Here is a 115,343-nt window from a genome sequence, read left to right on the forward strand (position 1 = left end):
TAAGTTCACTGCATCCTGCAGTAACGTCTGTGTGATCTGCATCATGCAGACCTTAGTTTGACTGACTACGCACATCGCTGTGCGATTTATTTAAAACTTTGAATTAACAGGTACGTTTTGTCTTGTTTAGTTTTCAAAGATCATCTCAACCTCATCTCGAGGCGACTTTTTCAGTATAACATTTCAGCGTTTTGCTGTCAAATGTTTTTTGTTTTTATTTCTCCGCCGCTGTGAGCTTTTTGGTGAAGCGCATCAGCGACGTTTAATAATATACCATGCCTATGATTCAGCGTCAACACTTTTTTTGAAAGAATATCCTCGATGATATACTTCCTGCCCTTTGGTCTCTATTTGAGATACTTCAACAAAGCCTTTTTCCGTCAGGTAATCAAGCATGACACCGAGATCTTGGGTGAAGTGCACCAGTTCAGGGTGCTGAAGCAATTCTCCAAACTGCCACATTTCTTTTTCTTTCATCACCTGAAAAAGGTGCGCAGAACCGATTTCAGCTTTTGAATGGATGAGAAAATCATTTGCTAAGAATAATAATTCGAGCCTTTTCTCCAAGCTTTCGTGACTCTCGACAAGTTCGGAATATAGCTTATATACCTGCGGCTCAATGTGACGGACCTGGTTCCAGACTGTCGTTTCGGGATAAAACCCCCGGTCGATCACTTCTATGCGGGCCAAGTGGTGAAGAGCGTGCACTACCGCATAATATGCATCCAGAAAATGATCAGCTTCAAAAAACGCTTTTCCTTCTACAAATCTTCTGATCAGCTTGCCGTATTCCATTCCGATCTTTAATTTCCGCTCGGCGAAAGGAAAAGTGCTGAGCCGGTCATTGAGTTCAGATATATATTCATTGCGGTCAAACAGCACTTTACCGTTGATGATCCAATCTATGACTCTTCTATTTGTCCCAAGCAGAATCCATTCCTGAAGCAGAGCATCCGTTACAATATGTAAAGAAGCGGTTTTGTGTTCGAATTCATAATGCTTTATAAAAAGAGGTTCATCAGCCTGTTTGACAATGACAAGCATGACCGTATCAAAGTTATCCGTGATGGATGATGCTTTACTCCTTCTCTCAATCATAAGGACGGCCAGCGTATCGGGATGACTTGCTCTTTCTTGGTAAATTGGACGGAGAAGATTGTCCATTACGATTCCTCCAATGCGATTGTTTCACTAGCTATTGTTTCTACATTTCTATGATAAAACATGAAAGTCCTTTTTTCTAAACACATTGCACTATTATAACAAATTTCCTTTCAGGTGCCATATTTATTCTTCCCTTTTCTTACGAAAACATGAAGAATATGCCATCTGTTTTGTGCTATAGTTAAACGAGAGGGGGATGGACATGGCGAAATACTCAAGCAAAATTAATAAGATCAGAACGTTTGCGTTAAGTTTGGTTTTCGTTGGGTTTATCATTATGTACATCGGGCTGTTCTTTAAGCAGTCTGTTTTGCTTGCCAGCTTGTTTATGATTCTCGGCCTGCTGTCGATCGGACTCAGCACCGCCGTTTATTTTTGGATCGGCATGCTGTCCACAAAAGCGGTCCGGGTGATGTGCCCCGCTTGCGAGAAAGAAACGAAGATTCTGGGCAGAGTGGATATGTGCATGCATTGCAGAGAGCCGCTTACATTGGATAAAGGATTGGAAGGCAAAGCGTTCGATGAGTCTTATAACAGAAAAAACAGTGTAAAATAAACGAAGCTGACCGTATCAAAGCGGTCAGCTTCGTTTAGTGGTTTTCTTTTTTGGAACATTCTTGGCAGACGCCGTAAATCTCCAAACGGTGGTGGCTTACCTTAAACCCTGTGACGTGAGCAGCAAGCTGTTCCACTTCGTCAAGCCCGGGATAATGGAAGTCCACGATTTTTCCGCAGCTTTCACAAATGGCGTGATAATGGTCAGAGGTGACAAAGTCAAATCTGCTGGACGCATCTCCGTACGTCAGTTCCTTTACAAGCCCCGCTTCCCGGAATACACGCAAATTGTTATACACTGTCGCAACACTCATATTAGGGAATTTCCCTTCCAAGGCTTTATATATATCGTCCGCTGTCGGATGTGCCATAGAATCCACGAGATATTCCAGAATGGCATGACGTTGAGGAGTAATCCGGACTCCCGTATCCTTCAACGTGTCTAAGGCTTCTTTTAATTCATGTGCAGCCATCCGTCATGCACCTCTCTTCTAAAAAAGATTCTTACTTTATAATGTTTATAATTAGTGTACATCTTTTTCCGGTCTCCTGTCAAATGTAATCTGAAGAAAACCCCGTGAGTTCAGCATTTGTCCATTAATTAGACGCAATTTGTTCCAATTCGCGAAGCGCCTCGGCAACGTGATCTTTCACTTTTACCTTTCTCCACTCCTTCACAAGACGGCCTTCTTTGTCTAACAAAAAAGTGGATCGCTCGATACCCATATATTCTTTCCCAAAATTCTTCTTCAGCTTCCACACATCAAAAGCTTCCGCCAGTTTGTGCTCATCATCAACGAGGAGCTGGAAAGGAAGATCGTGTTTTTGCTTAAATTTTTCATGTTTATCACGGCTGTCAGTGCTTACTCCGATGATAACCGCATCAAGTCCCGCGAAACTTTCGTGCTGATCACGGAAATCACATGCTTCCGTCGTGCATCCGGGTGTCATGTCTTTCGGATAAAAATAGAGAACGACGTACTTCCCTTTAAAATCCGTCAGTGCTACTTCATCCCCGCTGTCATTCACTAATTTCATATCCGGTGCTGTTTGTCCGATTTCAATCGTCATTTCTTATACCTCCGGGTTTTTTATTAAGCGTATCCAATTCACGTTAAGATTACAACCGTTATCCCCCCGCTCTTTTCTGGAAGCATGAACCGTTGTGCTCGCAATGAAGCATGCTACAATAGAACATGATGTAAGGAGATATTAGGAGGGTCATTTTTTGTATACAAAATCAGTTGAACTTCATAAGGAAGCGTTAGAGCATATCGTCGGGGGTGTGAACAGCCCGTCCAGATCCTATAAAGCGGTAGGCGGCGGTTCACCCGTTGCGATGGAAAAAGCGAACGGCGCTTATTTCTGGGATGTAGACGGGAATCAGTATATCGATTATTTAGCGGCTTACGGCCCGATTATTACCGGACATGCCCATCCGCATATTACTGAAGCGATTAAAACAGCGGCTGAAAACGGCGTGCTGTACGGGACGCCGACCAAACATGAGGTCACTTTCGCCAAAATGCTGAAGGAGGCCATTCCTTCACTTGATAAAGTACGATTCGTAAACTCAGGCACTGAAGCGGTGATGACAACGATCCGGGTTGCACGCGCTTATACAGGCCGCACAAAAATCATTAAATTCGCCGGCTGCTATCACGGCCATTCTGATCTCGTACTTGTCGCTGCGGGTTCCGGCCCGTCTACGCTCGGCACCCCTGATTCCGCCGGCGTGCCGAAAAGCATCGCCAATGAGGTGATTACCGTTCCTTTCAATGACATTGAAAGCTACAAAGCCGCGCTGGATAAATGGGGTTCAGAAATTGCAGCGGTTCTCGTCGAGCCGATCGTCGGCAACTTCGGCATCGTTGAACCTGAAGAAGGATTTTTAGAACAGGTAAATGAGTTGACCCATAAAGCGGGCGCGCTCGTCATTTATGATGAAGTGATCACGGCGTTCCGTTTTATGTACGGAGGCGCGCAGGATCTTCTTCAAGTGAAGCCTGATTTAACGGCGCTCGGTAAAATTATCGGGGGCGGCTTGCCGATCGGCGCTTACGGAGGTAAAAAAGAGATCATGGAGCAGGTTGCTCCGCTCGGCCCGGCATATCAAGCCGGCACGATGGCCGGAAACCCGGCATCTATCCTATCAGGCATCGCCTGCCTGGAAGTGCTGAAGGAAGAAGGCGTTTACGAGCGGCTTGATGAGCTCGGCGCCAGACTTGAGCAGGGCATTCTCGCCCATGCGGAGACACATGGCATTACCATCACCGTCAACCGTTTAAAAGGCGCGCTCACGGTTTACTTCACTGATGAAAAGATCGTCAATTACGAGCAGGCGGAAAATACGGACGGAGAAGCATTCGCCAAGTTCTTCAAGCTGATGCTTGAGCGCGGGATCAATCTCGCTCCATCGAAGTATGAAGCTTGGTTTATCACAACCGCACATACTGAAGAGGATATCGACGCCACTTTACAAGCCGTTGAAGATGCGTTCAGACATATGAAAAAATAACTGCTGAAACAAGCGGGAGCCCGGGGCTTCCGCTTTTTCTTTTTGTCCGATTTGTGAGATAATGGTTTTTTCAAAAAAAGACCCTTGAATAATTGGTATGATCCCTGTATATTACTTTATTGTTTAGCAAATCAGCCGACAGGGAAATGTAAGTGTCAGCCGTTCGTTCGGCACATAATTTATTAGAGAAAGGAATGCACGCACAAACCAATGAAACTTGGTGCCCGCATTTTTAAAACAGGGATTGCGATTACGCTCGCGCTCTACTTAGCATCATGGATCGGACTTCCGTCGCCGATCTTTGCCGGGATTGCAGCTATATTTGCCATACAGCCCTCTATTTACAGGTCTTTTCTTATCATTATTGATCAGGTTCAGGCAAATATCATCGGCGCTGTCATCGCTACGGTATTCGGACTGATTTTCGGACCGAGTCCGATTATGATCGGATTGACCGCAGTGATTGTCATCACGATCATGTTAAAACTGAAAATTGAACACACCATTTCGATTGCGCTCGTGACGGTTATCGCGATTTTAGAAACACCGGGAAACAGCTTCCTGACGTTCGCTCTGATACGAACAAGCACCGTTATTTTAGGCGTGCTGTCTTCTTTTATTGTGAACCTTGTGTTTCTTCCGCCGAAATACGAAACGAAGCTGACTCATCATACGGTTGAATATACCGATGAGATCATGAAATGGATCAGGCTGACGATGCGTCAGTCCACGGAACACTCGATATTGAAAGAGGATATTGAGAAGCTGAAGGAAAAGATGATGAAGCTTGATCATACGTACCTTCTTTATAAAGAGGAGAGAAGCTACTTTAAGAAAACGACGTATGTAAAGTCGCGCAAGCTTGTTTTATTCAGACAGGCGATTATTACGGCAAATCGGGCGCTTGATACGCTGAAAAAGCTGCACCGCTATGAAAACGAAATTTATCATATGCCGGAGGAATTTCAGGAGACGCTGACAGAAGAAATTGATTATCTGCTTCATTGGCACGAAAGGATTCTGATGCGGACGGTCGGCAAGATCAAACCGCATGATGACGATGCTGAAGAAAGCATAAGATATAAACAGCTTTTGACGAAGTCTTTCTTGAAAAATCAGCAGAACTGCGAGGATGAACTGCTTGATTACAATATGCTCAGCATTATGGCTGCGGTTGCGGAATACCGCGAGCAGCTGGAGCATCTCGATACATTAATTACGAGTTTTCAGACATACCACCCGAAAGACAGCGAATTAGAAACAGACGAAGAGTAACCCGGTGCTTCCGTAAAACCGGGTTTTTTTGCATTCAAAAAAACGTATGCCACCCATTCGGACGGCATACGTTTTTGTATCAGTTCAAATTCTGAATCGTAAATAAGTGTCTGTACTGGCCGCCTCGGGCCATTAATTCCTCGTGCGTGCCGGTTTCGACGACGGCGCCGTTTTCCATGACGACAATTTTATCCGAGTGCGTAATCGTGGACAGCCTGTGGGCGACGATAAAAGTCGTCCGGTTTTTCGCAAGCTTTTCCATCGCTTCCTGAATGTAGTGTTCACTTTCAAGATCAAGAGCCGATGTCGCTTCATCCAAAATCAGCAGCGGCGGATTTTTTAAGAATACACGGGCGATCGAAATCCGCTGCTTCTGCCCGCCTGACAATTTGACGCCCCGTTCGCCGACTTTGGTTTCGTAGCCTTCGGGGAAGTTCATAATAAATTCATGGGCATTTGCCGCTTTCGCAGCCGCAACCACCTCATCCAGAGACGCTCCCGGTTTACCGATGGCGATATTTTCACGAATCGTCTCACTGAACAGAAACGTATCCTGAAGCACCATTCCGACTTGATTGCGGAGGCTTCTCGCTTCATAATCGCGAATATCTGTGCCGTCAATCAGCAGGCTGCCGCCGGATACATCATAAAAACGCGGTATGAGGCTGACAAGCGTCGATTTTCCGCCGCCGCTCATCCCGACGAGCGCGACGGTTTCCCCTTTTGTCACCTTTAAGGAAACGTCCTGCAAAATCGTTTCTTTTCCTTCCTCATAACGGAACGAGACATTTCGGAATTCAACTTCGCCCTTAATGTCGTCAGCTTTTACTGCATTCGGTTTATCAGTCAGTTCATACGGCTCGTCGATAAATTCAAATATGCGGTCCATCGAAGCGATCGACTGGGTCAGCGTGGTCGATGAGTTGATCAATCTTCTGACCGGATTGTACATTCTGTCAATATAGCCGACGAACGCAACCATCGTCCCTACCGTCAGCGGACCGTTTATGACAAAATATCCCGCAAATGCGATAACGAGCAGCGGCGCCAAATCCGTAATGGTGTTCACGACCGCGAACGTTTTCGCGTTCCAATTCGTATGACGGATCGCTTTGTCCAGAAAATGTCCGTTTTTTTCATCAAAATTGGCTTGTTCATAATCTTCAATGGCGAAACTTCTGATAACGGGCATCCCCTGAACTCTTTCGTGCAAATGTCCCTGGACTTGGGCGAGTGCCTGAGAACGCTCACGTGTCAGTTTTCGGAGACGGCCGTAAAAGTATTTCACTGAAATTCCGTATAACGGAAACAAAATGACAGATATCAATGTCAGCTTCACATCGAGTGTAAACATAATACAGATGACGATCAGCACCGTCATCATATCAAGCCAGATATTCATCAGTCCCGTTATGACAAAGTCTTTTGTCTGTTCGACATCATTTATCACCCGGGAAATGACTTCGCCCGTTCTCGTGTTGGCATAAAACCTCAGGCTCAATTTTTGAATATGATCAAACAATACCCCCCTGATATCGTAGAGCACCCGGCTGCCCGTCCATTGCGCGAAGTATTGCCGATAGTACTCTACCGGGGGGCGCAGAATTAAAAACAGCACGAACATGATGCCCATTATCGTGAATAGCGATGATGTTTTAGCGCTTGCCATTCCGCTCCCTTGAATAATGTCATCGACCACGTATTTTAACAGAAGCGGGAGAGCCAGCGGGATGGAGAATTTTATAATGCCGATTAACACTGTGATAAAAATTTGTTTTTTATAAGGTTTTACAAATTGCATATAGCGTCTGATTACGCCCACACTTTATCCCCCTCTCTCTTTAAGGCGTGTGAGCCCATGTGAAAAACCTGTTGACACCCCAACAGGTTTTTTATTGTATTCTTTATTTTGTATAGCGCAGATACCGTTCATACCACATATCAACAAATTCCGGAGCAAACGGTCCTTTCCGCTGATGAATCCAGTGCAGCAGCGTATTCAGATACTCCTTCAGAATGCTGTCGATCTCTTTAGGGTAATTCATTGATTTGCGGTGGTCATCGTATTCATCCTCGTCAAGAATGTTATATGTCATATCCGGAAACACCTTGACATCCAAATCGTAATCAATATATTTGATGGCCTCTCCGTCATAAGCGAACGGCGAGCTGATGTTGCAATAATAGTGTACCCCGTCATCTCTCAGCATTCCGATGACGTTAAACCACTGACGGGCATGAAAGTAGCAGATCGCCGGTTCTCTCGTCACCCACGTCCGTCCGTCGGATTCCGTCACCATTGTCCGGTCGTTAGCTCCGATGATACACAATTCCGTACTTTTTAAAATCGTCGTTTCATTCCAAATTCGATGAAGCAGCCCGTTATGCTTATAGCTGTGAATTTGAATGGTTTCTCCTTCCTTGGGATATCCCATATTTCTCCCCTACTTTCTGTAAAGCCCTGCAGTCAATGCAGCCGCAATTGCTTTCCGACAAGTCTTTTCACTATTATAACGTTACGAATTAAAAAATGAAAATAAAAGAACCACTCCGCTTCCGGAATGGCACATTCATTTCTGCACATAGGAAGACGGCTTTTCCGTGCTGCGATAAGACTGGATGACTTGCTCTGTCTGCCTTTGGAATAACTCCTGTATGCCGGCCAGGTCTTTTCGCTTTGTCGCAATTTCGTCCTGTACATTGTCCAGCTTTGCATCTCTTTCCAGACTGATGAGTTCCGCTTCCACCTGCCGGCAGCGGTCAAGTTCTGACTGCAGCTCGAGAAGCTGATCCATGATTTTCATCTGTTCACTTACAAGCTTTTCAAACTCTGACATCGGGTTCCTCCTTAGGCTTTTAGGTTGATACTCCTTACCATTTCGATTTTACGCCGGAAAACCCTTTGACTCATTCTGTAGAGGAATCACAAGTTTTGTCGTTTTGGCAACAGAAAAAAGCACTTCCATCCGAAGATGAAGTGCTTTTTCGTTTCAGTGATTAGCTGTTTTGCTGTTTGTTTTGTTCAGCAGATTGGTTTTGCTTTCTAACCTGCTGCGCATCAGTTTCACTGCCGAATTCAGTGCCGTATTGACCCTGACCGGAAGCTGATTGCTGGTTTTGTTTTTTCACCTGCTGAACGTCTGTTTTGCTGTATTTTGAGTTTGCCATTGTTATCACCTCCACGCACTTTAGAATGCGCAGGAGACGATAAGGCTATTCATCTTTTTTAAAACTTATACGAGCAGAGAGCGTCCGCCGTCAATAATGATGGTCTGGCCGCGGATCATGTCCGCTTTTGAAGAAACTAAAAACTCCACCGTGTCGATCATATCTTTGATCTCGACCATTCTGCCGGCCGGCGTATTTTGGCGGGCATCTTCCAGCAGTTCATCTCTGTTAGGGAAATGCTTCAGCGCGTCCGTATCAATCGCTCCGCCTGACACCGCGTTTACGATGATGTTTTTCGGAGAAAGCTCAACCGCCAGATAACGGGTTAACGATTCTAAAGCGGCTTTTGAGACACCGACCGTCGTATAGTTTTCAAGATAGCGGATGCTGCCGAGCGAGCTGATGCTGACGATGTGGCCGCCTCCGTTTTTCTCCATCATCTTTGCCGCTTCCTGGGCGCAGAAAAGCAATGCTTTCGCGTTGATATTCATCGTCCAGTCCCAGTGTGTTTCTTCGAGTTCCATAACCGGTCTCAGCACGCCTGAAGCCGCATTATTGACGAACACGTCCAGTCTGCCGAATGTTTCGTCAATCTGGTGAAACATGTCTTTGATTTTTGCCGGCTGGCCGACATTAGCTTTAATGACGAGCGTTTTAACGCCGAGTTTTTCAATTTCTTCGGCGGTTTCTAATGCCGCTTTTTTACTGCGGGCGTAATTGATGACGATATTGTATCCTTTTTCCGCGAGTCTGATGGCGGCTGCTTTCCCGACGCCTCGGCTGCTTCCCGTGATCAGTGCGCATTTATTTTGTTCCATTTTTCCTCAGCTCCTTGCTGTGTATAGTTCTTTTCATTCAACAAACAATAAAAGCAATATGTGTTGAAAGGGGTCTTTTATATGTATGTCGGACGTGATATGGGCGAATTGGCCATGATGCCCAAACAAGATTGGAGAGATTCAGAGCTCGCCTATTTCCATCATGCCTTCCAGCAAATTATGCCGTATTTAAACGAAGAAGGCCAGTCCAAATACCGGGAACTGATTCAGGAAATCGAAGCCCGCGGCGGACTGAAACGGAATGAAGCGGATTACGGCCACGGCACTCGCGTCAGCTATGACTGACGCTCTTTAGCGGCCGCTTTCTTCCGCCATTTTCCATATCTTTTGATGGGAAACGGGAAATGCGTATTCCTTGAGCTCCTCTTTTGTGACCCGTATGAATTCCGTTGTATCCGACACTTGTTTTACTTTACCGAAAAAGACCGAAATATTCCAGACGAGATGGGTGAAAACATGTTCTACGATGCCTTCCAGCTCCCCGATTTCAGCGGTTATTCCCATCTCTTTTTCTAAATAGGCTTCAAGCTGCTCTCTTTCGGTTTTGATTCCTTTCTGGGTTTCGGTATTCGGAAACTCCCACAAGTTGGCGAGCAAGCCTTTTGGCGGCCGTTTATGAATATAGACATCGCCTTGATCGTCTGTCAGCACAACGGCTGCCATTGTTTTTATTCCGGGCTTTTTCTTTTTGCTTTTAACGGGCAGCTCCCGCTCTGTCCCTTCCGCAAATGCCGAACAGTGCTTTTGTACGGGGCAAAGCAGGCATGACGGCGATTTCGGGGTGCAGATGATCGCGCCGAGCTCCATTAAACCCTGATTGAATTCAGATGGTTTTTCATGAGAAATGAAAGCGGATACCGCCTGTTCGAAAATGGTTCTGGTTTTAGGTTTTGCGATATCGTCCCATATGGAAAGAATTCTCGACATGACACGCATCACATTGCCGTCTACGGCGGGAATCGGTTTGTTGTATGCGATGCTGAGCACGGCGCCTTTTGTATAAGGGCCGACGCCTTTCAGTCCGCCAAATTCCTTTTCCCCGGCAGGGACGACTCCCCCGTACCGCTCATGCACTTCTTTTACGGCACTTTGCAGATTTCTTACACGGGAGTAATAACCTAGCCCTTCCCAGGCTTTGAGCACTTTTTCCTCATCGGCTTCAGCGAGCGCCGAAACGGTCGGAAATTGCTCAACAAACCGCAAGAAATAAGGAATAACGGTATCTACGCGCGTCTGCTGCAGCATCACCTCTGACACCCACACCCGATACGGGTCCTGATTTTCTCTCCACGGCAGAATTCTCTGTTCTCTTTCGAACCATGTAATTAAGTCCTCGCGAAATTTGTCTATATCTTTTTGTTTCATTTTTTCTTCAAGTGCGTTCATATCTTCTCCTCAGATGTTTCGGGTTCCGCTTTTCTTGACACTGTATTTTGGTGTAAACTAAGGGCACGTTACGATAATATGTTACATTAAATAGTGATAAAGAAAAAGCGGAAACATATGAGAACGGCGGATAAACGCCATGATTGGGCAAACAGAAAATGGGGAATATCTTATAATGCGAAATATGCGGGCGGCTGATTTTTAACGCCTGCTAGGAGGTCAACAATGGATACTGGCACTCACGTTGTCATGGGTATCGCGCTTGGCGGAATCGCAACTCTTGATCCTGCCGTCGGCATGCACACCCCCATGTCTCAGGCAGTTATGATCGCCGCGCTTGCCGGCTCTCAGGCACCTGATATTGATACCATATTGAAGCTGAAAAATAATGCCGTTTATATTCGAAATCATAGAGGATTCACGCACTCCATTCCCGCCGTATTATTTTGGTCCGTTCTGATTCCGGGCATTTTGTTTATGTTTTATCCGGAAGCGAACTTTTTGCACCTGTGGCTGTGGACGCTTCTGGCTGTCGTTTTGCATGTGTTTGTTGACATTTTTAACGCGTACGGCACACAGGCCATCCGTCCGTTTTCGAGAAAATGGATCGCTCTCGGTTTAATCAATACCTTTGATCCGTTTATTTTCGTCAGCCACTTGGCCGCGATTGCCGTGTGGTATATCGGAGGTCATCCGGGCGTGACATTTCTGATGCTTTATATCATCCTCGCAGGATATTACGCCGTCCGGTTTTTGATGCAGCTGCGGATAAAGCGAAGGCTGCGCGAAATGATTGAAGAGGAGATTGAAACCATCATTATTTCGCCGACGATGAAATTCAGGCAGTGGCGTATCGCCGTGACGACGGCGCATGCCTTTTATGTCGGCAGAAGCCTTGACGGCCATGTCGTGATATTGGATACATTCAACCGCGTGCCCGTTCCGGAAACCGACGTGATGAAGGCCGCGAAACAGGACGAAAATATTGCAGCCTTTCTTTCATTTTCCCCCGTTTACAGGTGGGAGGTCGATACTTTTAAAGATCATTATGAGGTGCGCTTTATTGATTTGCGCTACCGGAGCAAAGGCCACTATCCTTTTGTCGCCATCGTCCACCTCAGTCATGATTTAGAGCTTCTCTCTTCCTACACGGGCTGGATTTTCAGCGAGGAAAAACTGCAGAAAAAATTAAAGCTCGGCTCTGTTTAAGAGCCGGGCTTTTTTTGTCTTCTCACATATATAGCGGCAAACACGAGGCTGATCACCGATAGAGCGGCCGCGGGTTTAAAAAACGGCGGGTAATACGTTAATTGAATATCGTTTTTTCCTTTTTGCGCTTTAAATCCGATAAAGGAATAATCCGCTTTTTCAATCTGTTCTTTTCTGCCGTTTATCTTCAGCTCCCAGCCTTTTTCATATGGAATCGGAAGCATGATATACGGTGCGCGGGTTTTGTTTTCATACGAGATATGAAGCGTATTTCCGCGCCATCTGAGATCGGCCCGCGGTTCTTTTTCCGCTTTTCGGTATGCGTTTTTCAGCGTATCGTACCGTTCTTCGTAAAGCGCCAGTCTGTCAAGCTGATACGATCCTTTCGGCAGACGGATTTGGATGTTTTTTGTTTTCGGCACTCTGACAGTAAGATCGTTGACACCTGTTTTGTAAATGGATTGATTCGATTTTCTCGTTGTCGTGTAATCGTTCACTTTTAATGTAAAGCCCTGGTCCTTCGCTTTATTCTTCAAATAAAAGCTGACGTAATAATCGCCGCCGTCCATCTTAGCGGCTTGCGGCGTAATGATCAGGCCGCCGCCGTCTTCGTTTACCGTCAGGATGCCGTTATGATAATCGCCATGTTCGGCCGCTATCTCTGCATGGCGGATCATATTTTTCGCCTCAGGCGCTTTTTTCGTGTTGGCTGCGCTTGATTCCGTGATGATCCCGTCAAGCATTGCCCGTTCTCTGGCAAGGGCGGGCGCTTTTTTCAGGCCGTCCTCGTTATATATGCGATCAGCTGTCCGTACGAACGGAAGCATATATTGATTTTGATAAACCGCATAATGGGATGATTCCATGATTTTTTTGAACCCGTACGGCACGCCGGCCTCGTTTGTTTTTTCCGTCATATAATATTTTCCGTAAAGCAGGCTGTATAAATTAGCCCTGTTTCCTAATGTCGCATAGCGGCTGACGCTTTCTCTGCCCATATCAATCCGGAGATCGTTCCAGTAAAAGGACAGCAGATTGCGGTTCAGGATGCTTGAGTATACGCTGAATCCGTTGAACCCGTAAATGATCGGGGTGTTATTGAAAACACCGTTCATCCAATCTAAACGGGCAAACGGATCAGGGTCTTTTTCTTTCAGACGCTGAATAAGCTCTGTTTGTTCTTTGCCCTTATAGTCAGGACCCGTCATAAAGGTATGCGATACCGTATAAATCTTCCCGCCTTCTGATAACGCATATTTTTCATATGTATTAGCCGTCAGCACCGCCGTCAAGAGAATGACGGCATAGACGGCGGGCACCGCGCCTTTCAGTCTTGTCTTTGCTGCAAGGAAAGCGGCAATGGTCAGCCCCAGAAGGAGCAGGATAGGCAGGTTGGCCTGATCAGAAATATCCAGGCTGAACCGTCTCACTTGGCTCCAATAGAGCAGAACGGCGAGTACGGCGGATATCAGCATACTCTTCATGCTGATGTCTGAAAGCTTAGAAAGCCCTGCTGCAACCGTTCCGGCAATCGTGAAGCACAGGACGTATTCAAACCTGTTTTGCGGAGCTGAAAAACCGTTAAAGGCGCTTGCCGCAAACGGACTGAAGTGAAACAGAATGTACAGCAGACTGATTCCCGCAAACAGCCGGAACAGCCGGTTTTTATATAAAGAAAATGTAAATAGAAAAAGCAAAAAAACCGCCGGCAGAATGATTATCCGGCTTGAAAATAAAATGTTGTCGGAAAAATCAAGCCATGCAATTTGCTCTGAATACGGCGGCCGCAGATTATGAAGATATCCGTATACGACAGGGATAAAGGAGACTGCGCTTATGCCGAAGCCGAGCAGACCTGACAGAATAAACATTCTGCATTGAGTGAGCTTTTTGGCTTCATTGTCTTCAAGATGAATGATCCATCTGAATAAGATGTAAATGCCGATGAAAATCAGATTAATATATGCAAAATAAAAGTTGTTGATCAATGTCAGCGCACAGGCGAAGATAAACCACGCCGGCTTTTTTCCCCTGATGATTTTTTCCGCGCCGAGCACGAGCAGCGGCAGCCACACCATACTGTCAGTGAAAAAGTCCCAATACACCTCATGCCGGAAGTAGATAATCGAGACCCCGTACAACACGGCGCCGGCAAAAGCAGGCACCGTCCGTTTGACGAAATAGCGGAACACACAAGCCGCCGTGAATATGATGAAACTCTGCTTGGCGATGCTGATAAAAACGGAGGCCTGCGCCCAAAACAGCGCATCAGCCTCACCCGTCAGCTGAATAAGCTGCAAAAAGCGGACAGCGGCGGAGATAAACAGGAATAGAAAAGAAGTAGAGAAATAATAGCCGAGCTGACTGTACACTCCCCCGCCCAGTCCGAACGAATAGCTGTAAAACAGCCTGCCGTTCATATATTGATCAAACAGCAGCTTTTTGAAGACCGCCATTTGGGCGATCCCGTCTCCAGACCCCGTCATATAGCGGCCTGCCGACCACTCTTTTAAGAAAAAAATATGAGCGGCTGCCGCAGCCAGCACACAGGCTGCCGGCAAGATCCATTTATTTTTTTTCATACAACGTCCCCAGACCCTGCGCACAGCGGCGGCTGTTTAATGGTTCCACTTGCGCTTTTTTGTATAATTCGTTTCATTTTGTTCTCCGTACGTTATATTCGCTTCTTTAATTAAATAGTGCGGGCGTTTTTTTGTTTCATAGTAAATCCGGCCGATGTATTCTCCGATGATGCCGAGACTCAAAAGCTGGATGCCCCCTAAAAACAGCACGGCGGAAATAATGGTGAAGTATCCGGGTACGGACACGCCGTGTGTCAGAATATGAACAAAGGTCGTTACAATATAAACCATCGACAGAAGCAATATCAGAATACCGGTGAAAAAGCATACCCTGAGGGGCTTGTTGTTGAAGGAGACGACACCGTCCATTCCGTAGTTGAACAGATTGCTGAATGACCATTTGGACGTGCCGTTCTTCCTTTCGACATTTTCATAAAATACGATTTTCTGGTCAAACCCGATCCAGCAGAACAGCCCTTTCGAGAAACGGTTCCCTTCACTCAGCTTCAAAAGGGCATCAACGGCCTGCCGGCTCAGCAGGCGGAAATCTCCGACCCCGTCACGCAAGTCCACTTCGACGGCTTTGTTGATAAATTTATAATACAGGGAAGAAAGCACGGAACGCACGGGGCTGTCCCCTTTTCGGTTGCGCTGCGCGATGACTTGGTCATACCCTTCTTCATAGCCTTGAATGAAGTCTTTCAGGAGATGGGTCGGATGCTGCAGATCGGCGTCCATCACGATTACCGCTTCGCCCTGCACGTGTTCAAATCCTGCCAGAATGGCCGCTTCTTTCCCGAAGTTGCGGGAAAAAGATATGTATTTGACGCGATGGTTTCTGGCGGCCAGTTCTTTAATCTGCTGAAGGGTGTCATCCGCGCTTCCGTCATTGATGTAGAAAATTTCATAGTCATAATGAATCGTCTGAAATTCTTTTTTTAAAGATTCATGAATGAGCTTGACGTTGTTCCCTTCATTGTAAGACGGAATAATAATTGAGATTAACCTTTGTTTCATGAAGGCACCTTCTTTGTATTATTCTTTTTTTAGGACGGCCTTAAAGGAATTGTCCGCAAAACTTCAGTAAGGCTTTTCCTTTTTTTAATGACGTTTAAACCCTTTTTTTGTTACAGAGAAAGAAATTTTTTTCTGCATATGGTTTATATTTTGTCATGTTTTTCGGCAGATATGAGAAAAAAAAGAAAAAGTCTGTACGCGGGACAGACTTTATTGCTGAAGGTATTCATGAATCAAATGGCTGACGATGCGCGGTTTTTCGTGAATGACCCAATGTGAGGCATCATCTATGAAGATTAAGTCGCCGTTTGGAATCATCCGTTTTGTTTCCTTGGCGAGCTTTTTGCTCAGCGCGCGGTCGTTGACGCCCCATATTAACCGGTACGGAACGGGCATTTTAAGCGGAACGGCAGGGCCTAAACCGCCGGCTCTGATCGCCCGGTACCAGTTCAGCATCGCCGTGAGCGCTCCTTTTCTGCCCCATGCTTCTTTGTAGCTGTCGACATCTTCCCGTGAAAAAAGCGCCGGGCGTTCGGATAAGCCGATCGCGTGATCCAATACGCGGTAATCGTCTTCAGACAATCTCCGTTCCGGCTTTTCCGGAAGCTGAAAGAAAGCGATATAAGAGCTTTTCTTCCACTGCGGCGGGTAGAACGGTGTGACCTTCCGCATAACCGCCGGGTGCGGGATATTGACCGTGATCAATTTTTCAACGTATTGCGGCCGCGTGGATGCCAAATGCCAGGCCACGGCTCCTCCCCAATCATGTCCGATGACGACGGCTTTGTCATTTGTAAAATGAGTGATCAGCCCGATAATGTCGTCTCTGAGCGTATCAATGGTATAGTTTTCAATGCCCTCCGGTTTGTCACTGAGATTATAGCCGCGCTGATCAGGCACGACAACATGGTATCCGGCATCCGCCAGCGGTTTGATCTGACTCTTCCAGCCGTACCAGAATTCCGGAAACCCGTGCAGCAGCACCGCCAAAGGACCGTCTTTCGGACCGGCTGAAGCCGTGTGCAGCGTCACTCCGTTTGTTTCGATCATGTGAAACGTAATGTCATTCATCGATTCTCCTCCCCGTTTGTTTCAATCTTCTTTCTGTTAAGACGATGATCAGTACGCTGATCGCAATCAACAATACGGCCTGAACAATCAGGGCGAACGGCTGAGTAAGCCGGATAAGCAGGCTGCCCGAAAATCCAGCTGCCGCCGAAATAAGGCCGAACAGAATCATGAGGAGCGCACTGAATCGATTGCCTTCTTTCCACTGCGACTCATCCGCCATAGAGCGCTTCGTCCGATATCCGTACAGGCTGTTGATCGACTTCGGCGGAAAAAATGTGACTGAAATGCCGGCCGCAGCCATCAGAAGGCCGCCGATCACCATTATCATATCCATCACTCTCCTTTTCATCTTTTACGAAAGGAAAGGCGAAAGGTTTCAGAAAAAAAGCAGGCTCATTCGCCTGCCTGAATCTTTATTTTTGAGTTAAGTCGGCCGTTTTCACATAACCTGCTTTCCCGCCGTATGTGATGTACGCCCATTTACGGTCAAACCCTCCGTCATGGCTGAACCCCCAGCCGAGCACATTGACGGTTTCACCCGCTTTAACGGACCCTTTTTTGCCGGTTTCCAAAGTCGGCGTATAAAAATCGGTTTGTTTCGCGGTCACCGCCTTCACCGGCTGCTTCATCAGAAAATGCGTGGAAATATAGGCTTTGTGACCTTTGTAGTCAATTTCAGCCCAATCTGCTCCTTGAAGCCGTTTAACCTTTACGGAATCCTCTGAACGAAGCGTGCCGATAATCCGCCCTTGTTTATTGGGTTCTTTGCGGACATTAAGTTCTCCTGCTTTCACGATATATGTATCTGCTGCGGTGTCTATTTTTGTCTGGTGAACTGCTGCGGCATTCGCTGCCGGATCAAAAAAAACGGTGCCTGCGGCTAAAAATAAGCAAAGTCCTGCGGCCGGAATAAATGCGGTTAACCCCTTTTTCATGTTCATTGTGGTTCCTCCCCGCTATTTTATAAGTTATTACACATTTCCACATTCCGCCGGTCGTCAAACATGATTTTCCCATTTCTTTTATAAAAAGAAAAAACCGCCGGACGGTATCCGGCGGGCGCACTGCTATATTAATGCAGGAGACCCCTGCTTTGATCCAAATAATGAGAAACGTCTTCCCGAACGCTCTGGAACATATGGAGCTTGCTGCCGTATGATTCGATCCATTCCTTGACGACGCGTTCCGTCATTTGCTCTCCTTGATACGGGCGGCCGGCTTTTGCGTAAGTCGCTTCGAAATCTCCCCATAAAAGCTCAACCCAAGTCCGCGCTTGCAAATAGCTGAGCATGTCATTTTTCTCAAGCAGCAAATTCGTCAGTTTGTCGATATATGTATTCATGTCTCTGTCTCCTTTCCTTGGGAAAACCTGCTGCTTTTACGCAGCTCGTCACAGGCATATACTAACTTTACGTCTTCAGTCCAGAAGGCGCAACCTTTTGATATTGGCCGAGGGGGAAAACAAATGGTCCGGAACAAGGCAAAAGGATTTCCTAATCAGAACAATAATAAGTTTGAAGGCGAACCGCGGGCAAAGGATGACTACGCTTCTAAACGGGCGGACGGTTCAATTAATTCGCACCCGCAAGAGCGCATGAGAGCTTCAGGCAGACGATAACACACACCGTAAGAGACCGGGAATGACCCGGTCTTTTTTTTTTGCGAAAAAAAACATCCTCTTGCGGTCATAACGCTAAATAAATTCCATAATATGTTAAATGTTAAAACGAAAGCCGGTAGACAAAAAAGGAGGGGTTTTATAAAATGAAGACAGTTTCAAAACGATTGCTGAGCCTTACCGCATTCTTACTGTCAGTTTCATTATTTGCTGTTTCAGCTGAAGCAGCGGGCAGCCCGCAGACATCTGTATCAAACAGCGGTGAGGAGTTTGACGCAAATCAGAATCAGCCTGTACAAACAACACAGACATCCCCCGCTTATGAAGGAACGGGCCTCACCAAAAGACAGCTTGCACAAAACAGCAAAGCTGACATCAAGTCATTAAAGCCTTCCAGTATTATTGGGACAGACGAACGAATCAGAATTTCTCCCACAACATCATTTCCATATCGCGCGACAGCACAGCTGACCGTTACATACAGCGGCAGCACAAGCACCTACGGATGCACCGGTTTTTTTGTCAATGCCGACACGATCGTTACGGCGGGACATTGCGTGTATGATCAGAAAAACGGCTGGGCATCGAAAATTACGGCAGCTCCCGGCCGCAACGGGTCATCGTACCCGTACGGCTCTTATTCAGGCAAGACATTCTACAGTGTCAAAGGGTGGACAGAAAACGGTGACACAAACTATGATTACGGCGCAATCAAAGTAAACGGATCGCCCGGGAATACTGTCGGCTGGTACGGCTACCGGACGACCAACAGTTCCAGTCCGGCCGGGCTTTCCTCAACCGTGACAGGATATCCGTGCGACAAAGTGTCCGGTTCCATGTGGTCGGACAGCAAGCCGATACGTTCTGCCGAGACATATAAACTCACTTACACGACAGATACGTTCGGCTGCCAGAGCGGATCGCCCGTTTACCGCAATTACAGCGACACCGGCCAGACCGCCATTGCCATTCATACAAACGGCGGGTCGTCTTACAATCTGGGAACAAGGGTGACAAACAGTGTATTCGACAACATTCAATATTGGTCAAATCAATAAAGCTTTTGTTATCTTTCTCGCGGCGGCCGTTTTATGCGGATGCGGCAAAGCGGATGATTCCGCCGCCAAAAAGGCAATGCCCGTTACACTCCATGTTGAGCATGCAGACGGTTCACCGGCGGCCGGTGTGACGGTTACCGTGATGAAAGCGGCGGAGTCAGATCATCAGCCGAATATAGACCGCGGAGAGATAATAGGCAAGACTGATCACCACGGCGATATTGCATGGAAAAGCGGCGCGAAAGGAACCTATGCCGTCGTTTTTGAAAAAGACGGAGTACCGGAAACCCGGAATATTTCCTTAGCTGAGAGTGATAAACATACGGTGATCAGTTTTACATTGAAACACTGAAAAAAGCTTGCAGGCGGAATATCCCCTGCAAGCTTTTTGTTATCCTTTATGCACTTGGTATTCATAAACATCTTTCTTCTCAGACAGATGAGCGAACGTGGAAAGCACAAGGCCGAGAGCCGTCATCAGCGCACCGCCGGCAAACAGCCATGAGTAAGATCCCGTTCCCCCGAGAATCAATCCGCCGATCCAGGCGCCGAGCGCGTTTGCCAGGTTAAAGGCGGAAACGCTCACCGCAGCGGCTATTGTCGTGCCGTTTTCAGAGGAAGAAATAACCTTGGTCTGCAAAAGCGGCGGCGTGCCGAACGCACAGGCGCCGAACAAAAATGTCGCTGAAACGGCGGCGGCGGGAAAGACAGCGATATAAGGGAAAATCGCCAAGACGCCGATCAAGCCGATCATCACACCGATCATCGTGCGCGTCAGCAGTTTGAGCGGCACTTTCCCCGCGAAGAAATTCCCCGCCACTCCGCCGAGACCGTAGGCAAATAACGCGCCTGTGATGCCGACTGTGCCGAACCCCGCTGAATCTCTTAAAATCGGCTCAATAAACGTGTAAGCGATAAATACGCCTGAGTAGCCGAGAATGGTGATCGCAAAGGAAAAAATCACTTGTTTATGCTTAAAGACACTCCATTCATTCATCAGCATCGGAATCACTTTCGGTTTTCGGTTCGGTACGACCAGCATCAGGCCGATCAGTCCGATCAGGCCTAAAACGGAAATAATGAAAAAGACGGCCCGCCAGTTAAGGGCATCCCCTAAATAAGAGCCGAACGGAACGCCGAGCATCAGCGCCACGGTTAATCCGCCGTTCATGGAAGCCGCGGCGGCGGAACGTTTTTCAGGCGGCACCATTTCACTCGCAAACACCATGGCGATCGCAAAAAAAGCTCCGTGAATGGATGCGGATAAAATTCTGGAAATCGCCAGCACGGCGAAGTTCGGCGCAAAGACGCTCATCAGGTTGGCAAGGACGAAGATGCCCATCAACCCTAGCAGCACCGGCTTTCTCGGCAGCTTAACCGCGATAATGGTTACGATCGGGCCCGTCAGACAGACGCTTGCCGCGTACGCCGTAACAAGTATGCCCGCTGAAGATACATGTATATGAAAGTCATCGGCAATCGACGTCAGAATACCCATGACAGCATATTCCGTATACCCGATGGAAAATGTGCAAATCATTAAAACAAAAATCATTAATTTCACAGATGGCTGTTTCATTTTGATATTCAACGCAAATCGCCTCCTTTTTATTAAAAAACAACGAATTCCATCTTAAAAGATATCAAAAATGAATTCAATCATTTTTTACTGAAAGGTTGAAACGAATGTGCCCGAAAAGAAAAAGAGGCCGGAACCGGCCTCTTTTGTTATTATTTTTCTTTTAAAACGGAAATCGGCAGTGCTTCTTCCCCGTCAGACGGGGAAGATCTTTGTCCCCAGGCGAATACGCCGTTGATGTAATCAATGCGGAAAGTGTCATCAGAACCTTCTATCTGATACACCCCGCCGGGCCGAAAGTCTTCCGGGTTCAGCATGTAAGCTTTGGCCATCGTCATTTTCCGTTCAAGCACGGCCAGTTCATTTACAATGCCCATCTGTTCCGCTTTTCGCGCTTTTTCCGTCAGTCCCGCAATTTCTGTCTGTAGTTCATGAGGCGTCATTTGACTGTATCGTTTGTCCATTTCAGTTTACTCCTCTTCCTGCAAGAATTGATCAATATCGTCAATCGAGAATCCTTTTCTGAATAAGTACTGTTTGACCTTCATTCCGCTTTCATAGCTGCCGTCATAGCGGTATTTCCTGATCGCTTTTTCCGCATGAGCCTTCAGAGCTTCCATCTCGGCTTCATCATCATTTTCATACTCCGTCTGCTCCAGAGCGGCATTGATGACGTCGAAAGGGAAACCTTTTCGCTGAAGCTGCATCTGCGCCCGCTGTCTGATCTCTTTTGTGGACAGCTTTTTGTCTTTTTTGAGGATTTTGCCGATATGTTTCAGCGCTTCTTGTATCTGCTCATCAAATGTAAACGCGCTGAGCGTCTCCTTGATGGTATCGTCGTCTATTCCTTTCGCTTTCAGCTCGCGGAACAGGACGTCAGGGCCTTTACCGTTTGTTTTTTTGTGGGTGCTCGCATAGGCTTCGGCAAATTCTTTGTCATTTAAGTAGCGGTAATCGTACAGTTTATGGATGACTTCAGAAATGACCATGTCCGGTGTTTCTTTTTTCTTCAGGTGATCCCGGACTTCTTTTTCAGACCGCATCCGATATGATAAAAATTCTACGGCGCGGTTAAAGGCTTTTTTCACGTCATCACCGTGCTGGATTTCAAGAATGTCAAGCTCGTCCAGTTCTTTCCCTTTTTTCAGGTCAAAACGCACAAGCACGTCGGCGTCGACGCTGAATGCATATTTCTCATCAAGAAAGATGTTGAAGCGCTCGGTATTTTTCTTTTGGGTCGATATTTTTGTAATAAACGGCATCCCGGTCTCCTTTCCCGCCCCGATGTTCAGGCGTTTTTCTTTTTGGCAAATGAGGTACAGTATATGTATCAACGTGTAAGGAGAGATGGATATGAATATCGCGATGACAGGCGGCACTGGTTTTCTGGGCCGGCATCTGACAGGTGTGCTTACCCGCCGGGGACATCATGTCTATATTTTATCAAGAAAACAGAGAGAAACCGAACAAAAAAATGTGACATATGTTCAATGGCTGGCCGAAAACGCGGCGCCTGAGCGCGAGCTTCCCCCTATTGATGTATGGGTGAACCTCGCCGGCAAATCCATCTTTGACCGCTGGACGGACACAACGAAAGAACAAATCATCTCAAGCCGGGTAGAAGCGACGAGAGAAGTCAGACGGATTATGAAGCAGCAGCCGAAAAAACCCCGGGCTTTAATTCAGGCAAGCGCCGTCGGCATTTACGGCACCAGCACAGAGAAAACGTTCACTGAGCAGTCCGATACGTCAAATGAAGACTTTCTCAGTCATACGGCTCATATGTGGGAGCGTGAAGGCCAGAAAATTGAAGCGCTCGGCATTCGGACGGTATATGCCAGATTCGGGGTGATGCTCGGTGAAAAAGGCGCCCTGCCGCTCATGGTTCTTCCTTATAAGCTGTTAGCCGGAGGCACCGTCGGCTCTGGACGGCAGTGGCTGTCATGGGTTCATGTCGATGACGCCGCGGAACTTATTGCTTTTGCGGCGGAGCATGATGACTTGTCCGGTCCCATGAATGTGACATCGCCGAACCCCGTAGAAATGAAGCAATTCGGAAAGACGATCGCAAGCGTCCTGCACCGCCCCCATTGGATTCCCGTACCGGAATTTTTTCTGGAGAAGGCCTTGGGAGAAATGAGCCTGCTGATCGTAAAAGGCCAGCGCGCCCTGCCTAAGCAGGCGCTGACATCCGGTTTTCAATTTACGTATGAAGAACTTGAGTTGGCTTTAAAGGATCTCTTATCTGCATAAAAACGGAAATAAAAGCCAATCCTATTGGTATTCTGTTTTGAAGGAGGGTCTTCTTTTATGGAAAAGAAGCGCGAAAAACATCAGCAGGGAGCCAATCTGAAAAAAATGCAGGAAGTCCTTTATTCCGGTGAATTCAAAAAAGCGGAAAGAGCAGCCAAACGGAAATAAACTGAATAAAGATCGGGACCGGGCAGATACTATGTTTGTTTGATATCACTTTTTTCAGGGGGCGATTGATATGGGCAGAAATCATACTCACAAAAACCGTGATAAAAACAAACAAAAACTTCCTCAAGTTCCGGATGCTTTGAAACGCGAAACAGACGGCACGTACGAGGAATATTCAAGCGAGCTTGCTGATTCCGCTGACCGCGAAGCGCAGGCGCGGATGAAAGCCGCTGACAACAGAGCTAAAAGCAAAACCCGCTAATACGAAATCCCCGCCTCTGTATGGAGACGGGGATTTTTTTACAACTCGGTAAACAGGCTCTTTGCCGGCGTCCGTTCTTTCGCCTTAGGCTGTTCATCCGGATAGCCCGTTTGAATGATGGCGGCGAAGCGCTCATTGTCTGCAAGGCCGAAGTCTTGGTGAACCTGTTTGTCATACATGATGCGGCCGCTTTTCCAGACCATGCCGATGCCGTTTTCATGTGCGAGAAGCTGAAGGTTTTGAATCATGCCGCTCAGCGCCGCGAAATCATCGTTTCTCGTAAATTCATTTTCATCTTCTTTTAAGACGACCAGCAAAAATCCCGGAACGGCGCTGAGGTTTTTTCTCATGTTCCGCTCTTTTTCCTCGTTGAAATCATCTTTTATTTTTTTGAAAAATGAGACGTAGCTGTCCGCAAGCTTTGCTTTTCCCGCTTCGCTTGCTGCGTAGATAAAACGCCATGGCTCCGTCAGTCTGTGGTTCGGCGCGTAAACGGCCGTTTCAAGCATATCTAATATGACTTCAGAAGGTACGGTTTCCGGTTTAAACGACCGGATGGATCTTCTGTTTCTGATTGTATGTGTAAGACTTTCGTTTTGCTGTAATTGTTCGGTTTTCGGCATGCGGATTCACCTTCCTATTCAATTGAAAATGATTATCATTTATAATATAACGGATACGACCGTCTTTTGTAAACCGTTACGGAAGCTGAAAATTGATTGATTCGGCATACACGGCCGTTCCCGTCATCTCGATGTTCATCTTTTCGTTATCTTCTGTAATCCTGATTTCCACTTTTCCGTCTTTCCCGATTTCCTGGCCTTGTTCGATCGTGAGGCATTCGGCTTCAGAGCCTCCGTATTGCCGCATATAGGCTGCCATGACGCCTGAAGCGGTTCCCGTGACGGGATCTTCGGTCGTTCCGGAGAAAGGGGAAGAAAAATGACGGCCGTGCAGATCACTTTCCGAATGAACGGTTTCCAGAGAAAACGGATGAACGCTCGCTTTCGGAAGATCGCGCAAAACAGCGGGGAATTGTGCGTTGTCAGGCACCATATTCCGTGATGCTTTAAGTGATCTCAGCGGAACAATCAGTGTCCAGATCCCCGTTGATCCGTAAACAATCGGCAGCTCGCTGTGAAAATCCTCAGCCGTAATCCCGAGCGAGGCCGCAAGCTTTTCTTTGTCGCCCGTAAACGGCAGAAATTGCGGGGGTGCCTGTTTGAGCGTGATGTATACCCGGCCGTTTCGTTCAGCGGCTTTTGCGGGAAGAATGCCGGCTTTTGTCTCAATTTGATATGTCTGATCAGCCTGAAGCCTTCCCTTTTCAATTAATGCGTAAAGAGAGGCGACGGTAGCATGTCCGCATAAATTCATTTCGTGGCCGGGTGTAAAATAGCGGATGCGCAGATCGGCTTCTCCGCTTTTGCAGAGAAATGAGGTTTCATTGTACCCTGCCATTTCGGCGATCATCTGCATCTCTTCATCTGAATAATCATCTCCGTTAAAGACGATTCCCGCGGGATTTCCCAAATCAGGAATATCGGTAAACGCTTCATATTTAAACACGGTTGCCTGTTTCATTCATCAGCCTTCCTTTCACCTTATGATCATGTTATTCAGTATAACAGAGTAAAATTAGAATTTTTAGTTAATTCTTCAAAAAAAGACGCCTTTTAACGGCGTCTTTTTTTGGTTTTTCCGATCAGGCGGGTGACGAGAATCATCGTGACGGACAGCGATCTGTTTTTGCGGTACGCCAAGTATTTCCCGCGCCACTCCGGTTTGTATTTTTCTTTAAAGGCCCGCAGCCCGCTGAAGCTGTACATATACCGGACGTTGTTGAAAATGACGGCCGCGATTCTTTCCGACCAGAAAGATGTAAAAGCCGTTCCTACGTTTGACAAAGGCGCCATGCCCATATTAAAGGTGGTATAGCCTTTTTCCTGCGCCCAGAGAAACAGACGGATGAAAAGCGCGTCCATAATACCGTTCGGCGCGCTTTTCCGATAACGCATCAAGTCGACTGATATCTCGCCTTCCTGATACATCGGCATCAGGTTGGCAAAAGCGATGATCTCCCCTTCCGCGTCTTTCACGTAAGCAATCGGCGCCTGTTCCAGATAATCCCGGTCGAAGAAACCGAGAGAAAAACCTTTCTCTTTTTTCGGTCCGAGCCATTCGTCCGATATGTCTTTCAGCTTGGCGATAAACTCGGAGGAAAACGGCGGTTCCCCGACATGAAATGTGTAGCCTTCGCGGTCAAATTTGTTGTTAATCGCCCGCAGCCCCGCTTTTTTCTTACCTGACAGCGTAAATGCTTCCATATCCACGAACGCCTCTTCTCCGAGCTTGAAGAAGTTATAGCCGAAGTCATGGTACAGCGCCAGATCTTCACGTTCGATCTGATAAAACATGACACTCAGCCCCTGCTTATGCGCTTCATTCAGAAATTCCTCAATCACAAGCGGAAAAGAGTCTCTCTGTCCTGACGGATCACCGAGCACGACAAGCCTTCTGGAAATCTGGCCGAACAATAAAAGCGCTTTGCCGTCGCTTGAGAAATAAAACCGCTTATCCCCGAGAAAGCCGAGATGGCTGAGGGCGTTTCCGCCTTCTTCCGCCAAAAAGGACTTCAGCCGTTCAGGATCGGCCTTTTCTCCGATCGGCTTCGATCTTTTATGATAAAAGACCGTAAACAACAGGAAAAACAGCGGCACAACAATAATGGCCGTCATCGTGGCATATGTAATGTGCGAATTGTTATGGACGAAATAATCGTGGCGCAGCAGCCGATTCATTTTATCCCAGATAAAGCCGGCAATGAGATTGTAGTTAAACAAGGCGATAATAAACAGAGCGGCGGCAAAAATCATCTGGCCGAGCGTATACGATGCCTGCTCTCTGATAAACTGCCGCTTTAACAGCACCAGCAATACGATGACGACAGGCAGAATAAAGATCGCGCTGATGTTCAATCCTTTTAAGAAACTGAACACAAAACCGCCGACCAGCGCGGCAACCGCCATTGAATAAGAACGTTTCGTCCGTTTGTATAATTCAATCGGCAAGATTAAAAGAATCAAAGCCGCGCTTAACGATAACGCGTTAAACGCAAGGAGCGCCGGGCGCGGAATATGCGGGATGACCGTCTCCCTGTCAATCGGCAGGGCGACGGACGCAAGCACAACGACTCCCGCCATGAAAACCAAAAGCGACAGCGAACCGTAAAGCACTCTGATTAAGATGGCGCGCTGGAATACGAGAAGCACGTTCGTCGTTTCCACGGCGGGCGCCATCTTCGGATTTGATTCCAGCCGTTTAAGCGTATTTTCCGTTAAATCGCCGGCCGCAAAGAACAGCCCGAACACAAACGGAATAAATGAATACACAATCCGGTAGATAACGATGGATGTCACAACCGCCTCCTGCGGAAAGCCCATATTCTGCATGCCGAGCAGAAACAGAAGGTCAAACGAACCGAATCCTCCCGGCACAAGGCTGATGATTCCCCCGATAGCAGCAATGGCAAATACACCGAATACATGGCGGACATCCGCGTGAATCCCCATGACATACAGGGAATAATACATGACGACGGCCGCCGCAAACCATTCGGCAAACGATGCCCCGATGTAAGAAAAAACCGGATGCCTCGGTTTTGCTTCACCGTCTTCTGCGCCAGCTTTTTTATTGTTGATCCAAGCGGCGATTAAGGCTGCCGGCACAATAAGCGCCACTCCGGCGATAACAGCCCACAGCCACGGTTTCTCACCTGTAATCTCTCCGACCGGCAGAATGCGGGCAATGGTCAGGATACTGAAGACGGACAGCCCGAGCAGCGCTGAGGACGTAAGCCAGGCGATGCCTGCGACGAGGCGTTTTACGTCATTCGTATGCTCTTTGTAAAGCATCGTCCGCAGCCCGACGCCCGCCAGACCGCCGAATCCAAGGACATTGTTAAAGGAATTGGCGATAAAGGAGACCCTGAATACTTTCCAATTCGGAATGTCGAGGCGAAGCGTCCGTTTCAGCACAAAGTCATAAAAGGACATCGCGCTGACGGCAAGGAGACCGAGCAGAACGAGAATAAATAAATCGTAACGCTCAATCCCGTTAATAATGTACAGCGTTCGTTTAAAAGAAAGGTCTGTCAATTCCTTTTTGGACTGATAAATGACTAAAAGCAAAACTGCAATAGGAAATAATACTTTTAATATCGATAAGGCATTCTTTTTAGTCAGCAATGTTCTCTCCAATCATCATAAAATAGCTTATTTATTATAATTCCCCCAATAATCTCCAACATATTATACACTACCACCTCACATTCAAACAAAACTCGTCTGCAACTTTCTTTCTCTGATTAAAATCAGTAATATGGTATGCAGGAGTATGAATGAGGAAGTGAGACGATGGATTATAATCTGCATGATACAACGGTATTAGGCGGCGATATTTTTTCTCCTGAGGAACGGGATATTTGGGTGCTGTACATGAAAGTGATGACATCGGCGGGACTCGGCGATGTGTCGGAGTGGATGAAACTGGATATGAGCATGCCGCAAATGAAGGTGCTGATGCTTCTGAACAACCACGGAACTCTTAAGGTGAGTGACATAGCAGAGAAAATGGGCGCTTCCCTTTCAAATACGACGGGGCTGCTTGACCGTTTAGAAAAATCATGTTTCATTACACGCGCTCCGTCAGAAGAAGACCGCCGTTCAGTCGTCGTTCAATTAACAGAAAACGCAAAAGATATATTCCGCAGCCTTTATCAAAAAGGACATGTGAAATTGAAGCGTTCATTGGAAACGCTGACCGCTGAAGAAAAACAAACGGTCAATCAAGGGCTTGCCATTTTGGCAAGAGCGCTTGATTCTTCCAAACAGGCATAGAGATGATAAAGGCCTGCCGGTATCGGCGGCCTTTTTTTGTTTGACATTTAATTCACTCTAAGTGAATAATATATTCGAAGTGAATTAAAACGGAAGGATTGATCAGTATGCCGGATCCATTGCAAACAGAAAAAAACCAGAGCCGGGCCATCACTCTTTTTACGATCGGTGTGTTCATGGCGGCGCTGGACAACGGAATTATTTCCGCTGCTCTGACGACGATTAACAGCTCTTTTGATGTTTCTCCTTCATGGGGATCGTGGGGAGTGACCCTTTACACATTGGGACTCAGTGTCAGTGTGCCGATTGTCGGCAAGCTGTCGGACCGATACGGGCGGAAAAAACTGTTTATGATGGAAGTCGGCCTGTTCGGACTCGGCTCTTTGCTTGTCGCACTCAGTCAGAGCTTCCCGATGTTTTTGGCGGCACGGCTCATTCAGGCGCTTGGCGGCGGCGGAATTTTTATAATCGGGAGTTCGCATGTGCTGGCCGTGCTTCCGAAGGAGAAACAGGGGAAAGCTCTCGGGCTTTTAGGGGCGATGAACGGTATGGCGGCCGTCCTCGGACCGAATATCGGGAGCTTTTTGCTTGATGTAACCGGGTCGTGGCATTGGCTGTTCTTGATTAACCTGCCGATTGCCGCCGCTTTGGTTGTGTGCGGCGGTTTGTTTATCGCTGAAACGAAAGAGCCTGAGGCGAAACGGCTTGATCTCGCCGGGACAATGCTGCTGTCTCTTGCGATCTTATCTTGTATGATCGGTATCACGAATCTCAATGGGGCGAAGCTGTCAGAAAGCATAATGGACGTAAAGGTGTACGGCTATCTTTTGGGAGCGGCACTTCTCTTTCTGGTGCTGCTTAAGGTCGAAAAGCGGGTTGAAAACCGGGGGGGCGATCCGATTCTCGCCTACTCGCTGCTGCAAAATAAAGTGTTTCAATGGACGCTCGTCATCGGATTTTTATCGGGAGGGCTGCTCGCTGCGGTCATTTTTATTCCTTCTTATGCGGAGCAATATTTGCACGTATCGGCGGAGAAAGCGGGTTATTGGATGACGCCGCTTGCGTTGGCGTCAGGCATCGGAGCGTGGCTCGGCGGGGCGGTCACGGATAAAAAAGGGCCGGTCTTCTCCGCGGCTGTATCAGGCGCCATCGCCTTTGCCGGATTCAGCCTGTTTCCGTTATGGGTGACGGATAAATGGGAATTTGTCACGGCGAGTGTCATTGCGGGGATCGGTTTCGGATTTCTGCTCGGGGCTCCGCTGAATGTGCTTGTATCAGAAACGGCGGGCCAAAACAAAGGAACAGCGCTCGGCACGCTGTCACTCGTAAGGCAGGTCGGGCTGACGCTCGCTCCGGCTTTATATGCCGGCTTCATTACAGCGGGCTTTGACCGGATCGGAGAGGACATTAAAAACCGCTTAATGAAAAGCGGCATTCCCGCTGATCAGGCGCAAACGCCCGATATTGGCGGCGAACTTTCTTCGTTGCAGGAGCAGGTAAGCCGAATCCCCGTTCCCGCCGTCAAAAAAGCGGTTTCTGATGCGATTGAAGCGGGCATTTCCAGCGGCTACCACCATCTTTATACGGCAGCCGCCGTCATTTCATTATGCACGATCGTGTCTGCGGCTGTTTTGGCGTTTTTCCGGAAGCCGGCATCCTCTAAGACAGATGCCAGCCCATCCGCCGGGAAAGCTCAGTAATATGGGCGATGTGTTGTTCAGAGTGCCAGACATATAGCCCGAGCGCCTGTTCCAGCGTAACCGTCTCTTTAGATACAGGATGGAAGTACGTCCGTTTGAATTGGGCTTCCGTCATGGAGCGCAAAAGAGCGGCCCATCTTCTGTGCAGGATTGTTAACAGCTCAAGCGCATCCCCGCAAGCGGCGGTTTTGGAATCATGAAGATCGGCCCAGCCTTTTTCATCATAAGGACGGATTTCCGGTTCATTCTCCGTTAAGCTCAATTTAAACCGGGTATAGCCGTTCATGTGGCTGTCCGCCAGATGGTGAACCACTTGGCGGACAGTCCATCCCCCTTCGCGGTACGGCGTATCAAGCTGACTGTCCGACATCGCTCTGACAGCTTGTTTCAGTTTGGCCGGAGCGTGTTCCAGCGCATTGATCCATTCTTGTTTCTGTCCGGACGAAATCGATTCAGCCGGCTGATATTCTCCAATCGGATAGCTGAGGGTTTGTTTTTCCATTTTTGTCTCTCTCCCGCTGATCGTATTATGAAAGTATGATGGTGATGTCGCAGCCTTCCGCTTTCGCTTCACGAAAGACCTGAAGCACACTCTCGGCGCCATTTTCTGTAAGCTCCTTGCTTTGTTCAAACTGTCTCCATTCTAAAACGAGGGGATATTCCACCCAGCCGGTCAGACAATCCCATAAAGCGTCAAGGTTTTCACCGTAGTATTCAGGAAGGGCAAGTTCCTTTTTCAATGTCTGGTGCAGGTCGCTCATACTTCTGATTTGCTCCCCGTTAATAACTGCTTTATTCATGCGCGGCTCCTTTCTCTTGATTCTATTCTATCAGTTTACCATTTTCCTCTTCAGAAGTGACCGGAGTCTGCCGCGGTTCCAGCTGGACGATGCCTTGCCCGCCGTCAACGGCCACCCTGTCCCCCGTTTTCAGTTTTGACGTTGCATTTCCGCACCCGACAACGGCAGGAATCCCCAGTTCCCGGGCGACGATCGCCGCGTGGGACAAAGGGGCGCCGACGTCCGTTATGATAGCAGCCGCTCTTGGAAAAAGCGGGGTCCAGCCTACATTGGTTGTCGACGTCACTAAAATTTCCCCCGCCGCAAAAGAATCACCGTCTTCCGGAGCATCAAGGACACGGACAATGCCCTCCACTCTCCCGGCCGCTCCCGCGAAACCTTTTAAAGTATGCGCATCATCCGTTTCCGCAGGCATAAAAGCATCGTAATAATCCGCTCTTTTGTCAGGATCCTCAGCCCATTTAAACGGATTGAATCTTCCGTTAATAACGGATGGGAACGGCGGCAGTTTTTTATAGGTTTCATAGTTTTGCTTTCTCGCTTGAATCGATGCAACCGCCGGCTCTTTCCCCGCGAGCAGATCGGTTATTTCATGCAGATACAGGAAGAAAATATCGTTCTTCATGCCGGTCATTTCCGCCGCTCTGAGCGCGAATGCTCTGGCTGTCCGGTACACCCTGACAAATTCGGATCTGGTTGTTTCTCTCATATTCGCGTATTCTGACGCTTTTTCCATTTTGGCTTTGAGCCATTTGACCTTATGAGGAAACTTTTTTTCAAATCTTCGGAAGGCCTGTTCATGCGCCCGCTGCTGTTTCAAAAGCAGTTGTTCGGCATCAATACCCGACTCCTTGTGTTCTTTGATCTGCTTCGTCAGCCAATCCCGGTTTTCTCCCGGATGCGGTATGGAAAGTTCGTATTCATGCGGACCACGGTGGCCTTGGTTCCTGAGATATTCTTCCTCGCTCATACGGCCTTTCATGACTTGATCAATGCCGATAATCGGCTCCAGGCTGGCCAGTCCGCCTTTTCCCCTCAGATTGGAAAGCAGGAGATTCGCATCTTCTATGCCTGCGAGTTTTGTTAATTGAGAGGTTAACGACGAAGAGGATTGCGCAGAATCACGCCCGCCGGATATTAACGCAAACCACGCGTTGCATAAATACGGATAGATCTCATTGTTCCATATCGCTAATAATGCCCGCTCCGTTTCGGCGCGTTTCAGCTTTTCCTCAATATTCCGGCACCACTCCGGCGATTCGTCCAAGTAGGAGGACATGTTTTTTTTCGCTTGCTTCATTTTCGACAGATACGGTTTCAGTTTTTTCGGGATGATCTTCAAAAGTTCATACTTTGAGAACGGATATAAAGGAATCTTCATTTCCGCCGGGATTTCTCCCAATGTATCGCTCATCATTTTTCCAATTTTTCCGCCTTTCGGATTCAGACCGAAAGCGGCGAGAACGGAAAGAGGCTGGCTCATATTGTTATAGGCTCTGCCGCAAATATTGCCGGACCAGACATAATAGCCCGGAATGATGCCCGACTCTTCATCCAGATTCCGGAGGAGCGACCATGTCAGCGGCGTCATCACATCGGGAATCGCTTCTCCTATATTTGTGTTTGTCCATAAAAAATCACCGCTGAAAGAATCGTTCCATTCATAGGTTTCCAGATTTCCGGCTTGTAAGGTCGTAATCGGGCGGGATTGAAGAATATACAATGTCCCGCCCGCGGCGGCCCATTCAATATCCTGCGGCCCTCCAAGATCTTTTTCCAGCTTTTTCGCCAGTTTATAGAGCTTTGACGCATATTTGCGAAATTCCCCGGGGCCGTCATATTTTTTCTTGGGCCGTGCCAGTTTAAAAGAATAGGCATCGGCTTCCCCGGAAACGAGCTGCTCCCCGAGACCGTAGACGTAATTGCCTGTCATCTCCCGCCTGCTCCCCGTAATCGGATCTGCGGTAAACAGCACTCCGGATATCTCAGACGGTATCATCAGCTGGATGACGATTGCGATTTCATGCTCATCTTCCATTCCCTGAACGGCGCTGTACGCTTTTACTCTTTCTGACTGTACCGACCGGCGGACTTCATCAATCGCCCTGGACATGTCTTGATCTGTTTTGACATTCAACACCGTATCGAATTCTCCGGCAAAGGAAGCCTGAGCGGAATCCTCGCTCAGCGCGGATGAGCGTACGGCAAACAACGCAGATGCATGGCGGCTGCGGATGGAATTCACATATTGATCAACAGCCTCTCTCGCCTGATGGCGGAGCTGTCCGTCCTGAAAGGCTGACGGCAAAATCACAAACCCTTCAGGCACAGGATACCCGCTTTGATACATTTTAGAGAGAATGCTTCCTTTTCCTCCCGCAAAGGAATAAAGTTCGGCCGGAAGTTCTCCGAATGTTTTGACACAGTCATTCATAATGTCCCCGCTCCTTTTTAGTCGTTCATCCAAGCTCACAGTTTTTCTCTTTTTCACTTTTTTTGAAAGTATTTCCTACAAGTATACAATATATCGGTCTTCACAAGGGAGAAAATCAATGGCGTTATTTTGTCATAAATGCATCCGTCAAAACAGCCGCAGGCGGGGGCTTTGTTTGCAGGATGTACAACTATCCGTCCTCGTGCCGGATAAAGCGGACCCGTATCAAAAAGGCGGCCGAAGCGCCGCCTTTTTTTCAGACTGTGCGGCCTTGATGCGCCGCCGTATTTCTTTTGGTCTGCTTCGGCTGATACACTTTCCCGACAAACAGGTATCCGTATCTGAAATGGTTGCACCCCCACGATACGAAAATGGGACCGAGCGTGCAGATCAAAAATAAAAGAAGAATGGCAGCCGCTAAAGGCATTGACCGCAAATAGCCTTCCAGAAGATATCCGCTGATTAAAAAGTAGGAGTGCAGCAGATAGATTGAAAACGAATAGTTGCTGATCATCATCACAATCGCGGGCACTTTTTTGAGCTTTGAAAACAGATGAAAACACAGAAAGATCATACTGACCGCGTAAATCATAATATCCGGACGCTTAGAGGAAATGGAGCCGCCGCTGATATATGAAACGGCCACAATCAATATTGCCGATACGGCCGCACTGAAGTAAACCGCATAACGGTACTGATTGATGAGCGATAAAAAACGCGGATATTCCTTTCCGCAATAAAATGCCAGACAGAAATAAAACACCCAGCCCGGAAACGGAACCCAAAAGAACGGAAAAATAGAATCAAGCCCCGATGATGCCGGCGGATGAAAGATCGAAAAGTAAGCCAGATAGACGGCGTTGATGATAAACGAAACAGACAGCACCCATACTGGGGATGTGTTGTTCAGCCAGCGGTGCAGCAGCATATGGAGAATGTAAAATTGAAAGATCACAAGAATGAAGTAGCCGATGAAGTTTCCTAAAAACACATTTTCTAAAAATTTACCGATCACTGAAACGAATCCGGCTCCTTCTTCCGCCACGCTTTTCATTAAAATGGCATCCACCGCGGCAATAAACAGAAACGGCACGAAAATGACTTTGCCCCTTTTCTTTAAAAAACCCGCTGGAACGCCTTTCGGGTATGACCTGGCAAGCAGAAATTCCGAAATAAAGATAAACGCCGGCGTGCTGAACATCAACAGGGTCCGAAACGCATCAACCGTATGGGCGGCACTGGCTAAGGACTCTTCCTGAATCATCAGCACCATTGAAACTGCGTGAAGCAGAACGACACTTAAACAGGACAGGCAGCGAATTACGAAAATTTCTTTTATCTGCATGCGGCCGCTCCTTTTTCACAAGCGCGCCGGACTTTGGCGTATGCTTGGCGCAGCCATTTTTCCCGCAGTTCGGGTGTGCTCGTTCTGACGACAGAAAAAAGGTTCCGCTCGGCTTTTTGAATGCCGCAAAATTGCAGAATGCCTTTTTTCAGCGTAATCCAGTCCGAGTTTTTCCGGAACCACTTTAAGTACCAGCCCGGGGAGTCCGCCGTATAAAAGACCTGTGCCGTCTCTGCCCGGAGCAGTCCTTTTACGCGGCCGTTTTCATATGTGTAGGCTTCTCCGGCGACAAGCACTCTGTCAAAAAAGCCTTTCATAATCGCCGGAACGCCTCCCCACCACAGCGGGTAGATGAAAATGAGATGATCCGCTTCTTTCATCAGTTTCCGGTATTTCTTCGTTTCAGTGTCCCGGTTCATGTCAGAGCGCTTTTTTTCGCCGCCGTACTTCAGCACGGGATCAAATTGATCGGCGTATAAATCAATGACCGTATAGCTTTGGCCGCTGTCCTTTAAAGCCATGGCGACGTATTTTACGAGAGCCGCATTGAAACTGTTCTCATCCGGGTTTGCATACACAATCACCGTCTTCATATGTCCCTCCCAGTATTTATTAATTTTTACAATGATTATATCATGATGTCATATGAATGAGGCAAAGACACGAGAAAGGCTTTTTCCAGTTCTGCTGCCGTTTCGATAACCCCTTTCTGCATATTTTGCTGATTTTGCCGCCGCGGATTCAATGACAAGCATCCGGCGCTTCTGCGTTTTTAAGCGGCCGTATGGTATACTAGCTGTCAAATGAATGGGCTTGGAGGACAACATGAGAATTTTAAAGTACGCGATTTTAGGGCTTTTGCGAAAAGGCGAATTGAGCGGATATGATATATCGAGCTATTTTAAGGAAGAGCTCGGCCAGTTTTGGAGCGCAAAGCACAGCCAGATTTATCCGGAATTAAAAAAACTGACGGCTGAGGGATTTATTACGTTTCGCACTGCGATTCAAGGAACGAAGCTTGAGAAAAAAATGTACACGCTGACTGACAAGGGAGAGCTGGAGCTTGCTGCCTGGCTGACGAAAAAAGACCCGATTCCGGAAACGGTGAAGGATGAATTTATGCTGAAGGCTTATTTCATCTCAGCTTTGACGCAGGAAGAAGCTGATGAGCTATTCACCGATCAGCTCGTAAAACGGAAGGAGAAATTGTCCGATCTGGAAAACAGTTATCAAGAACTGATGACATCGTCCGCGGAGGCGGATTCATTTTCTTCTCCTGATTTCGGCCATTATCTCGTGCTGACAAAAGCGCTTGAGCGGGAACGGAATTATATTTCCTGGCTTGAAGATATTTTGGCTCTCATCAAAAAAGCATAAACAAAACGGGGCGGCTCTGTATCTGCAGGCCGCCTGTTTACGTTCTGAGAACCGCATTGATAAACGAATCAGCCATTAAAATAAGAAAAAGCAGACTGAAATAAACAATCGAATAAAAAAACATCCCCTTCGACCATTGCGTGTCATCCGCCGCCTGAAAGCCTTTGACGCTCCGGTACAGCCAGATGGCCCCGAGCAGGAGAGCGGTTGCGGTATAAAACGGGCTGACGTCTATATAAAGAGGAACGAGCAGCGAAACCGCAGTCAGAACGGCGATATAGCGCAGCATTTTTATTTTTGTGACGCGATTGCCTTTTATGATCGGCAAAAGCGGAATGCCGGCGGCACGATACTCTTCCTTTCGCCTGATTCCGATCGCCCAGAAATGCGGCGGCTGCCACAAAAACATAATCGCGAATAACAAAATCGCGGGCATATCAATGTACCCGGCCAGCGCGCAATAACCGATTAAAGGCGGAGCCGCCCCGGGAAAGCTGCCGACAAATGTGCTCCAGACGGATTGTCTTTTAAACCAAAGCGTATAAACGACGGCATACAGCAAAAATGCAAGCAGGCCAAGAACGGCGGTCAGTACATTAAGCGAAGCAAGCATGATGAATCCGCATGCGCCGAGACATGTGCCGTACAGGATCATGACCGTCGGCGGTATTTTTCCCGTGACGCTGGCGCGGGTGCGGGTTCGCGCCATCTTTGCGTCCATGCCGCGGTCAAAGAAGTTATTAAAAACAGTGCTTGACGCCATGACTAACGCCGTTCCGATCATGGCAACCGCCATGGCGGCAAATATACCGGGCCCTCCGCCCGTCCTTTCCGACTGAAGCCACGCGATCCAAAATCCGCCTAATGCGGCGAGTGAATTTGAGATGATAATCCCCGGTTTGGCAAGAATGATAAAGTCCTTGACCGTCATCCGGTTTCCGTTATGCTTCATAGACTGTTCCGTCTGTGCTGCATTTGAATTCATTTGTTGAGGTTCTCCTTTTTCGGCTTATCATATCAGGAAGAATCAGGAAGCACAATTTATTTTGGGCATTTTTCACACAATTGTAAATTGTATATGAAAAGCCGCATCTTGTGACCGGATGCGGCTTTTCCCTTTTTCTATTCAAAGTCTGCCCATACTGCTCCCTGATCCGCCGAACGGACACCATTTTCAATCCAGCGGATGCCCTGAGCCCGGGCAGGCGATGGCGGGCTCCACGCATCATTTTTGCGCCTCACTGAGATGTTCGCTCTCTTCAGTCACACAAAAGCCGTGTGTATATTGCAAATCGACGTTCTTCTTTCCCGAGCCTTCCCAAGAAAACTTCGGAAAAATAAAAACCCTTGCCGGTTAGACGGCAAGGGTTGTTTCTTACAGTGTAAATGCGATATCCGCCCCTGATACAGGGTCTTTGACGAATACGCCCTCTTCTTTTTCTTCGATCTCAAAGCCGGCATCGGTCAGCGCTTTTGTCACACGTGACAGCTCTTTTTGATGCGGCAGCGCGATGGTGTAATAATCCAGCCCGCTTGCATTTCCCGGTTTCGGCGGCGCATGTTTTCCGGCCCATATATTCAGACCGATGTGATGGTGATACCCTCCCGCTGAAACAAACAGAGCGGACATGCCCGCGTAATTGCCGACAATGTCAAAACCGAGGATATCGGTGTAAAACGCTTTGGCTTCCTGTAAATCCGTCACATGAAGATGGATGTGACCGATTACGGTTCCTTCCGGGAGACGGCTTTTCCGTTCAGCTCCGGCTTCTTCCAAAAGCCCATCCACATCGACGGGCGCCGTTTGCATGACGTAATTGCCCTCTGCATCCCGGCGCCACGTGCTGCGGGGACGATCGGCGTATATTTCAATGCCGTTGCCGTCCGGATCAGACAGGTAAAGAGCCTCACTGACTGCGTGATCCCCCTGCCCGAGCGCGATGCCGTTTTCAATCAGCCTGGCCAATGCGATGCCGAGTTCTTTCCGGTCAGGCAGAAGTATCGCGAAATGGTAAAGGCCGGTGACAGACCGCTCCGGCAGAACGACGGCGCTCGGATTTTCTTCAAGCACCAGCAGGACGCGTTTTCCGTCTGCTGACAGTTCTGCAGAACGATCTGTCTGCGAGATGACTTGAAGGCCGATGACATTCCGATAAAAGCCGAGCGACCGTTCCATATTTTTAATGGTCAATTTGACATAACCGATTGCCGTATCTTGATGAATGCCGGTCATTTGAACGCCTTCTTTCTTATGCTGAAAAAGTTTCTCCCTTTTTTGATTTGAAAAGGAGCTGATCCAATGAAAGCAGTCGGCTTCCTGAAAGCGCTAAGTGAATTGACGCAACCAGTAAGATGAAATCAAATTCCGATCCGCCCATAAATGGTGAGGAAAGCTTCGCCGTGAAGATGGCGCCGACTAATGTGAGGGCAAACAGAACGCCGATTATGCGCGTCGCCAAACCGAAAAAGATCAGAACCCCGCCGACAAGCTCAATCGTCGCGATGACGTAGACCATAAAGGCCGGAAGCCCGATGCTCTGGAAAAATTGCGTAGTTCCTTCCAACCCTTGAAACTTGGATAAACCGTGAACAAAAAAGATAATACCTGTTACAACCCTTAAAAGCAGTGTTCCTGTTTCGAATGATTTATTCATAAAATCCTCCTTGAAAATTATTATCACTTACTTTATGTAAGCTAGTATATATACATAACTTATTTACGTCAAGTAATTTTGTTACATTTAACGAAAATAACTTAAAAGTACTATTTGTCTTCGCAAAAAAAGACCTCCGCACTCTGTCGGAGGTCTTTTTCCCTATCTATGATTCCCGGAACTGGCTTTCATATAATTCCCGGTAAAACCCGTTCTGGCTGAGCAATTCGGCATGGGTTCCTTTTTCAGCCATTTCGCCGTCTTTCAGCACAAGAATCTGATCGGCTTTTTGAATCGTATTCAGCCTGTGAGCGATGATGACGCTTGTTCTGCCCGCCATTAAACGGCCGAGCGCTTCTTGTATTTTCACTTCCGTCACCGTATCAATGTTGCTCGTCGCTTCATCCAAAATGAGCAGCACAGGGTCCGCCAGCACAGCTCTCGCGATGGAAATAAGCTGTTTTTGTCCTTGGCTGATGCCCGCGCCGTTTTGGGTAAGGACGGTATCGTAGCCTTTCGGGAGCCGTTCGATGAATCCGTGGGCATTGGCGGCTCTTGCGGCTGCCTCCACCTCTTGGTCAGATGCATCCAGACGGCCGTAACGGATATTTTCCCTGATGGTGCCCTGAAAGAGAAAGGAATCCTGCAGGACAAACCCCATGTTTTTTCTCAGACTGGATCTCGTCAGTTTTTTGATGTCCGTTCCGTCGATGAGGATTTTCCCGTTATTCGGCTCGTAAAAGCGGGCGATCAGGCTCGTAACGGTCGTTTTACCCGCTCCGGTCGGTCCGACGAAGGCGATTGACTGTCCTTTCGGAACGCTGAAGGACAGATGTTTTAAGATCAGGCTGTCTTCCTGATAGCCGAAGGAGACATCTCGGAATTCAATCTCTCCCGTTTTGATCGGCTGGTGCGTCGCATGCTCTTCATCTTCCCGCTCCTCTTTTTCATCCAGCACGTCAAACACCCGTTCAGCCCCGGCGATGGCCGATAACATCGTATTGAACTGATTGGCTAAATCATTTAAAGGGCGCGTGAACTGCCGCGAGTATTCTGCGAATACGACGATGGAACCGATCGAAATCCACCCCTTCAGCGCAAACAGCCCGCCGACCGCCGCTATAATCGTAAAGCTTAAATTGTTTAAAGAGTTCATGACTTTCGGAATGAATCCCGAAATTGTCTGCGCCCAAAACCCTGATGATTGTAACGCCGCGTTTTTTTCTAAAAATTGCTCCATGACGCGGTCTTCCCTCGAATAGGCTTTAATGACCTTCGCTCCTGATATCGACTCTTCAATAAAACCGTTCAGCTCGCCGAGGTTTTTCTGCTGCTGCTTAAACAGGAGTCCCGTCCGGTTGGTGATCCATTTAATGCTCAAAAGCATGATCGGAATAATCAAAAGCGTGATCAATGTTAAAAGCGGACTCATGTACAGCATGACGGCGATTGTGCCGACGAATGTAATGACGCTCGACAGCACTTGAATGACGGATGTATTTAAAGTGGAGCTGACATTTTCGATATCATTGGTAACCCGGCTCATCAAGTCGCCGAGGCGCTGTTTATCAAAAAACGGTATCGGCAGCTCATGCAGATGGGTGAACAGTTCGCTCCGCATTTTAAACACGGTGCTTTGCGAAATATTGATCATCCAATAGTTTTGAAACCATAAGGACAATGATTGCACGAGGTAAATCCCAAACAGCAAGAACAGCACCCCCGCCAATCCGTCCGTCGTCCGTCCGACGATAAAATGATCAATTGCTTTCCCGATGACGAACGGTCCGAGCAGGCCGAATATGGCGCTTATGACTACCATGATGATCACAAGGGTTAAAAGCCCTTTTTTCTCGGCTACATACGACCAGATTCTGCGCAGCGTGCCTTTTGTATCTTTTGCTTTCGCGCGTTTTCTGCCGCCTTCATTTGGTTTGAGCGGTATTTTCGGATATCGGAAAGGTTTACGAATGTCTTTCTCCACTGTCAGCTCCCTCCTTTCCGAATTGTGATTCATAAATCTGCCGGTACAGATGAGACTGTGCCATCAGCTCTTTGTGCGTGCCTTTTGCCAGCAGTTCGCCGTCTTCAAGCAATAAGATGGTGTCAGCCTTCATCGCGGTCGTTATTTTCTGCGTAATAAGCAGTGTCGTGCATTCATAGGATCTGATGGCTTGTAAAAGCTTCGCTTCCGTTTGAAGATCGAGCGCGCTCGTACTGTCATCTAACAGCAGGAGGGACGGCTTTCTGATAAAAGCGCGCGCGATGGAAATCCGCTGCTTCTGCCCGCCTGACAAATTGACGCCCCGCTGTCCCAGCACCGTGTCGTATCCGTTTGACAGTTTCATAATCGTGTCATGGATTTGCGCGTCTTTGGCCGCTTCCATTACTTCATCTAGTGAAGCATCCTCCCGTCCCCAGGCGATATTTTCACGGATTGTGCCCGAAAACAGAAGCACTTCCTGCGGCACATAGCCGATTTCCCTGCGCAGCCCGCAAGCGGAGAATTCACCGATCGGTTTGCCGTCTATGAAAATACTGCCCGAATCAGCCGTGTACAGGCGCGGAATCAGCTGAAAAAGCGTTGATTTCCCTGAACCTGTCGCGCCCATAATGGCAACCGTTTCTCTCGGGCTGGCAGAAAAGGACACGTGATGCAGCGCGTCTTTTTCCATGTCCGGATAGCGGAAGGACACTTCGCGAAACTCAATCCCGCCTGCAAGCGCCCGTGCCGGGTCGTGCCCCGTTCCCTCGCCGCCTTCTGTTTCCAGCACCTCGCCGATTCTTTCTCCGGAAGCCTTCGCCCGGGAAAATACCATAATGAGAAATGGCAGGACGGACAGCGCGCCTGTAATCCGCGTCGCATAGTTAATGACGGAAACGACATCGCCGACCTGCGCTCCGCCCTGAGCAATGCTTTTGGCGCCGAACCATAAGATAAACAAAATGCAGCTGTTCATCAGCAGCATTAAAATCGGCATCGCCGCTTCCACGAGACGAAAAGCGGAAACCGTTTTTTCCATCAGCTTCGTATTCGATTTCAAAAAACGTTTCACTTCGTGGTTTGCACGGAGGAGCGCTTTAATCAGTTTGATCGCCGTCAGGTTTTCCTGCATGATCGTGTTGACCTGATCAAGCCGCTTTTGCACGGACCGAAACAGCGCGCCGCCTCTTTTCAGCACCCACAGCAAAAACAAAAGCAAAATCGGCACCGTGATCAGCAGAAAAAACCCGAGTTTCACATTGACGGTCAGCGAGAGAATAATGCCGCCCGCGATCATTAACGGCGCACGAAGCATAAACCGGAGACTCATGAAAAGCATATTCTGGACCTGCGTCACATCGTTTGTCAGCCTGGTGATAAACGACGTAGATGAGAATTGCGCAAACGTCGAATAAGAGAAGGACTGGATTTTTTGAAAAAGCCCTTTTCGCGTATCATACGCATAGGTCTGGCTGATGTGGGCGGAGTAGAATGAATTTAAAATTCCCGATGCGAATGAAACAGCGGTCATTCCGATCATCACACCGCCCCACAGCCAAACCGTACCGAGATCCTGCTTTAAAATTCCTTCGTCAATGATTTTCCCGATCAGCAGGGGCTGTATCAGCTCTACCGTAAGCTCGATGAGCATGAAAAACAGAGCGATTCCCGCCAAAAGGGAATACGGTTTTACATATGATAAAGCCTTTGACATGTGTAAGCCTCCAAATCCTTTGTTCAATATTATTATTTTATGCCTTTCCGGCAAATGAATAAAGAAATTTGGTGTGCCGTTTTTTTAATAATCTGCGAAAAAGATAAAACCTTCCCGGGGAGGGGAAGGTTTTGACCTTATTGATCCAATTGCTGTTCAATGCGCTCCCGCATTTGCGGAACGCCTAATCCGACAATGACCTGAAGCGCCCTGCCTTTTCTGACGACGCCGTGGGCTCCCAGCTCTCTGAAATCGGCGTCACTTTTGACCTTTGATTCATCAGCGACAGTGACGCGTAGACGGGTGGCGCAATTGGTGACCTCCGTAATATTGTCCTTTCCGCCCAGCGCTTCAATATACAAAGCGGCTGTATCCCGCTGTGTTTCGTCTGCCGCAGCCGTTTCTTTTGAAGCCTGCTTCCGTTCTCTGTACTCCTTTTTCGAATAAAGCTTTGTTTCCTGCCCTTCCTCTTTTTCTCTGCCCGGTGTGGCGATGTTGAATTTGAGAATGAGGAAACGGAAGACGAAAAAGTAAACAGCGGTAAAACACAGCCCGATGATGATCTGGTATACATACGTCAAGCCGTGGCTTGACGCCAGCGGGATCCAGTTCAAGGTCGCAGCTTCGATCAAACCGCCTCCCATATTTCCGACGACGCCGGCCATATACATGACGGTTGCCATGGAAGCGGCAAGCAAAGCATGAACCGCAAATAAAAACGGCGAGATAAAAAGGAATGTAAATTCAATCGGCTCTGTAATCCCTGCGACAATGGACGTCAAGGTGACCGGGATCAAAAGGCCGGCGACGATTTTTTTCTTTTCCTTTGAAGCCGTGGCGTAAAAAGCGAGCGCGATCCCCGGTATACCGAAGATTTTCGAGTTGCCGTGAAGCGCGAAGCCCCCCTGCGGGAACAATTCTTTCAGCGGTTTGACGCTTTGAGAGTATTCCCCGAGATGCTGGGCCCAATAGGTGACGATACCGCCTTCAGCCACAGCCGGACCGTAAATAAACGGCGAGTAAATAAAATGATGCAGGCCGGTCGGAATTAAAATCCGCTCCAGGAATGTGTAAATCCACACGCCGATCGCCCCGGAAGAAACGAGAAAACTTTGCAGCGAGCCGATTCCGGACTGAACCATCGGCCATACGTATGCCACCGCAAGTGAAATCGGTATCATAATGAAGAAAGAAATGATTACGATGTATGAAGAGCCTTGAAAAATCCCCAGAAAATCCGGCAGTTTTTTATCAAAATAACGATTGTGCAAATACACGACAATAGATGAAATAAAGATGGCGCCGATAATATTCGTATCAAGCGTTTTGATGCCGGCGATCATCGTCAGCCCGCTCGTTCCGCCGGCTTCCTGAGTCATATCGACATGAAAAGCCCCGCCCCAAACCGTTAGAATCGCATTGATAAAGTAATTGAATGTCAGATAAACTGTAAGCGCTTCCAAACAAGCCCGCGCCTGCGCTTTTTTCGCTAAGGCGACAGGGATGCCGATCGCAAACAGGAGCGGCATCTGATTAAAGACGGTCCAGCCGCCCTGTTCAATGACGTACCAGCATTGATACCAAAGCCCGTCAGGATCAGCCAGCGGCCCCATCAGCGTTTTATTTTTAAACAGCGTGCTCAGACCGACAATAATACCGGAAAATGCAAATAACAAAACAGGCACAAACATCGCGCTGCCGAAGCGCTGGACTTTTTGCATCATTTCACGTGACCTCCCGCTATTCATCAAAATTTTCAAGCTCTTTATAATCAACATATGCACGGAATAACGATTCGCCCACCAGAAAAAACGGGGCAAATGCGACAATTTCCGTTTTATCGCTTAACGTCACCGGCTTGCTGGTCGCATAAAGATTATACGGCGTCGTTTGCGCCAGTACGTTGTTTTTCAGATTGGTGATTGAAATAAACGGAACTCCCTTTGCGGACAGGGTCCTTACCTGCGGAATTAATTCGGGTGTTTCGCCTGATAAAGAAATAATGATGAATACGTCATCAACCTTAAAATCATCACACATAATATCAAACTCTGTGATGTCCTGAATTAAAATCAGATACTTCCGCCGGGATACAAACATCCGCTGCAGCTCACGGGCGCACACCCTCTGAGCCGTCCCCGATCCGTAAACGAAAATCCGTTTTGCTTCATCTATCAGCCGGCACATCTCCGTCATATCTTTTGACTTCACGTATTTTACATTGGCTTCAATATCATCCAGCAGCTTTTCAAACGTCATATTCTCGCCCTCTTCAGGCTGATCCTCCCATTTCAGAAAAACACGGAATTCACTATAGCCGCTGAAGCCCAGTTTTTGGGCGAGCCGCAGGATGGAAGACCGAGAGACATTGCAGGCTTTCGCCATGTCATTGATACCGAGATGGTAGCACGTATGCTTATGATTCAATATATATTTTAAAATATAAAAATCGTTGTCATTTAATTTCGCGTAATGCTGATTAACCAGTTCTTCAAGACTCATCCCAAAAATCCCCCCGTTTTCTTTCTATTATATAGAATAACAGATAAAGAAAACGGGGAAGATTGTCATCAGGAAATAGGAGACGGGCTTACATCAAGCTCAGGCCAGTAGTCCTTATTAGCCTCCATCAGATCTTCAAGAATCAGTCTTGCCACACGGGCATTCGGCACTGTTTTTGACAGGATCAGCGCCTGCCACAGCTTTTGAAATGACCGCTCTTCCCACGCTTCAGCCGTCAGTTTTTCGACAGACACCTGCTGTTCCATCAGGCCTTTTTGAAATTGCGGTATGTTCCCGACTGAGAGCGGTTCCGGTCCGTTTGAACCTACGAGACAAGGAATCTCAACCATGGCTGACGGATCAAAGTTTGCGATCGCGCCGTTATTTTCAACGATTAACAGCATTCTCTCCCCTGTGTTGTAAGCGATGGCCCGGGCAAGATCGACGATATAGGAAGCATGATCATCAATTTTAATTTCACTCTTCTCCGATGATTGTTCGCGCGTAATCATATCGCATTGGCTGAAAATGAAAGCTTCCCGCCCTTCCATGACTTCGTTGGCTCTCGTATGGTTCGGATTTGATTTTTTCACCATATCATCCGGGAATAAGTAATATTGCAGATATGTGTTCGGAAGCGTATCCGGATCAGCCGCCTGTACGTCGCGCGCTTTTTTGAATGTGTCATTCCAGCTTGCTTCAGTCTGTTCGGCCTCCGTCTTCGGAACGTAGCCGTATTCACGGACATGCTCTTTCAGCTTCGGCATTAAATCATTGCCCTCTCGATCGGTGATGGACGTCCACCAGCCAAAGTGGTTCAAGCCGTAGTAACGGACGTTCATTTCTTTTCGTGAAGATAATCCGAGGATGTTCGCCATGCGATCCTCAATTCCGACCGGCATGTCGCAGATGTTCAATATTTTTGAATTCGGTCTGAGGCGCCGTGTAGCTTCGGCCACAATCGCCGCCGGATTGGAGTAATTCAGCATCCATGCGTCAGGCGAGTACGTTTCCATATAATCAAGAATCTCCAGAACACCGCCGATAGAGCGCATGCCGTATGCGATTCCGCCCGGCCCGCATGTTTCCTGGCCGACCACGCCGTACTTCAGCGGGATTTGTTCATCGAGTGCGCGCATCGCATATTTTCCGACGCGGATATGCGCCATGACGAAGTCAACATCCGTAAAAGCCGTCTCTGGGTCATCAGTCGCCAAAAATTCAATGTCCGGCGCTTTTTCTTTTATGAATACCTCACACGCACCCGCAATCCGCTCCTGCCTTTCTTTATCATTGTCATAAAGTTTCAGCTTTCTGATCGGAAACTCTTCCAGGTGGTTCAAAAGCATTAATACAATTCCGGGGGTAAATGTGCTGCCGCCGCCTGCAATAACGATTGAGAATGATTTGTCTGTCATGTGAAGCCCTCCTCTGATAACGTTTACATTTTATTTATATCATGAGAAGGTCCGATCTGTACCGGGTTTGGAGGAGTTAGATCATTTGATCATTTTTAGTTATTTTTCTCAAAAATCGGGAAAGTTCCCACAGGTACAAAAAAGGCCTGCTGTCATCAGCAGACCCCTTCTCAAAAATGCTCTTGTAAATCAGAAAGCAGCACTTCCTGCTCAAATTGTGGATTTCCGATCGGAAAAATCCTGGCTGTTTCCTTGTCTTCGTTGACATGCTGAATATAAATCGGAACTCCTTCATACGTCACATACGCCATGGCGGCGGATTCCGAAATGTCTTTCGCACGCTGTGTATTCACGTCTCAAACCTCCTTTAGGCCTCACACATAACGTGTCCGGCAGCCAAGAGAAGTATGCTTGTTTCTTACAATTGTCCGGCGGTGAGTTTGAATTTTTTGAGGCGTTTGTAAAACGTGCTCCGCGGGATTCCGGCCATTTTGGCGGCCTGTGTAACATTCCCCTTCGCTGATTCAAGCGCGTTTACGATGATGTTTTTCTGAATGTGCTCCCGGATGGAGACAGGGGACGCTTCTTCCTGTTCATAAGACTCGGCCGCCTCTTTAAGACCTGACGCTTCAAGCAGGGCTGCGATGGGGCGCCCTGACAGCCGTCCGTCCGGGAACATGACGGAAAGACGTTCAAATACATTAAACAATTCCCTGATATTCCCCGGCCATTTCCGGCTCTTTAATAGGTCTAAAAAGTCATCAGGAAGCTCCCCCCGCCAGCCGCGATTTCGCTGAAATTCAAGGAAGAGGCCGGGAATGTCTTCGGTGCGTTCTCTTAATGGAGGGAGGTGGATCGGACAGACGTGAAGCCGGTAAAATAAATCTTCTCTCAGCTTTTTGCATTCGACAAGCTGTCTCAGATCAGTGTGGGTGGCAGTGATGATTCTGATGTCAACGGGAATCTCTTTTGTCCCGCCGACCGGGGTGACTTTCCGTTCCTGCAGCACCCGTAACAGAGCGACCTGCATGGAGTGTGATATTTCTCCGATTTCATCGAGGAAAAGCGTGCCTTTATCGGCTTTTTGCAAAGCGCCGTTATGCCCTTTCCGTTTGGCCCCGGTGAAGGCGCCTTCCGAGTAGCCGAACAGTTCGCTTTCAATCAGCTTTTCAGGAACCGCTCCGCAGTTGACAGCGATAAACGGGCCGTTTTTCCTGGAGCTGTTGTTGTGAATCGCCCGGGCGGCAATCTCCTTTCCCGTCCCGGTTTCTCCCGTAAGACAAACGGTTGCGTCCGTTCGGGCGACAAGCTCCAGCTGCTGGAGCATATGTCGGGATGACGGGCTTTTGCCTGCCGCACCATGAAATATAAACGACGGCTTTTCTTCTCGTTTGGATAAGTAAATGCATGAGAAGCCGTTCTCCTCCCGCTTCGTCTGCTTGATATGATAGCCCTGTTCCTCAAGCTCGCGCAGCATATGTCCGGTAAAATGCTGAACGGGACGGCTTGCAGCGATAACCCGGCTCATTTCATTGCAAAGCACGATCGGATCGTGAGACCGGGTAAGCCCGGCGAATTTGCTGATCATGTCAAGTTCTGTCATTTTGATCTTTAGGGCAAGCTCCCGTTCCGCCGTATAAGCGATGGAGGAGGCAATTCCGAGCATAAAAGGCTGAGCGCGGGCGGCGGGGCAGGAAATATCAATGACACCCGCCAGCCGCCCGTCTTCATAACGGATGGGCGCGGCGGAACAGCTCCATTGATGAGAAGCGAGCGAATAATGTTCAGAGCCGTGTATCATGACCGGTTCATTTGTATAAAGAGCCGTCCCGATCGCATTCGTGCCGACGGCCGTTTCCGTCCAGCGGGCGCCTTTTAAGAAATTGATGCGGTTCGCTTCATGAATGGTGCGCGGGTGGCCGTCAACTGAATGGACAACGCCGTCAGAATCAATCAGAAGAACCATCATTTCCATTTCCCGCATCGCCGTTTTCATTCTTTCTGCGTGCGGCGTTGAGGCCGCTAAAAATAACGCATGCTTTTCGGCCTGCCTTTCTAAATGATCTGCCGGCATTACATTCGGTCCCTTTTCTAGATACGGGTTGACGTCGGCTTTTTTGCAGCGGTGCCATGAAGCGGCCACCCGCTTCTGAATACGGGATTCATCGAGCACGCCTTCTTTCACAAAACGCTTCCAGGTTTTAAAATCATTCCGAATGACATTCATTGTATTCGCTCCCCCCTGTTCAGACCATCTTTTCATATATTGTAGGGGAAAAGTAAAGCGCTTTCAACGAAAAATACCCCTTCTCATCTGAGAAAGGGTATTCCGGTTATACGGAATGCACCGCAAGTCCGGTGACATTCAGCAGGGCTTCCTGAAGCGTTTCTGACAGAGTCGGATGCGCCGCGATAAAGTGCTCCGACATATCCGCCGTCATTTCACCGTTCATCATCATGACCGCCTGACCGATCAATTCCGTCACGTCCGGCCCGATCATTGACACCCCGACGATTTCTCCGAATTCCGGCTCGGCAATGATTTTCATTTTGCCGCCGTACTGATGCTTAATTAACGCTTTTCCGTTAGCAGAAAATGAGCATTCTCCGATTTTCACATCTCCGTATGTCTCTCTCGCCTGTGTTTCCGTCAGCCCGACAGCTGCCATTTCCGGCGATGTATAAATACAGCGGGGCACCGCCCGCATATTGACTTTGCTGTCCTTTCCCGAGGCATGCGCGGCGGCTGTGATTCCTTCATGAATGGCGGCATGCGCTAGCTGCATCCCTCCGGCCGCATCGCCGCACGCATATATATGAGGCACATTGGTCTGCATATGGTCATTGACTTCAATCCCGCGCGGAGAATACCGGATGCCGGCTTGATCCAAATTCACCCCTTGCAAACGCGGCTTTCTGCCGATTGCAACCAAAATGTGATCAGCCTGAGCCTCAATTTCTTTTCCGTCTTTTGTCCACACGGCGGTTTTCCTTTCTTTGTCAATCCGCTGAAGGGCGGCTTTTGTCTGAATATCAGCCCCGCTGTCTCTTAAAGAGTCTTCGAAAGCGGCGGCGATTTCCCCGTCTTCTGCCGGGAGCAGCCGGTCAGCCGATTCAATCACCGTCACTTTCGTTTTAAACCGGCTGAATAAAGAGGCAAATTCGCAGCCGATCACACCTCCCCCGACAATGAGCAGAGACGAAGGGATTTTCTGTAAAGAAAGCGCATCTTTGCTGTCGATTACCCAATCGCCGTCAAATGGGGCAAACGGCAGCTCCGCCGGTTCAGATCCGGATGCAATCAATATCCGGTCCGCTTCCAGAATGTCTTTTGCGCCTCCTTCTTCTTCAACAAGCAATGTCTGCTCTGTGAGAAATGAGGCTGTCCCGCTGATGACTTTAATCTGATTTGCTTTCATTAAGTATTGAATTCCCTGCACGAGCTGGCTGACGATTTGCCGTTTGCGCCCCTGCATGCGGTTCCAATTGAGTGTAATGTTTTGCGGCAGTTCGATGCCGAATGTATTTGCATGCCTGATTTTATCGAGCACATTCGCACTTTCCAAAAGCGACTTTGTCGGGATGCACCCCTCATTGAGACAAGTGCCTCCGAGCGGCCCTTTGTCGATCAGAACGACTTCTGCTCCTCTCCGCGCGGCAGTCACGGCAGCTGCATATCCGGCCGGCCCGCCGCCGATAATGGCTAGTTTCATTTTTTCACCTCTCTCTATAAAATCAAACCGGCAGGCTCTTCAAGCAGCGCTTTGACCGTTTTCAGGAAGTCCGCAGCCGGGGCGCCGTCACATACTCTGTGATCAAAGGTAAGACTCAGCGGCAGCATGATGCTTTTGACAAGCTCATCTCCTTTAAACGCCGGCGTTTCATAGCTTGCGCCCACTCCGAGAATACCGGCTTCAGGCGAATTAAGAATCGGGGTGAAATGCTCAATTCCGTAACCCCCGAGATTTGTAATAGAAAATGTCGATCCGTGCAGGTCATCTCCGGAAGCATTGCCTTCCCGCGCCCGGCGTGCCGATGTGCTGATGTGATCCGCAAGCTCAAGGAATGAAAGCTTTTCCGCATCCCGGATCACCGGCACGACGAGACCGTTTTCAAGAGAAACCGCCATCCCGAGGTGGACATATGGATAGGTGATGATCCGCTCCTCTTGATAAGAGCTGTTCAGCTCAGGATGCTGTTTCAGCGCAAGCACCGCGGCCCGGGATACGAAATGTGTGACCGTCAGTTTAACACCGCTCCGCTTTTTCGCGCTGTCGGCGAGCTGCTGCTGCCATTTTACAAGCTCCGTAATGTCCGCTTTCATCGTCAACGTCAGCTGGGCGCTGTTTTGCAGGCTTTTGTGCATTCGGTCTGCAATCACTTTTCTCATCGCTGAAGCCGGTTTTCCCTCCGGCTGTGCCGTCTGAACCGAAGACTGCGGTTCAGCTTCTGTCTTCATGGCCTTGATGACGTCAGCTTTTACGATTCTGCCTCCGGGCCCCGTCCCGTTCAGCGTATCAACTTTCAACCCGGCTTTCTCCGCCATTTTTCGGGCAACGGGAGATATTTTCACGCGGTGTTTACGCTTTTGCCCGGCTTTGGGAGCGGGAATATGTTCAGGTTCAGATTGCGGTTTCCCTGCATTTTCAGGAGCCGGCGCCTCCTTCTCCCGCACTTCTTCGCCGTTTTCCCCGATATAACAGATGGGCGTTCCCGGGGGGACTCCTTCTCCCTCTTTGACTTTAATGTGAAGAAGCGTGCCGCTTTCAGGCGCTTCTATTTCCATTTCTATTTTTTCCGAGTTGATGCTGGCGATGCTTTCTCCCTTTTCAACCGGGTCGCCGACTTTTTTATTCCAGACGGATACTTCACCTTTCTTCATCGCCATTCCCAGCTTCGGCATTACTACTTTTACAGCCATTCTATATCCCTCCTTTAATTCATTGCCGGCTCGCCAAGCAATTCAAGCGTGACGCTGACAATTTGGTCTGGTGTCGGCAAATATTGATCTTCAAGCACCGGCGAAAACGGCACCGGTGTATGCGGCGCTGTAATCCGCTTAATCGGCGCATCAAGCAAATCAAAGCCCTTATCGGCGACAATCGCAGCAATATCCGTGGCGATGCTGCAGCGCGGATTGGCTTCGTCAATGATGATCAGCCGATTTGTTTTTTCTAGCGATGTGAAAATCGCTTCCTCATCTAAAGGAGACAGACTCCGGGGGTCAAGCACCTCGGCGTCGATGCCTTTCTCAGAAAGCTGTGCAGCCGCTTCAAGCGCGGTATTAACCTGCTTGCCGACCGCAAACAGCGTGATGTCACTGCCTTCGCGTTTGATATCCGCTTTTCCGAGCGGAATTGTATAATAATCTTCCGGCACCTCGCCCTTCATGTTGTAGGACGTTTTGTCTTCAAAAAAGAATACCGGATCATTGTCTTCTATTGCCGCCAGCAGCAAACCTTTGGCGTCATACGGATTGGACGGCACAACTGTCTTCAGCCCCGGGATGCTGGTGAAGAGGCCATACAGCGCCTGCGAATGCTGAGCCGCTGCCCGGAACCCGGCTCCGTATGTGGTGCGGACGGTGATCGGCACTTGCGCTTTACCGCCGAACATATAGCGGAATTTCGCCCCTTGGTTGATCACTTGATCAAAGCACGTTCCGATAAAATCGTTAAACATCAGCTCGGCAATCGGTCTCAGCCCCGTGGATGCCGCAGCCATGGCCGCACCCATGTAGCCCGCCTCAGAAATCGGTGTATCCAGCACTCGGCTGCGCCCGAATTCCTGTACGAGACCCTTTGTGACCCCGAGTACACCGCCCCATGCCTCATCATCTTGCAAATGATCGACCGCCGCTCCCCCGGCGACATCCTCACCGATTACAAGCACATTGTCGTCTCTTCTCATCGCAAGCTTCATTGCTTCATTGATCGCGTCCGACATGCTTATGACTCTCGCCATCTCACATTCCCCCTTTTTCATATGACACGTAGACGTCTGTCAACAGCTCTGACTCTTTCGGATACGGACTCTTTTCGCTGAACGAGACGGCTTTTTCAATCGATTCGCTGACTCGCTGTTCAATGTCTGACAATTTATTTGCATCTGTTTCTTTTAGAAGATAGTTTTTAAAGCCTTGGATAGCATCCTTTTCTTCAAGATGCTCAGTCTTTTCATCCTTTGTTTTATAAGTTTGGGCATCGCCTTCGAAATGGCCGTAGTTTCGGTAAGTCATACATTCAATCAAAGACGGGCCTCCGCCGTTTCTTGCTCTTTCTATCGCTTCCCCGGCCGCCTGATAAACTGCTAAAATATCTTTTCCGTCCACCGTGACCCCAGGCATGTTGTAGGCAGCCGCCCGATCGGCGATTGAATCACAGGCTGACGCGTACTCAAATGTCGTGGCTTCGCCGTAGCCGTTGTTTTCGGCGATGAACACGACAGGAAGGTTCCATACTGCCGCTAAGTTCAGCCCTTCATGGAAGGTGCCTTGGTTATTGGCTCCGTCCCCAAAGAAGCAAACGCTTACATTTTTAGTTTGTTTATATTTAGCCGTGAGCGCTGATCCGCATGCGAGCGTGAATCCGCCCCCGACGATTCCATTTGCGCCTAACATGCCTTTATCAAGATCCGCAATGTGCATAGAGCCGCCTTTGCCTTTACACAGTCCGGTCGCTTTTCCGAATATTTCCGCCATCATGCCGTCCAGATCACAGCCTTTGGCGATACAATGGCCATGTCCCCTGTGTGTGCTTGTAATGCTGTCGCCATCATGTAAATGAGCGCACACCCCCGCAGCTATCGCTTCTTCACCGGCATACAAATGGACGAATCCGGGAAGCACTCCTTGCGCGAACAGTTCATGCACTTTGTCTTCAAAGCCCCTGATTTCCAGCATCTTTTGGTACATCCACAGCGCTTTCTCCTCAGTTAATGACAAGCCTTCTCGTTTTAACAATTCCATTTTGTGCGCCTCCTTCTATTTAGGGTTCACACTTATAAATGCAAGAAGCATGCCAGCCTTTGAAGCCCGTAAAATGAATGTTTTTATTTTTACAATGGAGACAGTTTGAGACAGGTGTCTCATTTTGTCTCGATCTGTTCCCTTTGTCTCGTTTTATGGCATAAAAAAAGACCGGGCATCACCCTGTCTTTGACAATGATCGACGTATTTATTTCCTCGGAAATCTTTTATTGCTTCATTCTTCCGCATACAGTCTATCGCGGCGTTTGAGTGGTTACACTCTTTTTTTCATATCCACGTGCTGCAGTTCATCCTTTTCTTCAACAGCCCGATTCAGCGCTTGAAGCATGTAACCAATGCCTTTATACGATGACAGAGGCCAGGTGATATGCTGATGCTCTCCGATGACGGCGTTTAGGACGCTTCGGTATTTTTTCCCGCCAAGCATGACAAGCTCTTCGACGTCGGAAAAGCCTTTTTCATGAAATTGACGGCGCAGCTCGTCCGCTGCCATGATCTCCGGGTGACCGGTTCCAAAAGTGACATCGTAATTTCCGGGAACAGTATCATCCGGACGAAGAAATCCGTGCTTCGCCGACAAAATCACCCACTCATCGAAAAATGCTTTCGCATATCGCTCGCACGCCTGATGAAACGGGCTGAGATAAGCGTCTTCCGCCCTTACCGGCCCTGTATCTGAATGGACATCCCAAATTTTTTTCTTGCCGCAGGGGATGATGCACAGTCGTTTCATTTTTCTCTCCCCCTTTATGATGTATCTCCTATCAATGTACCATTATTCGTTTATTTCTGCATGACGAAAACGGCCATGGATCTGTCTGGGTAAAGCTGCACACAAAAAACCCGGAATTCAAACCGAACTCCGGGCCGGATGAAGAGTTGTTTATGTCACTCTTGCTCCATCCCATCAAGATACTTTCTCTCAAAGTCATCGAGCAATGCACGCACTTCATCTGTTGACTTTGTATTCATGCATTGATTTCTTAATTCACTTGCTCCCCGGAATCCGCGGAGATATATCTTGAAAAAGCGAGGGAGCGGTTTATATGCTCTGGCTTCTTCTTTTGAATACTCATCATGGAGATCCAGGTGCAATCTCAAAAGATCAAGCAATTCCTTACTGCTATGCTCTCTCGGCTCCTTTTCAAAGGCGAACGGATTAGTAAAAATGCCTCGTCCAATCATAATCCCGTCAACACCGTATTGTTCAGCGAGTTTCAAGCCGGTCTCCCGGTCAGGAATATCCCCATTGATCGTCAAAAGGGTATCTGGCGCAATCTCGTCACGAAGTTTCTTAATTTCCGGAATCAACTCCCAATGCGCATCTACTTTACTCATTTCCGCTCTTGTACGCAGATGAATAGAAAGATTCGCAATGTCTTGTTTCAGTATGTGTGTCAGCCAGCCGCGCCATTCGTCAACATCCGTGTAGCCAAGTCTCGTCTTCACACTTACCGGCAGACCTCCTGCTTTCGCCGCCTGTATTAATTCTGCCGCAACTTCAGGACGGCAAATCAGGCCGCTTCCCTTTCCATTCCCCGCCACATTAGGGACAGGACAGCCCATATTGATATCCAGGCCCTTAAACCCTAATTCCGCCATCCCAATACTCATTTGGCGAAAGTTTTCAGGCTTATCTCCCCATATGTGGGCAACCATCGGCTGTTCATCCTCCGTGAAAGTCAAACGGCCGCGTACACTATCCTTCCCATCCGGGTGACAATAGCTTTCTGAGTTTGTAAACTCTGTGAAAAACACATCAGGTCTGCCTGCTTCACTCACAACATGGCGAAAAACGACATCCGTCACATCTTCCATTGGTGCCAGTACAAAAAATGGCCGCGGTAATTCACGCCAGAAATTATCTGTCATAACAAATCCAAATCCTTTCATGATGGGATACAGCCAAACCTTTATCCCAAAATTAAAAACTGACCATGCTTCTTTTACACTTATAGCATGTGTCAGCACTTCTTATCAAACGATAGTAAATTTTGAACATTTCACTTTTTACACCTTAAAAAGTGAAAAAGCAAACTGGAGTAGAACACATTAATTGAGTTAACGTAATAGACTATCGCTATAGTTAACCCCATATCGTTCATTTCTGATCAACTCAGTCAACTCCTTAACCTTTAAAAGGGTTTGAGAGAGAAAAAGTGTGATGATTATCTACACCTAATTTTTATTTATATTGTGGTTTATTAAGATTAGCGCTGACCTTCATCTTTCTTAGCGGCCTTACTTTTGCTCTTTTTGGATAAAAAGGAGTCCAACCTAAATAGAATATCATATGAGTTCTCCCTATTACCATAAAACAAATTTCAAGAAATAAGTTGATTAAGCAAATGGGGCTGGGGGGTATATCTGAGTACTGAAGAGAATGTAAAAAGAAAAAGCCTTAACTTGCCGATTGTGAATCACATGAAGTAAAGAGGATGGGAAGAGAAAATAAACTTGAACTTAACAGAATTCAAGAACTTCAATCTGGATCTTTTCGGATTTGCTCATGGTTTAGAAATAACCAACGCAGCAAGTGGCTTCTGGCTCTATACAGTATATGTACTAAGGGTCGATCGGCTTTCAAAGCCCATATGTTAATATCTTTATACAATCACCTATATATATTTGTATAAGGTTACGATCCGGTAATCCTGATCCAAAACCAATAAAATAGACTGCTGACTAAGTGCCGCAGTCTTCATTCATAAGATTAATAAGAAAGTGTTCATTTTCTTTCATCATTAAATAAGGCGTCAGAAGTTATTGCTTTCATTTCGAATATTCTTTGTTATACCGTTAATGATTTGTATAACAGTGAAAACCCCCAAGAAAACAGTGACAATATTAAACCATGGATTATCATAGAATGAAAGATATGTTTGAAAGAAATCCAGTTCAGCTATGTTTGCTGGGAATCCATTCATTTCTCTATAATTCGGACCCCATCCCGTTAATTCTACAAAACTAAAATAAAGCTGTGATATTAAAAATGCCAACAACGTGTGAAACCAACTTTTTTTATATAACGGTCGTTTTTTATATACTTTACCCATTTCAATTACCATTTCCTTTTCTGCAATACTTTTTAGCCAAGTGACAATCTAACATCATTATATGATGAAGCACGATTGTCGCGATAATTACTTATTAAGGATATATCCATCGCAGGTATTACTGTAAGAGTTGTTATCACTTGTGGTTCCGCCTCGGATTTATTCCTTTTTTGGGAATAAGGGAAATAATTGGGGTCCTTTTTTCCTGTTTAGGCTTTCATATTATGTATAACGACCAAACATGCTTTTTTAGTGTGTTTGATCTTTTATCGATGTGCCAACTGCCGCTGGTGATTAGTGTAAGTAAGCACCCTTGCCTTTTACAGCTTCTACTTCAGAACCTTCGTTCAGTTGTTGAAATTCCAATATCTCTCATTCGGTTTCACCTCCTGTTTATCTTTTATTAAAGACCTACTTACTTTGGCATGATAAATACTTTACAGTTGAATAATGTTACAACTTCATCTCAAACCAATGATATCAAATTATTTTACATTATCCCAATAATGTCATAATACACCACAGCGTCATTATACAAACGAGGTCAAAATTGGCTGTTTTTCACTCGCTTTTCCACACATTTTTCAACTCTTTTCGTCAGTTTAAATAAAGATCTCCGAGAAAAGAAGAAACATAAAGTTTAGAAAAGACAGCCAGGGCAAAGGCTGCGCATAAAAAAACCCGGAAATCGGAATTGTTTATTTACCGAATCCAGGTCTGATTACGAATTGTTTATTTTAGTTAGACGATTTCAACACAAGCTTCGCCACGGCTTCCACATGAGCCGTCTGCGGAAACATATCCACAGGCTGAATATATTCGACGCGATAGTCCTTCGACAGCGTCTGCAAGTCTTTCGCCAGTGTGGAAGGATTGCAGGATACGTAGACGAAGCGTTTCGGTTTTACTTTTTTGATGGTATCTAAAAATGTTCTGTCACAGCCCGTTCTCGGCGGGTCGACGATGACCACGTCAGGACGGAAGCCTTCTTTCGTCCATTTCGGGAGCCAGTGTTCGGCTGTTCCTGTGACATATGCCGCGTTTTTGATGCCGTGTTTTTTGGCGTTTTTCTTCGCGTCATCAATTGATTCTTTAATGACGTCCATGCCGCGGATCTCTTTTGCGCCGCTTGAAACCCACATGCCGATCGTACCGACGCCGCAATACGCGTCTACGACTTTTTCTTTTCCTGTCAGCTGAGCCGCTTGTTTCACTTCGTCATACAGCTTGACCGTCTGCTCAGGGTTGAGCTGGAAGAAAGCGCGGGCGCTCAGTTCAAATGACACGTCACCGAGCACTTCTTGAATGGCATGGCTTCCGGCCAGCGCTTTTGTTTTGTCACCGAAAATGACGGATGTGCGCGCGCCATTGACGTTTTGAATAATCGATTTCACTTCCGGCAGCCGGTTCTGAATGGCTTTGACGATCTCATCTTTATTCGGCAGTGTCTCTTTCGCAGTGACAAGCACGACCTGCACTTCGCCTGTTTCAAAACCGACTCTCGTCACGATGGTGCGGACATCGCCTTTTTTGGTCCGTTCGTTATAAACGGATACGTTGTGTTTTTCCAAAATACGGCGGACGATACCCGTTGTTTTGTTTGTCGCCGGATGCTGGACAATGCATTCCTTAATCGGGACGATTTTATGGGAATCAAGTCCGTATAAGCCGGCAATGATGCTGCCGCTTTGCGAGCGTCCGACTTGGAACTGGCTTTTGTTCCGGTAATTCCAAGGGTTGTCCATTCCGATCGTATCTTTAATGTTCATTTCTTCGACATTGAATCTCGTATGACGTTCCAGAGACTGAATGACAATGTCGCGTTTTTCGCGAAGCTGCTGGGTGTATGCCAGATGCTGAAGCTGACAGCCGCCGCACTGGTCGTAGACCGGGCATGGCGGCGTGACGCGGTGTTCAGACGGCTTGCGGATTTTTTTGACGCGTGCTTCTGAAAATTTCGGCTGCACATTTGTCGCTTCGGCAACGACTTCTTCCCCGGGCAGAGCGCCGGGAACGAAGACAACTTTTTTCTTAAAATAGCCGACGCCCTCTCCGTTAATGCCGAGACGTTTGATGGTCAGCGGAAATGTCTGCCCGATTTTCAATTCGGCAGGCGCCTTTTTTTGATGTTGATTCACGTTTTTTTCTCTCCGTTTCTATATAAAGCCTTTCTCCTGGGAAAACGGCTGATTTGAAATATCACATCTTTTCAGTATAACATGCAGCCGGCTGTTCCTTCATGTTTTTCACTGGAAGTTTCCAAAAATCCTCAAAGCGGTTTTTCATTCAATACTTCTCCACAAATACAAGGACGCATAGCTTAAATACGGCGCCCATTCGCTGCTTACCTGAAGCATCACGTCTTTTGACGGTTTATCCTCAAGGGCGAAGCGGCGTTTGATGGCATTTTGCAGGCCGATATCCGCCAAAGGAAACAGATTCGGGCGGCCGAGGCCGAACATGAGGACGTTTTGGACGGTCCACGGGCCGATGCCTCTGATGGTGATCAGCTTTTTCATAATGTCTTCATCCGATAAATGGGTAAGTTCCGCCAGATTGAGCGCTCCGCCTGCAATCATGCGTGAAATGTCAATCGCATATTCCGCTTTTCTCATGCTGAACTGGAGCTCCCGCAAGTCCTGATAATCAAGCGCCGCGATCGTTTTCGGCTCGGGATAGCACCAGACGCCGTCTTTTTGTTCACCGAAGGCATGGACGAACCGTTCCGTTAAGGTAAATGCGAAAGACAGGTTGAGCTGCTGGTGGATGATGCATTTCATGAGACAGTTGTAGACGTCATATTCCAAGACGAGCGGGGTTCCCGCATGCTCCTCAAAAAGCGCCGACAGATTTGTTTTTGAGAAATGATCAAGCACAGGCTGAAGCGGCTGTTCCCATTGAAAAATGTGTTTGATCCGTTCAATCATCTCCTCGCGGTCCGTTTCTCCGCTGACGAGGAAGACCGGGTCTGCGGCGGTGCCTTCCGCTTGAACCGTGATGACGGACAGTTTGCCGTCCCGTGTTCTGAGCGGCACTTTGATTGATCTTGCATGAAGATCGACCGCATTCAGCGGATCGAGCGACAGCCTTTCAAGGACTTTATCAAAATGATACGGCGGCGTGACCGAAACCGTTTCCTTCCACATATGCTCCACCCCTTTTTGTCCAAGTATATCATGAAGCGGCCGGGCGGCAATTCGTATACTTTTCTTCATAACGCCGCATGATATAATGGCAGGCGGAGGGTTGTTTATGATACATATAACCGCAATCACAACACATAATGAGATATTAGATAATATCCCCCTATCACGTACAGAACAACCGGACATCGCATGGTACTGGATTGATTTTTTCGGCGCTGAGATGCATGAAACCGAGCTGCTGCGGGATTATTTTCACTTTCATCCGCTTGCGATCGAGGATTGCTTTCAGCACATGCAGCGGCCGAAAATCGACCATTATGACGGCTACCGTTTTTATGTGCTCCACGCCTTGAACCCGGACACACTGGAAATGGAAGAGGTGGACATTTTTCAGTCCGACCGTTTCATCGTCAGCTTCCATTTGCACGAATCGCCCGGCGTCTCAAGGGTGAGAGAACGGTTTTTCGCTTCTCCGGGATTAGCCAAAAAAGGGCCGGGGCACATCACTTATATGATTATGGATCAGCTTGTCGATGAATATTTCCCCGTGCTGTACAAAATTGAAGACCGGCTGAATGAAATTGAAGACAGCAGAACCCATAAATCTTACGGCACATTAATGAATGAAGTGTTTGAATTGCGGACTGATCTTTTGAACCTGAGACGGACGATCATTCCGATGCGCGATTTAATGTACCGGATTTTGAGCCTTGACCATGTAAAAGAAAGCCGTGAAACGAAGGCGTATTTCAGCGATATTTATGACCACCTGTTAAAACTGGCCGAGCTGATCGAGTCAAACCGTGATATGACGTCAGATTTGCGGGACAGCTATGTGACGCTGAATTCAAACCGGATGAACGCCATTATGATGACATTAACCATCGTCTCGACCATTTTTATCCCGCTGACGTTCATCGCGGGGGTTTACGGCATGAATTTCGATAACATGCCTGAGCTTCATTGGAAATACGGGTATTTTATCGTTTTGGGCGTCATGGCCATTCTTGTGGCCGCCATGCTGTTTTGGTTCGCCCGCAAAGGCTGGTTTAATATTTTCAAGTAAGAACGGCTGCCGGCTGTTCTTTTTTTTGAGAAAACATGATATGTTGGAAAAAAACGTAAAGAGGTGTGCGCCGTTACCATCTTTTCTCACAAAATCATTTCTTCTGTCCTCCTGCTATTCAGTGTTATGTCCATTGCCCCGCTGTATAACGGCTGTACGGTGTCTGATTACATCTTTGAGTCGCTCGGCTTTTCTTCCTGGTCTGAAGACGGAGCCCATATCTCCGTCATTCCCGGGGTCGTGCTTTACCTTGCGGCGTTAATCTGGTGTGCCGCCGCGTTCAGGCGGACGCTTCCCGCGGCGGGGCTGTTTCTGATCTTTCTCAGTATGGGAGCCGCTTCCGCTATCAGTCCTGCCACCGAATATGCCGCTTTTTCCTTAAAACAGTTCGCGCCCGAAAAAGAGTCTGTCGAATATTTGAAGCACCGCAGCGAATGCAGCCATCTGATTGAGCGAAAAAGAGCGGGCATGAGCTGCACGCTTTATATCAATCATTATGGAAAAGGGGAACAAACCATTTCTGTCACGCCGGATTTATCAGAAAACATAAAGGACGTCACATTCAAATCAAAAACGTTCACTGTAAAACCCCGTTCAAAAACAATCATCAAAACGCGGTTTAGCGGATTTTATAAGGGGAAAGCCGCCTCAGACTCCGGATGGTCTTCAGAACCTGAACTGAAAGTGGCAATCCTGTACCCAGCAGAATAACCATTTCGCATGTATAATGGTGGAAAACTTTTCATTGGAGGGACTGTCAAATGAAGATCGCCATCGTCGGACTCGGCAATATGGGCCGCCCCATCGCCGAAAATATCATGAAAGCCGGATACAGCCTGACTGTATATAACCGGACGAAAGAAAAAGCGGCTGACCTGCTGGATAAAGGGGCCGAATATGCCGAAACGCCCCGCCAGGCAGCTGAACATGCGGACATCGTGCTGTCAATGCTGTCAGACGATGAAGCCGTAACAGGCGTGACGTTCGGAGCTTGCGGCATTATTGCCGGGTTATCTGAAAACGGCATTCATATTTCAATGAGCACGATCAGTGCGGCGTTGTCAGAACAGCTTTCCGCCGCACATTCGGGCAGAGGGCAGTCCTTTATTGCCGCTCCCGTCCTCGGCCGCCCCGATGCCGCCGAGAAGGCCGAGCTTCGCATCATCACAGCCGGACCGGCAGAAGCGAAGAAAAAGGCCGAACCGCTGCTTAACATCCTGAGTCAGCAAGTATTTGACACGGGTGAAGAAACAAAAACGGCCAATGCCGCGAAAATCAGCGTCAATTTCTTGCTCGTTTCTATGCTGGAGGCGTTATCTGAATCATTCTTAATGATGGAGAAGTTCGGTTTAGAACAAAAACAATTTCTAGAAATCGCCAATGCGCTCTTTGGCTCTCCCGTCTATCAAAATTACGGAACCATCATGGCCGAGCAGAAATTTGAGCCGGCCGGCTTCAAAATGTCTTTAGGGCTGAAAGATACCAATCTGGCGCTCGCCGCCGCAGAACAGGTTTCCGCAAAACTCCCTCTTGCCGAACTGGCCAAGAGCCAGTTTGAAAGCGGGATCGCACAAGGCTTCGGGGATCTGGATTGGGCCGCTTTGATTAAATGTATCAAATAACAAAACACCTCTCCATTACCAGGAGAGGTGTTTTTTACAGGCGCGGCAGCTTCATTTCTTTCTCAAACATCAGGTCATCAATGCTTTTAAACGTGTAGCCTTCTTTTTTCAAATCGGTAATGGCATCGTCCAGAGCTTCTGAATTGTCCTTTGAAACGGTGTGAAGAAGGTAGATCGCGCCGGGATGCGCCTGCTTTATCATGTGATCATAGGCGTATTGTTTCCCTTTTTGCTCGTTAACCTTCCAGTCGACAAATGCGACGGACCAGAAAACGGTTTGGTAGCCGAGGCGCTTCGTTTCTTTGAGGACATATTCGCTGAATACGCCGCGCGGCGGACGGAGATACAGGTTGTCCCGCTTTCCGGTAATGTTGTACACAGCTTCCGTGACGGAATCGAGTTCGTCTTGAATCTGATCGCCCGTTTTTGTCGTCAGATCAGGATGATGAAAAGAATGATTGCCGATGATATGGCCTTCCTTTGACATCCGTTTAATCAAATCAGGCTGCTCTTTCACAAAATGACCCGTGACAAAAAAAGTGCCCGTGACGTGATGTTTTTTTAACACATCAAGCACTTTCGGGGTGTACCCATTTTCATATCCGTTATCAAACGTTAAATAGATGGTCTTTTCTTTCGTATTGCCCAAATAAAAGGCATCATATTTTTTGACCAGATTGTCCAGCTGTCTGCCGGCATCCGGCGGCTGATGATTGACGCTGCGTTTAAATCCCCAGTTTATCCGTTCATTCGGCACGGCTTCTGCGCTGTTGATGCCTCCCGCAAGTAAAACGGCCATGCAGCAAATTGAACAAAACCATTTCATGACCAGCACTCCTTCTGCATTTTTCCTTATTTTGCAGTTGGCCCTGCCCTTTTATACAGCCGCATTATGGAAAAAGAAAAACCCCGGCATCCGCCGGGGGTTATTCCCAATCCTTTTTAAAGCGTTCGTATTTTGCTTCCAGATCATCAAGCATGCCGATGAGCCGGTCTATATCTTCAACGTCCGTTGATTCAGGGTCTAATGAATCAATGACATTCATAAACATATCGAGTCTGTTCTTTAAGTAATCGAGCTGCTGATCTTTGCTGTTTACTGCATTCCCCATACTTCCACTCCATTCATTTTTTATAATGGTAGCGTATTTTTTGGCGTTTTTCAATGGTTCCGCTACTTGCGATCTTGGCAGATCAGGTCTAAAATTAACAGTTGGCAGACGTTAGTATGCCCCATTTATAAAGGAGTTAGATAGTCATGACACAAAACACAACACTGCGTCCGATCACACCGGAGTACGATCCTTGGGAAGCGTACATGGATGTCGACCAGTATGGAGATATGAAATTGACGAACGTTGAATTCACAACGACGACTTTGTGCAATATGAGATGCGAGCACTGCGCCGTCGGGTACACGCTCCAGCCGAAAGACCCGAATGCGCTGCCGATCGACCTTTTATTAAAGCGGCTTGATGAAATTCCTCTGTTGCGCTCTATCAGCATTACGGGCGGCGAACCGATGCTTTCGCTGAAATCGGTAAAGGAATACGTCGTCCCGCTTTTGAAATATGCGCATGAACGCGGCGTGCGCACACAGATCAATTCAAACCTGACGCTTGATATCGGGCGCTACGAACGGATTATTCCTTATTTGGACGTTCTTCACATTTCCCACAACTGGGGAACGGTCGAGGACTTTGCCGATATCGGATTTGCGATGATGGAGAAGAAACCGACATTTGAACAGCGGGCGCGCTATTTTGACAAAATGATTGAAAACAGCCGCACGCTGGTCGAAGCAGGCGTAATGGTTTCAGCGGAAACGATGCTGAACAAACGCACGCTGCCGCATATTGAACATATTCACCGGCAGATTACGGAAGAAATGAAATGCCAGCGGCACGAAGTCCATCCGATGTATCCGAGTGATTTCGCCAGCGCGCTTGAATCACTCAGCCTGAAGGACATGAGACAGGCCATTCATCATCTGCTCGACATTCGCGATGAAGAGACATGGATGCTGTTCGGCACGCTCCCGTTTTACGCATGCAGCCCTGATGAAGAAGACCAGAAGCTCCTCCGCCGCCTGCGGGAAGCGAAAAACGTTACGGTGCGAAACGACCCTGACGGCCGCTCCCGCCTGAATGTCAACATTTTTGACGGAAATATCATTGTCACGGATTTCGGCGATACACCGCCGCTCGGCAATATTAAAACAGACAGCCTTCCCGATGCATATGACAAGTGGAGACAGACGAAGCTGAGCAAAGAGCTGAACTGCCGCTGCACAAACGTCCGGTGCCTCGGACCGAACGTCCTTGTCAAAAACAGTTATTATCAGGACACGGATTTTTCATTACGAAAAGCCAGAGGTTAACAGAAGATGGAAACGACAATTACGGATATTTTGAAAAGCAAAGTGGTTGAGATCATCATCGTCGCTCTCGTGCTTTACGCCGGTGTTTTTCTGATCAACCGCTTTGTCCAGGTGTTATTTAAACGCATAGATTTCTTGGAGGAACGGAAAGGGAAAACGATTGAAAGCCTCGTCCGATCCATCACCCAGTATACGGCGACGATCGGTTTTATCTTTTACGTCATTTCTTTATTCGTTCATGATTTCGGCCGAATCTTAGCCGGGGCGGGTGTTGCCGGTATCGTCATCGGTTTCGGCGCCCAGTCGTTAATCAAGGACATATTGGCCGGTGTCTTTTTGATATACGAACGCCAGCTTCATAAAGGCGATTACGTGACGATTAACAATCTGTTCAACGGCACAGTCGAAGAAATCGGGCTCCGTTCCCTTCAGATCCGTGAGTGGACCGGCAAGCTGCTTACCATTTCAAACGGTGAGGTCAGACAGCTTCAAAACTATAACATTGATTTTATGCGGATTACCGAGTCCGTCGTGATCAGTTATAAAGAAGATCCCGAGCGGGTATATGCCGTCTTAGAAAAAGCCTGCGACATGCTCAATGATGAGCTTCGCGATTCACTGAAGCGAGATGAATTTCTCAATGCGACGGAGCCGTTTCAAGTGCATGGAATCATGAGCCTGAACAAATTGACGAGAGGCATAGAATTTACCGTCAAAGGCATGGTTCAAGATAAAGAATACTTCTCGGCAAGCCTTGCGGTGAGACGCGTTCTTGCCCGGGAGCTGTACAACAACAATGTGCAATTGCTTGAGGAAATGTATCATACACAAAAAAGCTGATTCCCGAACCGGAATCAGCTTTTTTTAGTTATCTCGGCTGCGCTGTCATTTGAAAACCGAATGTGACGTGATCCTGAACCGGAATCCAAGCCCCGATTCCTTGCGAAGTCACATTTTTGACGACAAGTTTCCGCTTGCTGCCTTTCAGCACCAAATACACTTCACCGTATGTTACTTTTCCTTTTTCATTAACGGCCGGAGCGTAGGCGTGCAGGTAGCCGAGCCGCTGCGGAGAAATTTTGTAGGTTTGATCGCGTTTTGTGCCTGCGCCGATAACCGTTTCAAAAGCGAGCGGCAGTTTTGTTTTCTTCATCGCTTTTTGCATCATCATACTTTTTACGTCTTCTGCGTTCGGCACCTTCGCTGTGAGCCCGCCTTTGATTTTGTATTGCTGTTCTTGGGCGTATGAGATAACCGCGGTTTGCTGTCCGCCCCGGTTATCCGCTCTGTTTGTGTTAATTTTTTTATATTCCCAGTTGGCGACCGTTTCGTTCGATTGATAGCCGAGCGCCCATTTCCCGAGAAATATTGTCGCCCGATATCCGATGGCAAGCGGTGAACCGGAAACCGAGGATTCATTCAGCATCTTTATCAGATGCGGATTTTCGATATTGATCTCGGATGTATCTAACAATTCCTTTGCCAGTTTGCTCGGCTGAAGCATCGGCTGGTCCTGTGAAGCATTCGGATACGTATTTTCCTTTGAAATGCTTACGACAGAGTTGGGAACCTTAAACGGTTTCTTTGCACCGGCAGACGGCATTGCGAAAAAACTAAAGGATAACAGCAGAATCAATGTGGCATGAAACAGCTTTCTCATCATATCACTCTTTCTATAGCATTTTCCTTTAGTCTTTTCCTCCGCAATCGTTGTTATCCGCATTTTTTACAGGTTAAAGCAGGAAAAAACCGATCGCCATAATGACATAAGCGGCAAGGAGCGTAGCCCCTTCAAACCAGTTCGAATCACCGTCATTTGAAATCATCGTCATCAAAAGGACGGATGATATCATCGCCACAAGCTCGGGCAATGTGAATACAAGCGGCATATTGACCGGAAAAAAGATGGAACAGATCACAAGAACCGGGGCCACAAACATGGCGATCTGCAAAGTCGAACCTACCGCGATTTCAACGGCGACATCCATCTTGTCTTTGTACGCCATAATAATCGCCGACGCATGCTCTGCGGCATTTCCGACAATTGCGACGATAATCACCCCGATAAACAGCTCGCTCCAGCCGAACTGTTCAGCCACCGCATGAAACGTATGGACAAGGTTTTCAGATATGTAGGCGACAATAATAGTTGAAATAAATAAGACGGCTGTCGCTCTTTTCCCCGACCACTCTGGCTGCTCCTCTTCTTCCTTTGTCTCCGGCTGATTCGGCTGATAAACACCGCGGTGGGTGACGAGCTTGAAATAAAGAGCTGCCACGTACAAAAGGATCATGATAATGCTGATGCCGACACTCAAATCAAGCTTGTTTTTTTCCCCCATATCCATGGAAAACACTTCGGGAATGACAAAAGCTACGATAATGGCAAAAATCAGCAGGCCTGAATTATGCCGGGCATCATGAATATTGAATTCCTGCCGCTTGTATTTCAAACCGCCGATAAAAAACGACAGTCCCGCGACGAGCAAAAGATTGCCGAGCACCGAACCGGTCAGTGAAGCAAGAACGATGCCCGTCAGCCCTTCTTTTAGGGCAAAAAGCGATATAATCAGCTCTACCGCATTGCCGAACGTGGCATTCAGCAGACCGCCGATCCGCGGTCCCGCGATAATGGCAAGAGATTCAGTCGCTCTCCCCATATAACTTGCAAGCGCAATAATCGTCAAGCAATAAATAATAAACAAAACCGCTGACGGCCAGTGCATCAGGCCGCCGATGACTGAAAGCGGAACTCCCGCCGCAGCCGTAAAGAAAAAAATCCGATTCATATCTGCCTGGCTCCTTTTTTCGAATAAGTCTTTTTATATCCTTCTCAAAAACTCCCTCAATTACACTTCCTCGGCAGCCCGAATTGGCATTTTCAGGTTGCCGGACGCGGAAAATCCGTGTACGATCAAGAAAGATACTGAAGAAGGAGAAATACGCGATGTCACGACTGTACTTCTTTATTTTGGTTCTGCTTGTTTCCATCTCCGGATTTTCCCAAGGCATGCTGCTGCCGGTGATCTCCGTCATTTTTGAAACGAACGGAGAATCCGCAGCCATAAACGGACTTCACGCAACCGGCCTTTATATCGGCGTGCTTCTGGCGTCGCCGTTTATGGAGGCCCCGCTGCGCAAGCTCGGATTCAAACCTCTGATGGTCATGGGCGGATTTCTTGTTATCATCAGCTTATTCAGTTTTATTTGGCTTCAATCCATATGGTTGTGGTTTTTTCTTCGGCTGCTTATCGGAATCGGGGATCATATGCTGCATTTTTCAACCCAAACGTGGGTGACTTCCAAGTCAACGCCCCGAAACAGAGGAAGAAACATTTCGCTGTACGGACTGTCCTTCGGGCTTGGATTCGCTGTCGGCCCGTTCATGGTCCCTCTTGTGAAAACAAGTCCGTCCCTTCCGTTTATCGTATCCGGCTGTATCAGTCTTTGTGCCTGGCTGTTTGTGTTTGCCTTACGTAACGAGTACCCGGCGCAAGGTCCGGATGAAACATCCGGAGACAACAGCGCAAAACGGTTTTACCGCGCCCTTCTTTTCGGCTGGGTCGCTTTTCTCCCGGCTTTCGGGTACGGTTTTTTAGAAACGGCGCTGAACGGAAGCTTTCCCGTGTACGCCCTTCGTTTAGGTATATCCGTTGATGCCGTAGCGCTGATATTGCCCGCTTTTGCCATCGGAAGTATTGTATTCCAGTTCCCTCTCGGTTTATTAAGCGATCGATTCGGGAGAAAACGTGTTCTGCTCGTCATCTTATTAACGGGTGCCCTTTGCTTTTTGACAGCCGGACTGTTTCCGTCGCCTTCTGTCATCGGCTGCTGCTTTTTCACGGCGGGAATGGCGGTCGGCAGTATGTTTTCCCTCGGCATCAGCTATATGAGCGACCTGCTGCCGTCCCATCTGCTGCCGGCGGGCAACCTGCTCTGCGGCATTTCCTTCAGTCTCGGAAGCATGATCGGCCCGGTGGCGGGCGGCTGGTATATGCAGCGGTTTGAAAGCGCCAACTTGTTTTACTTTATTACGGTGATTCTGGTCTGTATTTGGCTTGCGCTCGTCTTCGGGAAAACAAAACACAGCCCCGCTTCCGAATCCCATTCTTTTCCGGTCTCATAAAAAAGCCGCCTGATCTGAGCCAGGCGGCTTCTTTCTAGTGGTATCCGTTCTGCCCGTTAGCGCTTCCGCTTGTTTTATTCTTCGGGCCGTTTTTTGAGTTTTGTTTATTATGGCTTCCGCCTTTTTTCGTATGCTTGGTCATAGCCGATTCCCTCCGTTTTTCAGCTTGAACGTCATCCGTTCCTCTATAGCTTGCTCCCGCGGTACGGATTTTCATCAGGAAGCTTTTTACGTTTATGTAAAAGCGCGTTGATTTCTCCTCCTAAAATCAGCAGGGTTCCCGTAAGGTAAAACCAGATCATAAGGACGATAATTCCCCCGATGCTCCCGTATGTGGCGCTGTAGTTGGCAAAGGTGCCGACGTAAAATGAGAACAGCATACTGACGATAATCCAGCCGGCTGCCGCGAATACGGCTCCCGGCAGCACAAAACGGAGGGAAAGCTTTTTATTCGGCGCGAAAATGTAAAGCGCGGTAAACACGATTAAAAGGATAAGCGGACTGATACCCCAGCGGACAACCGACCACACCTGCAAAAACAGGCCGGAGGCGCCGATAAAATCCGCGGCCAGCATTCCGATTTCTCTGCCGAACACCGGCAGAAGCAATGCGATTAAAATCGTAACCACCATCGCAATGGTTAAAAAAATTGAGGTCAGGCGAATGATGATAAATGAGCGGTTTTCCTCGACTTCGTAGGCATGGTTAAATGCTCTGACAATCGCGTTCATACCATTCGAAGCCGACCAGATGACGGCGATAATCCCGAATGACAAAAGTCCGCCGCTGCGCTTGTTCAGCGTTTGCTCCGTTATGGATTTCACCATGGACATGGCGCTGTCGGGCGCGTATTGATCGACCGCCCCGAGCACGTCTTCTGCCGATATGGGAAGATAGGCGGTGAGCGTCAGCATGAAAATCATTAACGGAAACAATGACAGCAGGAAAAAATACGCCAGCTCCGCCGATTTACTTTGTCCTTCATGCAGAGAAAACCTTGCAAACAGCTCCTTTATAAAACTCATGACATCCCACCTCAATGATCGTTTTTCGAAAAATGCTCCTTCGTTTCTTTTAACAGGTCAATGACCTGCGGTGTCGTCTGCTTCAGCTTGGTGATCTGCCCGTTTAAAAAACTCAGATCTTCCGATACGGTATTGGCGAAGATTTTCACTTGATCCATTTTTGCGGAAGCCTGCTGCTTCAGGGCTTCAGGATGTTTTCGGTAAAATGCCGCACGCCGCCTGCACGCGTCCATATTCCGGAAACATGCCTCTCTCGTCGGCTTATGTAATAAGGACAGTGCTCCGCCGGCGGCAGCGCCGATCAGAATCGCTTTTGCCATGATGCGTGTCTGCTTCATCGGTCAATCCCCCTTATAAATGATGGTCTTTCTTTATTATCTCCAGCAAATGACGGCACCCGGACTCGACCAAAGCGTACACCTCGCTGAAATTTCCGGTATAATACGGATCGGGCACGTCGGCAAGGTCCGACTCCGGTACATAATCAAGCAGCCTTGCAATACGCGGCGCCGCTTTTTTATAACCTGCCATGCTGCGCAGATGTCCGATATTTTCTGCATCCATCGCAATGACGTAATCAAAATCGGTCAGATCAGACTCACGGACCTGCCTCGCCGTGATGCCGCTTGCGCTGATCCCTTTCTTCTTCAGGATCTCCTTTGTCCCTTCATGCGGCGGATTTCCCGCATGCCAGGCGCCGATTCCCGCTGAATCAATGTTAATCTGCCCGTTCAGCCCGTTTTTCTTCACCATATCAGAAAATACCGCCTCTGCCATAGGCGACCGGCAAATATTTCCCAGACAGACAAACAGCACATGTATCATATCGATAACCTCCCTATTCTTTCCCCGCATTTTGAGGATCAAAAACCTTATCAACATCTTAGCAACTTTTCTGCGGCTGTGGAAATAAGCTTTTATTCTAAATGAATTCTGTTAGAATAAAGGGTACGAAAACGGTCATGAAAGGATGCATGAATTTGCCGAGCCAACAAACAGAAACGTTAAACAAAATGATTGAAGACATTTCGCAAAAGCTCAACATGCTCAATGTCGGCGTCATCAGAGCGGAAGATTTCAGTGATGAAAAAATAGAAGATCTTACATACCTTCATCAAATGGTCATGAAAAAAGCATCATTCAGCCCGAGTGAAATGCAGGCCATTGCCGAGGAGCTCGCTTCTCTCAGAAAATAAACCCATGTCAGACCTGCCGAAAAACGGCAGGTCTTTTCTTGATTTAAAAAAGTAAAAAATAAAAGTTCATCGGTTTGACACATATAAAAAGAAGGAGTATAGTAACTGTGAACTTGGTAGAACGATATACTAAATGAGCGGGCCGCTTATCTTTTTTGTTTAGTAGAACGATATACTCATTGTGATATCAGCGTTATTCAAGTTTGTCTATGCAATCGTTTTATCAAACCAGTTTTCAAAGAAAGGCAGTGGTTCAATAAAGGGGATTGGTGCTGTGCTTTTATCAATTAAAAAAATAATTTAATTCTTTATTAACCGCATTAGGGGATGTCATCATGAAAAACATATACACCAAAATGGCAGCGGGTCTTTATATTAACTATTTCCTGCTGGGCATGATCAATATTATTATTGCATCCAATATGGAGGCATTATCAAAACAGCTTCATACTTCCGCGGCAGGGGTCAGCTATTTGGTCTCCGCCATCGGGATCGGGAAGCTGATTTCGCTTCTGTTTGCCGGGAAGCTTTCGGATACATTCGGGAGACGGCCGTTTATCGTGTCGGGCGCCTTTCTGTATCTGATTTTCCTAATCGGAATTCCGCTTTCGACAAACTATACGGCCGCGTTTATCTTCGCCATTTTCGCCGGGATCGCCAATTCCTTTTTGGATTCCGGGACATATCCGGCGCTTATTGAAGGATTTCCGAAAAACGCAAGCTCTGCAACCGTGTTAATCAAAGCGTTTGTATCCATCGGCGCGACGGTGCTTCCGTTTTTTATCGCGTTTATTGCGGACAGGCATTTGTTTTACGGCTGGACGTTTTTCGTACCGGGCATTATTTTCTTCCTGAACGGCTTTTTCCTGTTGAAAGTTCCGTTTCCGAATCATAAGCAAAAAGAAGACGGCGGCCGGACGGAAGCCTCTCCGTCTGATGACGCGTTCACATCACAGCCGTCGATATGGCGCGAAGGCCTCGCAATCATTCTGTTAGGCTTTTCATCAACGGCGCTGTTTATGCTCGTTCAAGTATGGCTTCCTAAGTTCGGGCAATCCGTTTTGGGCATGCCTGAGGTGCAGGCCGTCAAATTGTTGAGCTATTACAGCATCGGGGCGCTTGTGTCCGTGTTATTGCTGGCTGTGCTGTTAAACAGAGTGATTCAGCCGATTACGGTAATGGTGCTGTACCCTGTAATCGCGGCAATCGCGCTGCTTGCTCTGATTTTTATTCAGCAGCCGGCCGTATCGGTCATCAGCTCCTTTGTCATCGGACTTTCAACTGCGGGCATTCTGCAATTGGCGATGACGGTTATGGCTGTTTTATTCCCTAAAAATAAAGGTACGATCACATCTTTTGTTAATATAGCATCAAGCTTATCTTTTATTGTCATTCCGCTTGTAACGGGAGCGATATCCAAAGCCGCCGGCCTGACGCCTGTTTTTCTGCTTGATATCGGAATTGCGGCCGTCAGCGCCCTCCTCGCATTGTTTATCGGAATCCGCTTTAAGCAAGTGATGAAAGCCTGACTATTTTTTAAGGGAGAGGATTTATCATGCATTCTATCACGATCAGAAACACGGTCATCGGCGAAGGGCTTCCGAAGATCATTGTGCCGCTGATGGCGGCCGGAGAGAAAGAACTGCTCAAAGAAATTGAAGCCGTCAACGGGCTTCGCCCGGATATCATTGAGTGGCGGGCGGATGTATACAAGCATGTTGACAGCCTGGACGCCGTAAAAGGCATGCTTGAAAAGCTGCGGAAAGCCGCAGGCGCAACACCGCTGCTTTTCACATTCAGAACCCATAAAGAAGGCGGAAATAAAGTTATTGATGACCGCTTTTACATTGAATTGCTTAAAACCGCCATCGAAACAAAACATATTGACCTTGCAGACGTTGAGCTGTTTACGGGAGAAGCGGAAGTCAAATCAATTGTGAAAACCGCTGAAGACAACGGCGTATATGTCGTCATGTCCAATCATGATTTTCATCAGACACCGAAAAAAGAAGAAATCATTTCCCGGCTGCGGAACATGCAGGCGTATGGCGCGCACATTCCGAAAATCGCGGTGATGCCGCAAAGCACGGAAGATGTTTTCGTCTTATTGGATGCCACTCACACGATGAAAACACAATACGCGGACCGGCCGATCATCACGATGTCAATGGCGGGAACAGGCCTGATCAGCCGCCTGGCCGGCGAAGTCTTCGGCTCGGCGTGCACGTTCGGAGCGGGCAAAGAAGCATCAGCGCCCGGGCAGATTCCCGTTGAGGAATTGCGCAGCGTACTCAGCATTTTAAATAAACATATGTAATCAGCGTTTTTTGCCCTCAAAGCGGGATGAAAAACAAATGAATGGACTAACGGAGGAATACATCATGAAGAAAGAATTAGGACGGATTAACGGAAAAACTCAGCTTATCGGATTATTCGCGACACCGATCGGACACTCTTTATCTCCGGCGATGCACAACCTGGCGTTTAAAAAATTAGGATTGAACTACGCTTACCTCGCGTTTGAAGTCGGCAATGAACAGCTGGAAGATGTGGTAACGGGAATGCGTGCCTTAAACGTCAGAGGCTTCAATGTCTCGATGCCGAATAAGATGAACATTCTCCCTTACCTCGATGAACTCGCGGATTCAGCGAAATTCACCGGCGCGGTAAATACAGTCGTTAATGAAAACGGCAGACTGATCGGACACTCCACTGACGGTATGGGATACGTCCGCAACTTAAAAGAACACGGCATCGATATCACAGGGAAAAAAATGACGCTGGTCGGTTCCGGCGGGGCCGCCACTCCGATAGCGATTCAATCCGCATTGGAAGGCCTCGGAGAAATCTCTATTTTCGCCCGCAATGACGCGTTTTTCGAAAAAGCGGAAGAAAATGTCCGCATCATCAATGAAGAAATGAAGGGATCTTCTTGTAAAGCGAAAGTCTTCCCGCTCGAAGATCAAGATGCGCTGCGTGCTGAAATCGCTTCAAGCGATATTTTCACAAACGGAACAGGTGTCGGCATGAAACCGCTTGAAGGCTTAAGCGTTATTGAAGATACATCCATGCTCCGTCCGGATTTGATTGTGACAGACGTCGTTTACAACCCCGTTACGTCGAAATTGCTTGAACAAGCTCAAGCGGCCGGCTGCAAAACCATTAACGGTCTCGGCATGATGCTTTGGCAGGGCGCCATGGCGTTTGAATATTGGACAGGCCGTGAAATGCCGGTTCAGTATATTAAAGAGCAAATGTTTGAATAACCTATTGTGACAGAAGCGCCGAAGGACAATCCGTCTTCCGGCGCTTTATCTTTTTCCCCCTCCTCTCTCTTTCTTCTCATGCGCCAAAACGCTTATAATGGATGTAACGAATAAAAACCAAGTGAGGAATGCGACGTATGAAACAGCAAAAAAAACGCCGGGTGACATTGCAGCAGGTCGCCGAACATGCCGGCGTCTCAACATCCACCGCTTCATTAATTGTCCGCAATAATCCCCGAATTTCCGAAGCGACCCGTGAGAAAGTGCTGCAATCCATGCGGGAGCTGGGGTACGTATATGATCGGGTCGCCGCGAATTTACGATCACAGACGTCTACAACGGTAGGATTGATTATCACTGACATTTCCAATACGTTTTTCTCAGAGTTTCTGATCGGCGTTCAGAATACGCTTGAGGAAGTCGGATTAACGGTGCTGTTAGGCACGACATTTGATTCCGTCGCCAAGCAGGAGCAGCTGATTTCGACCATGCTGGAGCACAGGGTCGGCGGATTGATTTTGTGTCCGGTTTCAGGTGCGGCTGAGGAAACCCTTTCCCGCCTTGAGCAGCTTGACATTCCGGTCGTGCTCGCCGTCAGGGAGATTGCCGATGCAGACTGTGATTTTGTCGGAGCCGATTATGAAGAAGGCACTTATAAGGCAGTGCGTCATTTCATTGAGAAAGGCCATCAGGAGATTGCGTTTCTGGGCGGCGTGAAGCACTCATCAACATGGACGAAGCGTATGAAAGGGTTTAAAAAAGCCCTCCGTGAAGCGGATCTGGAAGTGAAAAATGAATATGTCATTGACAGCGCGCCGACCCGCGAAGCAGGCTGTGAGGCCGTGACGGAGCTCCTCCGCCGGTCTGAGCACCCGACCGCGATTTTCTGCTTCAGTGATTTGGTCGCGTTCGGCGTCATGCAAGGGATCAGAAAAGCCGGGCTCGTTCCGGGCGAAGATATTGACATTGTCGGCTTTGATAACGTGCCGGAAGCTGAAATTTCTTATCCCCCGCTTACAACCGTTTCTTCCTTTCCGCGGCAGTCGGGAAAAGAAGCGGCTCAATTGCTGCATCATAAAATCACCAATACCCAGCACAAAAAACAACGCATTATTCTGGCGCCTGAGCTGGTCATCCGGGAATCTTCACAAAAAAAGCGGAACGCCTGATACGGCGCTCCGCTTTTATATTACGCAAGCAGTTTTAATGATTCGCGGTTGAATGCCGGAATGTCATCCGGTGTGCGGCTTGTGACCAGCTGGTTCTGGCAGACGACGACTTCTTCATCCACCACATTCGCGCCCGCGTTTTCCATATCGATTCGGATTGAAGTAAATCCTGTCGCTTTGCGCCCGTCCAATGCTTTCGCGTTGATGAGAAGCTGAGGGCCGTGGCAGATGGCGAACACCGGTTTTTTATCATCCATAAACGCTTTGGCAAATTGGACGAAACGGTCATCCGCACGCAGCATGTCAGGTGAGAATCCGCCCGGGATCAGCAATGCGTCAAAGTCTTTCGGATTCACATCATCGATGGACGCGTCCACTTTCACTTCCGCTTCCCCTTGTTTTCCTTTGACTGTTTTTCCTTTTTCCTGTTCAATTACGGTTAATTCATGACCCGCATCTTTAAAAGCTTTCGCAGGTTCAGTATACTCGACATCCTCAAAGTAATCCGTTAATACAACTGCAATTTTTTTACCCATAGTTACTACCTCCTGCTTGATGAAGTCTACATAAATCCATGTACCCCAGCCACACTAACATCAAACATAGGTAACGCGTTTACCGCCCGCCTGTTTTACATAGGTCATTATCCTCATTTTTTATCTTTTCACAAGAATCATCATGAAATCTATATAAACTTTCACAAAATATTCTTACAATGGTACTGCATGACAAAATTTGTTGAAAGGTGGAGAACAGGTGAGAATACAGAAAAGACGATGCAGCGTCAATATGACACTCCGTATTCTGCTGCCCCTAGTTATGATACTTAGTCTGATCCTCCCAACATCACCCATTAAAGCAGAAGAAAACAAATCCTCCAGTGTGAATCTCAGCATTTTAGCCACAACTGACGTTCACGCTAACATGATGGACTACGATTACTACAGCGACAAACCGACAACGGAATTCGGGCTGGCCCGAACGGCTCAGCTTATTGAGAAGCACAGGCGCGAAAACCCGAATACAGTGCTTGTCGATAACGGAGACCTGATTCAGGGGAATCCCCTCGGAGAATACGCCGTAAAATATGAGAAAAATGATATCATTTCAGGCGCAAAGACCCATCCGATCATTGAAGTGATGAACAGTCTGCATTATGACGCAGGAACACTCGGCAATCATGAATTTAATTACGGGCTTGAATTCCTGGACGGGACAATCAAAGGCGCTGATTATCCGATCGTTAATGCTAATGTGAAAACAGTAAGCGGCGAAAACCGTTATACGCCTTATGTCATAAAAGACAAAACCGTCACGGATGAAAACGGCGGCAAGCATCAGCTAAAAGTCGGCTACATCGGCTTTGTTCCTCCTCAGATCATGACGTGGGATAAGAAAAATCTCGAAGGCCGCGTTCAGGTCGAGGACATTGTGGAATCCGCAAAGAAAACCGTTCCGAAAATGAAAGCTGAAGGAGCCGATATCGTCATCGCCCTCGCCCACAGCGGCATCGAAAAAAAAGCGCAGTCTTCCGGAGCGGAAAACGCCGTTTTTGACCTGGCAACGAAAGTCAGCGGAATTGACGCGATCGTATCCGGCCATCAGCACGGGCTTTTCCCTGATGCCGAATACAAAGGCGCTGCTCAATTCGACGTCGATAAAGGCACGATTAACGGCATCCCCGTTGTTATGTCAAGCAGCTGGGGCAAATATGCGGGCGTCATCGACCTCCGGCTTGAAAAAACAGACAGCGCGTGGCATGTGGAAGATGCAAAAGGCAGCATCGAGCCGATTGCCGGCAATGTGAATTCGGAAAACGAAACCGTCGTCAATACCGTCAAAAAAGCGCACGAAGGCACTTTGAAATACATCAGAGAACCCGTCGGCCAGACAAAAGCCGATATCAACAGTTTCTTCGCCCAAGTCAAAGATGATCCGTCCATTCAAATCGTAACGGATGCGCAAAAATGGTACGCTGAAAATAAGATGAAGGATACGGAGTACAAAGATCTGCCTATCCTCTCGGCGGGCGCCCCGTTTAAAGCCGGCGGGCGGAACGGCTCAAACTACTATACAAACATTTCCGCGGGCGACCTCGCCATCAAAAACATCGGCGATTTGTACCTGTATGACAACACGGTTCAGATCGTCAAGCTGAACGGAAGCGAAGTGAAAGACTGGCTCGAAATGTCCGCGGGGCAATTTAATCAGATCGATCAGGCAAAAGGCGGCAGCCAAGCGCTTTTAAATGACGCCTACCGCTCATACAATTTTGATGTCATTGACGGTGTCACCTATCAGGTCGATGTCACAAAACCGGCGAAATACAACGAAAACGGAACAGTCATTCATCCCGATGCAAGCCGGATCGTCAACCTTTCTTATCAAGGAAAGCCCGTCAGCGCCAAGCAGGAATTTCTGATCGTCACAAATAATTACCGCGCTTCAGGCGGCGGAGGATTCCCTCACTTAAGCAATGATAAAATCGTATACTCTTCTGCCGATGAGAACAGGCAGGTCTTAATGGATTACATCATCCAGCAGAAAACGATTAATCCGCAGGCTGATCATAACTGGTCCATTCTTCCGGTCAAAGGGACAAACCTGACATTTGAATCTTCCTTGGCCGCAAAGCCGTTTGCCGACCGCGCAGATGACGTCGCCTATATCGGTGAATCACAAAACGCGGGCTACGGACAGTACAAGCTCCAATTCAAAGATGATGAACCGGGCACAGATCCGCCGAAAGATGACGCATGGAAACTCACCGTTATGCATACAAATGACACGCACGCCCACCTTGATAACGCGGCGAGGCGGATGACGAAAATTAAAGAAATCAGAAGCGAAACCGACCGCAGCATTTTGCTGGATGCGGGAGACGTTTTCTCAGGCGATCTCTATTTCACAAAGTGGCAGGGGCTGGCTGATTTAAAATTGATGAACAGCATGGGCTACGACGCAATGACCTTCGGAAATCATGAGTTTGATAAAGGTCCGGGTGCTCTCGCCAGCTTCCTGAGCGGTAACGGGAGCGCGTCTGACCCATCCGGGAAATACAATTTTCAAGCGCCTGACTTTCCGCTCGTCAGTTCAAATGTCGATGTGGCCAAAGAGTCAAAACTGAGACCATTCATGAAAAAAGCAGACACATTTACGGCAGGGAAAAAGAAAAAAGCAGGCATCTATCCATATATTCTGCTTGATGTAAACGGAGAAAAAGTCGCCGTATTCGGCTTGACGACAGAAGATACGTCCGTCACATCAAGCCCGGGAAAAAGCATTGTCTTTCATGATGCCTTCCAATCCGCACAAGATACGGTAAAAGAAATACAGAACAAGGAACATGTCAATAAAATTATCGCCCTGACCCATATCGGGCATCAGCGTGATCTCGATCTCGCCAAAAAGGTAAAAGGCATCGACTTAATCGTCGGCGGACATACGCATACGCTTGTAGATAAAATGGAAATTGTCAAAAACGAAGAGCCGACCATCGTCGCCCAGGCAAAAGAATACGGCGAATATTTAGGCCGTGTCGATGTCGCATTTGACAAAAACGGCGTCGTCCTGCCGGAACAATCCTCTCTTCAAGCGCTACCGGTGAATGAGCAGACGAAAGAAGACCCGGATCTGAAAAAAGAGCTTGATCCGTTTAAAAAAGAGCTCGTCTCAGTTAAAAATGAAAAAGTCGGTTCAACGAAGGTCGCACTTGACGGCCAGCGCGAGCATGTCCGCTCCAAAGAAACCAATCTCGGAAACTTCATCGCGGACGGCATGCTGCAAAAAGCGAAGGAAGCGGCCGGCGCCCAAATCGCGATCACAAACGGGGGCGGCATCCGCGCGGGCATTGATAAAGGAGACATCACACTCGGCGACGTGCTGAATGTAATGCCGTTCGGCAACACGCTTTACGTCGCGGATTTAACCGGAAAACAGATCAAACAAGCCCTGGAACAAGGATTAAGCGGAATTGAAGCTCAAGGCGGCGCCTTCCCTCAAGTTGCCGGTTTAACATACACGTTTACACTGAATAAAAAGCCGGGACACCGCGTTCTTCAAGCTGCGACCGTACAGGATGACGGCAGTGTAAAGCCGATTTCTGATAAGAAGACATACAGAGTCGCCACCAGTAACTTTGTCGGTGAAGGCGGAGACGGATATTCCGTCTTTAACGAAGCGTCCCATAAAGAAGACCTTGGCTTTGCCGACTATGAGGTCTTCGTTGAGCAGCTTGAAAAAGCGGGAAAAGCGGTGGAACCGAAAGTTGACGGCCGTGCGCAGGAAGTGTACCTGCCGACGAGACAAAAAAACGATTCGTGGACGCTTGAAGATGACAGCGCATTTGCCGTCTATGCCAAAAACGCCAACACGCCGATCGTGTATTACGATAAGAATGACGGCGCCAAAAAGCCGATTGATCTCAGCGTGACCAAAAAACAAATCGGCCTGTTAAAGGACAGAACATCGGATTCTTCCCTTACGATCCTGCATGACAAGTTCAACATGAAAATGCCGATGGCAAACGCTGCTTCAGCTGATACACGATTCGGTGTGACGCCGAAAGGAAAAGTTAGCGGGGCGCTTTCAAATGTATACGACTTTACAATGAAGCAGAAAAACAAAGACATCAAAACATTCAATGCGCCGGTAAAGCTCACCCTGCGCATTGAGAATATGAAAAAGGCGAAACAGCCCGGCATTTATCATGTAGACCGGAAAAAGAACGTCTATACAAAAACAGACAACGGTTCGGTTTCACACGATCTCGTCACGGGCTATACAAATCATTTCAGTGAATACACCATATTAAACGCAAACACGAAGAGCGCGCCGCCGACAAGCGGCGATCATGGCTCCGGAAAGCAGCCAAGCGGACAAAAACCGTCATCCGGCCCTGCGCAGGACGGAGTATCGCCGGGCGGCCTGCTTCCTGATACGGCCACAACGATGTATTCCATCCTTCTTGCCGGGTTACTCATCAGCGCGCTCGGAACGGCACTGTATCTGTACCAAAGAAGAAAAGCAAAAAAAGTGAACGAAGCATAAAAATACCGCTTTTATCGGGCGGTTCATCCCAAAAGCTCTCCTGATCTGATATCAGGAGAGCTTTTTCTGCCGGTCCCCCCTCTGAGTCGACAGCCGTATGGCCGAGTGATAAAATATGAACGTTATTCGCGAAAGACTGCATCCGCATCGTTTAACACTTCACGGCAGGGCCTCTCTTTCACACGGCGCCGCCTGTTTGGAGGACTTTTTTTGAAGATTACAGGAAACAAACGAAACCGCATGTCTTACAAGAAAAAGCTGTTTTACGTGATAACAGCGCTTTGTTTTATCAGCTCGCTCATTTTTGTCACTCACAACGCTTCTTTTTATGAGCGGCCGATTGCCAAAGTGACGAAAACAACATTGGAACATCAGTCTGACGTACAGGACATGCATAAAAACAAAGATAAGATTTTCACTCAGACGATCACAGCCAGACTTGAAAACGGAAGTCAGAAAGGACAGCTCATTCATTTGTCCAATCAGTATTCTTTATCCGGAGCGAATGATCAGAAATATTCGATTGGCGATGAAGTATTCGTTTCTATTGATAAAGGGAAACCATCAAACAAAGATATATCGGGAAGCATTATAGATAAAAAACGGGATAAACAGATTTTGCTGATCGCTTGGGTTTTCATCTTCACCTTGCTTATCGTCGGCAAAAAACAAGGCTTCTTTTCGATCGTCAGCCTGATGTTTAATGCCGTTTTACTGTCGTTTGCATTAGATTTGTACAGGAAGCATCCTAATATAGGGTTAATTTTCATCTGCGGTATCTGTATTCTCATCTTTACTGTCATCTCATTGCTGCTTGTCAGCGGTTTTCACGCGAAAACATACGCCGCCATAGCCGCGACGCTCGCAGGCACGTTCGTTTCCCTGCTGATTACGTATCTGGTAATGCTGGCAACCGGAGAGAAAGGTCTCAGATATGAGGAAATGCAGTATTTAACCCGCCCTTATCACACGGTGTTTATGGCCGGGGTATTTATCGGATCACTGGGAGCGGTCATGGATGTGGCCATTACCATGACGTCATCTGTCTTCGGATTATATGAAGAAAACAAGGGTATCTCATTACAAGCTCTCAGACGTTCCGGGATGGAGATCGGAAAAGACATCATGGGGGCGATGACCAACATTCTGTTTTTTGCTTATATAAGCGGCTCTATTCCGATGATGCTTTTGTATTTGAAAAATGATTCCCCGATAGGATTCACTCTTTCTATGAACATTTCCTTGGAAATAGCCAGAGCATTGGCCGGGGGGATCGGAATTGTATTAACCATACCCGCCAGTCTGTATGCTTCTGTCTTTTTTATTAAACGAAAGAAGGCAAGCTCATGAATGTCATCGTAATTCTCGCGGCGATTTTATTTCTATTAATGGTCATCATCGGCGGAAAAAAAGGAGCGAGGTCTTTTATTGCGTTATTCTTAAATTTCGGTGTTCTCTTTCTCACCATTATTTTCATGACAGACCCGCATATCAATCCGATTGTTTTAACATTGCTCTCTTCCGCCGTGATTTGCAGCATTACTCTTTTTTATATTAATGGAGGAAACGTCAAAACCGTAACCGCCTTTATTTCTGCAATGCTGACCATTGCATTGCTGCTGTTTTTTATTATGGCCGTAACAAAACATACTTCGATTCAGGGATTCGGTGAAGAAGAATTGGGGGATATCGGCATATTCACACTGTTTGTCGGGGTGGATTTTGTAAAGGTTACCGCAGCTATGATCATCATGGGCACGATTGGGGCGATTACCGATGTCGCGATTTCCATTACTTCACCCATGCGGGAAATTTACAGTCATAATCCGTCCATGAGCAGAAAAGAACTGTACACATTCGGATTAAGCATCGGGAGAGATATTTTAGGAACGAATACGAATACGTTATTCTTTGCTTTTTTCGGCAGCTATTTGGCTTTAATTATCTGGTTTAAAGACTTATCATACTCAGCTGAAAAAATAGTGAACTCAAAAGTATTCAGTGCGGAAGCCGTCACCATTCTTTGCGCCGGAATCGGGATCGGCATCATCATTCCCGTTACGTCCTGGATCACCGCCTGTTTTTTAGCAAAACCAAATAAACAGTAAAAGCTGCCGGGACACGCCCGGCAGCTTTTTTTATCTTATACCCACTTTACAACGTCTTTTGAGGCAGATCTTGTTTTCGGGCGCGGTTCTCTGACACGGTAGCCGAATGCGGCCATGACAGAGATGTCGAAACTTCCGTTTTCCAGAAGCCCTTCTTCTTCAAGAATCCGGTGGATTTCTTTATAGTTGAAGCCTTCAACAGGACAGGAATCGATGCCGATCTGCGCAGCGGCTGTCATCATATTGCCGAGGGCGATGTAAGTCTGTTTGGATGCCCAGTCAAACAGCGCGCGATCTGATTCAAGCAGATTGAAATCATTTTTCTGGAATTCTTCGGTTTTGCTGATATAGCCTTCATACATATCTTCCGGCATTTTTTTGACTTCCCGCAAGTGATTTTTGACATAATCGGCGTCAAAACGGATATCCTTTGCCGTCCGGGCAAGCAGAAGTACGAAATGGCTTGCGGTCGGCAGCTGCTTTTGCGCCCCCCATGTGAACTCGCGGAGTTTTTCACGAAGCTCCGGATTTTGAACGACGACAAATTTCCAAGGCTCCAAACCGAGTGAGCTTGGGGATAATCTTCCCGTTTCTAAAATGAATTCAAAATCGCTTTCTGAAATTTTTTTCTCAGGATCAAATTCCTTTGTGGCGTGTCTGAATTGATACGCTTCGATGATCTGCTGTTTTTTATCTGACATTCATGATCTCTCCTTTTCATCTCGTTATGTACTATTGTAGCCATTATTTTTGAAAGTACCAGTACGCACATTTTTGTTGGATAGTATTCATTTTGATACTGACAAAAAAACGGGCTGCCGCGGCAGTCCGTTTTTATTTTTCTCTTCTCGCAAAGTCGACGAAACGGAATTTATCGAGCCTGTGCCGGCTTTCCGTATATTGGAAGAGGCTGGTATCCTCCAAAAAGACGCGGTTTTTCACGACCGCCATATGGCTGAACCCGCCGAGATCTAAATACTTCCCGTCTTCCTCCCCCGCCGGCTCCACGACAATTTCCTTTTGCGCGTAGCTGATGGACAGGCCGAGCTCTCCTTCGAGATACTCATAGATCGAATCTTCGCAAATCGCCTTCGTCAATTGAGGCACATGTTTTTTCACAAAGTAATCCTTGTCTAAAATAATATGGTCTCCGTCAATCCGTCTTGATCTGACGACTTCCCACACCTTTTCATCCGCTTCTGTACCAAGCTCTTTTGCGGCTTCTGAGGGAGGCAGGATCAGCCCGAGACGGTGAACCTCCGTTCTCGTCTCTTTTCCGAGCGTTTCCGAAAGCTCTTTGAAACTGATCAGGCCTGAGACTGGAAAACGCATTTTTTCTCTGTCTAATATGACGGAGCCTTTGCCTTTGATTTTCTGGATGTAGCCGTTTTGCGCCAGCATATTGAGCGCTTTACGGACGGTTTCTCGTGATGTGCCGTATTGATCGCACAAATCATTTTCAGACGGAAGAACGTCTTCAGCCTTCCGCTGGCCGCTTTCAATCTGCCGCACCATATCTTTATAAATTGTGATATATTTATTCACTTTCATTCATGACCACCCAGATTAGTGTATCACGCTTTTGTCAGATGATAAACGATCGATTCATACGGACGGAGCGTCAATCGTTCCGGCCGCCCTTCCCTCGGTTCATCATTCGTCAGCAGCACCGTAAACCGCCAGCCGTCCGTGTCTTTAAGCGTTACCGTAAAGTCCGCTTCTTTCCCGTAGAAGTTGTTGATGCACAGAAGTTTTTCATCCTTGCCGTGTCTGACGTACGCCAGAACCGCCGGATCATCTTCAGCAAGCAGCTCAAACGTTCCTTCAGTCACGATGTCATATTCCTTTCTGAGCTTGATGAGCTTCTGATAATGGTAGAAAATTGAATCCGGGTCCCGCAAAGCCGCTTCCGCGTTAATGTCCCGATAATCATCCGCCGCCGGAATCCAAGGCGTTCCCGTCGTGAAGCCGCCGTGCGGTCCGCTGTTCCATTGAACGGGGGTTCTTGCATTGTCTCTTGATTTCTCTTTTAAAATGGCGATAATGTCTTTTTCTGACACGCCTTCTTCCTTCATCTTTTTGTAAATGTTCAGTGATTCGACATCGCGGTATGAGCCGATGTCATCGAACTTCGGATTGCCCATGCCGATCTCCTCACCTTGATAAATGTAGGGCGTGCCCTGCATCATATGAATGGCCGCCGCCAGCATTTTGGCTGATTTCGTCCGGTATTCGCCGTCGTCTCCGTATCTGGATACAGCCCGCGGCTGGTCATGATTGCACCAGAATAATGCATTCCAGCCTCCGCCTTTTTGCATCTCCGTCTGCCAAAACGCTAAAATCCGTTTCAGCTTCAGAAAATCAAACGGAGCGAGCGCCCATTTTTCACCATTCGGATAATCCACTTTTAAATGATGAAAGTTAAAGGTCATATCGAGTTCTTTATTTTCAGGGTTTGTGTACCGGATGCAGTGGTCAGCCGTTGTCGAGGACATTTCACCGACCGTCATGCTGTCATATTTCGAAAACACTTCCCGGTTCATCTCATGAAGAAATTCGTGCACGCGCGGCCCGTCCGTATAATAAGGGCGTCCGTCACGGCCATCCTCGGCATCAGGAAACGATTGGTCTTTAGAAATGAGGTTGATCACATCCAGCCGGAAACCGTCGATCCCTTTTCGGAACCAAAAATGCATCATGTCGTAAACCTGTTTTCTCATCTCTTCATTTTCCCAGTTCAAATCGGCCTGCGACACATCGAATAAATGCAGATAGTGCTGGCCTGACGCCGGGTCGAGCTCCCAAGCGGAACCGCCGAATTTTGATTCCCAGTTGTTCGGCGCCCGGCCGTCTTCCTTTCCGTCTTTCCAAATGTAAAAATCCCGATACGGACTGTCGGGTGACGAGACCGCTTCTTTGAACCATTGATGCTCGACTGATGTATGGTTTACGACAAGATCCATGACGACCTTGATTCCTCTTTTGTGCGCTTCATCAAGAAGGCGTTCAAAATCCTCCATCGTTCCGTATGCTTCATAAATGGTGCAGTAATCGCGAATGTCATAACCGTTGTCATTCTGCGGCGAATCGTAAATCGGCGTAAGCCAAATGACATCAATCAAAAGCTTCTGCAAATAATCAAGCTTCTCGATAATACCGTTCAGATCACCGATCCCGTTTCCCGTCGTATCATTAAAGCTCTTCGGATAAATTTGATATACCGCTGCCTTTTTCCACCATGGTGTGCTGTCTGTTTTCATTTTTCTTCACCGCCTGTATTGTTTTGAATGGAAAGGGAAAAGGGACAGCCTGTTAGAAGGCGCCCCGCAGGTTTTCTATTTTTGCCGTTTCAGCCGCGCATACCCGTATGTTCCCGCAAACGGGAGAATCAGCACAATCAGCATTCCGATCGCAAACGGACCCCAGTACCGGCTCATAATGGAGAAGATCCCCGGCACGCCGCCGACTCCGACCGAGCTTGCGAGAACGCCTTTGACGGAGATGAACATCCCCGCGATCCCCGAACTGATCATAGCGATCACAAACGGAAATTTGTAACGCAGATTCACGCCGAAAATCGCCGGCTCTGTAATGCCCAAATATGCGGAAATGCCGGCCGTCAGTGAAAGCCCCCGCTGTTTTTTATCTTTTGTAATCAGCATCATGGCCAGAGCCGCCGATCCTTGAGCGATATTTGACAATGCGAGCATCGGCCATAAAAATGTGCCGCCGAGCTTTGATCCGATTAATTGAAGATCGACCGCGAGAAACGTATGATGCATCCCCGTGATCACAAGCGCCGAATACAGCCCTCCGTACAGCAGGCCTCCGATGGCGGAGAATTGGCCGAAAACGGCAATCAACCCCGCCGTCAGCGCGTTACCGATCGCAAAGGTGATCGGACCGATGATAACAAAGGATAGAAAACCGATGACCAAAAGCGTCACCGGTGCGACGACCAACAGCTGAATGCCCTCCGGCGTCCGTTTCGTCAAAAAGAGCTCAAGCCTGGCAAGTAAATAAGACGCCAGCAGAATCGGAAGCACCTGACCTTGATACCCGACTTTCTGCACCTCAAGGCCGAACAGGTTCCACACCGGAATATCGCCGCTCTGCTCGGCGGCCCCGTAGCCCCATGCGTTTAACAGATCAGGATGCACCAGCATCAGCCCGAGCACGATGCCCAAAAGCGGGCTTCCTCCGAACCGCTTCACTGCCGACCAGCCGATTAAAGCCGGCAGAAAAGCGAAGGCCGTCCCCGCAATCAGATTAATCATATTGGCGAGATCCGCCCATTGCGGGTACACTTGGACAATCGATTTCGTGCTGTAGAAAATACCTTCCGCCGTTAAGATATTGTTCAGACCCATTAAAAGTCCGGCCGTAACGATCGCCGGCAAGATCGGAATAAAGATGTCCGCAAGCGTTTTCACAGCACGCTGCAAAGGATTCATGTTTTGCGCTGCCGCCTTCTTCACGTCATCCTTGGACGCTTCCCCCATCCCCGTTTCCTTCACTAATTCCGCATATACTTTGTTGACCGTCCCCTGCCCGATCACGACTTGAAACTGCCCGTTTACCGCAAAAGATCCTTTGACAATGTCTATTGCATCAAGCATTTTTTGGTTTACCTTGGTTTCATCTATTAATGCAAACCGCAAACGCGTCACACAATGAGTCGCCGCCTCAATATTTTCAATTCCGCCGACAGCTTCAGCGATCTGCCGCGCAGCCCGGTTAAAATCACCCATGCCAACCCCTCCGTAACCGTTTTCATTTTGTCTCGCAAACTTGTATATACATGTTTATGACTCTATTGTAATGATGTATATACATGTCGTCAATCTATTTTTATAGCGCTTTCATCACAAATATACTGCGAAAGACCCTGAAACAAAAAAAGCCCCGCCGGAACCGGGCCTTGACTTCTTGTTTGGTCGGGAACATGTCCGGGCGGAATTCACAACAGGAGCACAAAAAGCATACAGTACTGTACAACTAAGTTAAAGAGGTGTGAAGAGATGCCATCCACTGTTATCAACCTGTACTATCTGAAGATTAACAGTATTTCTGGCAACGGATCTATTACGATTGGGGAAGCGGCATACAACAGTCCCACCACAAATAACAAATCACAAGGACTGAACTCTTCATTCGGCGATACGTCACCTATAGAATCGATGATGGAGAACTTGTTAAATGATCCTGATGTCAACGACCAGACAGCCATAGGAACCGCAGATACCGCAAATATTACGCCGGTGCCGCCCATTATAGATTAAAGGGGTTTTTATGAATGCCTTACCAAATTAACGTCGTCAATATAAAAGTAAACGGAGCAACGCAAAACGGAAACGTCGATATCGGTCAGACCGTACAAAACAGCCACACCGCCAACAGCAAGTTTGTCGGCGCGAACTTTTCTTTAGGGGATTTTTCGCCGGCCGCCGGATGTTTGAATTCGGGCCATCTTGACCCTGACGTGAGCGACCAGGATCAGATCGCCAACCCGTCAATGCCGATCGCAAATCAAATATAGGGAGGTTCTGCCGAGGTGGATATCGAAAAAATGAGAAAGTGGCTTGAGATTACGAACGAGCACAAGCCCAGCGACTTTTGGACCAATGTCCTGAAACGGAAATCTCCCGAAGATTTTTTCTCCTTACAAAAAAACACCCTGACTTATGATATTTATCAGGATGAACAGCACACATTTGTCATTGTGGAAATGCCCGGCGTTTACGAAGAAGAATTGACATTGAGGCTGCTGTCAAGGACACGGCTGCATATAAGAGGAAACATCACACCCCTTTTTCCGAAGAACATGGGCGTCTGCCAAAACCGGTATTACGGGGAAATCGATGAGACGATTGAGCTTCCTGAACCGGCTGAGCCCCACCTGTTACAGGCGCAGTGCGTAAACGGCCTGCTCCACATTTCCTACCCGCGCCTTATGGAGCACATTCCTTTTCAGAAAAAAATCTAAAGAGCCGGCTTACGGGCGGCCCAGCCGTCTGTACACTTTCTCCTTATAATGAGAAGATGCGGGTTTTGAGAACATGGCTTTCTCCTCCGTCAGTTTGTCGAGTCTGACTTGTTTTTCCGTCCGTTTGTTCCGCAGGTGATCCCGCTCCTGTTCATTGCGGCACTTGGCGATCAAATAATCGAGCGTCATCAGCTCTTTCTTCAGCGCGCCCTCATCCTCGGCGATCCCGGCGTTTTTTAATATGCGGTAGCCCATTCTGAGCGACTCCGGAAGATGTGCGGCATCGTCTTTCGGCAGGGGCTTTCCCATTCCTTTGATGCTGGCGAACTCTCCATCCTTAATGGCGCGCTTGATTTTATCTTCAGCCACGATATGGGCAATATCCATCACTGTTCACCTCTTTTTTCAATAGAACCGGGTGTGATCATACGGAAATTCACATCCCAGTTTGTGCCATTTGTGTTTTTTAAAGCTGTCATTCAACAGATGAACCGCTGTTGCGACAGCGTTTTTCGCCCTTTTTCCGATGAGCCTTTTCCACCTTTTCTATTTGCTGGTTTCATGGTATATTGATTACGTTCGTTTTTTCTATCGTTCCGTGTAAACCGTGATCGGAAAAAAGGAGTGTAACAATGAAAACATTTATAAAAGAAAGAGGACTTGCCTTCTTCTTGATAGCGGTCGTGTTATTGTGGGTGAAAACATATGTCGCTTATATTTTAAACTTTAACCTCGGCATAGACAACACGATCCAGAAAATATTGCTTTTTGTGAATCCGCTGAGCTCCAGCTTGTTCTTTCTTGGATTTGGGCTTCTTTTCAAGAAAAAATTACAGCAGACAGCCATTATTGTGATTCATTTTTTATTGTCTTTTTTGCTTTTTGCAAACATCGTCTATTATAGATTCTTTAATGATTTCATTACCATCCCGGTCATGATGCAGGCAAAGACAAACGGCGGCCAGCTCGGAGACAGCGCGTTCTCGTTAATGAGATGGACAGACGCCTTCTACTTCCTGGATACCGTCATTTTGATTATTTTGGCCCTTAAGATGAAAAAACCGGCTGAAAAACCGGCGAAGAAATCATTCAGAATCGTTTTGGCTTCCGCCGTGCTTGTGTTCCTGATCAACCTCGCCGTCGCGGAATCCGACCGTCCCGAGCTTTTGACACGCTCATTTGACCGAAATTATCTGGTGAAATACCTGGGCACGTACAACTTTACGATTTACGATGCCGTGCAGAATGTGAAATCAAACAGCCAGCGTGCGCTTGCCGATTCAAGCGATGTAACGGATGTGGAAAACTATATGAAGGCCAACTATGACGTGCCGAATAACGTCTACTTCGGAAAAGCCGAAGGAAAAAACGTCATCTACGTCTCATTAGAGTCTCTGCAATCCTTTATCATTGATTACAAAATTAACGGCAAGGAAGTGACGCCGTTTTTAAACAAACTGGCGCACGATAATCAAACATTCTACTTTGATAACTTTTTCCACCAAACGGGACAAGGTAAAACATCTGATGCGGAATTTATGATGGAGAACTCTCTGTACCCGCTTTCGCAAGGTTCGGTTTTCGTCAATAAAGCGCAAAACACGCTGCAGTCCGTTCCTGCGATCTTAAAAGGCAAAAAGTACACGTCTGCCGCTTTCCACGGAAATACGCAGACTTTCTGGAACCGTAACGAAATGTACAAATCGGAAGGCATCGATAAGTTTTTCGATTCCGCTTATTATGACATGAGCGAAGAAAACACGAAAAACTACGGCATGAAAGACAAACCGTATTTCAAAGAATCCATGCCGCTCTTAAAGAGCCTGCCGCAGCCGTTCTATACGAAGTTCATTACGCTGTCCAACCACTTCCCGTTCGGAATGGATAAAGAAGACACGGACTTCCCGGCGGGAGACTTTGGCGATTCAGTCGTCAATAATTACTTCCAGTCCGCGAACTATCTGGATGAATCAATTGAACAGTTCTTTAATGACCTGAAAAAAGACGGCCTGTACGATAAGTCGATTATCGTGATGTACGGAGACCACTACGGCATCTCCGAAAACCATAATAAAGCGATGGCGAAAGTGCTCGGCAAAGATGAGATCACTGAATACGACAATGCCCAGCTTCAGCGGGTGCCGCTCTTTATCCACGCTCCCGGCGTGAAAGGCGGCCGCAATCATAAATTTGCCGGTGAAGTCGATGTCGCGCCGACCGTTCTTCATCTGCTCGGCGTCGATACGAAAGATTATCTCATGTCAGGTTCTGATATCTTATCGAAAGAGCACAGAGAAGTCATTCCGTTCCGTAACGGAGACTTCATCTCGCCGAACTATACGAAAGTGTCCGGCAAGTATTACGATACGAAAACCGGAAGACTTTTAGATGATTCAGAAGTCGACAAAAAAGAAGACTCTCTCGTCAAGACCGAGCTTGAAATGTCTGATAAGATCATCAACGGCGATCTGCTTCGTTTCTATCAGCCGAAAGGCTTCAAGAAAGTGGATCCGTCACAATTCGATTATACGAAGCGTGAAGATTCCTCAGCAGACGATCAAAAAGAATAAACAAAAGCCAGATCATTGATATGATCTGGCTTTTTTATGTTCAGCTCCCGGCGGCGGCCATAGTGCGCTTTTGCAGGCTGTCGGAAAGAACTGAATAAGCGACGACTTTCTTTTTCTGCTGTTTGACGACATCTACATGATCTTCGTAGCTGTATACAAACACCGTCACATCTTTTTTTCCTTTTCTCGTCTTAATGACAAGCGGATCGGCTCCGTTTTGCGGATGAAGATAACGCTCTTCATCCCCTGGGTATATATAATGCCGTTCGATAAACACGGCTTCGTTAAAATCATCAATCACCCGTCGTTTGTCTTCGCCTTCCAGACGTTTTCCGCCGAGGGAAACGGCAGCGGACTCGTCACTGAGCTTTGAATGGGTTTCAAACTTGCGGAGGATCCATTCCACCGCTCCGGTAGGAAGGCATGTCAGCACAATCTTAATCAGGCTTATGACAACAATTGAAACAACTGCAATCCATGTCACCTTACATCATCTCCATACTTGTTCTACATGAATCTTAACATAGAAGAAAACATTGTTTTTTGTACATTATGTGAAACTTGATATATGTTCAAAAAAATCCGGATCACATAGGTGATCCGGATTTTTCAAGTCTGCTTCTGATCGTCAAGGCGGACGGCTTCTCTCAGCTCTTCCGCAACAAATTCGACGTTCGGCCCGATAATGACCTGCGCCGTTTTATTCCCCGTTTTGATAACCCCTTTTGCTCCCGCTTTTTTAAGCGCCGCCTCATTAATGAGAGACGTATCCTGCACGGTCAGCCTGAGACGGGTCGCACAGTGATCAATCGTTTCGAGGTTTTGCCTGCCGCCGAGCCCCTTGAGCATGGCATGTTCTTCGACGGAACCGGCCGTATCTTCACTAAGCACTTCTTCCTCTTCCTCATCATCTTCCCGTCCCGGTGTTTTCAAGTTTAACGTTTTGATGAGCATGTAGAAGACGACAAAATAGATCACCGCATAACAAAGCCCGACAACGAGCAGCAAAAGCGGTTTTTCGGCAATGCCGTAGCTGAGGAGATAATCGATCGCCCCCGCCGAGAATGAAAAACCTGACCTGATTCCGAGAACATTCACGATAAATAAAGAGAACCCGGTTAATATAGCATGAACCCCGTACAAAAGCGGTGATAAAAACATAAATGCAAATTCAATCGGCTCTGTAATTCCGGTAATAAATGCCGTCAGCGCGAGACCGATCATCATTCCGGCCGTCGCTTTGCGCTTACTTGGCTTAGCCGCGGCAATCATTGCCAGACATGCGGCCGGAAGCCCGAACATCATAATCGGGAAGAATCCCGTCATATAAGTCCCCGCCGTCGGATCCTTCGCAAAGAAGCGGGCCAGATCTCCCGTTTTTCCGTGAAAATCGCCAAACTGGAACCAAAAAATATTATTCAGCACATGATGAAGACCGAATGGAATCAAAAGCCGGTTAAAAATCCCGTAAATCCCGGCGCCGATCCCGCCAAGCCCGATCATCCATTCCCCGAAGGACGTAATCACCGACTGAATCGGCGGCCACACAAATCCGAAGATCCCCGCCAAAATAATGGTAATCAGCGCCGTTACAATCGGAACGAGCCTGCGCCCGCTGAAAAAACCGAGATATTCGGGCAGCTTCGTATCCTTAAAGCGGTTATACGTGTATCCCGCAATTAACCCCGCGATAATCCCTCCGAAAACGGCCATATTATTTGTCGAATTGATTGATTTTACAGCCGCGTCCAGCATGATATAAGAAATGGCTCCCGACAGAGCGGCGGCCCCGTTGCTGTCTTTGGAAATCCCGATTGCGATTCCGATCGCGAAAATCAGCGGCAGATGATCAAATACCGCGGTCCCCGCCGCGTAAATGAACGGAATATTTAATAAGTCCTCTCTGCCGATGGCCAAAATAATACCAACGGCGGGCAGAACGGCAATCGGAAGCATAAAAGACTTTCCGAGTTTTTGCAAAAATTGAAGCATTTTACCCATCCCCCTTCTTTTTTCTTAAATATACCACATAAGTTATCTAGTGATCTATACCAATTTTCCTTCATTTATTCACATAAGGCTTGTTGGTTTTCTATTTATAAACCAGTTGTGGTAAGCTTGAATCAGATGATTAAAAATAGAAAGCGGGAATGACAATGATTGTAACGAACGATCAAGAATTAGAAGGCCTTAAAAAAATCGGCAGAATCGTCGCGCTGGCGCGTGAAGAAATGAAGAAAAAAGCCGAGCCCGGCATGAGCACGAAAGATCTTGACCTGATCGGAAAGGCGGTGCTTGACGAGCACGGAGCCGCTTCCGCTCCGGAGAAGGAATACGATTTCCCGGGCGTGACATGCATCAGCGTAAATGACGAAGTCGCTCACGGCATTCCGAGCGCCTCTAAAATCTTAAAAGCCGGAGATCTTGTCAATATCGATATTTCGGCGGAGTTCGGCGGTTTTTATTCCGATACGGGCATTTCATTTGTGCTCGGAGAAGGCGATGAACGTCTGCAAAAGCTTTGTAACTGCGCGGCATCCGCATTTCAGAAAGGATTGGATCAGGCAAAAGCCGGCAAACGTCAAAACCAGATCGGCAGAGCCGTCTACCATGAGGCCCGCTCCAACGGATTTACCGTTATTAAAACGCTGACGGGCCACGGAATCGGCAGAAACCTCCATGAAGCGCCGAACCACATCATGAATTACTACGATCCGTTTGATAACGCGCTGTTTAAAAACGGAACCGTGATCGCGCTTGAGCCGTTTATTTCCACGAAAGCGGAAACGATTGTTGAAGCGGGAGACGGCTGGACGTATAAAACGCCGGATAAAAGCCTTGTCGCCCAAGTGGAACACACCATCGTGATTACAAAAGACAAACCGATTATTTTAACTGCATTGTAATGTTTCATCTCCCTCCCGAACAGGTATACAACAACTAACCCGAAGGAGGGAGACGCATGAAAAAAGATAAAGAAAAAATCAAAATCGAAAACGAAATACACGCCATGCACGGCGTAACGAAACAGCAGATTTTAGAGGATTTCGAGGAATTTAAGGCGTACCTTCATCAGAAAATTTCCGCCGGAAAAAAACTGGGTCTGGATGACAGCAAAATCATTAAAAGCGCCGCCATCCTCGGGGACTATCTCGCCAAACACGAGGAGCCCCGCAATGCGGAAGAAAAACTTTTACAAGAACTGTGGGACATTGCGGATGATAATGAAAAACAGCATTTGGCCCAGCTTCTCGTCAAACTTGCCGGACACTGATACAGTGCCCGGCTTTTTTATGCTCCGTTATAAGAGTTGTGCTACACTGGACATATGTCTGTGAAAGGAGCCATTTTTCAACATGTGGTTTATTATCTTCGGGTTTATTTTCTTTATTGAAAGCATCATTCTTACCGTTTACGGGGTGAAGAAAAAGAAGGGGATGCTGATTTATTTCGGCGTCGTTTTCGGAATCATGACACTCGGAACAGTGCTGTTAAAATTAACCGGCCATTAAGCATGAAAAGACCGCCCTTTACATATATATGTAAGAAAGCTTTACATCTCTGAATCGAAAGGCTCAGTTTTTGCGTTATCCCTTTTCAGCGTCTTTTTATAGATGTTACAATGCCAAAAGTTTGGCAAAAACTGAAGAAACTCTCCCCAGCGGGAGAACGGAGAAAGGAGTTTTCTGACATGCATTATGGCAGTAAAGGCTGGTATGTAGAAGAGTTAAAGAAAAAAGGAATTACCCACTATGAAGGAAGAAAGCTTCAAAGCTTCAAAAAGTACTTCCTTGCCAATCTGCTGGAAACAAAGAAACAAGCATAACGTAAATCAGCCGTGCTGTCAGTGCAGCACGGCTTTTTTTCTATACATTAGTGAGCCTGTCCCTTTTTTTAAGGAAGGACTCCCTCCAGCTTTCTGACAGCGCTTCTTCCCGCAGTATTTCTTCAATCGCTGACAGATTGCCTGAATCACGGTATTTCACTTCGTTCGCATACCAGACGGAAATGCTTTCTTTGCCTCTCGACAGACGCTTGAGAACGGGACGCGGATCGACATATCCTTCTTCAAGCACCCTGAAATAAAAGCCGGTAAATCCCGTCTGCTGTACACGGAGCACCATATCTTTGATGCCATATTTGAGCGCGAGTTTGACGCAGGGCTGGCGCGGCTGGCTTACTTGAACGACGGCTTCCCCCAGCTGAAAGACGTCTCCGATCCACACGTCTTGTTCGGCCAGTCCTTTGACCGTTACATTCTCTCCGAACGCGGCGGCGGGAAGTTTTCTCGCGAGCGTTGTTTCCCAATATGAATAATGCTCGGCGGGATACACGCACACCGCTTTATCGGGACCTCCGTGATGCTTCAGATCAGCCTGCCCGTCCCCGTCAAAATGGGTTTTATACAGCATGACGGGAGAATCTGCGGGCCGCTTGATGATGCCGGAATTGATTTGTCTGCCGGCAAATTCATGAATTGCGGGCTTTCCGAGATTGATAGATAAGACAGAATAGTCTTGCGTCACCTCGTTCACATCCTTTGCGAAATATCCTATCTTTCCTTTATCATAGTAAGAAAAAGGTGGTTTTTCCATGCTTCAGTATCATATGATTGCAGACGGCCGGGTTCAGGGCGTAGGTTTTCGCTACCTCGTCCAGATGGAAGCCGACAGACATAAGATAGCCGGCTGGGTAAAAAACCGTGATGACGGCCGGGTGGAAATCCTTGCCGAAGGCCCTGAAGAGTCGTTAAAACAATTTGCCGAAGCGGTCAGAAAAGGCAGCCCCTTCTCAAATGTCACAAACGTAACCATCGAAGAATCACACCGTCTGAAAGGGTACCGCACCTTTTCCATCAGTTACTGATAAGGCTTGTCCTGATAAAAATAATTCGGCTTCACAATCGTATCGTCATATGATTTATGAAAAATGTGGGTGGAAGCCGGCGAGATCGGCGGAATCAGCCAGGTCCAGTCGCCCGTCAGCTTTCTGCCCGCGTCTTGTTCCTGTTCTTCAAAGCGCTTAAATTGATTCGCGGCCGTATGGTGATCGACAATGCTGACACCGTGTTTTTTGTATGAATAGAGCACTGCCTTATTCAGTTCCACCAGCACCTGATCTTTCCACAGGTCAGTATTCAGGCTGGCGGAAATCCCCATGACCGAAGCGGCTTTTTTGAGCATATCATACCGCTTTTCGTCAGCAAGATTCCTTGCGCCGATTTCGGTTCCCATATACCATCCGTTAAAAGGCGCCGCGTTGTACGACAGTCCGCCGATTTCAAGCCTCATATCGGCGATAATCGGAACCCCGTACCATCTGAGATTTAAATCGGCAAACTCTTCAATATCCGGATGGGTGATCGGCACTTCTTTCACGAGCGTCTGAGGCAGGTCATACCAGACCGGCTGCCCGTCCCCTTTCATCCGGAAAAGCAGCGGCAGAATATCAAAATCGGTCCGCTTCCCGCGCCAGCCGAGTTTTTCGCAAACAGCCGTCAGCTCATATGATGCCGGATCACCGACTCTTCCTTTTTCAGTCTCATATCCCGCATAGCGGATGAGCTGGTGATTCCAGATTTCCACTTGTTTCTCCCCATTCTTCTCAGGAGGGAAAATCGTAATCGTCGGTTTAATTTTTCCGCCGTTCGTGGCGATTTCAATATGTTCAAATAATGCGTCACGCACCTCTTCTTTCGTGTTCACATTGCGCCGGTCAATGACGTTCAGCGATTGCCAGAACAGACGCCCGATACAGCGATTGCTGTTGCGCCACGCCATTTTCGCCCCGTGTTCAAGCTCTTCCGCCGTATGGACGTAACTTCCCGTCCGATCTATCTCATCTTTTATCGCGTGCAGTCGCGCGTTGATTTGCGATTCCATTCCGAGTTCGTGATAGCAGACATCAATAAAATCCTTCGCCTCATCCCAAAGTATTTCCGTATGTTTCAAAAAACTCTCTCCTTCAATTTACATCTGTTTCCCATTGTATCGTTTTTAGGTGTGAACACAATGGTTTTTTTGTATCATACTGGAAACTGCAAAGAAAAAACACCTGTGATTTTCGCAGGTGTTTCACAAAACGGAATGCAGTTTTTCAGCCAGTGTAAGCAAATCCTCACGGTAGTTTTTTCCCGTCATCGGAATTCCGTGACCCGTCAAAAGCGCTTCCGGCTCCAGTTCCGCCAGTTTCTGAACGGATGCGGCCGCCGTCTGCGTATCCGCTGTAAAATAGGCGGGCGGCCCGTGAAGCTCTTGCTTTTGTATGACAACGTCCGCAAGCGATTCCTGTTCAACAGTGATCACGGCATCACCGGCAAGCAGCACGCGGTCTTTATCCCGGAATAATGAAATATGGCCGGGTGTGTGGCCTGGCGTATGCACCCATCTCCATTCCTCAAGAAACGGAACGGTACCGTCTGAAGGCAGTGCCTGAACGGACGGAATGCGGATCGTATGGCGCGGAAACAGCGGTGACAGCTTTGCGACAAGCCCTTTTTTCGCATCGGGCCTGGCAGGCGGATAATCCGCTTTCCCCGTGACGTACGGGAGCTCCTTTTCATGAATGTAAACCGGCACATCCCAAAGCTCAAGCAGTTCTTCAATCGCACCGACATGATCAAAATGACCGTGTGTCAAAATGACCGCCTTCAGCTCATACCCCTCTTTGAATCGGCGTTTCATTTCTTCTGTTATCATCTCCGCCGATTGAGGCATTCCCGCGTCAACCAGAATGATTTCCCGCGGAGCTGAGGGATTTTCGATAAAGTAAACATTCGCAATCTGCACGGTCAGTCCGTAAACGCCGTCCGCCGCTTTAAAACCGGCGCCGCTTCTCACTGAAAAAAGCGGCATAAACGGATCACTCATCATGGCACCTCCTCTGATGCCTTTAGTGTGCGACGAACCGGGTGTTTTATGTTAAAAAATCGTGATTGCGCCGATGATGAGCGCAAAGGCCGTCATGACGATAACGGCAAGAACCGCCCATTTCATCGCAAATTTCTGGTGTTCATCAATGGTGACCCCGGCAAGCCCGACTAATAAATGCGTCGACGGCACGAGCGGGCTTAACATATGAATCGGCTGGCCGATAATCGAAGCGCGGGCGATTTCCACCTTATCTACACCGTACGCCACGGCAGTCTCAGATAAAATGGGCAACACGCCGTAAAAATAGGCGTCATTAGGCATCAGAAACGTAAAGATACCGCTCGTTAAGGCAACAATCGCCGGAATAAAACCTCCCATCTGTTCCGGAATAAGCGATACGAGGGAAATGGCCATTTCATCAACCATCTTCGTCCCCGTTAAAATTCCGGTAAACACGCCTGCGGCAAAAATCATCGAACCGATCGCAAGCACATTGCTCGAATGGGCTGAAATGCGCTCCCTTTGATCGTTAAGTTTCGGATAGTTGACAATCAGCGCGATACAAAACGCAATGATGAACAGCACGGTTAAATTCACTTTTCCTGACACTAAAAATCCCACTAAAGAAAGCGTTAACAGTAAATTGAACCACCACAGTTTCGGCCGCTTCCATTCATCTTCCGCAGCCGCAGCCGTTTCATTTGTATGGGACGGCTGCTTTAATTCGATCACCCCGAGCCGTTTCCGTTCCATCCTTCCGAGTACATAAGCGACCACAATCATACACACCATTCCGCTCGCGATGACGGGCAGCATCGGCCCCGTCAGCTCTGCCGGGTCAACGCCGAGCGCACTCGCCGCACGCGGCGTCGCGCCGCCCCATGGTATCGTGTTCATGATACCCATGCCGACCCCGGCGATTCCCGCTAAAATAATCGGACGGATTCCGAGCATGATATACAAAGGCAGCATTGCGCTTGTCGTAATCATATACGTCGTCGAGCCGTCTCCGTCCAGTGCGACAAGCATGGTCAAAACGGCTGTTCCGACTACAATTTTGAGCGGGTCGCCTTTAACCAGCTTTAAAATACGCGACACCATCGGATCAAATAAACCGGTATCAATCATAATGCCGAAATAAAGAATCGCAAACATAATCATCACTGCGATCGGCGCCACCTGTTCAATACCGGAGATCATCATCTCGCCGACCCGGTTAAAAGAAAACCCGGCAATCAGCGCAAACACGATCGGCGTTAATACGAGCGCCGTTAACACTGAAAGCCGTTTTGTCATAATCAGCACCATAAAAACAAGCATCATAAGAAAGCCTAAGATTGCTAACACAGTATGTCCCCCTTATTATGAATACGCTTACATTTTAAAGGCCCGATTCCCTTTATCCTCCTTTTTGCTATCTTATGAGAATTGGATATTGAAGTAAATATTTTGGATTTTAAAGATTTTTAATTTTTTATAACCTTTTCGTTCATTTTGTTCATTTATAAATCAAAAGCCTTCCGCAAATATGCGGAAGGCTTATTTTTCGCTGCTCATCATCTCTTTATAGAACTCGGTCTGCTCTTCTAAAAAGCGTTTTGCGCCGCTGCTGTTTTTATAAAAGCTCTCCCAATCCCGTTTTTTCAACATTTGCTTCCACTCCGCGGATGAAGTAATCTGTTTCAAAGCCTGATCCCAATAGGCGATCTCGCCTTCGGTCATGTCTTTCGGCCCCATGATGCCTCTCCAGTGCGCAAAGACAAACGGCACCCCCTGCTCTTTCCATGTCGGCACATCGCTGAAGCCGGAGAGCCTTTTGTCAGACGTAACGGCCGCCAATGTGATTTTCCCTTTCCGATAGGCGTCTCTCGCTTCTGAAATGGTCATTGAGGCGGCGTCTATCTCGTGACTGATAAGAGCTGCAATGACTTCATTACTGCTCCCGTATTGAAAAAAGCGGATATCAAACGGAGAAATTCCGGCCATTTCCGCCGCTCTCGCAAAGGAGAGCTGGTCATCATTTCCGAGGCCGGGCGCAAATCCGATTTTTATGCCGCCCGGATTTGCTTTAATATCGCCGAGCAGCCGACTTCCGCTTTTTATCTTTGAATCCTTCGGAAGAGCGACGGTCTGCCACTCTTTTGCGATAATGGCCAAAGGCGTAAAATCAGCTGCCTTCAGCCGGCTTTGTCCCAAAATTTCATTGCTTAACAGCAGGCTTGAATTCATACTGATGACATCCGTTTTTCGTTCGTTTACATATTTCCAGCCGCTGTCTCCGCCTCCGCCGGGTTTATAGATGATCTTTACGGGCCGGCCTAATATTTGCTTCCGCTCTATTACCGATTGCAAAGCTTTTGCCGTTACGTCCCAGCCCCCTTGAGGCGCTGCCGGGACGACAATTTCAACCGGCCCTTCAGCTGAGCGGAAGCCCTCCATCTGCCGTCCGTCAAAAGAAACCAGCGCCGCCAGCATGACAAGAAGCACTCCCAACCGCTTCATTTCTCCCATCCCTTATTCATGTGCTAAATAATATTTCCGTTCCGGCCTGCCGATAATGCCGTACTCTAATTCAGCGAGCGCTTCTTCCCGAGAAACGAGAAACTCGGCGTAGCGCCGCGCCGTTGTTCTGGAGGCGCCCATTTTTTCTCCCAGTTCTTCAGCCGTCATCCCTTTTTGGGCCGTTCTGAGCGCGTTTTTGATTTTTTGAAGCGTAATCGAATTAATGCCTGTCGGCAGATCATTGTGCTGTTTTTGTTCTTTCTGACCGCTTCCGAAAAACATGTCGATCACGGACTGGCTCAGCTCCGGCTGTGAGTGCAGCCATTCTCTTTTTTCACGGTACTTCAAAAGCACTTCTGTAAATTTATGTGCCGACACCGGTTTTATGACATAATGGGAAACGCCTGATCTGAGCGCTTCCTGCAGCAGCCTTGTTTCGGCAGAAGCCGTAATAATGATGATATCAACGGAAGGAAAACGGCCGCGGATAAGCGGGAGCAGATCTGTCCCCAGCTCATCCGGCATATAAATATCCAAAAGCAGCAGATCAGGCTGCCGTTTCTCAAGCAGCGATATGGTGTCTTTGGCATTGATTGCTTTGCCGATGACATTGAATCCATCAAGATGTTCGATAAATTTTTCATGGATTTGCGCTATTCGAAAGTCGTCCTCTGCAATCGCGATGTTAATCACACCGATTCCCCCTTTGGCCTTTCTTTCGGTATAAACACCGTAAATACAGCACCGCCGCTCTTTTGCTGCGAAATCTCTATCGATCCCTGCAATTCACTGACGGCTTCTTTCAGATTGGCTAAGCCGTATCCTCTCCTAGTCCCCTTTGAAGAGTAGCCCTTTTCAAATATCGTTTCTGTTTTTTCCTGAGGCACGCCGTCTCCTGAGTCCGCCACTTCGATGACGATATCCCTGCCGATATCGGTCATGAAAAAGGATACCTCTTTTTTCTCTTTTTCGGCGACGGCTTCGAAAGCGTTATCAATAAGATTTCCGATGATCGTAATGAGCTGGGATGAACCCACATGCTCCGGCAGCGATTCTAAAAAGCTGTTTTCATCTATTGAAAGCTTCACTTTCTTCTCAGACGCCTTTCCCATTTTTCCTAATAGTATGGCCTGAACCCGCTGTGAATGAATGTTTTGAAAGAGGATTTCATGCTGTTCATTCTGGATGGCGTACTCTTCTTTTATCAGTTCAATGGCTTCATTATATTCTCCCAGCTCTAACAGACCGAGTATCGCGTAAAGCTTATTCGAGAATTCATGCGTTTGCGCCCGGAGATCCTCCGAGTATTTTTTCATTTCAGTCAGCTTGTTGATCAGTTTCTTGAGCTCCGTTTTTTCGCGGAAGCTGATCACCGCTCCGTATACTTGTCCGGTCTGTTTCATTTCTTTCACATTTAAGATAAATACTTTATCTCCGGCACGCACCTCCACGTTCGGCGGTAATTCTCCCCCTGCCAACACCGGCATGAGCTTTGCGCCCGGCATGATTTCTTTTATATGCCTTCCGATCATCGGTTCCGGAAGATTCAGCATATCAGCCGCAGATAAATTCATCATGGTTACCGCGCCTTCTTTGTTTACGGCGATAATCCCTTCTTTAATCGCAAGGAGCATCGCATTGCGTTCCCTGTACAGCGCTGCAATTTCATGCGGTTCAAGGCCGAGTGTATCTTTACGGATGCTTTTTGCGAGCGCTGCCGCTCCCCCGATGCCGATAAGAAACACCAAACATGCAAAATAGCCTAAATGCCGCAGATGCGCTTTCATATCTTTTTCTATCTCATCTTGTAGAAACTCGACTGTCACCGTTCCGACGACTTCGTTATGATTTTTTTCCTCCAAAATAACCGGGGCGCTTCCCCGGACGGCCTTCATTCCGTCGGAAACCGGAGACCCGCCGAACATGACGGTTTTGTTTTGCAGATTTTGATTTTCTTTCGGAATACTGCTTCGGGCCGAATGAAATGCAACATGCCCTTTTTGATCAGTGATGTAGACGGCGTGCGCGCCTGCCTGTTCTTTCATTTGTTCAATGACGTCTAACTTTGTAAAAGCCTCTTGATCCGCAAGCCGGAACGCCTCTTTTACGGGAGGCATATATGAAATGGTTTTTGCCGTTTGCACCGCCAGCTGTTCAGCCTGCTTCTGCCCTTCCTTTAATTGCTGAAAGGCAAATATAACCGTGAGCGTTCCGATAACAAGTATTAATAAAGCCGTAATTAATCCGGCGATTTTCATTTGCAGAGAGACATAAAACCGCTTCGCTTCCAACACAGCACCAGCCGTCCTTTCCTCCTAAAATCATACCATTTTTCAAATCTTTATTTCTCATTTTTGAGAATTTTCGTGATCTTTTTCTCTTGCGGCTTACCAAAAAGGTGATGATAGGTATATATTTACTTTTACACAATTGATATAACACATAAAAAAGACTGACCGAAGTCAGTCTGCAATCTATCAGGAAATTGTAACTCCCGCGCTTGCATATCCCGCCACTGTATTAATAAGCGAAAGGCCTGTAGCAGTGGCGGAGAATACCATTAACAGCCGGGTTTGAGGAGTTACCGCAATGTTCAGTCCTGTCGTGATTCCGTTGCTGATGCTGCCGATTGACAATACGCCGGTGAGGGGAGGAGCTAAAGTGACGGATGCTCCGGGGATCGGCGTGAACGTATTGTTCGGCACAGTAGAACTGTATAGTTGTGCGGTTATCGTAACAGTCGAGCCGACAAGCGACAATGCTGCGGTTGTACTGAAATAGGCGGCAATTGATGTAATGGTTCCGCTTCTCGGAGCAGAAAAAGCAAAGTTCAGCAGAGTTCCTCCAGCCCCGGTAAGATCAATTGCGCCTCCCCCTCCGACATTGACGCCCGTCACAGAATTGCCGAACCCGACAAGGCTCACCGTTCCGATTAATCCGCCGGCAATGGTCGTCACGGCAGTGGGAAGACCAGAAGCATAAGGAATGATCGCGCCTGCTCCGGTGATCCCAGTTGCGCCCGTTACTCCAGTGGCTCCTGTTACTCCGGTAGCACCTGTTACCCCGGTTGCTCCTGTTATTCCTGTAGCTCCTGTTACTCCCGTTATCCCGGTTGCTCCCGTTATCCCGGTTGCTCCCGTTATCCCGGTTGCTCCCGTTATTCCGGTAGATCCAGTAGCTCCGGTGGCGCCTGTTACTCCGGTAGCGCCTGTTACCCCGGTGGCTCCCGTTATTCCGGTCGCTCCTGTTACTCCGGTGATCCCGGTTACTCCGGTTACTCCGGTGGCTCCCGTTACTCCGGTGGCTCCCGTTATCCCGGTGGCTCCCGTTATTCCGGTAGATCCAGTAGCTCCAGTAGCTCCGGTTGCTCCGGTCAAGCCCGTTACTCCGGTTACTCCAGTTGCTCCGGTTACTCCCGTTACTCCGGTGGCGCCTGTTACTCCGGTAGCACCTGTTACTCCGGTGGCTCCTGTTACCCCGGTGGCTCCTGTTATTCCGGTAGATCCAGTATCTCCTGTTGCTCCTGTTACTCCGGTGGCTCCCGTTATTCCGGTAGATCCAGTAGCTCCGGTTGCTCCGGTTAAGCCCGTTACTCCAGTAGCTCCGATGGCTCCGGTTACCCCGGTTGCTCCTGTTACTCCCGTTACCCCGGTTACTCCAGTTGATCCCGTTACCCCGGTTACTCCAGTTGATCCCGTTACCCCGGTTACTCCAGTTGATCCCGTTACTCCTGTTACTCCGGTAGCGCCTGTTACTCCGGTGGCGCCTGTTACTCCGGTGGCTCCCGTTACTCCGGTAGCACCTGTTACTCCGGTAGCTCCGGTTACCCCGGTCGCTCCGGTAGCCCCTGTTACTCCGGTAGCGCCTGTTACTCCGGTAGCGCCTGTTACCCCGGTGGCTCCCGTTATTCCTGTCGCTCCTGTTACTCCGGTAGCGCCTGTTACTCCGGTAGCGCCTGTTACCCCGGTGGCTCCCGTTATTCCTGTCGCTCCTGTTACTCCGGTAGCGCCTGTTACTCCGGTAGCGCCTGTTACTCCGGTAGCGCCTGTTACTCCGGTGATCCCGGTTGCTCCGGTCAAGCCCGTTACTCCAGTAACTCCGGTTACCCCGGTTGCTCCCGTTACTCCCGTGGCTCCCGTGGCGCCAGTTGCTCCAGTCGTGCCGGGATCTCCAGTGACGCCGGTTGCTCCCGTGGCACCGGTTACACCAGTCGAGCCCGTTGCTCCGGTAAACCCCGTTGCTCCGGTCAGCCCTGTTGCTCCAGTGAACCCCGTTGCTCCGGTCAGCCCTGTTGCTCCAGTGAACCCCGTTGCTCCGGTCAGCCCTGTTGCTCCAGTGAACCCCGTTGCTCCAGTCAGCCCTGTTGCTCCGGTCAGCCCCGTTGCTCCGGTGCACCCCGTTGCTCCGGTGCACCCCGTTGCTCCGGTGAATCCTCTTACATGAAAATGATTTGGATGACAGCATGGACACCATCTTTCATGACAGCAAGAGGTTTTGCAACAGAATTCTTCACAGCAATGGGCCCGATTTTGATAACTGCGCCTTTGATTTCTTCTTTTATGTTGAAAATGACAGCAGCACTCATTACAATTCCGGCAGTCGTAATCCCAAGAGTCGTATCTGTTATACCAAGTATCTCCTTTTCTCATTACACCACCTCTTCTTGCATAATATTTCCGCAAAAGAAAAAGGTGTGGCAAAATCCCATTTCTATTGGGCGAATTTTCAAATGTTCTTAAGGCTGCACCATGCACAGCTTTTAGAGAAAAAAGACCTAACTGTGCATAAGTCAGGTCTTTCATCTTTAAAATATCAGTCTGCTATTGTCATTAGGTTGTCGGGAAACGAATGCTGTTAAAATCGATATTGAGAGCTGACGCTGCTGTTATATTATTTGCAGTTGTGAAAACAACTCTCAACTGGTACGTATTTGTTCCTGCGGTCGGCGCTGTATCCACTGTTGTATCAGCAATCGAAAAACTATCCGTAGCTGCGGTAGTATTAGTTCGCGACAGAGTTCTTGTATGAATTTGCACTGCTCCCCTATATAATCTCACTTCAAAAACAAAGTTTGAATTCGCTGCAGTTGTTAGCGCGACACTGAGTGCATAATCAAGCTTTACATTCTGCAAAGCGTTAACCGGGATTGCCAGCGTAGCAATGGGAACCTCTGTATTTAACGGCGGATAAACAGTGAGCGGCCCGTTAGTTCTTGTGAAGAGCAAGGTTGGTGTACTGCCTGTGGCTCCGGTTGGGCCTGTTGGGCCTGTTGGGCCCGTTACTCCGGTTGCCCCGGTTACACCAGTCGGGCCGGTTATGCCTGTCAAGCCGGTTGGGCCTGTTGCTCCTGTTGGACCCGTTAGGCCTGTTGTACCTGTCGCTCCTGTTACTCCAGTTGAGCCGGTTGCACCTGTTACTCCAGTTACTCCGGTTACTCCGGTTGCACCTGTTGCTCCTGTTATTCCGGTTGAGCCTGTTGATCCGGTTGATCCTGTTGGGCCGGTTTCTCCCGTTACACCGGTTGCGCCGGTTGAGCCTGTTACACCAGTTGGGCCGGTTTCTCCGGTCGAACCTGTTACACCAGTTGGGCCGGTTGAACCCGTTATGCCAGTCGATCCTGTTGCTCCTGTTACTCCGGTTGGACCGGTCTCTCCCGTTGGGCCGATTTCTCCGGTTACCCCCGTTGCACCGGTTGCTCCTGTTGGCCCTGTTGCGCCGGTTGGGCCTGTTACTCCGGTTGCGCCGGTTACACCAGTCGGGCCGGTTGTACCGGTTGAGCCTGTCGATCCAGTTGCTCCGGTTTCTCCTGTTGAGCCAGTAACCCCTGTTGGTCCAGTCACACCGGTTGGGCCCGTCGCGCCTGTTATTCCAGTTAGCCCGGTTGCACCTGTTGCTCCTGTTATCCCCGTTGCTCCAGTCACTCCAGTTGCTCCGGTTATTCCTGTTGACCCTGTTACACCGGTCGAGCCGGTTTCTCCTGTTGACCCAGTCACTCCTGTTGCACCAGTTACACCAGTCGAACCGGTTGCTCCTGTTACTCCTGTTGGGCCGGTTGAACCCGTTATGCCAGTCAATCCTGTTGCTCCTGTTACTCCTGTTGGGCCGGTTGAACCCGTGGTGCCTGTTACACCTGTTGGGCCTGTTACACCGGTCAAGCCGATTGCTCCGGTTGGACCCGTTTCTCCCGTTGAACCTGTTACTCCAGTTGGGCCGGTTGCTCCGGTCGAACCTGTTACACCAGTTGGGCCGGTTGAACCCGTTATGCCAGTCGATCCTGTTGCTCCTGTTACTCCGGTTGGACCGGTTTCTCCCGTCGCCCCAGTTTCTCCGGTCGCTCCAGTTTCTCCGGTCGCTCCAGTAACTCCAGTTGGACCGGTTGCTCCTGTCGGTCCTGTCGGTCCGGTTGTTCCCGTTCCCCCGGTTACACCAGTTACCCCAGTCGATCCTGTTGCTCCGGTTTCTCCAGTTATTCCCGTTGCGCCGGTCGCTCCGGTTTCTCCGGTTATACCCGTTACCCCAGTCGCGCCGGTTGAGCCGGTTTCTCCGGTTGCTCCTGTTGGCCCTGTTGGACCCGTTGCCCCTGTTATTCCGGTTGAGCCTGTTGATCCGGTTGGGCCGATTTCTCCTGTTACACCTGTTGACCCAGTTACACCGATCGCTCCGGTTGAGCCGGTTGCTCCCGTTACACCAGTTGAGCCCGTGGTTCCGGTTGCTCCTGTTGATCCTGTTAAACCTGTTGGCCCTGTTGCGCCGGTTGGTCCTGTCGATCCGGTTGGACCGGCCTCTCCCGTTGGGCCGATTTCTCCAGTTACCCCCGTTGCCCCTGTTGCGCCGGTTACTCCAGTAGCTCCGGTATCCCCGGTCGAGCCAGTTTCTCCGGTTGCTCCAGTCGGTCCTGTTGCTCCAGTTACTCCGGTTGAACCCGTGGTTCCGGTTTCTCCGGTTGAACCCGTTGCTCCGGTTGGGCCTGTTGCTCCTGTTATCCCCGTTGCTCCGGTTGGGCCGGTTACTCCAGTAGCTCCGGTTGCCCCGGTCGAGCCTGTTTCTCCTGTTGGCCCTGTTACACCGGTTTCTCCGGTTGTGCCTGTTACTCCTGTTGCACCAGTCGATCCAGTTGGACCTGTTACACCAGTTGAGCCCGTGACCCCAGTTGGGCCGGTTTCTCCAGTTATTCCCGTTGCGCCGGTCGCCCCGGATGCACCCGTTGCTCCGGTTGAACCGGTTTCTCCCGTTGAGCCAGTCGGTCCGGTTATTCCTGTTGACCCAGTCACTCCTGTTGCACCAGTTACGCCGGTTGGGCCGGTTTCTCCCGTTACACCGGTTGAGCCTGTTACACCTGTTGGGCCTGTTACACCGGTCAAGCCGATTGCTCCGGTTGGACCCGTTTCTCCCGTTGCACCTGTTACTCCAGTTGGGCCGGTTGCTCCAGTTACTCCCGTTGCACCGGTTTCTCCTGCTGCCCCTGTTACTCCGGTTGAGCCCGTGGTTCCGGTTTCTCCGGTTGGCCCTGTTGCGCCGGTTGCTCCAGTTACTCCCGTTGCACCGGTTTCTCCTGCTGCCCCTGTTACTCCGGTTGAGCCCGTGGTTCCGGTTTCTCCGGTTGGCCCTGTTGCGCCGGTTGGGCCAGTTTCTCCAGTTACACCAGTCGAACCGGTTGTTCCTGTTACTCCAGTTATTCCGGTTGAACCCGTGGTTCCGGTTACTCCTGTTGCTCCAGTTACTCCCGTTGAACCTGTTACCCCGGTTGGACCGGTTTCTCCGATTGAACCTGTTGCGCCGGTTGGGCCTGTCGATCCTGTTGGGCCTGTCGATCCTGTTGGGCCTGTCGATCCTGTTGGGCCCGTTATTCCAGTTACTCCGGTCGCTCCGGTTGAACCCGTGGTTCCGGTTGCTCCTGTTGATCCTGTTAAACCTGTTGGCCCTGTTGGTCCTGTCGATCCGGTTGTTCCTGTTACTCCGGTTGGACCGGTTTCTCCCGTTGCCCCAGTTTCTCCGGTCGCTCCAGTAACTCCAGTTGGACCGGTTACTCCTGTCGGTCCGGTTGTTCCCGTTCCCCCGGTTACACCCGTTACCCCAGTCGCTCCGGTTGGACCGGTCGATCCGGTTATTCCAGTTGAATCAGTTACTCCCGTGGCTCCGGTTGGTCCCGTTTCTCCCGTTGAACCTGTTACTCCTGTTGGGCCTGTTACTCCCGTCGCTCCTGTTTCACCGTTTATTCCTGTTGACCCAGTCACTCCTGTTGCACCAGTTACGCCGGTTGGGCCAGTTTCTCCCGTTGCACCGGTTACACCAGTTGAACCGGTTGAGCCTGTTACTCCAGTCATTCCGGTTGAACCCGTGGTTCCGGTTGCTCCTGTTGATCCTGTTACACCTGTTGGCCCTGTTGGTCCTGTTGGTCCTGTCGATCCTGTTGCACCCGTTTCTCCGGTTGGACCGGTCTCTCCCGTTGGGCCAGTTTCTCCCGTTGCACCGGTTACACCAGTCGAACCGGTTGTTCCTGTTACTCCAGTCATTCCGGTTGAACCCGTGGTTCCGGTTGCTCCTGTTGATCCTGTTAAACCTGTTGGCCCTGTTGGCCCTGTTGGTCCTGTCGATCCTGTTAAACCTGTTGGCCCTGTTGGTCCTGTCGATCCTGTTGCACCCGTTTCTCCGGTTGGACCGGTCTCTCCCGTTGGGCCGGTTGCTCCGGTCGAACCTGTTACACCTGTTGGGCCGGTTGAACCCGTTATGCCAGTCGATCCTGTTGCTCCTGTTACTCCGGTTGGACCGGTCTCTCCCGTTGGGCCAATTTCTCCAGTTACCCCCGTTGCACCGGTTGGGCCGGTTTCTCCAGTTGGACCGGTTGCTCCAGTTACTCCCGTTGCACCCGTTGTTCCGGTTGAGCCCGTTACACCAGTTGAACCAGTTACTCCGGTTGTTCCTGTTATTCCGGTTACTCCGGTTGCCCCGGTCGAGCCAGTTACTCCAGTTGGACCGGTTGCTCCAGTCAGTCCTGTTGCTCCAGTCGAGCCGGTTGAGCCCGTTACTCCTGCTGGGCCTGTTACACCGGTTTCTCCGGTTGGGCCTGTTACACCGGTTTCTCCGGTTGGGCCTGTCATTCCGGTTGTACCGGTTGCGCCAGTCGCTCCAGTTGCACCGGTTTCTCCTGTTGAGCCAGTAACCCCTGTTGGTCCAGTCACACCGGTTGGGCCCGTCGCGCCTGTTATTCCAGTTAGCCCGGTTACACCAGTTGCGCCTGTTGCTCCTGTTATCCCCGTTGCTCCAGTCACTCCAGTTGCACCGGTTTCTCCCATTGTCCCAGTTACTCCGGTTGATCCCGTGGTTCCGGTTTCTCCTGTTACACCTGTTGCTCCGGTTGGGCCTGTCGATCCGGTTACTCCAGTTGGACCGGTCTCTCCCGTTGGACCCGTTACTCCGGTTGCGCCGGTTGTTCCTGTTGCACCAGTTGGACCCGTTACTCCGGTTGAGCCGGTTGCTCCCGTTACACCAGTTGGACCCGTTACTCCGGTTGCGCCGGTTGCTCCTGTTGAACCCGTTACTCCCGTTGCACCGGTTGCTCCAGTCAGTCCTGTTGCTCCAGTCGAGCCGGTTGAGCCCGTTACTCCTGCTGGGCCGGTTACTCCAGTAGCTCCGGTTTCCCCGGTCGAGCCAGTTTCTCCGGTTATCCCCGTTGCCCCAGTCACTCCCGCTACACCGGTTGGGCCGGTTGAGCCTGTCGATCCCGTTGCTCCTGTTACACCAGTTGATCCCGTTGAGCCAGTCGCGCCAGTCGATCCGGTTGGGCCTGTTGCGCCGGTTGGGCCTATCGATCCTGTGGCGCCTGTTTCTCCAGTTAATCCCGTCGCACCAGTTGCGCCGGTTACTCCCGTTACACCAGTCGCTCCTGTCGATCCCGTTACACCAGTTAGACCCGTTACTCCGGTGGGGCCGGTTGCTCCCGTTGAGCCTGTCGGTCCGGTTGAACCAATTGCTCCGGTCGATCCTGTTGCCCCTGTTATTCCGGTTGAGCCGGTTGAGCCGGTTGGACCGGCCTCTCCCGTTGGCCCGGTCGCTCCTGTCGATCCCGTTGCACCGGTTACTCCTGTTGCGCCAGTCGCTCCTGTTATCCCCATTGGGCCGGTTGCTCCAGTAGCTCCGGTATCCCCGGTCGAGCCGGTTTCTCCGGTTGCTCCAGTCGGTCCTATTGCTCCTGTTGAACCAGTTACACCAGTTGAGCCGGTTGCTCCGGTTGCGCCAGTAACTCCTGTTGCTCCTGTTGCTCCCGTTGAGCCTGTTGGCCCTGTTGAGCCAGTCGCGCCTGTTACCCCCGTTACCCCAGTCGATCCTGTTGCTCCGGTTTCTCCAGTTATTCCCGTTGCGCCTGTCGCCCCGGATGCACCCGTTGCTCCGGTGGGGCCGGTTGCTCCCGTTGAGCCTGTCACTCCGGTTGAGCCCGTGATTCCGGTTGCTCCTGTTACACCAGTCGAGCCGGTAGCTCCAGTTACTCCTGTCGGACCAGTTACTCCGTTTGGGCCGGTTACACCCGTCGCTCCTCTTACTCCCGTTGCACCAGTTACTCCGGTCGCTCCTCTTGCTCCGGTTACTCCTGTGGGACCCGTCACTCCTGTGGGACCTGTAATTCCTGTTACGCCAGGTTCACCCCCGGTTTGCGCCAATGAAACGTCATCTATTAAAACCGTGCCGGAAGAAACTTTACTTAATACAATGACGGCAGAGGCTGCGCCAGAAGGCACACTGCTTGTTTTATAGATTTCAGACCATGTGTGAAAGAGCACGTTCGGCAAATTTCCGGGTGTGATATTTTCTTGAATGGAACTGATTTGTTCACCTGCTACGCTGACATAGATGATCTGGAGAGTGACTTGGGGACTTGGCTCATTTCCGAGCGTTGCGAGTGATACGAATAGAGTCACTGACTTGGCTGAAATGGGAACGATTTGACTGAGGTAAGCATATGGCTGAGCTCCAATAAATTGCGCAGAATATCTCCCTGAATGTGCAAACAAACTGTTAATCTGGGTATTTGCCGAACTCCACCCCGCTAATGTGCCGGTTTCAAAGCTTCCGTTTATAATCGGATTATTCATTCAATCTTTTTCCCTCTCCTTCCCGTTGTTGACCGTCTTACTTATTAAGACAGCATATTAATACGGGCTGTGTTTTGACAACCTAAATAAAAAAGGTGATTTCTTTTCATCACCTTAATCCGATCCTTGAATGGGGAATCCCGTCGCAATGAGGGAGCGGTTTGCCGCTGCGACTTGTGTTACGTAGTTCGAAGAAAGGACAGATAAATAGAGCTGATACGCGGCTGTTTCATCCGCCTTCATTTCGTCGATGTACGTAAAAGGAATTCCTATGATTTGCCCGCCTGAAGAAAAGAGGTTCCTCTCTTGTCTCTGTGTTTGTATCGATACGCCATTTCTTTGCAGCTCGACAGCTAAGACCAATGAGAAATGAGACGCGAGCGGATCTAATTCCACATTTACTTGTATGACGGCATCCGTTTTCACCAATTGATCTGTCGGCGCAGCTATCACTGCGCTTAACACGTTTATCGGTGTTCCTTCTAACGGAATCGTCATTAGTTCTGCTGTATTTTGAAAAGCTACCGCAGGAACCGCTCCCGGCGGACCCTCAGGCCCCGGGGGACCGGGCGGACCCGCCTCCCCTTGCGGACCGCGGGAGCCGGCGGGTCCTCTTTTGCCTTCGGGACCTCGCAGCCCGGGTACGCACAAGGCAGATCGATTTTCATCTGAAGACGGAAACCGTTTTTCCGTCCCTGTTTCCGGACTTTCAAGTTCACATGGTAATTGTTCATACCGGCGTTTCATATGTCTGCTCATATATTTGTAAGGTTTCTGTTTCAATATCATGTATTGATTACGGCCGCTGCTCATATTATCACCCCGGCAATATTCTATTCGCACTGAAGTCATCATGTGCAGGCCCTTCCCATTCCTTACAGAAATAAAAAAAGGCAGACCTGAGTCTGCCTTTTTTCTTCTACCATAACCCTAATACTTTCCACCATAATCCGCCGATCACAAGCCATGTCACAATATGGACGATTGACAGGATAAAGCCGATGGACCACCATTTGCTTTGCGATATATAACCCGCTCCGAAAAAGACCGGAGCCGCTCCTGATCCGTAATGCGTCGTCGAACCGAAAAGGTTGCTGAAAAACGCCAGGCTGAGCGCCGCCAACAGCGGCGGAGCGCCTGCCGCCACGATGACGGCGAGAAATGCCGCATACATGGCGCTGATATGCGCGGTTGCACTCGCAAAGAAGTAATGCGTGTAATAATACACGACAATCAGAATCATAAATGCCACAATCCATGAAAAACCGGAAACAGATGATTTCATCATATCGCTGAACCAAGACACCATGCCGAGCTCATTCAGGAAATTCGCCAGCATCACAAGCGCCGCGAACCAAGTCAGCGTATCCCATGCACCTTGTTCCTTTTTGATGTCCTCCCATGTTAATACCTGTGACAAAAGCAAAACGGATAATCCGATCAGGGCCGTCGTCGTTGCGTCGATATTTAAGCTTCCTCCGAAAATCCACAGCGCAAGCACCAATAAAAAGACGATAACCATGGAGAGTTCGGATTTTTTAAACGGACCCATTTCTTTCAATTTTTCCGTTGCGATTTTAGCCGCGTCCGGTGTTTCTTTAATTTCCGGCGGATACAGCTTATAAATGACCAGCGGCGTAATGATTAAGCTCGCCAATCCCGGTACAATGGCCGCGATTGCCCAGCTTGTCCATGTGATGTCCACCCCTGCGACATCGTGGGCCAGCTTGGCGATCAGCGGGTTCGCCGCCATTGCCGTCAAAAACATCGCAGACGTAATCAAGTTTCCTTGAAAACCGGTTTTTAATAAGAAAGCGCCGATTTTCCGCTCTGTTCCGTCTGCCGGCGTTGATCCGAAAGTTTCGGATAATGATCTGATAATAGGAAAAATAATGCCGCCCGCCCGTGCCGTGTTGCTCGGAATGGCAGGTGATAAAATTAAATCACTGAACAGCAGTGAATAAGAAAGGCCGAGTGTTTTCTTCCCGAACCGTTGTACGAATACGTAAGAAATCCTGGCGCCGAGCCCGGTTTTGATAAATCCCCGGGAAATAAAAAAGGCGATGACAATCAGCCAGATTGTCTTGTTTCCAAATCCGCTTAACGTATTTTCAATAGATAGCGTTCCCGTTAACGCGGTGACTGCCAATGCAAAAATTGCAATTGCGCCCATTGGCAAGGGCTTGGAGATAAAGCCGATAATTGTTGCGACAAAAATAGCGAACAAATGCCATGCTTTAGGTTCAAGTCCGGACGGCGCGGGAATAAACCAAATGATTAATCCCACAGCAACAGTAATAAGCAAAGGAATGATTTTTACTGCCTGCTGTTTTTTTGCGTCTTTTTCTGAAGCCATTACAGGTCTCCTCCTATTTTGTTGTCTTCCATCCCCTATCCCATTTTACTACTTAACTAAGTTAATAAACGTTTTTGTTAATTAAAAAACACAAAGGAATATTTTCCTTTGTGCTTCTTGTTTATTATTTTAATATACCCGACCCGGCTTTAGATATAACATCTGATTTTACATTTGATGATGAGCCGATGGAACCGTGCAATGACGGTGTCCAGCCGACGGACTGACTTAATCCGTTGGCGGCTGACGCGTTAATTGCGGCGCCGTTTAAAAGAGTGCCGTCTTCATGAAGCGCTTTTCCGCCGCTGAAGACGCTGATGACTTTATCAGCAGCCAGTCCCGGCACTTCAAAGACATTATTCTGGGCATATATTTTTGACGCGTGGCCCGCGCCCCACGCATAGCTGAACGGGTATGCGGCGCTTTTAGAGCCTGCGTAAAAATTATTATAAATATGAACCTGCCCGTACCGGACCCGCGGTGCGCGCTGGACGATGTTCTGGTAATAGTTATGGTGAGTGGTCACCTTCAGTTTTCCTTCATCCGACGTCTTGCTGTCGCTGTTTCCGATGACGGAGCCTTTGTCATGGTCATGATATTTATTATAGGACAATGTAATATAATTCGCCCCGTTGGCTATATCCGTCTGGCCGTCATGGTGCTGATATTTTCTCCCGTAATAGTAAGGAAAACCGCTGTCGGGATTCGATCCGTCATTAAAGGTGCAATGATCGATCCAGATGTGCGTCGCGCCGTTAATGGTGATATTGTCATATTCCGAGTTCCAGTTGCCGCTGCTGCCGTCCGTCGGGTCCCATTGCGGAAAATAGTCGTAAGCGTCTTGAAATTCAATGTTGCGGATGATGACATTGTCGACGCCGTTCTTTATATTAAAACTTCCGCCTGTCACTTTGGCATTTGAACCCGAACCGATGATCGTCGTATTTGAAGGAATGTCAATCACGACCCGTGCTTTCTGGTTTTTTTGAGATCGCTGTCTGGCGTCTTCCTGGGTGCCTGACGGCGCTTTTTTCCCCCATTTGTCCGGGTCGTACGCCTTCAGATAAGCGTTGAGATCATATGCCGGATCTTTATAATCATTAAAGCCGAGCGTTTTATTCCGGTCGTCCGTATTCATATTGATTGTGCCTTGTATGTAAATAATCTTCGGCGTGCTGTTGGCGCTTCCCCCTAATGCAGAAACGAGCTGCTGTCTGTTTGATAC

At 48.4% G+C, this 115,343-nt stretch carries 108 protein-coding genes and 2 pseudogenes (1 of these 110 running past the window's edge); 37 read left to right on the plus strand and 73 right to left on the minus strand.

The window, feature by feature from the left end; genetic code table 11:
• Positions 1-279: 279 nt before the first annotated feature.
• Positions 280-1,164 carry a nucleotidyltransferase-like protein gene (locus tag ACWJJ4_RS16820; RefSeq protein ID WP_454021822.1) on the minus strand — a complete coding sequence of 295 codons (885 nt, stop codon included), beginning with the start codon at positions 1,162-1,164 and terminating at the stop codon, positions 280-282.
• Positions 1,165-1,366: 202 nt separating this feature from the next.
• Here ACWJJ4_RS16820 and ACWJJ4_RS16825 point away from each other — a divergent pair, with 202 nt between their 5' ends.
• The gene (locus ACWJJ4_RS16825; protein ID WP_007408568.1) at positions 1,367-1,720 is read left to right on the plus strand and encodes a YgzB family protein; all 354 of its coding nucleotides are present in this window, start codon (positions 1,367-1,369) and stop codon (positions 1,718-1,720) included.
• A gap of 34 nt (positions 1,721-1,754) precedes the next feature.
• Here ACWJJ4_RS16825 and perR read toward each other — a convergent pair whose 3' ends face one another.
• Positions 1,755-2,192 (minus strand): peroxide-responsive transcriptional repressor PerR, encoded by a 438-nt coding sequence (gene perR, locus ACWJJ4_RS16830; RefSeq protein WP_003155465.1) that lies wholly within the window; start codon positions 2,190-2,192, stop codon positions 1,755-1,757.
• Positions 2,193-2,316: 124 nt separating this feature from the next.
• Entirely contained in the window at positions 2,317-2,790 is a 474-nt protein-coding gene (bcp, locus tag ACWJJ4_RS16835) for a thioredoxin-dependent thiol peroxidase (RefSeq protein WP_146283699.1), read from the minus strand.
• A gap of 157 nt (positions 2,791-2,947) precedes the next feature.
• Between bcp and ACWJJ4_RS16840 the strand changes: the two genes are divergently transcribed.
• Positions 2,948-4,237, plus strand: coding sequence for a glutamate-1-semialdehyde 2,1-aminomutase (locus tag ACWJJ4_RS16840; protein WP_007408567.1), 1,290 nt, complete (start codon positions 2,948-2,950; stop codon positions 4,235-4,237).
• Between the two features lie 210 nt (positions 4,238-4,447).
• Positions 4,448-5,512 (plus strand): aromatic acid exporter family protein, encoded by a 1,065-nt coding sequence (locus tag ACWJJ4_RS16845; protein WP_003155468.1) that lies wholly within the window; start codon positions 4,448-4,450, stop codon positions 5,510-5,512.
• Between the two features lie 79 nt (positions 5,513-5,591).
• On the opposite strand, the gene ACWJJ4_RS16850 is transcribed toward ACWJJ4_RS16845, so the two are convergent.
• The 5 genes and pseudogenes from ACWJJ4_RS16850 to fabL all read right to left on the minus strand — a co-directional run bounded on the left by ACWJJ4_RS16850 (position 5,592) and on the right by fabL (position 9,498).
• Complete coding sequence (locus tag ACWJJ4_RS16850; RefSeq protein ID WP_454021823.1) at positions 5,592-7,334, minus strand: ABC transporter ATP-binding protein; 1,743 nt, start codon at positions 7,332-7,334, stop codon at positions 5,592-5,594.
• 82 nt (positions 7,335-7,416) lie between these two features.
• Positions 7,417-7,947, minus strand: coding sequence for a nucleoside tri-diphosphate phosphatase (gene ntdP, locus ACWJJ4_RS16855; RefSeq protein ID WP_003155475.1), 531 nt, complete (start codon positions 7,945-7,947; stop codon positions 7,417-7,419).
• A 135-nt stretch (positions 7,948-8,082) separates the two neighbouring features.
• Positions 8,083-8,349 carry a YgaB family protein gene (locus ACWJJ4_RS16860; RefSeq protein WP_003155476.1) on the minus strand — a complete coding sequence of 89 codons (267 nt, stop codon included), beginning with the start codon at positions 8,347-8,349 and terminating at the stop codon, positions 8,083-8,085.
• A 160-nt stretch (positions 8,350-8,509) separates the two neighbouring features.
• Positions 8,510-8,662: pseudogene (locus ACWJJ4_RS16865) on the minus strand (gamma-type small acid-soluble spore protein); the annotation flags it as partial.
• Between the two features lie 83 nt (positions 8,663-8,745).
• On the minus strand, positions 8,746-9,498 hold the full coding sequence (gene fabL / locus ACWJJ4_RS16870; RefSeq protein ID WP_070081527.1) for an enoyl-[acyl-carrier-protein] reductase FabL: 753 nt from the start codon (positions 9,496-9,498) through the stop codon (positions 8,746-8,748).
• An 81-nt stretch (positions 9,499-9,579) separates the two neighbouring features.
• On the opposite strand from fabL, the gene ACWJJ4_RS16875 reads away from it, so the two are divergent.
• A complete protein-coding gene (locus tag ACWJJ4_RS16875) occupies positions 9,580-9,804 on the plus strand; it encodes a hypothetical protein (RefSeq protein ID WP_003155479.1) in 225 nt (74 codons plus the stop codon).
• Positions 9,805-9,810: 6 nt separating this feature from the next.
• On the opposite strand, the gene mutY is transcribed toward ACWJJ4_RS16875, so the two are convergent.
• Complete coding sequence (gene mutY, locus ACWJJ4_RS16880; RefSeq protein WP_070081526.1) at positions 9,811-10,905, minus strand: A/G-specific adenine glycosylase; 1,095 nt, start codon at positions 10,903-10,905, stop codon at positions 9,811-9,813.
• A gap of 225 nt (positions 10,906-11,130) precedes the next feature.
• Here mutY and ACWJJ4_RS16885 point away from each other — a divergent pair, with 225 nt between their 5' ends.
• The gene (locus ACWJJ4_RS16885; protein WP_003155481.1) at positions 11,131-12,114 is read left to right on the plus strand and encodes a metal-dependent hydrolase; all 984 of its coding nucleotides are present in this window, start codon (positions 11,131-11,133) and stop codon (positions 12,112-12,114) included.
• On the opposite strand, the gene ACWJJ4_RS16890 is transcribed toward ACWJJ4_RS16885, so the two are convergent.
• From ACWJJ4_RS16890 to ACWJJ4_RS16915, 6 genes are all read right to left on the minus strand, one after another.
• The gene (locus tag ACWJJ4_RS16890) at positions 12,111-14,696 is read right to left on the minus strand and encodes a YfhO family protein (protein ID WP_454021824.1); all 2,586 of its coding nucleotides are present in this window, start codon (positions 14,694-14,696) and stop codon (positions 12,111-12,113) included. The genes ACWJJ4_RS16885 and ACWJJ4_RS16890 overlap by 4 nt on opposite strands.
• Before the next feature lie 36 nt (positions 14,697-14,732).
• A complete protein-coding gene (locus tag ACWJJ4_RS16895) occupies positions 14,733-15,713 on the minus strand; it encodes a glycosyltransferase family 2 protein (RefSeq protein WP_003155484.1) in 981 nt (326 codons plus the stop codon).
• 210 nt (positions 15,714-15,923) lie between these two features.
• On the minus strand, positions 15,924-16,784 hold the full coding sequence (locus ACWJJ4_RS16900; RefSeq protein ID WP_070081525.1) for an alpha/beta fold hydrolase: 861 nt from the start codon (positions 16,782-16,784) through the stop codon (positions 15,924-15,926).
• On the minus strand, positions 16,777-17,112 hold the full coding sequence (locus ACWJJ4_RS16905) for an SdpI family protein (protein WP_070081524.1): 336 nt from the start codon (positions 17,110-17,112) through the stop codon (positions 16,777-16,779). Before ACWJJ4_RS16905 ends, ACWJJ4_RS16900 begins: the two co-directional genes overlap by 8 nt.
• An 85-nt stretch (positions 17,113-17,197) precedes the next feature.
• Positions 17,198-17,725, minus strand: a complete 528-nt coding sequence (locus ACWJJ4_RS16910; RefSeq protein WP_070081523.1) for an SH3 domain-containing protein — start codon at positions 17,723-17,725, stop codon at positions 17,198-17,200.
• A gap of 131 nt (positions 17,726-17,856) precedes the next feature.
• Positions 17,857-18,126 (minus strand): YfhJ family protein, encoded by a 270-nt coding sequence (locus ACWJJ4_RS16915; protein ID WP_003155492.1) that lies wholly within the window; start codon positions 18,124-18,126, stop codon positions 17,857-17,859.
• A gap of 123 nt (positions 18,127-18,249) precedes the next feature.
• Between ACWJJ4_RS16915 and ACWJJ4_RS16920 the strand changes: the two genes are divergently transcribed.
• The 3 genes from ACWJJ4_RS16920 (at position 18,250) to ACWJJ4_RS16930 (ending at position 19,812) form a co-directional block, all read left to right on the plus strand.
• Positions 18,250-18,402 carry a small, acid-soluble spore protein K gene (locus ACWJJ4_RS16920; RefSeq protein ID WP_003155495.1) on the plus strand — a complete coding sequence of 51 codons (153 nt, stop codon included), beginning with the start codon at positions 18,250-18,252 and terminating at the stop codon, positions 18,400-18,402.
• A 146-nt stretch (positions 18,403-18,548) separates the two neighbouring features.
• Positions 18,549-19,460, plus strand: a complete 912-nt coding sequence (locus ACWJJ4_RS16925) for a trypsin-like serine peptidase (protein ID WP_003155497.1) — start codon at positions 18,549-18,551, stop codon at positions 19,458-19,460.
• On the plus strand, positions 19,423-19,812 hold the full coding sequence (locus tag ACWJJ4_RS16930; protein WP_146283704.1) for a DUF2606 family protein: 390 nt from the start codon (positions 19,423-19,425) through the stop codon (positions 19,810-19,812). The genes ACWJJ4_RS16925 and ACWJJ4_RS16930 overlap by 38 nt, the downstream gene beginning before the upstream one ends.
• A gap of 39 nt (positions 19,813-19,851) precedes the next feature.
• Here the strand turns inward: ACWJJ4_RS16930 and ACWJJ4_RS16935 are convergent, their stop codons facing one another.
• From ACWJJ4_RS16935 to recX, 3 genes are all read right to left on the minus strand, one after another.
• Positions 19,852-21,045: an MFS transporter gene (locus ACWJJ4_RS16935; RefSeq protein ID WP_454021840.1), complete on the minus strand. Its 1,194-nt coding sequence runs from the start codon at positions 21,043-21,045 to the stop codon at positions 19,852-19,854.
• Between the two features lie 146 nt (positions 21,046-21,191).
• Positions 21,192-21,503 (minus strand): YfhH family protein, encoded by a 312-nt coding sequence (locus ACWJJ4_RS16940; protein WP_146283705.1) that lies wholly within the window; start codon positions 21,501-21,503, stop codon positions 21,192-21,194.
• A 6-nt stretch (positions 21,504-21,509) separates the two neighbouring features.
• Positions 21,510-22,301, minus strand: a complete 792-nt coding sequence (gene recX / locus ACWJJ4_RS16945) for a recombination regulator RecX (RefSeq protein WP_003155502.1) — start codon at positions 22,299-22,301, stop codon at positions 21,510-21,512.
• Between the two features lie 91 nt (positions 22,302-22,392).
• On the opposite strand from recX, the gene ACWJJ4_RS16950 reads away from it, so the two are divergent.
• The 3 genes from ACWJJ4_RS16950 (at position 22,393) to ACWJJ4_RS16960 (ending at position 23,722) form a co-directional block, all read left to right on the plus strand.
• Positions 22,393-23,292 (plus strand): TIGR01777 family oxidoreductase, encoded by a 900-nt coding sequence (locus ACWJJ4_RS16950; RefSeq protein WP_025650232.1) that lies wholly within the window; start codon positions 22,393-22,395, stop codon positions 23,290-23,292.
• A gap of 57 nt (positions 23,293-23,349) precedes the next feature.
• Positions 23,350-23,460 carry a YfhE family protein gene (locus ACWJJ4_RS16955; protein WP_003155504.1) on the plus strand — a complete coding sequence of 37 codons (111 nt, stop codon included), beginning with the start codon at positions 23,350-23,352 and terminating at the stop codon, positions 23,458-23,460.
• A 70-nt stretch (positions 23,461-23,530) separates the two neighbouring features.
• Positions 23,531-23,722, plus strand: a complete 192-nt coding sequence (locus ACWJJ4_RS16960) for a YfhD family protein (RefSeq protein WP_003155508.1) — start codon at positions 23,531-23,533, stop codon at positions 23,720-23,722.
• 38 nt (positions 23,723-23,760) lie between these two features.
• Here ACWJJ4_RS16960 and ACWJJ4_RS16965 read toward each other — a convergent pair whose 3' ends face one another.
• The 3 genes from ACWJJ4_RS16965 to mprF all read right to left on the minus strand — a co-directional run bounded on the left by ACWJJ4_RS16965 (position 23,761) and on the right by mprF (position 27,969).
• Positions 23,761-24,345, minus strand: coding sequence for a nitroreductase family protein (locus ACWJJ4_RS16965; RefSeq protein ID WP_094247140.1), 585 nt, complete (start codon positions 24,343-24,345; stop codon positions 23,761-23,763).
• Between the two features lie 76 nt (positions 24,346-24,421).
• Positions 24,422-25,306: a PhzF family phenazine biosynthesis isomerase gene (locus tag ACWJJ4_RS16970; protein WP_146283706.1), complete on the minus strand. Its 885-nt coding sequence runs from the start codon at positions 25,304-25,306 to the stop codon at positions 24,422-24,424.
• 92 nt (positions 25,307-25,398) lie between these two features.
• A complete protein-coding gene (mprF, locus tag ACWJJ4_RS16975) occupies positions 25,399-27,969 on the minus strand; it encodes a bifunctional lysylphosphatidylglycerol flippase/synthetase MprF (protein ID WP_044052966.1) in 2,571 nt (856 codons plus the stop codon).
• 168 nt (positions 27,970-28,137) lie between these two features.
• On the opposite strand from mprF, the gene ACWJJ4_RS16980 reads away from it, so the two are divergent.
• Together ACWJJ4_RS16980 and ACWJJ4_RS16985 are read left to right on the plus strand one after the other, a co-directional pair.
• Positions 28,138-28,620, plus strand: a complete 483-nt coding sequence (locus ACWJJ4_RS16980; protein ID WP_003155512.1) for a MarR family transcriptional regulator — start codon at positions 28,138-28,140, stop codon at positions 28,618-28,620.
• A 107-nt stretch (positions 28,621-28,727) separates the two neighbouring features.
• Entirely contained in the window at positions 28,728-30,320 is a 1,593-nt protein-coding gene (locus tag ACWJJ4_RS16985; protein WP_094247142.1) for an MFS transporter, read from the plus strand.
• Here ACWJJ4_RS16985 and bstA read toward each other — a convergent pair.
• From bstA to ACWJJ4_RS17010, 5 genes are all read right to left on the minus strand, one after another.
• Complete coding sequence (bstA, locus tag ACWJJ4_RS16990) at positions 30,280-30,822, minus strand: bacillithiol transferase BstA (RefSeq protein WP_454021825.1); 543 nt, start codon at positions 30,820-30,822, stop codon at positions 30,280-30,282. The genes ACWJJ4_RS16985 and bstA overlap by 41 nt on opposite strands.
• A 25-nt stretch (positions 30,823-30,847) precedes the next feature.
• A complete protein-coding gene (locus ACWJJ4_RS16995; protein ID WP_094247144.1) occupies positions 30,848-31,120 on the minus strand; it encodes a ribonuclease inhibitor Barstar in 273 nt (90 codons plus the stop codon).
• Positions 31,121-31,142: 22 nt separating this feature from the next.
• Complete coding sequence (locus ACWJJ4_RS17000) at positions 31,143-33,554, minus strand: PEP/pyruvate-binding domain-containing protein (protein ID WP_094247145.1); 2,412 nt, start codon at positions 33,552-33,554, stop codon at positions 31,143-31,145.
• Positions 33,555-33,810: 256 nt separating this feature from the next.
• Positions 33,811-34,899, minus strand: a complete 1,089-nt coding sequence (locus ACWJJ4_RS17005) for an acyltransferase family protein (protein WP_003155518.1) — start codon at positions 34,897-34,899, stop codon at positions 33,811-33,813.
• Positions 34,890-35,492 (minus strand): NAD(P)H-dependent oxidoreductase, encoded by a 603-nt coding sequence (locus ACWJJ4_RS17010; protein WP_070081516.1) that lies wholly within the window; start codon positions 35,490-35,492, stop codon positions 34,890-34,892. Before ACWJJ4_RS17010 ends, ACWJJ4_RS17005 begins: the two co-directional genes overlap by 10 nt.
• Before the next feature lie 232 nt (positions 35,493-35,724).
• Between ACWJJ4_RS17010 and ACWJJ4_RS17015 the strand changes: the two genes are divergently transcribed.
• Positions 35,725-36,276 (plus strand): PadR family transcriptional regulator, encoded by a 552-nt coding sequence (locus ACWJJ4_RS17015; protein ID WP_012117104.1) that lies wholly within the window; start codon positions 35,725-35,727, stop codon positions 36,274-36,276.
• A gap of 37 nt (positions 36,277-36,313) precedes the next feature.
• Here the strand turns inward: ACWJJ4_RS17015 and cyoE are convergent, their stop codons facing one another.
• From cyoE to ACWJJ4_RS17115, 20 genes and pseudogenes are all read right to left on the minus strand, one after another.
• Complete coding sequence (gene cyoE / locus ACWJJ4_RS17020) at positions 36,314-37,261, minus strand: heme o synthase (RefSeq protein ID WP_070081515.1); 948 nt, start codon at positions 37,259-37,261, stop codon at positions 36,314-36,316.
• A 243-nt stretch (positions 37,262-37,504) separates the two neighbouring features.
• A pseudogene (locus ACWJJ4_RS17025) lies at positions 37,505-37,573 on the minus strand (hypothetical protein); the annotation flags it as partial.
• 78 nt (positions 37,574-37,651) lie between these two features.
• Entirely contained in the window at positions 37,652-38,509 is an 858-nt protein-coding gene (locus tag ACWJJ4_RS17030; RefSeq protein ID WP_094247146.1) for a VOC family protein, read from the minus strand.
• A gap of 16 nt (positions 38,510-38,525) precedes the next feature.
• The gene (locus ACWJJ4_RS17035) at positions 38,526-38,930 is read right to left on the minus strand and encodes a DoxX family protein (protein ID WP_014304646.1); all 405 of its coding nucleotides are present in this window, start codon (positions 38,928-38,930) and stop codon (positions 38,526-38,528) included.
• Between the two features lie 166 nt (positions 38,931-39,096).
• Positions 39,097-40,914: an ABC transporter ATP-binding protein gene (locus ACWJJ4_RS17040; protein ID WP_094247147.1), complete on the minus strand. Its 1,818-nt coding sequence runs from the start codon at positions 40,912-40,914 to the stop codon at positions 39,097-39,099.
• Positions 40,895-42,628 (minus strand): ABC transporter ATP-binding protein, encoded by a 1,734-nt coding sequence (locus ACWJJ4_RS17045; protein WP_317461783.1) that lies wholly within the window; start codon positions 42,626-42,628, stop codon positions 40,895-40,897. The genes ACWJJ4_RS17040 and ACWJJ4_RS17045 overlap by 20 nt, the downstream gene beginning before the upstream one ends.
• 137 nt (positions 42,629-42,765) lie before the next feature.
• Positions 42,766-44,352 carry an alpha-glucoside-specific PTS transporter subunit IIBC gene (locus ACWJJ4_RS17050; protein WP_015388532.1) on the minus strand — a complete coding sequence of 529 codons (1,587 nt, stop codon included), beginning with the start codon at positions 44,350-44,352 and terminating at the stop codon, positions 42,766-42,768.
• Positions 44,353-44,368: 16 nt separating this feature from the next.
• A complete protein-coding gene (locus tag ACWJJ4_RS17055; protein ID WP_077721947.1) occupies positions 44,369-45,130 on the minus strand; it encodes a MurR/RpiR family transcriptional regulator in 762 nt (253 codons plus the stop codon).
• A 68-nt stretch (positions 45,131-45,198) separates the two neighbouring features.
• Positions 45,199-46,548, minus strand: coding sequence for a maltose-6'-phosphate glucosidase (gene glvA, locus ACWJJ4_RS17060; RefSeq protein WP_128575039.1), 1,350 nt, complete (start codon positions 46,546-46,548; stop codon positions 45,199-45,201).
• A gap of 170 nt (positions 46,549-46,718) precedes the next feature.
• Positions 46,719-46,901: an H-type small acid-soluble spore protein gene (locus tag ACWJJ4_RS17065; protein ID WP_003155535.1), complete on the minus strand. Its 183-nt coding sequence runs from the start codon at positions 46,899-46,901 to the stop codon at positions 46,719-46,721.
• Positions 46,902-46,966: 65 nt separating this feature from the next.
• Positions 46,967-48,775, minus strand: a complete 1,809-nt coding sequence (locus ACWJJ4_RS17070; RefSeq protein WP_063637095.1) for a sigma-54-dependent Fis family transcriptional regulator — start codon at positions 48,773-48,775, stop codon at positions 46,967-46,969.
• A gap of 106 nt (positions 48,776-48,881) precedes the next feature.
• Entirely contained in the window at positions 48,882-50,261 is a 1,380-nt protein-coding gene (gene lpdA / locus ACWJJ4_RS17075) for a dihydrolipoyl dehydrogenase (RefSeq protein WP_094247148.1), read from the minus strand.
• Positions 50,262-50,275: 14 nt separating this feature from the next.
• Complete coding sequence (locus ACWJJ4_RS17080; RefSeq protein ID WP_454021826.1) at positions 50,276-51,469, minus strand: dihydrolipoamide acetyltransferase family protein; 1,194 nt, start codon at positions 51,467-51,469, stop codon at positions 50,276-50,278.
• 14 nt (positions 51,470-51,483) lie between these two features.
• Complete coding sequence (gene acoB, locus ACWJJ4_RS17085) at positions 51,484-52,512, minus strand: acetoin:2,6-dichlorophenolindophenol oxidoreductase subunit beta (RefSeq protein WP_043866923.1); 1,029 nt, start codon at positions 52,510-52,512, stop codon at positions 51,484-51,486.
• A gap of 1 nt (position 52,513) precedes the next feature.
• Entirely contained in the window at positions 52,514-53,515 is a 1,002-nt protein-coding gene (acoA, locus tag ACWJJ4_RS17090) for an acetoin:2,6-dichlorophenolindophenol oxidoreductase subunit alpha (protein WP_101562823.1), read from the minus strand.
• Between the two features lie 274 nt (positions 53,516-53,789).
• Positions 53,790-54,269, minus strand: coding sequence for a DUF6884 domain-containing protein (locus tag ACWJJ4_RS17095; protein ID WP_077721944.1), 480 nt, complete (start codon positions 54,267-54,269; stop codon positions 53,790-53,792).
• A 155-nt stretch (positions 54,270-54,424) separates the two neighbouring features.
• Entirely contained in the window at positions 54,425-55,408 is a 984-nt protein-coding gene (locus ACWJJ4_RS17100) for a tRNA dihydrouridine synthase (protein ID WP_057080401.1), read from the minus strand.
• 884 nt (positions 55,409-56,292) lie between these two features.
• Positions 56,293-56,592 (minus strand): YfzA family protein, encoded by a 300-nt coding sequence (locus ACWJJ4_RS17105; RefSeq protein WP_077721943.1) that lies wholly within the window; start codon positions 56,590-56,592, stop codon positions 56,293-56,295.
• Between the two features lie 737 nt (positions 56,593-57,329).
• The gene (gene rlmD / locus ACWJJ4_RS17110; RefSeq protein ID WP_007408520.1) at positions 57,330-58,730 is read right to left on the minus strand and encodes a 23S rRNA (uracil(1939)-C(5))-methyltransferase RlmD; all 1,401 of its coding nucleotides are present in this window, start codon (positions 58,728-58,730) and stop codon (positions 57,330-57,332) included.
• A 144-nt stretch (positions 58,731-58,874) separates the two neighbouring features.
• Positions 58,875-59,738, minus strand: coding sequence for a DNA-3-methyladenine glycosylase family protein (locus ACWJJ4_RS17115; RefSeq protein ID WP_077721942.1), 864 nt, complete (start codon positions 59,736-59,738; stop codon positions 58,875-58,877).
• A gap of 106 nt (positions 59,739-59,844) precedes the next feature.
• Here ACWJJ4_RS17115 and corA point away from each other — a divergent pair, with 106 nt between their 5' ends.
• The 3 genes from corA (at position 59,845) to ACWJJ4_RS17130 (ending at position 62,426) form a co-directional block, all read left to right on the plus strand.
• Entirely contained in the window at positions 59,845-60,804 is a 960-nt protein-coding gene (corA, locus tag ACWJJ4_RS17120; RefSeq protein ID WP_454021827.1) for a magnesium/cobalt transporter CorA, read from the plus strand.
• Positions 60,805-60,867: 63 nt separating this feature from the next.
• Positions 60,868-61,515, plus strand: a complete 648-nt coding sequence (locus tag ACWJJ4_RS17125; protein ID WP_172614537.1) for a hypothetical protein — start codon at positions 60,868-60,870, stop codon at positions 61,513-61,515.
• 50 nt (positions 61,516-61,565) lie between these two features.
• Complete coding sequence (locus ACWJJ4_RS17130; protein ID WP_172614536.1) at positions 61,566-62,426, plus strand: NAD(P)-dependent oxidoreductase; 861 nt, start codon at positions 61,566-61,568, stop codon at positions 62,424-62,426.
• A 34-nt stretch (positions 62,427-62,460) separates the two neighbouring features.
• Here the strand turns inward: ACWJJ4_RS17130 and pdaA are convergent, their stop codons facing one another.
• Both pdaA and ACWJJ4_RS17140 read right to left on the minus strand, forming a co-directional pair.
• Entirely contained in the window at positions 62,461-63,252 is a 792-nt protein-coding gene (gene pdaA, locus ACWJJ4_RS17135) for a delta-lactam-biosynthetic de-N-acetylase (protein WP_003155556.1), read from the minus strand.
• A gap of 100 nt (positions 63,253-63,352) precedes the next feature.
• Entirely contained in the window at positions 63,353-63,538 is a 186-nt protein-coding gene (locus ACWJJ4_RS17140) for an SE1561 family protein (RefSeq protein ID WP_003155558.1), read from the minus strand.
• A gap of 146 nt (positions 63,539-63,684) precedes the next feature.
• Between ACWJJ4_RS17140 and yfkAB the strand changes: the two genes are divergently transcribed.
• On the plus strand, positions 63,685-64,806 hold the full coding sequence (yfkAB, locus tag ACWJJ4_RS17145) for a radical SAM/CxCxxxxC motif protein YfkAB (RefSeq protein ID WP_033574988.1): 1,122 nt from the start codon (positions 63,685-63,687) through the stop codon (positions 64,804-64,806).
• Between the two features lie 6 nt (positions 64,807-64,812).
• Complete coding sequence (locus tag ACWJJ4_RS17150; RefSeq protein WP_015388541.1) at positions 64,813-65,646, plus strand: mechanosensitive ion channel family protein; 834 nt, start codon at positions 64,813-64,815, stop codon at positions 65,644-65,646.
• A gap of 28 nt (positions 65,647-65,674) precedes the next feature.
• On the opposite strand, the gene ACWJJ4_RS17155 is transcribed toward ACWJJ4_RS17150, so the two are convergent.
• Positions 65,675-66,469 (minus strand): YfkD famly protein, encoded by a 795-nt coding sequence (locus tag ACWJJ4_RS17155; RefSeq protein ID WP_088005349.1) that lies wholly within the window; start codon positions 66,467-66,469, stop codon positions 65,675-65,677.
• Between the two features lie 70 nt (positions 66,470-66,539).
• Positions 66,540-67,595, minus strand: a complete 1,056-nt coding sequence (gene cax, locus ACWJJ4_RS17160; RefSeq protein ID WP_454021828.1) for a calcium/proton exchanger — start codon at positions 67,593-67,595, stop codon at positions 66,540-66,542.
• A gap of 158 nt (positions 67,596-67,753) precedes the next feature.
• Between cax and ACWJJ4_RS17165 the strand changes: the two genes are divergently transcribed.
• Entirely contained in the window at positions 67,754-68,932 is a 1,179-nt protein-coding gene (locus ACWJJ4_RS17165; RefSeq protein WP_003155565.1) for an MFS transporter, read from the plus strand.
• Positions 68,933-69,117: 185 nt separating this feature from the next.
• Here ACWJJ4_RS17165 and ACWJJ4_RS17170 read toward each other — a convergent pair whose 3' ends face one another.
• The 3 genes from ACWJJ4_RS17170 to ACWJJ4_RS17180 are packed head-to-tail and all read right to left on the minus strand — an operon-like array spanning position 69,118 to position 70,782.
• The gene (locus ACWJJ4_RS17170; RefSeq protein ID WP_033574984.1) at positions 69,118-69,957 is read right to left on the minus strand and encodes a YihY family inner membrane protein; all 840 of its coding nucleotides are present in this window, start codon (positions 69,955-69,957) and stop codon (positions 69,118-69,120) included.
• A gap of 11 nt (positions 69,958-69,968) precedes the next feature.
• On the minus strand, positions 69,969-70,295 hold the full coding sequence (locus ACWJJ4_RS17175; protein ID WP_021493870.1) for a hypothetical protein: 327 nt from the start codon (positions 70,293-70,295) through the stop codon (positions 69,969-69,971).
• 13 nt (positions 70,296-70,308) lie between these two features.
• Entirely contained in the window at positions 70,309-70,782 is a 474-nt protein-coding gene (locus ACWJJ4_RS17180) for a low molecular weight protein-tyrosine-phosphatase (protein ID WP_003155569.1), read from the minus strand.
• Between the two features lie 155 nt (positions 70,783-70,937).
• Between ACWJJ4_RS17180 and ACWJJ4_RS17185 the strand changes: the two genes are divergently transcribed.
• The 5 genes from ACWJJ4_RS17185 to ACWJJ4_RS17205 all read left to right on the plus strand — a co-directional run bounded on the left by ACWJJ4_RS17185 (position 70,938) and on the right by ACWJJ4_RS17205 (position 75,588).
• Positions 70,938-71,153 carry a DUF1128 domain-containing protein gene (locus tag ACWJJ4_RS17185; protein WP_003155571.1) on the plus strand — a complete coding sequence of 72 codons (216 nt, stop codon included), beginning with the start codon at positions 70,938-70,940 and terminating at the stop codon, positions 71,151-71,153.
• 335 nt (positions 71,154-71,488) lie between these two features.
• Entirely contained in the window at positions 71,489-72,682 is a 1,194-nt protein-coding gene (locus ACWJJ4_RS17190) for an MFS transporter (RefSeq protein WP_014304620.1), read from the plus strand.
• A gap of 26 nt (positions 72,683-72,708) precedes the next feature.
• Positions 72,709-73,470 carry a type I 3-dehydroquinate dehydratase gene (gene aroD / locus ACWJJ4_RS17195; protein WP_172614533.1) on the plus strand — a complete coding sequence of 254 codons (762 nt, stop codon included), beginning with the start codon at positions 72,709-72,711 and terminating at the stop codon, positions 73,468-73,470.
• A gap of 64 nt (positions 73,471-73,534) precedes the next feature.
• Entirely contained in the window at positions 73,535-74,419 is an 885-nt protein-coding gene (locus ACWJJ4_RS17200) for a shikimate dehydrogenase (protein ID WP_024085012.1), read from the plus strand.
• Positions 74,420-74,556: 137 nt separating this feature from the next.
• The gene (locus ACWJJ4_RS17205; protein WP_454021829.1) at positions 74,557-75,588 is read left to right on the plus strand and encodes a LacI family DNA-binding transcriptional regulator; all 1,032 of its coding nucleotides are present in this window, start codon (positions 74,557-74,559) and stop codon (positions 75,586-75,588) included.
• A gap of 20 nt (positions 75,589-75,608) precedes the next feature.
• Here ACWJJ4_RS17205 and ACWJJ4_RS17210 read toward each other — a convergent pair whose 3' ends face one another.
• Positions 75,609-76,124 (minus strand): type 1 glutamine amidotransferase domain-containing protein, encoded by a 516-nt coding sequence (locus ACWJJ4_RS17210; protein WP_003155578.1) that lies wholly within the window; start codon positions 76,122-76,124, stop codon positions 75,609-75,611.
• A 220-nt stretch (positions 76,125-76,344) separates the two neighbouring features.
• On the opposite strand from ACWJJ4_RS17210, the gene ACWJJ4_RS17215 reads away from it, so the two are divergent.
• The 3 genes from ACWJJ4_RS17215 to ACWJJ4_RS17225 all read left to right on the plus strand — a co-directional run bounded on the left by ACWJJ4_RS17215 (position 76,345) and on the right by ACWJJ4_RS17225 (position 82,745).
• On the plus strand, positions 76,345-80,637 hold the full coding sequence (locus tag ACWJJ4_RS17215; protein ID WP_176283194.1) for a multifunctional 2',3'-cyclic-nucleotide 2'-phosphodiesterase/3'-nucleotidase/5'-nucleotidase: 4,293 nt from the start codon (positions 76,345-76,347) through the stop codon (positions 80,635-80,637).
• 210 nt (positions 80,638-80,847) lie between these two features.
• Positions 80,848-81,987: a YibE/F family protein gene (locus ACWJJ4_RS17220; RefSeq protein WP_176283193.1), complete on the plus strand. Its 1,140-nt coding sequence runs from the start codon at positions 80,848-80,850 to the stop codon at positions 81,985-81,987.
• Positions 81,984-82,745, plus strand: a complete 762-nt coding sequence (locus ACWJJ4_RS17225) for a YibE/F family protein (protein ID WP_076851432.1) — start codon at positions 81,984-81,986, stop codon at positions 82,743-82,745. Before ACWJJ4_RS17220 ends, ACWJJ4_RS17225 begins: the two co-directional genes overlap by 4 nt.
• Before the next feature lie 35 nt (positions 82,746-82,780).
• Here the strand turns inward: ACWJJ4_RS17225 and ACWJJ4_RS17230 are convergent, their stop codons facing one another.
• The 4 genes from ACWJJ4_RS17230 to treP form a co-directional block, all read right to left on the minus strand.
• A complete protein-coding gene (locus ACWJJ4_RS17230) occupies positions 82,781-83,446 on the minus strand; it encodes an NAD(P)H-dependent oxidoreductase (RefSeq protein ID WP_031378881.1) in 666 nt (221 codons plus the stop codon).
• A gap of 133 nt (positions 83,447-83,579) precedes the next feature.
• The gene (gene treR / locus ACWJJ4_RS17235) at positions 83,580-84,296 is read right to left on the minus strand and encodes a trehalose operon repressor (protein ID WP_201488818.1); all 717 of its coding nucleotides are present in this window, start codon (positions 84,294-84,296) and stop codon (positions 83,580-83,582) included.
• 23 nt (positions 84,297-84,319) lie between these two features.
• The gene (gene treC / locus ACWJJ4_RS17240) at positions 84,320-86,005 is read right to left on the minus strand and encodes an alpha,alpha-phosphotrehalase (RefSeq protein ID WP_353575412.1); all 1,686 of its coding nucleotides are present in this window, start codon (positions 86,003-86,005) and stop codon (positions 84,320-84,322) included.
• Positions 86,006-86,080: 75 nt separating this feature from the next.
• Positions 86,081-87,496, minus strand: a complete 1,416-nt coding sequence (gene treP, locus ACWJJ4_RS17245; protein WP_454021830.1) for a PTS system trehalose-specific EIIBC component — start codon at positions 87,494-87,496, stop codon at positions 86,081-86,083.
• 270 nt (positions 87,497-87,766) lie between these two features.
• Between treP and ACWJJ4_RS17250 the strand changes: the two genes are divergently transcribed.
• Genes ACWJJ4_RS17250 through ACWJJ4_RS17260 form a run of 3 tightly spaced genes read left to right on the plus strand, consistent with a single transcriptional unit; the run spans position 87,767 to position 88,731 of the window.
• Positions 87,767-88,027, plus strand: a complete 261-nt coding sequence (locus tag ACWJJ4_RS17250) for a spore germination protein (protein ID WP_007408496.1) — start codon at positions 87,767-87,769, stop codon at positions 88,025-88,027.
• A 14-nt stretch (positions 88,028-88,041) separates the two neighbouring features.
• Positions 88,042-88,284: a spore germination protein gene (locus tag ACWJJ4_RS17255; RefSeq protein WP_003155595.1), complete on the plus strand. Its 243-nt coding sequence runs from the start codon at positions 88,042-88,044 to the stop codon at positions 88,282-88,284.
• Between the two features lie 15 nt (positions 88,285-88,299).
• A complete protein-coding gene (locus ACWJJ4_RS17260; RefSeq protein WP_003155596.1) occupies positions 88,300-88,731 on the plus strand; it encodes an Hsp20/alpha crystallin family protein in 432 nt (143 codons plus the stop codon).
• 9 nt (positions 88,732-88,740) lie between these two features.
• Here ACWJJ4_RS17260 and ACWJJ4_RS17265 read toward each other — a convergent pair whose 3' ends face one another.
• On the minus strand, positions 88,741-89,118 hold the full coding sequence (locus tag ACWJJ4_RS17265) for a DnaJ family domain-containing protein (protein ID WP_353575413.1): 378 nt from the start codon (positions 89,116-89,118) through the stop codon (positions 88,741-88,743).
• Between the two features lie 245 nt (positions 89,119-89,363).
• Here ACWJJ4_RS17265 and ACWJJ4_RS17270 point away from each other — a divergent pair, with 245 nt between their 5' ends.
• Positions 89,364-91,301 (plus strand): LTA synthase family protein, encoded by a 1,938-nt coding sequence (locus ACWJJ4_RS17270; protein WP_003155599.1) that lies wholly within the window; start codon positions 89,364-89,366, stop codon positions 91,299-91,301.
• Between the two features lie 40 nt (positions 91,302-91,341).
• Here ACWJJ4_RS17270 and ACWJJ4_RS17275 read toward each other — a convergent pair whose 3' ends face one another.
• Complete coding sequence (locus tag ACWJJ4_RS17275; protein WP_003155601.1) at positions 91,342-91,785, minus strand: YfmQ family protein; 444 nt, start codon at positions 91,783-91,785, stop codon at positions 91,342-91,344.
• Between the two features lie 125 nt (positions 91,786-91,910).
• Entirely contained in the window at positions 91,911-93,293 is a 1,383-nt protein-coding gene (gene nagE / locus ACWJJ4_RS17280) for an N-acetylglucosamine-specific PTS transporter subunit IIBC (RefSeq protein WP_012117066.1), read from the minus strand.
• Positions 93,294-93,457: 164 nt separating this feature from the next.
• Between nagE and map the strand changes: the two genes are divergently transcribed.
• From map to ACWJJ4_RS17300, 4 genes are all read left to right on the plus strand, one after another.
• Positions 93,458-94,207, plus strand: coding sequence for a type I methionyl aminopeptidase (map, locus tag ACWJJ4_RS17285; RefSeq protein WP_003155605.1), 750 nt, complete (start codon positions 93,458-93,460; stop codon positions 94,205-94,207).
• 56 nt (positions 94,208-94,263) lie between these two features.
• The gene (locus ACWJJ4_RS17290; protein WP_003155607.1) at positions 94,264-94,575 is read left to right on the plus strand and encodes a DUF3243 domain-containing protein; all 312 of its coding nucleotides are present in this window, start codon (positions 94,264-94,266) and stop codon (positions 94,573-94,575) included.
• 82 nt (positions 94,576-94,657) lie between these two features.
• On the plus strand, positions 94,658-94,813 hold the full coding sequence (locus tag ACWJJ4_RS17295) for a hypothetical protein (protein WP_003155608.1): 156 nt from the start codon (positions 94,658-94,660) through the stop codon (positions 94,811-94,813).
• A gap of 179 nt (positions 94,814-94,992) precedes the next feature.
• The gene (locus ACWJJ4_RS17300; protein ID WP_003155609.1) at positions 94,993-95,127 is read left to right on the plus strand and encodes a YflJ family protein; all 135 of its coding nucleotides are present in this window, start codon (positions 94,993-94,995) and stop codon (positions 95,125-95,127) included.
• Positions 95,128-95,167: 40 nt separating this feature from the next.
• Here ACWJJ4_RS17300 and ACWJJ4_RS17305 read toward each other — a convergent pair whose 3' ends face one another.
• Positions 95,168-95,827: an MOSC domain-containing protein gene (locus tag ACWJJ4_RS17305; RefSeq protein WP_015239385.1), complete on the minus strand. Its 660-nt coding sequence runs from the start codon at positions 95,825-95,827 to the stop codon at positions 95,168-95,170.
• Between the two features lie 67 nt (positions 95,828-95,894).
• Between ACWJJ4_RS17305 and ACWJJ4_RS17310 the strand changes: the two genes are divergently transcribed.
• Complete coding sequence (locus tag ACWJJ4_RS17310; protein WP_102421966.1) at positions 95,895-96,167, plus strand: acylphosphatase; 273 nt, start codon at positions 95,895-95,897, stop codon at positions 96,165-96,167.
• On the opposite strand, the gene nosA is transcribed toward ACWJJ4_RS17310, so the two are convergent.
• From nosA to ACWJJ4_RS17365, 11 genes are all read right to left on the minus strand, one after another.
• Positions 96,161-97,252 (minus strand): nitric oxide synthase, encoded by a 1,092-nt coding sequence (gene nosA, locus ACWJJ4_RS17315; protein ID WP_003155612.1) that lies wholly within the window; start codon positions 97,250-97,252, stop codon positions 96,161-96,163. The two genes, ACWJJ4_RS17310 and nosA, sit on opposite strands and share 7 nt — an antisense overlap.
• 123 nt (positions 97,253-97,375) lie before the next feature.
• On the minus strand, positions 97,376-98,170 hold the full coding sequence (locus ACWJJ4_RS17320; protein ID WP_031378875.1) for an MBL fold metallo-hydrolase: 795 nt from the start codon (positions 98,168-98,170) through the stop codon (positions 97,376-97,378).
• Positions 98,171-98,221: 51 nt separating this feature from the next.
• Positions 98,222-99,520: a citrate:proton symporter gene (locus ACWJJ4_RS17325; RefSeq protein WP_003155615.1), complete on the minus strand. Its 1,299-nt coding sequence runs from the start codon at positions 99,518-99,520 to the stop codon at positions 98,222-98,224.
• Between the two features lie 192 nt (positions 99,521-99,712).
• Positions 99,713-100,675, minus strand: coding sequence for a tripartite tricarboxylate transporter substrate binding protein (locus ACWJJ4_RS17330; RefSeq protein WP_229153873.1), 963 nt, complete (start codon positions 100,673-100,675; stop codon positions 99,713-99,715).
• A 12-nt stretch (positions 100,676-100,687) separates the two neighbouring features.
• Positions 100,688-101,368, minus strand: coding sequence for a response regulator (locus ACWJJ4_RS17335; protein ID WP_173613096.1), 681 nt, complete (start codon positions 101,366-101,368; stop codon positions 100,688-100,690).
• Positions 101,365-102,969, minus strand: coding sequence for a sensor histidine kinase (locus tag ACWJJ4_RS17340; RefSeq protein ID WP_003155621.1), 1,605 nt, complete (start codon positions 102,967-102,969; stop codon positions 101,365-101,367). Before ACWJJ4_RS17340 ends, ACWJJ4_RS17335 begins: the two co-directional genes overlap by 4 nt.
• Before the next feature lie 183 nt (positions 102,970-103,152).
• A complete protein-coding gene (locus tag ACWJJ4_RS17345; protein WP_454021831.1) occupies positions 103,153-105,324 on the minus strand; it encodes an exosporium glycoprotein BclB-related protein in 2,172 nt (723 codons plus the stop codon).
• A 180-nt stretch (positions 105,325-105,504) separates the two neighbouring features.
• Positions 105,505-111,762 carry an NTTRR-F1 domain gene (locus ACWJJ4_RS17350; RefSeq protein WP_454021841.1) on the minus strand — a complete coding sequence of 2,086 codons (6,258 nt, stop codon included), beginning with the start codon at positions 111,760-111,762 and terminating at the stop codon, positions 105,505-105,507.
• 114 nt (positions 111,763-111,876) lie between these two features.
• Positions 111,877-112,575, minus strand: a complete 699-nt coding sequence (locus tag ACWJJ4_RS17355) for a hypothetical protein (protein WP_063174323.1) — start codon at positions 112,573-112,575, stop codon at positions 111,877-111,879.
• 106 nt (positions 112,576-112,681) lie between these two features.
• Positions 112,682-114,118 (minus strand): anion permease, encoded by a 1,437-nt coding sequence (locus ACWJJ4_RS17360; RefSeq protein WP_015417012.1) that lies wholly within the window; start codon positions 114,116-114,118, stop codon positions 112,682-112,684.
• Between the two features lie 124 nt (positions 114,119-114,242).
• Positions 114,243-115,343: the 3' portion of a pectate lyase family protein gene (locus ACWJJ4_RS17365; protein WP_033574969.1), read on the minus strand. Its footprint extends 165 nt past the window's final position; 1,101 of the gene's 1,266 nt are visible here — the last part of the coding sequence; its start codon lies off the right edge, out of view — the gene reads right to left on this strand; the stop codon is at positions 114,243-114,245.

Source organism: Bacillus sp. JK62 (genome assembly GCF_053663455.1).

Bases quoted from the DNA above. Each gene is read 5' to 3' on its own strand.
- ACWJJ4_RS16820 (WP_454021822.1), bottom strand. From the start codon at position 1,164: ATGGACAATCTTCTCCGTCCAATTTACCAAGAAAGAGCAAGTCATCCC.
- ACWJJ4_RS16825 (WP_007408568.1), top strand. From the start codon at position 1,367: ATGGCGAAATACTCAAGCAAAATTAATAAGATCAGAACGTTTGCGTTA.
- perR (WP_003155465.1), bottom strand. From the start codon at position 2,192: ATGGCTGCACATGAATTAAAAGAAGCCTTAGACACGTTGAAGGATACG.
- bcp (WP_146283699.1), bottom strand. From the start codon at position 2,790: ATGACGATTGAAATCGGACAAACAGCACCGGATATGAAATTAGTGAAT.
- ACWJJ4_RS16845 (WP_003155468.1), top strand. From the start codon at position 4,448: ATGAAACTTGGTGCCCGCATTTTTAAAACAGGGATTGCGATTACGCTC.
- ntdP (WP_003155475.1), bottom strand. From the start codon at position 7,947: ATGGGATATCCCAAGGAAGGAGAAACCATTCAAATTCACAGCTATAAG.
- ACWJJ4_RS16860 (WP_003155476.1), bottom strand. From the start codon at position 8,349: ATGTCAGAGTTTGAAAAGCTTGTAAGTGAACAGATGAAAATCATGGAT.
- fabL (WP_070081527.1), bottom strand. From the start codon at position 9,498: ATGGAACAAAATAAATGCGCACTGATCACGGGAAGCAGCCGAGGCGTC.
- ACWJJ4_RS16875 (WP_003155479.1), top strand. From the start codon at position 9,580: ATGTATGTCGGACGTGATATGGGCGAATTGGCCATGATGCCCAAACAA.
- mutY (WP_070081526.1), bottom strand. From the start codon at position 10,905: ATGAACGCACTTGAAGAAAAAATGAAACAAAAAGATATAGACAAATTT.
- ACWJJ4_RS16885 (WP_003155481.1), top strand. From the start codon at position 11,131: ATGGATACTGGCACTCACGTTGTCATGGGTATCGCGCTTGGCGGAATC.
- ACWJJ4_RS16890 (WP_454021824.1), bottom strand. From the start codon at position 14,696: ATGAAAAAAAATAAATGGATCTTGCCGGCAGCCTGTGTGCTGGCTGCG.
- ACWJJ4_RS16895 (WP_003155484.1), bottom strand. From the start codon at position 15,713: ATGAAACAAAGGTTAATCTCAATTATTATTCCGTCTTACAATGAAGGG.
- ACWJJ4_RS16900 (WP_070081525.1), bottom strand. From the start codon at position 16,784: ATGAATGACATTACGTTTCACATGATCGAAACAAACGGAGTGACGCTG.
- ACWJJ4_RS16905 (WP_070081524.1), bottom strand. From the start codon at position 17,112: ATGATAATGGTGATCGGCGGCCTTCTGATGGCTGCGGCCGGCATTTCA.
- ACWJJ4_RS16910 (WP_070081523.1), bottom strand. From the start codon at position 17,725: ATGAACATGAAAAAGGGGTTAACCGCATTTATTCCGGCCGCAGGACTT.
- ACWJJ4_RS16915 (WP_003155492.1), bottom strand. From the start codon at position 18,126: ATGAATACATATATCGACAAACTGACGAATTTGCTGCTTGAGAAAAAT.
- ACWJJ4_RS16920 (WP_003155495.1), top strand. From the start codon at position 18,250: ATGGTCCGGAACAAGGCAAAAGGATTTCCTAATCAGAACAATAATAAG.
- ACWJJ4_RS16925 (WP_003155497.1), top strand. From the start codon at position 18,549: ATGAAGACAGTTTCAAAACGATTGCTGAGCCTTACCGCATTCTTACTG.
- ACWJJ4_RS16940 (WP_146283705.1), bottom strand. From the start codon at position 21,503: ATGGACAAACGATACAGTCAAATGACGCCTCATGAACTACAGACAGAA.
- recX (WP_003155502.1), bottom strand. From the start codon at position 22,301: ATGCCGTTTATTACAAAAATATCGACCCAAAAGAAAAATACCGAGCGC.
- ACWJJ4_RS16950 (WP_025650232.1), top strand. From the start codon at position 22,393: ATGAATATCGCGATGACAGGCGGCACTGGTTTTCTGGGCCGGCATCTG.
- ACWJJ4_RS16955 (WP_003155504.1), top strand. From the start codon at position 23,350: ATGGAAAAGAAGCGCGAAAAACATCAGCAGGGAGCCAATCTGAAAAAA.
- ACWJJ4_RS16960 (WP_003155508.1), top strand. From the start codon at position 23,531: ATGGGCAGAAATCATACTCACAAAAACCGTGATAAAAACAAACAAAAA.
- ACWJJ4_RS16965 (WP_094247140.1), bottom strand. From the start codon at position 24,345: ATGCCGAAAACCGAACAATTACAGCAAAACGAAAGTCTTACACATACA.
- ACWJJ4_RS16970 (WP_146283706.1), bottom strand. From the start codon at position 25,306: ATGAAACAGGCAACCGTGTTTAAATATGAAGCGTTTACCGATATTCCT.
- ACWJJ4_RS16980 (WP_003155512.1), top strand. From the start codon at position 28,138: ATGGATTATAATCTGCATGATACAACGGTATTAGGCGGCGATATTTTT.
- ACWJJ4_RS16985 (WP_094247142.1), top strand. From the start codon at position 28,728: ATGCCGGATCCATTGCAAACAGAAAAAAACCAGAGCCGGGCCATCACT.
- bstA (WP_454021825.1), bottom strand. From the start codon at position 30,822: ATGGAAAAACAAACCCTCAGCTATCCGATTGGAGAATATCAGCCGGCT.
- ACWJJ4_RS16995 (WP_094247144.1), bottom strand. From the start codon at position 31,120: ATGAATAAAGCAGTTATTAACGGGGAGCAAATCAGAAGTATGAGCGAC.
- ACWJJ4_RS17000 (WP_094247145.1), bottom strand. From the start codon at position 33,554: ATGAATGACTGTGTCAAAACATTCGGAGAACTTCCGGCCGAACTTTAT.
- ACWJJ4_RS17005 (WP_003155518.1), bottom strand. From the start codon at position 34,899: ATGCAGATAAAAGAAATTTTCGTAATTCGCTGCCTGTCCTGTTTAAGT.
- ACWJJ4_RS17010 (WP_070081516.1), bottom strand. From the start codon at position 35,492: ATGAAGACGGTGATTGTGTATGCAAACCCGGATGAGAACAGTTTCAAT.
- ACWJJ4_RS17015 (WP_012117104.1), top strand. From the start codon at position 35,725: ATGAGAATTTTAAAGTACGCGATTTTAGGGCTTTTGCGAAAAGGCGAA.
- cyoE (WP_070081515.1), bottom strand. From the start codon at position 37,261: ATGAATTCAAATGCAGCACAGACGGAACAGTCTATGAAGCATAACGGA.
- ACWJJ4_RS17030 (WP_094247146.1), bottom strand. From the start codon at position 38,509: ATGACCGGCATTCATCAAGATACGGCAATCGGTTATGTCAAATTGACC.
- ACWJJ4_RS17035 (WP_014304646.1), bottom strand. From the start codon at position 38,930: ATGAATAAATCATTCGAAACAGGAACACTGCTTTTAAGGGTTGTAACA.
- ACWJJ4_RS17045 (WP_317461783.1), bottom strand. From the start codon at position 42,628: ATGTCAAAGGCTTTATCATATGTAAAACCGTATTCCCTTTTGGCGGGA.
- ACWJJ4_RS17050 (WP_015388532.1), bottom strand. From the start codon at position 44,352: ATGATGCAAAAAGTCCAGCGCTTCGGCAGCGCGATGTTTGTGCCTGTT.
- ACWJJ4_RS17055 (WP_077721947.1), bottom strand. From the start codon at position 45,130: ATGAGTCTTGAAGAACTGGTTAATCAGCATTACGCGAAATTAAATGAC.
- glvA (WP_128575039.1), bottom strand. From the start codon at position 46,548: ATGACAGACAAATCATTCTCAATCGTTATTGCAGGCGGCGGCAGCACA.
- ACWJJ4_RS17070 (WP_063637095.1), bottom strand. From the start codon at position 48,775: ATGAATGTCATTCGGAATGATTTTAAAACCTGGAAGCGTTTTGTGAAA.
- lpdA (WP_094247148.1), bottom strand. From the start codon at position 50,261: ATGAAACTAGCCATTATCGGCGGCGGGCCGGCCGGATATGCAGCTGCC.
- ACWJJ4_RS17080 (WP_454021826.1), bottom strand. From the start codon at position 51,469: ATGGCTGTAAAAGTAGTAATGCCGAAGCTGGGAATGGCGATGAAGAAA.
- acoB (WP_043866923.1), bottom strand. From the start codon at position 52,512: ATGGCGAGAGTCATAAGCATGTCGGACGCGATCAATGAAGCAATGAAG.
- acoA (WP_101562823.1), bottom strand. From the start codon at position 53,515: ATGGAATTGTTAAAACGAGAAGGCTTGTCATTAACTGAGGAGAAAGCG.
- ACWJJ4_RS17095 (WP_077721944.1), bottom strand. From the start codon at position 54,269: ATGAAACGACTGTGCATCATCCCCTGCGGCAAGAAAAAAATTTGGGAT.
- ACWJJ4_RS17100 (WP_057080401.1), bottom strand. From the start codon at position 55,408: ATGACAGATAATTTCTGGCGTGAATTACCGCGGCCATTTTTTGTACTG.
- ACWJJ4_RS17105 (WP_077721943.1), bottom strand. From the start codon at position 56,592: ATGGGTAAAGTATATAAAAAACGACCGTTATATAAAAAAAGTTGGTTT.
- ACWJJ4_RS17115 (WP_077721942.1), bottom strand. From the start codon at position 59,738: ATGTGGAAGGAAACGGTTTCGGTCACGCCGCCGTATCATTTTGATAAA.
- corA (WP_454021827.1), top strand. From the start codon at position 59,845: ATGATACATATAACCGCAATCACAACACATAATGAGATATTAGATAAT.
- ACWJJ4_RS17130 (WP_172614536.1), top strand. From the start codon at position 61,566: ATGAAGATCGCCATCGTCGGACTCGGCAATATGGGCCGCCCCATCGCC.
- pdaA (WP_003155556.1), bottom strand. From the start codon at position 63,252: ATGAAATGGTTTTGTTCAATTTGCTGCATGGCCGTTTTACTTGCGGGA.
- ACWJJ4_RS17140 (WP_003155558.1), bottom strand. From the start codon at position 63,538: ATGGGGAATGCAGTAAACAGCAAAGATCAGCAGCTCGATTACTTAAAG.
- yfkAB (WP_033574988.1), top strand. From the start codon at position 63,685: ATGACACAAAACACAACACTGCGTCCGATCACACCGGAGTACGATCCT.
- ACWJJ4_RS17150 (WP_015388541.1), top strand. From the start codon at position 64,813: ATGGAAACGACAATTACGGATATTTTGAAAAGCAAAGTGGTTGAGATC.
- ACWJJ4_RS17155 (WP_088005349.1), bottom strand. From the start codon at position 66,469: ATGATGAGAAAGCTGTTTCATGCCACATTGATTCTGCTGTTATCCTTT.
- cax (WP_454021828.1), bottom strand. From the start codon at position 67,595: ATGAATCGGATTTTTTTCTTTACGGCTGCGGCGGGAGTTCCGCTTTCA.
- ACWJJ4_RS17165 (WP_003155565.1), top strand. From the start codon at position 67,754: ATGTCACGACTGTACTTCTTTATTTTGGTTCTGCTTGTTTCCATCTCC.
- ACWJJ4_RS17170 (WP_033574984.1), bottom strand. From the start codon at position 69,957: ATGAGTTTTATAAAGGAGCTGTTTGCAAGGTTTTCTCTGCATGAAGGA.
- ACWJJ4_RS17175 (WP_021493870.1), bottom strand. From the start codon at position 70,295: ATGAAGCAGACACGCATCATGGCAAAAGCGATTCTGATCGGCGCTGCC.
- ACWJJ4_RS17180 (WP_003155569.1), bottom strand. From the start codon at position 70,782: ATGATACATGTGCTGTTTGTCTGTCTGGGAAATATTTGCCGGTCGCCT.
- ACWJJ4_RS17190 (WP_014304620.1), top strand. From the start codon at position 71,489: ATGAAAAACATATACACCAAAATGGCAGCGGGTCTTTATATTAACTAT.
- aroD (WP_172614533.1), top strand. From the start codon at position 72,709: ATGCATTCTATCACGATCAGAAACACGGTCATCGGCGAAGGGCTTCCG.
- ACWJJ4_RS17200 (WP_024085012.1), top strand. From the start codon at position 73,535: ATGAAGAAAGAATTAGGACGGATTAACGGAAAAACTCAGCTTATCGGA.
- ACWJJ4_RS17205 (WP_454021829.1), top strand. From the start codon at position 74,557: ATGAAACAGCAAAAAAAACGCCGGGTGACATTGCAGCAGGTCGCCGAA.
- ACWJJ4_RS17210 (WP_003155578.1), bottom strand. From the start codon at position 76,124: ATGGGTAAAAAAATTGCAGTTGTATTAACGGATTACTTTGAGGATGTC.
- ACWJJ4_RS17225 (WP_076851432.1), top strand. From the start codon at position 81,984: ATGAATGTCATCGTAATTCTCGCGGCGATTTTATTTCTATTAATGGTC.
- ACWJJ4_RS17230 (WP_031378881.1), bottom strand. From the start codon at position 83,446: ATGTCAGATAAAAAACAGCAGATCATCGAAGCGTATCAATTCAGACAC.
- treR (WP_201488818.1), bottom strand. From the start codon at position 84,296: ATGAAAGTGAATAAATATATCACAATTTATAAAGATATGGTGCGGCAG.
- treC (WP_353575412.1), bottom strand. From the start codon at position 86,005: ATGAAAACAGACAGCACACCATGGTGGAAAAAGGCAGCGGTATATCAA.
- treP (WP_454021830.1), bottom strand. From the start codon at position 87,496: ATGGGTGATTTTAACCGGGCTGCGCGGCAGATCGCTGAAGCTGTCGGC.
- ACWJJ4_RS17250 (WP_007408496.1), top strand. From the start codon at position 87,767: ATGCCATCCACTGTTATCAACCTGTACTATCTGAAGATTAACAGTATT.
- ACWJJ4_RS17255 (WP_003155595.1), top strand. From the start codon at position 88,042: ATGCCTTACCAAATTAACGTCGTCAATATAAAAGTAAACGGAGCAACG.
- ACWJJ4_RS17265 (WP_353575413.1), bottom strand. From the start codon at position 89,118: ATGGATATTGCCCATATCGTGGCTGAAGATAAAATCAAGCGCGCCATT.
- ACWJJ4_RS17270 (WP_003155599.1), top strand. From the start codon at position 89,364: ATGAAAACATTTATAAAAGAAAGAGGACTTGCCTTCTTCTTGATAGCG.
- nagE (WP_012117066.1), bottom strand. From the start codon at position 93,293: ATGCTTCAATTTTTGCAAAAACTCGGAAAGTCTTTTATGCTTCCGATT.
- map (WP_003155605.1), top strand. From the start codon at position 93,458: ATGATTGTAACGAACGATCAAGAATTAGAAGGCCTTAAAAAAATCGGC.
- ACWJJ4_RS17290 (WP_003155607.1), top strand. From the start codon at position 94,264: ATGAAAAAAGATAAAGAAAAAATCAAAATCGAAAACGAAATACACGCC.
- ACWJJ4_RS17295 (WP_003155608.1), top strand. From the start codon at position 94,658: ATGTGGTTTATTATCTTCGGGTTTATTTTCTTTATTGAAAGCATCATT.
- ACWJJ4_RS17300 (WP_003155609.1), top strand. From the start codon at position 94,993: ATGCATTATGGCAGTAAAGGCTGGTATGTAGAAGAGTTAAAGAAAAAA.
- ACWJJ4_RS17310 (WP_102421966.1), top strand. From the start codon at position 95,895: ATGCTTCAGTATCATATGATTGCAGACGGCCGGGTTCAGGGCGTAGGT.
- ACWJJ4_RS17320 (WP_031378875.1), bottom strand. From the start codon at position 98,170: ATGAGTGATCCGTTTATGCCGCTTTTTTCAGTGAGAAGCGGCGCCGGT.
- ACWJJ4_RS17330 (WP_229153873.1), bottom strand. From the start codon at position 100,675: ATGAAGCGGTTGGGAGTGCTTCTTGTCATGCTGGCGGCGCTGGTTTCT.
- ACWJJ4_RS17345 (WP_454021831.1), bottom strand. From the start codon at position 105,324: ATGAGAAAAGGAGATACTTGGTATAACAGATACGACTCTTGGGATTAC.
- ACWJJ4_RS17350 (WP_454021841.1), bottom strand. From the start codon at position 111,762: ATGAATAATCCGATTATAAACGGAAGCTTTGAAACCGGCACATTAGCG.
- ACWJJ4_RS17355 (WP_063174323.1), bottom strand. From the start codon at position 112,575: ATGAGCAGCGGCCGTAATCAATACATGATATTGAAACAGAAACCTTAC.
- ACWJJ4_RS17360 (WP_015417012.1), bottom strand. From the start codon at position 114,118: ATGGCTTCAGAAAAAGACGCAAAAAAACAGCAGGCAGTAAAAATCATT.